The following is a 113,413-nucleotide window of genomic DNA, read 5'->3' as shown; positions in this document are numbered from 1 at the left end:
ATTGAGCGTGTCGAACGGATTTTGGAACACCATCTGGATCGATGACACCGTGTCGACGCTGCGCTTCTCGATCCCGGTCGACTGGATCTCCTTGTTGCCGAGCTTAACGCGGCCGGAGCTCGCCGTTTCGAGGCCGAGCAGCACCTTGGCCAGGGTCGATTTTCCGCAGCCGGATTCGCCGACGATAGCGACGGTCTCGGATTCGCGGGCCATGAACGAGATCGTCTCGTTGGCCTTGACGACGCGGCCCTCGCTCGAGCCGAACACTTCGCTGCCGCCGACCTTGTAATACTTCCTGAGGTCTTCGATCTGGAGCACCGGCGCACCGGGCACCACCCGCTCGTTGACCTTCTTGGCGCCGGGCGGCAGCGCCTCCCAGTCGATCTCGTTGAAGCGCACGCAGCGCGAGAAATGCCCGTCATGGCCTTCGACCGCGATCATCGGAATTTCGGCGGCGTTGCAGACGCCCTCGACGAAATGGTGGCAGCGCGGGCCGAAATTGCAGCCCTTCGGCCGCTCGTGCGGCAGCGGCAACTGCCCCGGGATCGAGATCAGCGGCCGCGAATTCTTGTCGGCGCCGGGCAGCGGGATCGAGCGGAACAGGCCTTGCGTGTAGGGATGGCGCATCCGGTCGAAGACGTCCTTGATCTTGCCGGTCTCCACCGCTTCGCCCGAATACATCACCGTAATGCGGTCGCAGGTCTCCAGGATCAGCCCGAGATTGTGCGACACGAAGATCATCGAGGTGCCGAACTTCTCGCCCAGCCCCTTGACCAGGTCGACGATGCCGGCTTCCACCGTCACGTCGAGCGCTGTCGTCGGCTCGTCGAGCAGGAGCAGCGCCGGCTTCGACAGCAGCGCCATGGCAATAACGATGCGCTGCTGCTGGCCGCCCGAAAGCTGGTGCGGATAGGAACGCATCATGCGTTCGGGATCCGGCAGCTTCACCGCGCGCACCATTTCCAAGGCGCGTTTATAAGCTTCGTCCTTCGACACCTTGTCGTGGATCAGTGGCACTTCCATCAGCTGCTGGCCGACCTTCATTGCCGGGTTCAGACTGGCCATCGGCTCCTGGTAGATCATCGCGATCTTGTTGCCGCGGATGGCGCGCAGTTCCTCGTCGGACAGTTCTCCCATGTCCTTGCCCTGGAACTTGATCTTTCCGCCGACGATCTTTCCGATGTTGGAGAGGTCGCGCATGATGCCGAGCGACACGGTCGACTTGCCGCAACCGGATTCGCCGACGATGCCCATTGCCTCGCCGGGCATGACGGTGCACGAAAAATCCATGACCGCCGGGATCTCGCCCTTACGGGTGAAGAAGGAGATCGACAGGTTCTCGATCTCGATGATCGGCTCATTGGTCGGCCCATTGGTCGGCTTGGCGGGATTTCGAACTGCCTCATTCATGGGTCGCTCCAATCCTTGTTCTTCAGGCACGTCGGGCCGAACCCGGCCTCGGTCTTCCCGCCGTCAATCTTTCCCGGCATCAATCTTTCCCGGCATCAATCTTTCATAGACTGTTCGCGCAGCGAATCCGCCAGGAGGTTGAGGCCGAGCACGAACGACATCAACGCGATCGTCGGCGGCAGCGCCGGGTGGATGAAGGAGCGCAGCAGCCGGCTTGCATCCTTGATCGCCGTGCCCCAGTCCGGGCTTTCCGGCGCCAGTCCCAGCCCGAAATAGCCGAGCGTGCCGAGCAGGATCGTAGTGTAGCCGATGCGCAGGCAGGCGTCGACGATCAGCGGCCCGCGCGCATTGGGCAATATCTCCCACAGCATGATGTACCAGGGCGATTCACCGCGCGTCTGCGCCGCCGCAACATAGTCACGCGTTTTGATGTCCATGACCAGGCCGCGCACGATGCGGAACACGCCCGGGCTGGAGGCGAACACCACCGCCACGAAGATGTTGAGCTGGTTGGGATCGATGTGGATGATCTTGAACGGATCGGCATCGAAGACAAGGCCGGCATAGATCCAGCCGCCAAGTACCAACGTCAGGCCAAGCAGGATATAGAGGCGGTCGGGACGGTTCTTGTAGCGCGTCCAGAACAGCACACTGAAGAAGATGATCGGAAACAGGAAGAACAGCCCTGCCATCGCGTAGGGGATCGGCGTGTCCATGATGCCCGGCGTCACCAGTAGGTAGAACAGCAAGATCACCGGGAAGGCCAGCACAAGGTTTGCGAGGAAGGACAGCACCGTATCGATCCTGCCGCCATAATAGCCGGCCGGCAGGCCGAGCGTAATACCGACCATCAGCGCAAAACCGGTCGCCGCCGGCGCGATGATCAGCACGATCTGGCTGCCATAGACCATGCGGGAGAACACGTCGCGGGCGAGCTTGTCGCCGCCGAAATAGTATATAAGTTTCGACGCCGGCTCGATCGCGCCCGGCAGCGCGTCCTTCATGATCGGCACCTGGGCAAGCGGATCGAAGGGCGAGATGGTCGACGCGAAGATCGCCGTAAACAGCCAGAACAGGCAGATGCCGACGCCGACAATGCCGACGCCGCTGTCGAAAAGCTGGCCGTAAAGGCCTAGTTTCTTCTTGTAGCCGAAGCTCGCTCCCATCACCAGGGCAAGAGCGATCCAGACCGGCCAGAAGCGGGCAAGCACGCCGAGTACGACGTTGAGGGCGCTGAGATATTCGACCTGCATCCGCCCGGTCTCCTATTGAACTCTGATGCGCGGATTGAGGAACGCGTAGCCGACATCGGAGATGAGCTGTGTGATCAGGACGATAAACACCGAGACCAATGAGCAGCCGAGCAGAAGATCGATGTCGTTGTTCCCGGCGGCCTCGACCAGCGTGTAGCCGAAACCCTGGTAGCGGAACATCACCTCGACGATAACGACACCGGTGAGCAGCCAGGGAAACTGCAGCATGATGACTGTGAACGGTGCGATCAGCGCGTTGCGCAGAGCGTGCTTTATCACCACGCTGCCGAACGAGAGGCCCTTCAGCCGAGCGGTTCGGATATATTGCTGTGTCATCACCTCCACCATCGAGGCGCGGGTCATGCGGGCGATGTAGCCGATGCCGTAGATCGCCAGCGTCATCACCGGCAAGGTGAAATTGTAGAAGGTGATGCCCTGGCTGGCCGAGGCCGCCGAACCGTTCAGCACGCCGAGCCAGGAGGCGAAGATCACGGTGAAGATGACGCCCGAAACGTATTCGGGCGTCGCCGTCGAGGCGATCGAAGCCACCGACAATGTACGGTCGGTGCGTGAGCCCTCGCGCATGCCGGCGAGAATGCCGATCAAAAGCGAGACCGGCACCATCACGGCCAGCACGCAGAGCATCAGGATGCCGGTGGCGCTGAGCGCCGGGAAGAGTTTCGAAGCGACCGTCGTCTTGAACTTCGTCGAGCAACCGAAATCGCCTTGCAGGATGCCGGAGAATGTCGGCACGACCGGATCGTTGCAGAAGGAGAAACGCTGTGCGGGCTTGCCGGTCGCCGGGTCGGTCACCGGCTGCTTTGGCATGATGCCCAGCCATTGGCCGTAGCGGACAAAGAAATTCTGCCGATAGCCATGGTTGACCAGCCAGGCCTCAAGCTGCTCGGCGGATGTGTGCATTTCGGTCTGGCTGATCGCCAGCTTCTTCAGATTGGGCCCGAGATTGACCAGGAAGAAGACGATCATCGTCAGGCACAGCATCGTCAATGCCATGGTGCCGAGACGCCTGATAACGAAAGAAAGCATGGCGGTCCCCTGCCGGTCGGGTTGGGGGTTGGAACCGGTTTGCAAGCCGCCCTGCCACCAGCGGCAGAACAAGCCTTCAGACCAGTCCCAGATGCAATACCCTTTTTATTGCAGACCCCGGCCGAAGAGTCCGCAACTTTTTGCTGCGCCGACTTCCGGTCCATGGATCATGCAAAGAGCGACGGAAAGGGGCGAGACGCCCCTTTCCGGATCGTCCGGTCAGGCCTGCTCGAGCCAGACCTTGCCATAGTCGCGCTCGAAGGTCGGGTGCATCTTGTAGTTCTGCACCGCCTTGACCGAATGGCTGTAGAGCTTGCGCCAATAAGGCTGGATGATAATGCCGGAATCCTGCAGGATCTGCTCGATATCCTTCATCATTTCCTTGCGCTTGGCGGCGTCGGCGACTGCGAGCGCAGCATTGAGCTTGGCATCCCACTCCGGATTCGACCAGGCCGTCTCGTTCCAGGCTTCACCTGTGCGATAGCCGATCGCCAGAACCTGGACGCCGAGCGGCCGCATGTTCCAGTTGGTCATCGACAGCGGATACTTCGTCCAGTCGTTCCAGAAGGTCGAACCCGGCAGCACCGTACGCTTCACCTTGATGCCGGCGTCGCGCATCTGCGCGGCGATCGCATCGCCTGTATTCTTGTGCCAGTCCTCGTCGACCGTGATCAGCTCGTGCTCGAAATCGGCCTGGCCGGCTTCCGCCATCAGCGCCTTCGCCTTGGCCGGGTCGCGAGCAATCTTCGGCAGTTCGTAGTATTCCGGATGGATCGGGGCGACATGGTGGTTTTCGGCAACCGTGCCGGCATTGCCGTAGCCGAGCTGGAGGACGACATTGTTGTCGACCGCGAGCTGCAGGGCGTTGCGAACCTTCTGGTCGCCGTAAGGCTTGTTGGTCACATTGGTGCGGCAGACGATCGTCGAGGCGGTGACGATCTCCGACTTCACCAGGTCCATGCCGTCGAGGATCGACACATAGTCGGCCGACGTCTCGAAGTTGGTGTGCACCTCGCCTGCTTCGAAGGCGCTGACCATGGCCGCCGGATCGGTGCCGTAGTCGATGAACTCGATGCCGTCGAGGAAGACGTCACCATCCCACCATTTGTTGTCTTCGCGGCGCTTGTAGACCACTTTCTGGCCGACATCGTAGGAGACCAGCTCGAACGGCCCAGTGCCGATCGGGCAGGACTTGAAGTCGCCGCCTTTTTCATCGAACGTCTTGTGGACGATGAGGCCGGGATAGTCGCACACGTTGGGAATGAGCGCGATATCCGGCTTGCTGAGCGTCAGCTTGATCGTGTGGTCGTCGACCTTGGTCACCGCGCTCTCATCCAGCTTGTCGTCCTTGACCAGCGAACCGAGGCGACCCGGCATGGAATTGCCTTCGGCCTTCTTGTCGGCCCAACGCTTGAGGTTGAAGATGACGTCGTCTGCGGTGAACGGATCGCCGTTGTTCCAGGTGACGCCTTTGCGCACATGCAGCGTGTATTCGGTAGCGTCGTCATTCACGTCCCAGCTCTCCAGCAGATAGGGGCGGAATGTGTATTCGGTGGTATATTTGACCAGCGGCTCGAGCGCCTGGCGCTCGGCATTGGCGATTTCCGACCAGTCGGACTTGCGCGGATCCTTCGGATCCTTGATCCATTGCGCGACCTTCAACACGCCGCCTTTCTTGCCCTGGACCTCTTCCGCCTTGGCCGGCGTCGGGTCTGCAAGGCCAAGCATGCCATAGGCCATCGCCGTCGAGGCGCCGAAGACGCTGGCGAGAGCCAGAAATTCGCGACGATCCATCTTGCCTGCCTTGGCGTCTTCGGCCATGGCCAGGATGTGATCGGGAACGCGGTCGCCGTTACTCTTGTAGATCGTCATGACTAACTCCCATTGTTGGCTTTCTGCCTTTTAACATTCCGCATCCGCGCCATGATGTCAAAGACGGCACGGATTGGGAACATGCCAAGGAATGTGCAACTTTGAAAGCAGGCCGGTTCGCGCGATAGCGACAGTCTTGGCGCAAATTTGCTACTGCGCCAGGGATTTCGTCCGAAATCTCCACGGGCAATTAAACCGGGACATTCGCTGCTGCGCCGCTCGTTCTTCGGGCAACCAGTTGTTCTGCGCGAGCGCCCGGTTTCAATATTCGCGTTCGTAGAAAACACCGCCTTTGGCTTCGCCGGCGTCGGTTGCCTCGCCACGCAGCTTGACGCCGCGCCCAACGTCGAGATCGACGGTTGCCTTGCCCGAGCCCGGCCTGTCGCCCTTCTGGATCGTCACGTAGGTGCGGTCGTTGAGATACTTGCCCGCCGAGACGGCGGTGCCGCCCTCTTCGTCGGTGATCACGTCGAGATCGTCGATGCCGATCGCGCTGCGCAGGTTCTGCAGCAGGGAGGTCGAGCCGCCGACGCCGGCCAGTTGTCCGGCAGCCTCGGCAAGCTGAGCGATCTGCAGCGGCGACAGGTTCGACATCGAACGGCCGAAGATCAGCTGCGCCAGCACCTCGTCCTCCGGGAGCGCCGGTACCGAGGAGAAGGTGAATTTCGGGTTGGTCGCCTCGCCCGACACCACGATGGTCACGGTGGCGCTGGTCGTCTTCGATTGCGCCGTGAGATTGAGGTAGGGCACCAGAGAGCCGGAAAAGCCGACCGTGCCTTCGGTGAAGGTCAGCCGCTTGGCAAGGATCGTCAGCCGCCCGCGCCGCAAGGTGAAGGTGCCGACCGCCTGGGGTGACGATGCCGGGCCGGTCAGCCGCAGCGACCCGCCGAATTCGGCGTCGACGCCCCTGCCCTGGATGAAGATCTGGCTCGGCGCATTGACCGTGACGTCGAGAATGAGGCCGCTGCCGCCGCCACCGCTGCTTGCAGCGGCCGGGCGCAACGCCTTGTCCTGCGCACGCACGGCGGCGGGCGCATTCTTGTGCTTGACGTTGAGCTCGGCCAGCGAGCCGGGCAGTTTTTCGGGTACGGTGATGACGGTCTTGGCCAGGTTGACGGTACCGGAAATCACCGGCGCGGAGGTGAGTGGTCCCTTGACGGTCAGGTCGCCGCCAAGATTGGCGGTGACCACCTTGCCGTCGGTATAGCGGCCGTCGACGAGCTTGATCGACAGATCGGCCGGAAAACCCTTAGCCGGATCGATGCCGACGGTGCCGCTGGCCGAAAGGCTGCCGCGCGTCGACAGCGTGCCGGTCAGTCGATTGATCCTTGCCACGCCGCCACCGACGGCGACATCGGCAGTGATGTCGTTGATCGCAAGCCCCGAACGCGCGTCGAGCAGGCGGGCGCCTGACGTGCGGACCGTGCCTGAGATCACCGGCGACGTTGCCGGGCCGCGTACCTGTATATCGACGTCGGCCGTGCCGCTCAAGGACAAGCCTTGCGCGGCGAGTGTCCTGGTGAGGAAGGCGAACGGCACCTTGCCGGAAAAGTTGAGATCAAGCGTGGGCGCGCCTGATGTCGTCATCGTGCCGCCGCCCTTGAGACCGAGGCCGGCGGCATCGCTCATGTTGGCGTCGAAGGTCAGTCTGTTGCCCGAATACGTACCTGAGGATGAAACGCCCATGGCGCCGAAGCCTGCACCGCGGGTCTGCGACGTCTGAACGCCTGCTGCATCGATCTTGAAGGCAACGGCCGGATTGGCCGGCGCACCCGTCACCTTCACCGTGCCCGAGATGGAACCGGCGGCATCGAGGCCCGGCGAAAAACTGTTGGCTATCGAGATCGGGACGCGGGCCAGCGTCGCGTTGAGGTCGAGCGCCTGCCCAGCTTTGCCCGTGACCGTCGCCGTGCCGCCGCCGAGGTTGAGCACCAGCCTGTCGAGGCTGGGCACTCCATTGGCGATGTTGATGGTCGAGGCCTGGGCGATAGCCGCCTTGATGCCGCGGATGGTCGCCTCGCCGGAGGCAAGTTCGACCGTCGTCGTGCCCTTGACCGCCTTGACCCGCCCACCGGCTTTCAGCGGAATATCCTTGACGGTGGCGCCACCGGAAAAACCGGTCCATTCGCCGTCGCGCTTCAGATCGACGTCGACGCCACGGATAACCGTGCCGCCGGAGGTCACGCTGTCGGCACGGATTTTTCCCGAGATCACTGGTGCCGCCAGATAGTTGGCGATCAGCGCATCGATGGTCACGGCCTTGGCCGAGACATCGCCGCGCGAGATCGAGCCCGTCATCGCCTTGACGGCGACCTGCGGCACGGCGCCCGACTTGGAGAAGGCGATCGTGCCGCGCACATCGCCATCGGCCTTTTCCAGTGCCAGGGCAGCAAGCGGACCGATATCGGGCAGGTCGAGTGCCACCGTGCCGACCGGGACGAAGGCATCGTCAAGCGCCAGGTCGCCGGAAATACGGTTCTTGCCCAGCGACAGCAAAAGCCCGTTGATGGCGCGTTTGCCGTCGGATGTCGCCAGCACGGCGCTGCCCTGCAGCGATTGCCCCGCGACGTTTCCGGTGAGTTGCACATTCGCAGCCGGGTTGGCGGCATCAGCCTTGCCTGTGGCAGTGAGCTTCAGGCCAGTGATCTCGCGCGCCACCACCGAAAGCCTGTCGCTGTTGACAGTCAGCGACAGATCCGGCGCGGTACTGGCGCCTTGCGCATTCAGCGCGAAAGAGATGGCGCCTTTGGCGTCCTTGGATACCAGCGAGACGTCGTCCAGCGCGCCTTTGACGTCGGCGCTGAGCTTGTTGTCGGCAAGGCTCGCCTGCCCGTCCGCGGTCAGCGCACCGGACGACAGCCTGACGGCGTTGGCGGTGACATTGCCGTTGGCGTCTCGCTTCAGCGCGGCACTGAGTTGTGTTCGCTCGGCGAGCACGCCACGTACCGCCGCCGGCATCGCCGCCGACGCGGCATCCGCCTTGAGATTTAGATCGATGGCGCCGTCGGCCAGCGAGACCCGCCCGTTGAAGCCGCTGTTCAACGCGTCGCTGGTCACGGTGCCGCTATCGATGATGACAGCGTCGGCGGCAAGGCTGCCGGCGAGTTTGGCAGTGACCTGGCCGGCGATCAGCGGTGCGACGGTCGGATTGTCGAGGCCGATTTTTTCGGCGGTCACGGTGCCGGCGATCGGCCCGGTCCGGGCTTTCACGTCGAAGCGATCGGAGTGCAGCGCCAGCGTGATGCCCTCGATCCTAGCTAGATTGGTGGCCGCCGATGGCAGCGTCGCGGAGATGTCGAGCTTCGGCTGCGTGCCCTGCCCGGCCGCCTTGAGCGATATCGCCTGCAGCTCGAGCTTGATCGGGCTTGCCTTGCTGCCAAGCGACAGCGGCAGGCTCGGACCGGTCGAGGCGAGGTCGAGCGAGAAATCGCTGGCGCCGTTCGGATTGATGGTGCCGGCTGCCTTGCCGGAGATTTTCTCGCCGGCAAGCGTCGCCTGCTCGATGGCCAGGCCGCTGACCGACGAGAAGCGGCCTGCCGCATCGAGATCGAGCGGCCCGAGCCCGGCCCGCCGGGTCTGGTTGGTTTCGGCGCCGCTGAGCCGTGCATTAAAACGGATGTCGGGGGCAGCCGACGATCCCGTGACCTGCGCGGTGCCGCTGAGCGCGCCCACGGCATCGAGACCCGGTGAGAAATCATTGGCAAGCGCTGCCGGCACCGCCGACAAGGTGGCAGCGAGATCGAGCGTCTGGCCAGCCGTACCCGACACGGCAACCGAACCGCCGCCGACACCGAGCGCCAGGTTCTCTATGCTCACGATGCCATTGGCGATTGTCAGCGCCGACGGCTGTGCGATCGCTGCCTTGATGCCGCGGATGATTGCCTCGCCCGAGGCAAGCTCGATGCTGGTGATGCCGTTCGCGATCCTGACCCGCCCGGCCGCGCTGGCCGGAATGCCGGCGACCGTGGCGGCGCCGCTAAAGCCGGTCCAGTCGCCGTCGCGCTTCAAGTCGACATCGATGCCGCTGATCACCGTGGTTCCCGAGGTGATCGTGTCGGCCTTGACCTTGCCGGCGATCGCCGGGGCTTTGAGATAATTGGCGACCAGCGCGTTGACGGCGATTGTCTTGGCCGCCAGTTCGCCGCGCGAAATCGCGGTGCTCGTCGCATCGATCGCGACCGTCGGTGCTCCATTGTCGTTGGCGAAGCGGATCGTGCCACGCACGTCGCCGGCTAGCATTTGGCCGGCAAGTCTGGCCAGCGGGGCAATATCGGCGGCATCGAGGGCCAACGTGCCGAGCGGCAGCAGGTTGTCGTCGAGCCCGAGGTCGCCGGAGACCTTGTTGTCGGCCAGCGAGACGGCAAGTCCATTGATGGAGCGCTTGCCGTCGGTTGTGACCAGCGATGCCTTGAGGTCGAGCGGCTGGTCGTCGACCGAGCCGGTCAGCGAGACATCGGCGGCGGGACTGGCGATATCGGCCTTGCCGCGCGCGCTCAGCTTGATCTGCTTTACCGCATGGCCGGACGCCGTCAGGCTGTCGCTGCTGGCCGAAACCGAGAAGTCCGGCGCGGTGCGCGCACCGCTTGCGGTCAGCGCGAAATCGACTGCGCCGCCGACCTTCGCGCCAACCAGCGGCGACAGCACCGACACGTCGCCGACCGTTCCTTTGATATCGGCTCGGATATCGGTGCCCTGCGCGCTGGCGGTGCCGCTGGCGTTGAGCGTGCCAGAGGTGAGCTGCAATGCATTGGCGGCAAACGCACCGTCCGGGTCGCGGGTCGCGGTCGCGGAAAACTGCACGCGCTGGCCGAGAACCGAGCTGATCTGCGGCGGCAGCGCCGTCGAAGCCGCGTCGGCATTCATCTTGAGCGTCATCGACAGATCGGCCAGCACCACGGTGGCCGTTACGGACGCATTGAGCGCGTCGCTGCGCAGCGTGCCTTGGTCGACGATAATCTGTTCCTTGCTGACGGAGCCGGCGAGACCGGCGCTGACCCTGCCCGTTATCAGCGGCGCCAACGTCGCAACGTCGGTGTTCAGGCCGGCCGCCGTCAGCTTGATGGTGACAGGTCCGCTACGGTTCTGGATGTCGAAACCATCGGAATGCACTTGCCCGATCAGGTCGTCCACCCGCGTGCCGCCCGCCACCACCGAGACCAGTGACGCGCCGATATCGACCGTCGGCGCCTTGCCATCGCCGAAAGCGCGGGCCGTGGCGTCCTTGATCGCCACGGTTATCGGCTGCGCCTCGCTGCCGAGACTAAGCACGATCGGCGGCCCCTTTGCGGCGAGCTTAACGGAAAGATCGCTGGCACTGTTCGGATCGACAGTGCCGGCGGCCGTCGCGTGCACGGCATCGCTGTCGATATTGGCGCGCTCCACGTCGACGCCGCCGGCCGCGGTCGCTGTGCCGGCGAGGTCGAAGCTGGTCTTGCCGGCAAACAGCGGCTTCAGATTTTCGGGCAGGAAGCGCTCGAATTCGCCGTCACCGTTGGCCTCGACATAATGACCCTTGTCCGTGAGTTGATGACGGCCGGTGAGTTGAGTGACGATCCGGCGATCGACGACAAAGGTCCCGATGCCATTCCAGTTGGCGAGTGGTCCGGTGCCGGAAACGACAATCTCGACTGGCGGCGCGCCCGGCAGCTTGAGCAGGTTGGCGATGATGCCGCCGGCCGGCTCGGATGCCCTCAAGTCGAGGTCGAGCTTGTTGTCGGCCGGCGCGAATTGGGCTTTGGCGTCGACCGTGCCTTGCTTGCCGTCATGGCGAACGATGTTGAGATTGGTCTCGATCGCCAACGGCGAGGCATCCGCCTTGAGCGCTCCCTTGGCTGCGAGCTCGGCAACACCGCTGCCGGCCAGAGCCTGCCCGAGTGCGATTTCGGGAAGGTCGAGCTGCTTGACGTCGATGGAAACCGGCAGCGTGGTCGCCCCGCTTTGGCGCGGCTGTGTATTGGCCACCGGCAGCCTTGCCAGCTCGATACGCTCGGCCCCAATGCGATCGGCGCTGAAGCTCTTCGACAGAAGTGCCAGCGGCGACCAATCGACGGCCACCTTGCGCGCCACCATCCAGGCGCCTTCGCGATCCTCCAGAACGACATGATCGACCCTCAGCGCGCCCGACCAGATACCGTCGATGCCGACGACAGTGACCTTGCGATCACCGGTCGAGGCCATGGTCGAGATGATGCCGGCAAGGTTTTCGCGGCCGCGCTCGGTTTTGGTCAGCACGACGAGCGCCCCCACCGCCGCTGCCACAACGATGAGCAGCGTGTAGAAAAGGATACGAAGGATGCGCCTGAATATTGCCATCAGAATGCCTGGCCGATGCCGGCATAAATGCCGAAATGAGGATCGTCGGGGCCGCGGTTGAGCGGCACTGCCGCGTCGATGCGCAGCGGCCCGAACGCCGTCAGATAGCGCAAGCCTACACCCGCGCCGACCTTCATGTCCGAAAAATCGGGGACCTGCCTGGTCGACACCGTGCCGGCATCGACGAACGGCACGACGCCGATCTTGTCGGTGACGGCGATGCGCATCTCGACCGAGGTCTCGAAGAAGGAAAGCCCGCCGATCGGCTCTCCGTTGCTGTCCTTCGGGCCGATGCCTTGATAGGCATAGCCGCGCACCGAACCGCCGCCGCCGGAGTAGAAGCGGCGGTCGGCCGGAACATCTTGAAGACTGGCGCCGATGATCGAGCCGATGGCGGCACGTTCGGCGAAAACGAATTTCGAGGCCGAATCGAGCGACTGGTAGGCCGACCCCTCGCCCTTCAGCTTGACGAAGGCAGCCCCGCTCAAAATGTCGTAGCTCGGCTCGGCATAGGCCAGCACCCTGAAGCCCCGGGTCGGATTGAGCTTGCTGTCGCGATTGTCGTAGACATATTGCAGTGGAATGCTGGCGATCAGATAGGTGTGCTTGCCGAAAGCGTCGTGGATCCTCGAATAATCAAGCGCGACTTGCGCGGAAACCGTCTGCTTCTTGTCCAGTTCGTAGGATAGGCCGGTACTGCCCTTGACCGAGAAATGGTCATAGGCGTCGGGGTGCTCCAGCACAGCATTGACGCTGGCAATGAATTTCGACGCCGGCCCGACCACGCCCGGCTTTTCGAACATGACGCCGGCATTGTAATTGAGCTGGGTCAAGTCGTTGCTGCCGATGCCGCTGATCTTGCCGTCGATGCGCAGCTTTTCGGCGCGGCCAAACAGATTGCGATGCCCCCAATAGCCTTCGAGGCCCAGCCCTTCGGTGTTTGAGAAGCTGCCGCCAATGCCGAAATAGCGCGGCTTGCGTTCGCTGACCTGGACACCGATCGGGACATTGCCCTCGGCGTCGAGGGCGTCGGCTTCCTTCACCGTCACGCTGTTGAAGACCTCGAGGCCGAGCAGCCGGTCGCGTGCATCGTCGATCTCATCGGGCGAATACTGGCGGCCACGCTTCAGACCGGTCATATATTCGGTGAAGTCGCGGTCGACCTTTTCGGTACCCTCGACAGTGGTGTCGCCATAGCCGGCGACCGGGCCGGCCGCGACGGTGAGCGTCACGTCGAGCGTCGAACCGGTGTGCTCGGCGACGATCTCGCGGCCCGTCACCTTGGCCAGCGGCCTGCCTTCTTGCTTGAGTGCCCGCACGATCGCCGCCTCGGCCTTGAGCACGGCGCCCGAACTGGCGTCACCGCCGGCGATCAGACCGAAATCGGCACTTGCCAGCCCCGCTGCATCGCCTTTCAGTCTGATGTTGCCAAGCGTGAATTTCGGCCCGGCCGCTATGCTTATCACCACCGGAATCGGCTGCGGGCCGGAAAACTCGGCATCGGGCGGCAGATCGTCGAGCGGCTTGCCCTGAATAGTGATGGTGACGACCCCCTCGTAGCGGGCGTCCGCGTAGAGCGCGGCGACAAGTTGCTCACGGTCGCTGCGCGCCTTGGCCAAAAGACCCAGCGAACCTGATACCGGGTGTTCCTCGTCGGCTTTCAGCGCCGAGGCGTTTTCGAGCTTCTCGGCGAGATCCTTGTCGGCGTCGGGCGTCTCGATCGTCACGGCATAACGCAGCGGGTCAACGATGTCGGCATCTTCGTCCTTCGACGATCCCCATAGCTTGATGCCGAAAATCTCGAAGGCTGCCGCATTTCCGGTCTCGACAATAAGTGCCGCCGAGCACAGCAAGGCGAAAAGCAGGGCGCGCGAAAGCGCGCGCCGTGGCGCGGTTCCTCCCGACATCTGCCTTTCATACGCCGGCATTACGCTCCTAGCCTAGCTCGCAAACCTAAAATTGGAATGAAGTTCTGAAGCACTCGTAAAGGGGCCACAATCCAATTGCTGAAATAGACAGGGCTTGGAACTCACACCTTCTGCGTCGCCGCAAGAAAGCGTGATCCCCTGTCCTATGGAGCTACTACCGGTCATCGGCCGGAAAGCAAACCGTTGGCAGGCGGATCCTGCCGCGTCCTGATGTTGACAAGCGCGACTGAAGCTTGAAGATTTCTGGACGTCAGCACTTGTCTGGAGGGGTTTATGGCAATGCGCGCGGCTCGTGGTCTATCGATTCTTTTCCTTCTCTTTCTTGCCTGGAGCGGTGTCGCGCAAGCGGCCGAAGCCCGGCGGGTGGTGACGTCGAACAATTCCGACTATTTTGGTTTCGATCTCAGATCCGACCAGAATGTCAGCCTCGACCAGTGCAAGACCACCTGCCTCGGTGACCCGGCCTGCCGCGCCTTCACCTACAACCTCAAGGCCAAATGGTGCTTCCTTAAATCCGATTACAATTCGTTGAAACCCTTCAGCGGCGCCGTCGCCGGCAAGGTCGTCAACATCGATGGCGATCCCGACATCGGCGCGCCACCCGAACTCGCCTTCTTCCCCAACTGGATGGCAGACCAGGCCCAGCAATACCGCAACAAGCTCACCGGCCCGACCTACACCAAGCCGACCGAGGGGCTGACGGCGCTGAGGGCCGCCGCCGAACAGTCGGCGCTGACGGGCGATCATCGCTCGGCGATGCACAAATACGAGGCGGCGGTTTCGGTGTTGCCTGATGATGGCCAGCTCTGGCTCGAGCTGGCGCGCGAAACGCTTGCCGTTCATCCGACTGCCAACAGTTCGGAGCCGTCGACGCTGCCGGCGAACGCCACTTCCGCCGCCTTCAATGCCTACAAATTGCTGCGCACCACCAGGACGCGCGCCGACGTGCTGGCGCTGCTCGGGGACGGCCTTGATCGCCGCGATCTCTACAGGCCGGCCCTGCAGGCCTACGAGGCGAGCCTCGCTCTCGTCAATTCGCCGGCAGTCAGGGCCGCCTACCAGGATCTCAAGGCCCGCAAGGGCTTCCGCGTCATAGATCATACCGTCGATGCCGACACCAGCGCGCCACGCATCTGCGCGCAGTTCTCCGAGGGGCTGGTCAAGACCGGCGTCGACTACTCGCAGTTTGTTACTGTCGACAACGCCGCTCCCAAGGCCGTCGAAGCCAAGGACAAGCAGATCTGCGTCGAAGGGCTCGAGCACGGCCAACATTATGACGTGACCTTCCGCGCCGGCCTGCCGGCCGCCATTGGCGAGGTCACCGCGGCACCGGTGGTGCTGTCGATCTACGTGCAGGACCGCGCGCCTTCGGCCCGCTTCACCGGCGAGAGTTTCGTGCTGCCCGCCGGCGCACGCCGCGGCATACCGGTCGTCACCGTCAACATGAATGCCGCCGAAATGAAGCTCTTCCGCATCGGCGACCGCTCGCTGGCCCAGCTTCTGTCGGGGTACCAGTTCCTGCGCCAGCTTGACGGCTACGACATTTCGAACATCTCCGAACAGATGGGCGAGCCGGTCTGGCAGGGCCAGCTCGACATCGCCAACGACCTCAACAAGGAAGTCACCACCTCCTTCCCAATCGATGAGGCGTTGCCGAAGCGCAAGCCCGGCGTCTATGTGCTGACCGCACAAGCCGTCGACGATCGCAGCGACGACTATGATTCGCACGCCACGCAATGGTTCGTCGTCTCCGATATCGGCCTGTCGACCTATACCGGACAGGATGGACTGAACGTCTTTGCGCGTTCGCTCGCAACCGCCAAGCCGATTGCCGGCGCCGAGCTGACGCTGCTGGCCAGGAACAATGAAATCCTCGGCACCGCGACCACCGACGCGGAAGGGCGGGCGGTGTTCAATCCCGGCCTGACGCGCGGCGACAGCGGCATGGCGCCGGCCGTGCTGATGGCCAAACAGGGCGACGACGATTTCGTCTTCCTCGATATGGGCCGCGCCGGCTTCGACCTGTCCGACCGTGGCGTCGCCGGACGGCCGGCACCTGGCGCGCTCGACGTCTATGCCTGGACCGAGCGCGGCATCTACCGCGCCGGCGAAGATGTCCATGTCGCGGCGCTTGCCCGCGATAGTGCCGCCAGGGCGGTCGAGAACCTGCCGCTGACCTTCGTCTTCTCGCGGCCCGACGGCGTCGAGGACCGCCGCATCGTCAGCGACGGCGCGTCGGCCGGCGGTTACGCGGTCGACCTGCCGCTGGAACCTAACGCCATGCGCGGCACCTGGACGGTGGCGATCCATACCGATCCCAAGCAGGCGGCGGTCGCCAGCCAGATGTTCCTGGTCGAGGACTTCGTACCGGACCGCATCGAGTTCGACCTGTCCTCCGACAAGCAGGAGATCGCCCAGGGCGAGACCGCCAACATTACCGTCGACGGCCGCTTTCTCTACGGCGCGCCGGCCGCGGGCCTCGCGCTCGAAGGCGAATTGACGCTGTCGACCGCCCGCGACTGGGACCGCTTCAAAGGCTATTCCTTCGGTCTCGCCGACGAACAGTCGGCTGAACCGACAGTGACGCCCTTCACCGGCCTGCCGGTGGTCGGCGAGGACGGCAAGGCGACCTTCCCGGTCTCCGTCGACCAATTGCCATCCACCACCAAGCTGGTCGATGCCAAGATCACGGTCAGGATGCGTGAAACCGGCGGCCGTGCCGTCGAGCGCTCGCTGAATATCGGCATCCGCCCGCAGGGCCACATGATCGGCATCCGCCCGGATTTCGACGGAGACGAGGTGCCGCAAGGCGGCACGGCCAAGTTCAGCCTGATCGCCGTCGACCCAGACGGCAAGCGTGAGGCGCTGAAGGGCGCACAGTGGTCGTTGGTCAAGGTCGAGCGCAGCTACCAGTGGTATCGCTCGAGCAACTCCTGGAACTATGAGCCGGTCACCTTCACCAAGGCGGTGGCCAACGGCCAGGTCGACCTGAGCGCCGATGGCGAGGCTACGGTGTCGCTGCCGGTCGACTGGGGCCGCTACCGGCTCGAGATCGAGACAGCGGATCCGGAAGGCCCGGCCACCAGCTATGAGTTCGACGCCGGCTGGTATGTCAGTTCCACCACCACCGAAACGCCCGACGGCCTCGAGATCGCCCTCGACAAGGATACCTATGCGGCGGGTGAAGTGGCCAAGCTCAAAGTGTCGCCGCACTTTGCCGGCGAGCTGCTCGTCACCATCGGCGCCGACAAGCTCCTGAAGACCGTCACCGCCAGCGTGCCGGCCGGCGGCAGCACTGTCGACATCCCGGTCGGCGACGACTGGGGTGCCGGCGCCTACGTCACGGCAACGCTATTCAGGCCGGGCGATGCGCAAGAGACACGCATGCCGGCGCGCGCCATCGGCGTCAAATGGCTGAAGCTCGATCCCGGCTCGCGGAAGCTTGCCGTCAGCTTGGCGACGCCGGACAAGACCATGCCGCGCCAGCAGCTGTCGATCCCGGTCGCCGTTGCCGGCGTACAGCCCGGCACCAACGCCTATGTCATGGTCGCGGCCGTCGACGTCGGCATCCTCAACCTGACCAACTACAAGGTGCCGGATCCGGAGAACTGGTTCTTCGGGCAGCGAATGCTCGGTCTCGAGGTTCGCGACATCTATGGCCGGCTGATCGACGGCTCGCTGGGCACAACCGGTAAGCTGCGCACCGGCGGCGACGGTGCCAACATGCAATCGCAAGGCAGTCCGCCGACCGAAAAGCTGGTCGCCTTCTTCTCCGGCCCGGTCCAGCTCGACGCCGACGGCAAGGCGCGGATCGACTTCGACATTCCGCAGTTCAACGGCACCGTGCGCGTCATGGCCGTCGCCTGGACCAAGGAAGCGGTCGGCCATGCCCAGTCCGACGTCATCGTGCGTGATCCGGTGGTAATCACCACCGGCCTGCCGCGCTTCCTGGCGCCCGGCGATTCCGCCGTCATGCGGCTCGACGTCGCCGACACCGACGGCCCCGCAGGCGACTACAAGCTGACCGTCAACACGACAGGCGACCTGTCAACCGGCAATGCCGCCTTGCCTGAAAAGCTGACGCTCGCCAAAGGCAAGCGGCAGACACTAACCGTGCCGTTGATTGCACAGACCGCAGGCAACGCCTCGATCACCATCAGGCTTGCGCATGCCGACGGCACCGCCGTCGAGCAGACGCTCTATGTGCCGGTGCGCCCGGCGCAACTGCCGGTGACCACCCGCATGGTCGTCGACCTCAAGGGCAATGGCGGCGCGCTGCGCGTCGACAAGGAACTGCTGGCGGCAAGCCTGCTCGATGGCGCTTCGGTCAGCGTCGGCGTTTCGCAGGCGGCTGCCTTCGACGTGCCGTCGCTGCTGATGACGCTCGACCGCTATCCCTATGGTTGCGCCGAACAGACCACCAGCCGCGCCCTGCCGCTTCTCTACGTCAACGACATGGCTTCCGGCATCGGCATGGCCAGCGACCCCGATCTGCATGGCCGCGTCCAGGACGCCATCTACAAGGTGCTGAGCTACCAGGCATCGGCCGGCAGCTTCGGCCTGTGGGGTCCGGGTTCCGGCGATCTGTGGCTCGACGCCTATGTCACCGATTTCCTGACCCGGGCGCGCGAGCAGAAGTACGACGTGCCGGCCTTGGCGATGAACCAGGCGCTGAGCAATCTGCAGAACGCGATCGGCTACGATCAGGACATCCAGGATCGTGGCAGCGAGATCGCCTACGCCCTCTATGTGCTTGCCCGCAACAAGAAGGCCTCGGTCGGCGATCTGCGTTATTATGCCGACACCCAGCTCGAGGCCTTTACCAGCCCGATGGCCGTCGCCCAGCTGGCGGCGTCTCTCGCGCTCTACGGTGACACGCAGCGCTCGGAGGCAACCTTCCAGGCCGCGCTGCAACTGGCCAAGTCGACACCCGAATATGACTATTACCGATCCGACTATGGCTCGCCGCTGCGTGACGGCGCGGCAATCCTGGCGCTTGCTGCGGAAAGCAAGCCGGTGCCGACCATCGTGCCGGCGCTGATCCAGTTGGTGACCAGGGAACGCGCCGAGGCCAGGTGGACCAGCACACAGGACGAGTCCTGGATGCTGCTGGCGGCCCGGGCGCTGAAGGCCGGCAATGATTCGATCGCGCTGACCGTCAACGGCGCACCGCATGCCGGCGGCTATTCGGACCAGATCGCCGGTGGCGACCTGGCCGACAGTCCGCTGACCATCGTTAATACCGGCAGAAATCCGCTGCAGGCGGTCGTCACCACTGTGGCCTCGCCGATCCAGCCTCTCCCGGCCGGCGGCAACGGCTTTACCATCAGCCGTACCTACTACAAGCTCGACGGCACAGAGGCCAACGTGACGGAGGTCAAACAGAACGAACGCTATGTCGTCGTGCTCAAGGTTTACGAGCAGAACACCTGGCCTTCGCGGCTGCTGATCACCGATCTGTTGCCGGCCGGCTTCGAGATCGACAATCCGGGCCTGGTCTCCAGCGCTCAGTTGACGAACTTCTCCTGGCTGGCGCAGACCGATGCCGCCCATCTCGAATTCCGCGACGACCGTTTCGTCGCGGCGTTCAATCCAAGCGACGGCGACGGCGACCGCAACATAACGCTCGCCTACGTCGTGCGCGCGGTGACGCCGGGCACCTATGCCCACCCGGCGGCAACGATCGAGGACATGTACCGGCCGCAATATTCGGCCCGCACCGCCACCGGCATGATGGAGGTCAAGGCGCCGTAAGGCAAAAAAGGCGGATAGGAATATGGCGATGGCGCTGCCTCTCATTGCCCTGCCGGGCATTTCTCCCCGTATAGAGACGGGGAGAAAGAGCCATGCGCCGAAGTTTTCGCCGAACTTTAACACCGCAGAAAAGGCGCCAAGGGTCGCGACAGCCTCCTTCTCCCCGTCACTAAACGGGGAGAAGGCGCCGGCAGGCGGATGAGGGGCAGCGCCATGCTCTCCAGAAAATTCCTGCGCCGAGCGGCCATCACGGGCATTTCCTTGGCCGCTCTCGCTGCAATCACCGCCGTCGCCCTCTGGCAGCTCGACCGCTCATTTCCGCCGCCGCTGCCGGCTGCTTTGACGGTCTCGACCGAGGTGCAGGACCGAGACGGCCAACTGCTGCGCGCCTTCGCCACGCCGGACGGCTACTGGCGTCTCGCTACCAGCCTGGACCAGGTCGACAAGCAGTTCGTCGACATGCTCGTCACCTATGAGGACAAGCGTTTCTGGGGTCACCAAGGCATCGACGTGCTGGCACTGGCGCGTGCCGCCGGCCAGGTCGCGACCAGCGGCCATATCGTCTCCGGCGGTTCGACGCTCTCGATGCAGCTCGCCCGCCTGATCGAACCACGCGACAGCCGCAGCCTCGGCTCGAAGATCAAGCAGATGCTGCGCGCCCTGCAAATCGAACGGCGGCTTTCCAAGCGCGAGATCCTCGAACGCTATCTGACCCTGGCGCCCTATGGCGGCAATCTCGAAGGTGTGCGCGCCGCTTCGCTCGCCTATTTCGGCAAGGAGCCGAAACGGCTGACGGTCTCGGAGGCCGCCCTGCTCGTCGCCTTGCCGCAATTGCCGGAAAAGCGACGCCCTGATCGCAATCTCGAGATTGCCCACGCTGCCCGCGACAGGGTGCTGACCCGCATGGTCTCGGCAGGCCTGCTCGGCGAACGTGAGGCCGCGCGTGCCGGGCTCGACGATGTGTCGGGGCTGCGGCGCACCTTGCCGGCGCTCGCTGCCCATGCGGCCTATGCAATGCTGCCCAAGGCCATCCTCGGCCAGAAGCTGCAACTGACGATCCGCAAGAGCGTCCAGGAAGGGCTGGAGCAGGTGGCGAAAGACGCAGCCGCCAGGCTCGGCCCTCGCCTCTCGGTGGCCATGGTGCTGGCCGATGCCCGCACCGGCGATATCCTTGGCGAGGTCGGCTCCGCCGATTTCTTCGATGCTACCCGTTCGGGCTGGATCGACATGACCAAAGTCGTCCGCTCGCCTGGCTCGACGCTGAAGCCGTTCATCTACGGCCTCGCCTTCGAACAAGGCCTGGTGGCGCAGGAGATGCTGATCGAGGACAGCCCAGCCGATTTCTCCGGCTACCGGCCGAAGAACTTCGACATGGGCTATCAGGGCGATGTCAGCATCAGGCAGGCGCTGCAATTGTCGCTCAACGTTCCGGCGATCCGCGTGCTCGACGCGGTCGGCCCGGCCCGGCTGATGGCGCGCTTTCGCCAGGCCGATGTGACCCCTGTACTGCCCGTCAACGAGGCGCCTGGCCTGGCAATCGGCCTCGGTGGCGTCGGGATGACACTGCGCGACCTGGTTCAGCTCTATGCCGGCCTTGCCAATGGCGGCAAGGCACACACGCTGCGTGACGGCACCGAGCCGGCGAATGCCGAACGCTCGACCACCACCATCCTCGACGGACAGGCGACCTGGCAGATCACCGACATCCTGTCAGGCGTCAAGCCGCCTCAGGGTGCCGCCCAACGCGGCATCGCTTACAAGACCGGCACCTCCTACGGCTATCGCGACGCCTGGTCGGTCGGCTTTGACGGCCGCTATGTGCTCGGCGTATGGGTCGGCCGCCCCGACGCCGGCGCGGTGCCCGGCCTGTCCGGCTACATCTCGGCGGCGCCCATCCTGTTCGAAGGCTTTGTCCGTTCCGGCCTGGCCGCCGTACCACTGCCAAGCCAGCCGTCCGGCGTCCGGCGTCCCAAACGCGAGGAGCTGCCGGTGACGCTGACGCGCTTCGGCGCCGGCACCGATGGGCTGGTGCAGGCGACGCCGACCGAACCTGCGCCAACCATCATCTTTCCGCCAGACGGCGCCCGCGTCGATCTCGGCACTTCCTCGGCCGATGCCTCGCCGCTGGTTCTCAAGCTGCAGGGCGGTCGCGCACCATTCCGCTGGCTGGCCAACGGCAAGCCGCTGGTCGGCATCGACCGGCGGCGCACCGCGACCTGGCAGCCGGACGGCGCCGGCTATTCGACCCTGACCGTGATCGACGCGGCGGGACGCGCGGCCAGCGTAAAGGTTTTTGTCGAGTGAAAATTTCCCTTGAATAGATTCCGGCAGGTGATTCAAGGGAGTGGGGTTTACGCCTTGCTTTCGGCCGCCGGTATTTCCTCGGCCTTTGCTGACACCCTCCCCGCCGGCTTTGTTCGGCTGGCCGACATCGATCCCAGTATCCGGCAGGATATCCGCTATGCCGGCCTCGAAAATTTCCTGCATCGCAAGGTAAGCGGCTACGATGCGCCGGTATGCGTCCTCACCAGGCAAGCGGCGCAAGCGCTTTCGGCAGTGCAGAAAGCGATTGCTGCCGAAGGGCTGACGCTGGTCGTGTTCGACTGCTACCGCCCTGCGCGGGCTGTCTCCGACATGAGTGAATGGACAAAAACGGGCGGGCCACCGGACCCGCAATGGTATCCAAAGGTCAAGCGCAAGGATCTCATCGCCAAGGGTTATATCGGCGAACTGTCCACCCATTCGCGCGGATCGACGGTCGATGTCGCGATCGCCCGGGTCAACCATAAAGAACAGGCCGGCCGCACGAGCGCTCCGAAACCGGCCTGCGGCGCGACCGATGCCGACACGCTCGATTTCGGCACCGGTTTCGACTGTTTCGATCCGGCGAGCGAAACGGCTCACCGAGCGATAGACGATGAAGCCGCGGCTAACCGCAAAAGACTTGTCGAGGCGATGCGCGCCGGCGGCTTCAAGAATTACCCACGCGAATGGTGGCACTTCACGCTGGAAAACGAGCCGTTTCCAAGAGAGCGCTTCAACTTTCCCGTTACCGGCGAATAAGCCGCCGAAACCTTGCTCGGACGAGACGCAGCCATTGCCGAAGAGCCGGCCGTCTCTAGTTAATCGCGTCGGGAGCGCGATCATGGTTCATGCGGGAAAATAGTTCCTCGCATCGCCGAAACCAGGCGAAAAATTGCTTCAATGAGCCAAAAAAGGCAACATTGATTGCATCTAAATTCTATCAATTCGGTAGATTTGGCGCGAGTTCAACGGAGGCGGAAATGACCAAACCTCATTTCAGGAAACTGCTCGGCGCACTGGTCGCCACATCCGTCCAGTTCGGCACGCTCGGTTTCGCGTTTGCCGACACCACCATTCTCAACGTGTCCTATGATCCGACGCGTGAGCTCTATAAGCAATTCGATGAGGCCTTCATTGCCCACTGGAAGGCAGAGACAGGCGAGACGGTCACCGTCCAGCAGTCACATGGCGGATCCGGCGCGCAGGCTCGCGCCGTGATCGACGGCCTCGACGCCGACGTGGTGACGCTGGCGCTCGAAGGCGATATCAACGCCATCGTTTCGAAAGCGAAGAAGATCAATCCAGACTGGCGGACGAAATTCGAAAACAATTCGGCGCCCTACACCTCGACCATCATCTTTCTCGTCCGCAAGGGAAACCCCAAGGGCATCCATGACTGGGGCGATCTGGTCAAGGACGACGTCCAAGTGATCACGCCGAATCCCAAGACCTCCGGTGGCGCGCGCTGGAACTACCTCGCCGCCTGGGCCTATGCCAGCTCCAAGGATGGCGGCGACGAGGCCAAGACCAAGGAATTCGTCGGCAATCTCTATGCGCATGTCCCGGTTCTCGACACCGGTGCGCGCGGCGCCACCGTGACCTTCGCGCAAAAAGGGCTGGGCGACGTGCTGCTCGCCTGGGAAAACGAGGCCTATCTGGCGCTCGATGAGTTCGGCGCCGACAATTTCGATATCGTCTACCCGCCGACCTCGATCCTGGCCGAGCCGCCGGTCGCCGTGGTCGACGCCAATGTCGACGCCAAAGGCACACGCAAAGTTGCCGAAGCCTATCTGAGCTATCTCTATTCCAAGGAAGGCCAGACGCTCATCGCCAAGAACCATTATCGCCCTTCGAAGCCCGACCTGGTGCCGGCGGAGGACTTGGCCAAGCTGCCTGAGATCAAGCTGATCACCATCGACGACCCGCTTTTTGGCGGCTGGAAGAAGGCACAGCCTTATCATTTCGGCGATGGTGGTATATTCGACCAGATCTACAAGCCGGCCCAGTAGCATTTAGATCAGGACGACATGACCACAGCACCCGCCAAGGCGGGGTGGCGATTCAGGCAGCCGAGCGTCATTCCGGGTTTCGGGTTGACGCTCGGCTTCTCGCTTGCCTACCTCACCCTCATCATCCTCATTCCCCTGTCCGGGCTGATCTGGCGCTCGGCGGCGCTCGGCTGGACCGACTTCTGGGCGATCGTCACCGACCGCCGCACCATCAACGCGCTTGAGATCAGCTTCGGCACCGCCTTCATTGCCGCCGCTGTCAACGTCGTCTTCGGCACGATCGTCGCGTGGGTACTGGTGCGCTACAGCTTTCCCGGCCGCCGCATCGTCGATGCCATGGTCGACCTGCCCTTCGCGCTGCCGACAGCGGTCGCCGGCATTGCGCTGACCACGCTCTACGCACCGAACGGCTGGATCGGAAGCCTTCTGACACCGCTCGGCATCAAGATCGCCTACACGCCGCTTGGCATCGTAATTGCGCTGATCTTCATCGGCCTGCCCTTTGTCGTACGAACCGTGCAGCCGATCATGGAGGAGATCGACAAGGAGGTAGAGGAAGTGGCCGCCACGCTCGGCGCCAATCGCTTCCAGATCATCAGCCGCGTTCTGCTTCCCGGACTGGCGCCGGCCATCGTCACCGGCTTCGCGCTGGCCTTCGCGCGCGGCGTCGGCGAGTACGGTTCCGTCATCTTCATCGCCGGCAATCTGCCCTATAAATCCGAAATCGCACCGCTTCTGATCGTCATCCGGCTGGAGGAATATAATTACGCGGCGGCGACCGCGATCGCGGCGATCATGCTGGCACTGTCCTTCGTCATGCTGCTGGTCATCAACCTGGTGCAGACCTGGAGCCGCAAGCGCTATGGCTGACCCGGAGATCAAATCCTACGCGCCGCACCATGAAAGCCAGTCGCCGGCGGTGACCGAAAGCCGCACGGCGAGAACCGTGCTGATGGCCGTAACGTTTGCGTTCCTTGCCATCTTCCTGCTCTTGCCGCTGATCATCGTCTTCAAGGAAGCTTTCGCCAAGGGCATCGAGGCCTACACACAGGCGCTAGGCGAACCGGATACGCGCTCGGCGATCCGCCTGACGCTTCTGGTCGCGGCGATCTCGGTGCCGCTCAACATCGTCTTCGGCATTTCCGCCGCCTGGGCCATCGCCAAGTTCGAATTCAAGGGCAAGGCGTTCCTGACCACGCTGATCGACCTGCCCTTTTCCGTCTCGCCGGTCATTTCGGGGCTTGTCTACGTGCTCTTGTTCGGCGCGCAAGGCCTGCTCGGCGCCTGGCTCAAGGCGCATGGCATCGTCATCCTGTTTGCGGTGCCGGGCATCGTGCTGGCCACGATCTTCGTCACCTTCCCCTTCGTCGCCCGCGAGTTGATCCCGCTGATGCAGGAGCAGGGCAATGGCGACGAGGAGGCGGCCCTGTCGCTCGGGGCCAATGGCTGGCAGGCGTTCTGGTACGTGACGTTGCCCAATGTCAAATGGGGATTGCTATACGGCGTGTTGCTGTGCAATGCCCGCGCCATGGGTGAGTTCGGCGCGGTCTCGGTCGTTTCGGGCCACATACGCGGATTGACCAACACCATGCCGCTGCATGTCGAAATCCTTTATAACGAGTACAATGCCGCCGCCGCCTTTGCCGTCGCTTCGCTGCTTGCCGGCCTGGCGCTCGTCACGCTGGTCTTGAAAACACTTCTCGAGATGCGCTACGGCGCCGAGATCGCCGCGACGCGCGGACACTGACAAAATGCATGTCGCCCAAAAGTGGGAACCGGTTTTGGGATAACGACATGCATCAACTACAAAAGGGATTTGCATGGAAGTTCGCGTTGCCAACGTGCGCAAGGAGTTTGAGCGGTTTCCGGCCCTCCGCGACGTTTCGCTCGACATCAAGTCGGGAGAACTGATCGCTCTGCTGGGACCGTCCGGTTCCGGCAAGACGACGCTGCTCAGGCTGATTGCCGGATTGGAGCGGCCGACCCGCGGAAAGATCTTCTTCGGCGAAGAGGATGCCTCGCAAAAGTCGATCCAGGAGCGCAATGTCGGCTTCGTCTTCCAGCACTACGCGCTGTTTCGCCATATGACGGTCGCCGACAATATCGGCTTCGGACTCAAGGTCCGGCACGGGCCGTCGCGCCCGTCGGCGAAGGAAATCCGCCGCCGCGCCTCGGAACTCCTCAACCTCGTTCAGCTCTCCGGTCTGGAAAAACGCTATCCGGCACAGCTTTCGGGCGGCCAGCGCCAGCGCGTGGCGCTGGCCCGCGCCATGGCGATCGAACCGGCCGTGCTTTTGCTCGACGAGCCGTTCGGCGCGCTCGATGCCCAGGTGCGCCGCGAACTGCGCCGCTGGCTGCGCGACATCCACGACGCCACCGGCCACACGACGGTCTTCGTCACCCATGACCAGGAAGAGGCGCTGGAGCTTGCCGACCGCGTCGTGGTGATGAGCCAGGGCCGCATCGAGCAGGTCGGCACCGCCGACGAGATCTACGACACGCCGAACTCGCCCTTCGTCTACGGCTTCATCGGCGAATCGAGCTCGATCCCGGTCAAGGTCGAGGACGGCCAGGTCTGGATCGCCGACCGGCCGATCGGGCTCTCCGCGCCGCATGCACCGCAAGGCGAAGCGACGCTGTTCTTCCGCCCGCACGATGTCGATCTGGTGGAAGAATGCAACGGATGCATCGCCGGCACGGTCGCCGCCAGCCGCCGCGTCGCCGGCACCCGAAGGGTAGAACTCGAAATCGGCGGCGAGCGCCAGCGGGTCGAGATCGAATTGCCCGTCGACCATCCGGCGGCGCAGAAAAGCCGGGTAGCTTTCAGGCCGCGGCGCTGGAAGCTTTTTCCGGCTGCTTGATCTTCTATCAGGCGCTACGCCAGCCAGTTCTCGACCTTCAGGCCTTTGATCCGGTTGAACGCCCCGGTATTGGCCGTCACCAGGGTAGTTCCCAGCGCACGGGCGTGAGCAGCAATAAAAAGGTCGTTTTGGCCGATGGTTTGGCCCCTGCCTGCCAGTTCTGCGCGAATCGCGCCGTACTCGGCATCCACGGGCACATCGAGCGGCAAGACGGGAATCTCAGCCAGTAATTCCTTGACCTTCTTGTGCAACTTGGCTGATCTTTTCTTGACGCAGCCATATCGCAGTTCCGACGCGACCACGATGCTGGTACACACGGCGGCGTCTCCCACGCGCAGGACAGAGCTTGCGGCTTTCCCGGCCGGATTTCGGATCATGTCGCTGACAATGTTCGTGTCCAGCATGAACCGCATCAAAAAAATTCCTCGGATTTGACAGGCATATCCTCGACATCGGGAAAGTCTTCCTCGGCACCGGGCGGTGGCTCTTTCGCCCATTGCGCGAGCAGTGCGGTGAGGCCAGGCTTGCGGACCGGCTCGATGATCAGGCGGTCGCCTTCACGGCTGATCAAGACCTTTTCGCCGGGAAGTTCGAACTCGACAGGAATGCGCACCGCCTGGCTGCGATTGTTACGAAACAGCTTCGCCTCTTTCGGCGGGGTTGTTGAATGGCTGTGTTGAGGCATGACGACAGCTCCTTGTATATACTATTTGTATATGCCAGACAGCGCGGCGATGCAATCGCATTGCACAGCGTTGGCCGGCCGGGTACCATCGTACACGCCGACGGCATCGGCACCGCTGCCAAGCTGTCCTGAGACTCTGCTTGAAAGAAAAAACTAGAAATCGCCCACAGCGGGACTACTTTTTCTCGCGATAACGTCGAGGGGCCGCTCTGCGTGCCTCGTCGCGCACGAGGCCTTGCCGCTATGGTCCGGCAATAAGCGTACCGCATTGGAGCCCAGTTTTCATGAAGCGATTTTTGCTTGGCGTCGCCACATTGGCCGGCCTGGTCCTCGCATCCTCCCAAGCCTGGTCGGCCGACAGATTGCTGAACGCCTCTTACGATGTCGGTCGCGAACTGTTTGCGCAGGTCAACAAGGCGTTCGTTGCCGGCCACCCCGGCGTCACCATCGATCAGTCGCATGCCGGAACCTCGGCGCAGGCGCGCGCCATCGCCGAAGGCCTCGGCGCCGACGTGGTCACGTTCAACCAGGTCATCGACATCGACTTTCTGGTCAAGAAGGGCCTCGTGTCCGCCGACTGGCAGAAGGACTTTCCCGACAACGCCTCGCCTTTCTATTCGCTGCCCTCCTTCCTGGTGCGCGCCGGCAATCCGAAGCACATCAAGGATTGGAACGATCTCGTCCGCGACGACGTCCAGGTGATCTTCCCCAATCCGAAAACCTCCGGCAATGCGCGCTACACCTATCTCGCGGCCACCGCCTACGCCAAGGAAGCCTTCAAGGGCGACGACGCCAAGGTGAAGGAGTTCATCACCAAGCTGTTCAACAATGTGCCGGTCTTCGACAGCGGCGGACGCGCCGCGACCACCACCTTCGTGCAGCGCGAAATCGGCGACGTGCTGATCACCTTCGAGTCGGAAACGCGCGGCGTCCGCAAGGAGTATGGCGAGGACAAGTTCGAGCAGGTGACGCCTTCGGTCAGCCTGTTGGCGGAATTTCCGGTGGCGATCGTCGACACGGTCGCCGACGAGCATGGCACGCGCGATCTTGCCAAGACTTATCTCGACTTCCTCTATACGCCGGAGGGCCAGGACATCGCCGCCCGCAACGGCCTGCGGGCCCGCGACGCGGCGGTCGCCGCCAAATACAAGGCTGAGTTTCCCGACGTCCGGCTGCTGACGGTGGAGGAGGTCTTCGGCGGCTGGGCCAAGGTCCAGGCCGAGCATTTTGCAGCGGGCGGCCTGCTCGACCAGACTTACGGCAGGCGCTGAGGTCGCCAACTCATTGAAAGCCGGCGCTTGCCGGCTTTTCCTTCATTTTGCCCGCCGAAATTGCAGCTTCCGCACGTTCCGGACCGCCCGCCCGCCAAAACGTTACGAAGAATCAACGCGTTTGCGCGCAATATGTCCTCGGGCGGCCTGTCTGCGCGAACGGCATCGCACGGCCAAACCGTCATTATTTGCACACAAACAGCCGCCAGATGCGGGTGGTTGGGGCTTTATGGGTTGGTTCGGGCATGCTTACCAAAAAAGGCAAATACGGCCTCAAGGCCCTCGTGCATCTGTCGGGCCTGCCGGTCGGCCAGCTCGCATTCGTCAATGACATCGCGGTCGCCAACAACATCCCGAAGAAATTCCTCGATGCCATCCTGGGCGAGTTGCGCAACGCCGGCTTCGTCCAGAGCCGCAAGGGCAAGGAAGGCGGCTACCGCCTCGCCCGGCCGGCTTCCGAGATCAAGATCGGCCATGTCGTGCGCGTCCTCGACGGGCCGCTGGCGCCGATCCCCTGCGCCAGCCGCACGCAATACCAGCGTTGCGAGGATTGCGACGAGGCGACCTGCCAGGTCCGGCACATGATGCTGGAGGTGCGTCAGGCGATCGCCGAGGTGCTCGACAACCGCAGCCTTGCCGCCATGCGCGACGCCGACAATGACGATTTCCCGGTCGAACTGACGTCGCAGATCTAGCGCGCGAGCAGGCTCAAGGCGGTCGCGACGGTGTCGGCGACCGGACGCTTGCCATCCAAGGTCATTGCCGCCTCGTCCGCCGCTGGCGGCTCGAGCGTGGCGAACTGGCTGTCGACCAGGCTTGCCGGCATGAAATGACCCTTGCGACTGCCTACGCGCTGTTTCGCCGTTGCCGGGACGATCTCAAGGTAAACGAAAACGATATCCGCGCAAAAGCCGCGCAGGCGATCACGATAACTGCGCTTCAGCGCCGAGCAGGCGGCGACCACACCTCGCCCGCTTGCGACCGACGCTGCCATACGCTGGCCGATCGCGTCGAGCCAGCCCTCGCGCAGCGCGTCGGTGAGCGGCTGCCCGCTCGCCATGCGCGCGACGTTTTCGGGCGGATGCAGCCTGTCGCCTTCGATAAAGAGCGCGCCCAATGCCGCTGCAAGCGCTTCGCCGACGACCGACTTGCCGCAGCCGGCAACGCCCATCACCACGATGGCGGGTGTCGTTCGAACAGTGCTCGCCGGCTTATATGCCACGTCTTTCCCGGTCATGCAGGTCAGCGGCTTGCCGGCGCGCGGCCATAGAGCAGCAGCATGGCGACGATGACGACGCCGTAGATGATCTGCCGTCCCGCCTCCGGCATCTGCATGACGGAAAGAATGGATTGCAAAAGCGTGATCAGGATCACGCCGGCGACGGTGCCGAGATAGGAACCGCGCCCACCGAGGATCGAGGTGCCGCCGAGCACCACCGCTGCTATCGACGGCAGAAGATAGGCGTCGCCCATCGACTGTGCCGCCTTGGAGGCATAGCCGGCCAAAAGCACGCCGCCGAAGGCGGAGAGCCCGCCCGAAACCGCAAAGGCGATCATCACCACGCGCCTTGTGTCGATGCCGGAAAGATAGGCGGCACGCTCGCGGTTGCCGATGCCGTAGACGGTGCGGCCGAAGCCGGTGCGGGTCAGCACGAACACCATTGCGGCGCCGATCAGTGCCCAGATGAGCACGGCGTTGGGCACGCCAGGAACGGCAAAGCCGGTCGCCAGATAGCGCATCGCACCGGTCGCCGAATCCTGCGGCGAGAAACCGCCCGTGTAGACCACCATCAGCCCCTGCGCGACGGCGTTGGTGGCAAGCGTGATGATCATCGAGGGAATGCGCAGATAGGCGACGCCGATGCCGTTGACGATGCCGATCAGCACACCGCAGAAGATGCCGAACGGAATGGCAAGCGCCACACCGACCGGCCCATAAGCGGCCGCGGCGCAGGCCATCATCGCGCCGGCCGCCACCGACCAGGGTACCGACAGGTCGATCTGGCCGAGCAGGATGACCAGCATCATGCCGGTGGCGATGACGCCGAGAAACGACGCCACCTTGAGCTGCTGCAAAAGGTATTCAGGCGACAGGAAGCTGCGCGAATAGAGGCTGCCGAGGAACAGCAGCAGCACGATACAGGCGAACGCCGTCAGCACCGCAGGGTCGGCGCGGCGGAGGATTTTCGGCATGCGGCCGGCGAGACCACTCACAGTCGTTTCGCTCACAGGAACCACTCCAGCCGGTTGCGGACGCGAAACAGGGCGAAGGCGCCGAGGCTGACCGCGATCAGCAGGATGACGCCCTGGAATAGAGGCTGCCAGAGCGGATCGAAATCGAAGACGAACAGCAGGTCGCCGATGGTGCGGAAGGCAAGAGCGCCGAAGATCGCGCCGATGGCGCTGCCCTTGCCGCCGAACAGCGACACGCCGCCAAGCACGACCGCGGCAATCGAAAACAGCGTATAGGCATTGCCGCTGGCATAGGCCGCATCGCCGGTATAGGTGAAGAACGTCAGGAACAGCCCGCCGATCGCGGCCAGCAGCCCGGCAAGCGTATAGGCGGCGAACTTTCCACGCCGGATCGGCACGCCGGACATGTAGGCCGCCATCTCCGAGGAGCCGGCCGCATAAGCGGCGCGGCCGAGCACCGACCGGCTGAACGGCACCCAGACAACGAGCACGACCGCCAGCAGCGTCACCAGGCTCGCCGGCACAATACCAAACAGGCGCCCGGTCAGCGCATCGGCGAGCCCTTCATTGACCGAGCCGCCCGGAAACGGCCGAAGCAGCAGGGCGATGCCGAAATAGACCGCACCGGTGGCAATGGTGGCGACGATCGGCTGCAGGCGTCCATAGATGACGATGGCGCCGTTGATTGCCCCGCACAGCAGCCCGGTGCCGAGCACGGCGATGACGCCGAAGGCGGTCTCGAGGCCGGTGCCGACGACCAGCCACGAGGCCAGGCAATTGGTCAGGGTGAAGATCATGCCGACGGAGAGGTCGATGCCGGCGGTGATCACCACCAGCGTCTGCGCCATCGCAACGAAGGCGAGCAGCACACCCTTGTTCGACGCCGTCTGCACGACATTGGCGGTGAAGCCCGCCGGATGGTTCGAGGTGTAAATGATGAACATGACAACGAAGATGCCGAACGCCAGCAGCGTTCCGCGCTGTTCGGCGAGCCAATAGCGCCAATCCTTCACGCGTCCGCTCCTTGCCTTGGCATCTCTTCGTGAATGTTGAGCGCGCTGGCAATCAGCGCCCTCTCGGTGATTTCGGCGCCGACCAGTTCGCGCTTGACCGCGCCGTCATAGAGCACCAGCACTCGGTCGCAGCAGCCGATCAGCTCGTCATAGTCGGTCGAATAGAACAGGATCGCCGCACCCTGGTCGGCAAGCTTGCGCATCAACTGGTACAGCTCCTGCTTGGTGCCGACATCGATGCCGCGCGTCGGGTCGTTGAGCAGGATGATGCGCGGCTGCCGCATCAGCCATTTGGCGATGACGACCTTCTGCTGGTTGCCGCCGGATAGCGCGCCGACCGGAATATCGAGGCCGGCCGTCTTGATCGCCAGGAGACCGACCATGTCGTCGATCAGCCGCTGCTCGGCGGCGCGGTCGATGATGCCGGCCCTGGACAGCCGGTCGAGGGCGGCGAAGGAGAGATTTTCGCGCACCGTCATCGGCAGCATCAACCCTTCCGTCTTGCGATCCTCCGGGATCAGCGCCATGCCGATCCGGTCGTCACGCGCCGCGGCCGGACTGGCGATCGCCACCGGCGTTCCGTCGATCAGGATCTGGCCCGACAGGCCACGCAGCACACCGAAGAAGGCGAGCAGCAATTCGCGCTGGCCCTGGCCGTCGAGGCCGCCGAGCCCGACCACCTCGCCCGCCCCGACCGATAGCGAGACATCGTGCAGCCGATCCGTCCAGGACAGGCTGCGCGCCTCTAGAACCGGCGTGGCTGCGGCAGCCGCCCGCGCGGGTTTGGGCGGAAAGATGTGGCTGTATTCGCGCCCGATCATCAGTTCGACGACCTCGTTGTCGCTCTTGGTGCCGGCCGCGTAGCTGGCGACATTGCGGCCATTGCGGAACACCGTGCACTGGTCGGCCAGCTCGGCGATCTCGTTCATGCGGTGCGAGATGTAGAGCAGCGCCAGCCCTTCCGAACGCAGCCGCTTCAACACGGCGAAAACCCTGGCGACGTCGGCCGCGGTCAGCGCCGAGGTCGCCTCGTCAAGGATCAGGATACGCGGCTTGCGCGCCAGTGCCTTGGCGATCTCGACCATCTGCCTTCTTGAAAGAGGAAGATCCTTGACCAGCGCCAGCGGATGGATATCGGAAGCGCCGGCGCGAGCGAGCGCTTCTTCGGCGATGCGGCGCTGCGCCTTGCGGTCGATCATGCCGAAACGCTTCGGCGGATCGGAAATGACGACGTTGTCGGCAACGCTGAGTTCGGGGACGAGCGACAGTTCCTGGAAGATGCAGACGATGCCGGCCTGGTTGGCAGCGGCCGGCGAAGCGAAGCTCACTTCGTTCCCGTCCAGCATCATGCGGCCCTCGTCGGGCGCGACGACACCCGCCATGACCTTGATCAGCGTCGATTTGCCGGCGCCGTTCTCGCCGAGGATGGCGTGGATGCTGCCTGGAGTGACCGACAGTTCGGCCTTCTCCAGCGCGCGCACGCCGCCATAGCGCTTGGATATGCCTTCCATGCGGAAGAGCGGAACCGCACCGTCCATCGGCCCTCCCCAGGCGCTTGGCAATCAGGATGTCGAGCGCCGACGCCGCGGGATCTCCCGGGGCGCCGGGCTGTCGGAGTTTACTGGTTTTCCTTGCTCTGGCCCATGATTTCCTGCGCCGTGAAATTGATGCCGCAGGTCGGGAAGGAATTGCCGACGAAGAAATTGTCGGATTGGTCGGGGAAGTAGTCCTGGCCTTCCTTGAAGTTCGGATCCTCGACGATCGCCAGCGGCAGCTTGATCGATTGCGGCACGACCTGCCCTTCAAGTGCTGCAATCGCCGTCTTGATGGCAACCGCCACCTGAGCCGGGCCGGTGCCGGCCGACGAGCATTTCAGGCCTTCTGCGGCGAACTTGGCGCAGAATTTGCGGAAGCCGTTCTCCGTCTCGCCGCCGAACGGCACGAACGGATGCTTGGCATCGATCATCGCCTGCACGATGCCGGTATCGCCACCCTGTCCGGTAATGCCGTCGAAGGGGCCGTTGGTGGCAATGGCATCGGCCGTAGCCTTTTGCGCAACGCCGTCATCCCACTTGCCGACGACCTCCGTGACATCCCATTTCTTGCCGGATGCGTCGAGAACCTCGTGGATGCCGTTATGGCGGTCGGTATCGACGGATGTGCCGGCTACGCCACGCACTTCCAGCACCTTGCCGCCGTTCGGCACGTGCTTGACCAGCCAGTTGCCCCACAATTCGCCAAGGCCCTTCTGGTCCACATTGACGTTGATGGCATCCTTGGTGTCGAGGATGTTGTCGAAAGCGACCAGCACCACGCCGGCTTCCTTGGCCCGCTTGATGACAGGGCCGAATGCGGTCGGGTTCTGGGCGTTGACGACGATCGCATCATAGCCGGAATCGATGAAATTATTGATTGCCGAAATCTGGGCCGGCACGTCTTCGCCGGTCGAGACCACCTTGAATTCCTTGAGCTTGGCCGCGACCTCCGGCTGCGCTGCATAGGCTTTTGCCGTCTGCACCATCTGGATGCGCCACGTGTTGGCGATATAGCCGTTGGCCAGAGCGATGCGGTACGGGCCGTCTTTCTTGGGGAACTTGAAGAACTGCGTATCGGCCGACCAGGGCGCGAAGCAGTCAGGCTCGGCCGATGGCCCCTTGACGATTTCAGGCTCGGCGATCGCCGACGAGCTCAGCATGACAAAAGCAGTGGCGGCAACGATACCGCCAACGAGTGACTTGATCATCGATATTCCTCCCATTTGCAGTTTTGTTTGTTCTTACGTCGATGAAATTGCGCTTTTCCGGTCCGGCACCTCCCGCCGTATCCGCTGTGCGTTCAGGTGGCCGAATGCCGACCCGATCCCCTCCTTTGTTGCCCGGCTAGTCCCGCAAAAACTATCATATTATACATAATAAACAAGCATGAGCTGTCGCTTATGTATAATAAACAGCCTCCCATCTTCTGAGCGATGTACCAAACGGCGATAACTGGTAGCGCTACCATGACGTAGTGTAAAGCGCCATTGCGTTGAAGCTCGGTTCAGCGCGCCGTGCTCTCACGTCGCTTGAGTTCGAAGCCGAGATCGACAACGCGCGACTCCGGCCTGTTGCCCTCGATCGCCGCAAGCGCCATGGCGACAGCCCGCCGGCCGATCTCGTAACGATAGGTCCGAACGCTGGTGACCGACGGAAACGCCACTTCCATCATGTCGAGATCGTTGAAGCCGACGATGCCGATCGTCTTCGGCACGGCGATCGAAGCGCGATGGCATTCGAACAGCACCCCGAGGGCTATGTCGTCATTGTTGCAGAACACGCCGTCGAGGCTCGGCACCTTGGCCAGCGCGTCGCGGAACAATTCGCGGCCGAGGGTGACGCTGGAGGGCACCGGCGTGGTGGTGGTAAGCCGCGCATCGAACAGGCCGGCCGCCTCCATCGCCGCGCGATAGCCGGCCAAGCGCCGCTGCGAACGCGGATCCATGCGCGCCCCGATGAAGCCGATCCGCCGATAGCCTGCCTCGATCAGATGTTCGGCTGCCGCCTTGCCGCCCTCGAAATGTGAGAAACCGACCATCATGTCTACCGGATCGGGCCCGGTCTCCATCACCTGCACCACCGGACAGCCTGCCGTTTCCAGCAGTTTTCGCGACGCCGGCGTCTGGTCGATGCCGGCCACGATCAGCGCCGCCGGGCGTTGCGGGCCAAACACCTGCAGCAGCCGCTCTTCCTCGAGGCCGGAATAGTGAGTGTTGCCAAGCTGGATCCGGAAAGGGCCGTCCGACAGGCTGTCGTAGATGCCGCGCACCACTTCGGCAAAGACGTTGTTGGTAAGCGACGGCACCAGAACGCCAAAGACCTCGGCGCGCGCCGAAGCCAGCGCCCGCGCATTCGGGTCGGGCACATAGCCGAGCTCATTCACGGCGGACTCGATCTGGCGGCGCAGATCTTCCGAGACACGCCCCGGCTCACGCAAGGCGCGCGATACGGTAATGGCGCCGACCCCGGCCTTGCGCGCGACGTCGGCGATGGTCGGGCGGCCGCCGCCGCGGCGCGAGCGCGGCTTGATCACCGCATTGGTCCCGAGGCCGGGCAACCGCCCAGATGCGACCGTGAGACGATGTTCAGCGTCTTTGCCACTGCTGCCTGCCAACCTGGCCCGTTGCCACACCTGTCTGGCGTCGCGCAGCCTTCGGCTATTGTCAAGCGACGGACGGAGAGGCTGTACCCGTACCGCTGTGCTTCAGGCCGTCACAGCAGCGCTGCGCCGGGCCTTCCACAGCAGCAGCGCCATGGCCAAAATGTTCAGCAGGTTCCAGGCAATGCCGTTGAGGAACGCGGCGGCATAGGAACCGGTCAAATCGTAGATCCAGCCCGACATCCAGCCGCCGATCGCCATGCCGAAAATGGTCGCCATCATGACGATGCCGACGCGCTGGCCAGCCTCTTTGGCTGGCATATATTCGCGCACGATGATCGCATAACAGGGCACGATGCCGCCCTGCGACAGGCCGAAGACCAGCGAGACGACATAGAGCGAGGCAAGCCCGTCGAACGGGATATAGAACAACAGCGACAGGCATTGCAGCACCGAGCCGATCAGCAGGGTTTTCACGCCACCGATGCGATCGGCAAGGAAGCCCGAGCCTAGCCGGCTGACGACGCCCGCCGCCAGCATGATCGACAGCATATCGGCGCCATGTGCCACGCCGTAGCCGAGGTCCATGCAATAGGCGACGATATGGACTTGCGGCATCGACATCGCCACGCAGCAGCCGAGCCCGGCGACGATGAGCAGTGCCTGCAAGGCCGCCGGCGACAGTGAGATCGGCTGCACCACGCGGCTCCCCGGCGATCCCGGAGCCGCCTGGGGCGGTGCGCCGCGCCGGAGCAGCAGGATCAGCGGCACCATGGTAACCAGGCAGACGGCGCCGATCGCGGCATAGGTGAAGCGCCAGCCTTGCGCCTGCATGACATAGGGCATCGCCGTCGGCCAGATCGCTCCGGCGAGATAGTTGCCGGACGCGGCAGCCGTCACCGCAACGCCGCGGCGCCGGTTGAACCAGTGCGAGATGTCGGCAATCAGCGGCCCGAAGATTGCCGACGAGCCGACGCCGATCAACAGACCCTGGACGAGGGTGAACTGCAGGATCGAACTGGTCAGCGACGCCAACAGGAAACCGGCGCCAAGTGTAATCGCGGCAATCAGCGCCGGCACCCAATACCCCATGCGGTCGATGGCGCGGCCGACCAGCACATTGCCGGCGGCAAAGCCTACCATCGTCGCCGTGTAGGGCATCGAGGCAGCGGCGCGATCGACGCCGAATTCTGCCTGCACGGCGGGCAGCACCACGACCACCGCCCACATGCCGACCCCGCCGATCGTTGCCAGCAGCATCGAGATGCCGAGACGTATCCAGGCATAGGCACTGTCGATGCCGGAACTTCCTGCCTGGCTTGAGACGATTGGGGTCAAGAGCGTTTCCTGTCCGCAGTTCTTTAATCGGCGGTTCAGACCACTATCGGCGCATTCGCGTCGCCGAGCAGCGCCACGATGGGCAAATCCGTGGCTCCAGGGATTTCGGGCCGAAGTGGAACAGCGGCCCACCATGGGGCGTTTTCCCGGCAACGACCTAGTTGAAGGAGTTTGCCATGACCGCGCAACGGAAATGGTCCGCCGACGTCACCGAGCATAGCGACGCGCTGGACCTCGAGGAACACATCTTCGAATCGCACGATCCAAGGAAGATCGCCGCCTCGCTGAAGCGGTCGGCCGAGCGCAGCGACCGACGCAAGGCAGGGCCGTTTCAATCGGCCATGTCGATGCTGAATTTCTACATCAACCGCGCCGGCAAGAACCTGCCGGCGGCGCAGAAGAAAGTGCTGGAGGACGCTAAAGATGAACTCCGCGTCCTTTTTGGCCGCTCAAAGGAGGACTAGTAGTGAAAATCTGACGCTTGGTATCCGTTGGGAATGGCGGGGAACCGACCCGAAGCGGAACTCGGCGCATCTACAGCGAACGAAGTCACACCGCAATAAAAGAGATCGCGCCTATTAATACAATTGCCGCTGCTGCAGCAAACCAATAAGACGAGCGTAGAATGCTGCGGTCGTTTTTATTTCCATGGCTTCTTACAATCATAACCAGTCCGACCGAGCAGAAGATAACTCCCACAAGGGCCGACAGAAAAAAGAGATACATACCGGTCTCCACTCCAAGGCGAGCACTTTAGCAAATGGTGGGCATCTGTCGATGGTTACCTTCGTGTGCGGCACGCAGCGCTCTGGGGCGTGGACTCATTACTGCGTAGCCAGAGGCGGATTGCGACGAGTTTGAGCGCGGTAAGATAGTTCTCAGCCAGCTTGTCGTAGCGGGTTGCGAAGCGGCGGAATTGCTTCGCTTTGTTGAAGAAGCGCTCAACTAAGTTGCGGGCCTTATACAGGAAGGGGCTGAAGCAGATCGGGCCCTTGCGGTTGGCCTTGGGCAGGATGTTGGCCCCCATGCCTTTTCGCTCGCTGACCGCATTACGCAAGGCGTTGGCATCATAGCCCTTGTCGGCGAGCAGCATGGCACCCTCCGGCAAATTCGTGATCAGGTCCGCTGCTGAGGCAATGTCACTCATCTGACCTGCCGTGTGCATCAGTTTGATCGGCATGCCTTTGGCGTCGACAAGAGCATGGATTTTGGCTGTCAGCCCGCCTCGGGAACGACTGAGACAATAATCTCGACCCCCTTTCGCGCCCTGCTGATGGACGCGAACAATAGAGGTGTCGATCATCTGCACCTTGCCGTCATGGGCTTTGGTGATTGCGTCCATGAGGCGGTCTCACACACCTGCTTTCCGCCATCGGACGAAGCGATTGTAACAGGTGGTCACTGTCGGCGCGGGCTGTCAATCACGGTGCGGATAGCGTCGGCGGAATGTATTCGCTGTCCGGCACGGGAAGATGCCCGTCCGTTTCGATAATTACAGCCCACATCTCGAAGTTGACAAGCGCTGTGCAATTCACATCTGCCTGCCGAAGGTATGGTGCGCCATAGCTGCATGAGGCTCCGGCTACCTTGGCGATAAAGCCGGGCTCGCTTCCGATTGCACCGAACGCTACACCGTCAACAGCAAGGATAGTCTTGTAATTTTGCCAAAGCCGGGCTGACGCCTCTTTTGTACGGAAAATTAACCAGTTCCTTCCGTCCGAAAAGCTGAAAGTGATCGTTCCATCGGAGAATTTGGTCCGCGTGACTTCACCGGTGCAGCTGGAGGTCAGCTTCTCGTTTCGGACGATAAGACGCTTGCACTCACCCTTGACCGTCCAAATCTCGGGCGGGCCATCTTTCGGTTTGACTGAGGCCCCGACTGCCCCTGTTGTAAGCGCCAATATTACTAAAACCCGGGCTGCCCCCTTGAACAAATCACACCTTTTTTGGCTGAGCTATGACGAGTTTTTTAGGCTATTCCTGTTAAAACCACTGCCTAGAACCCCTTAAATCTTGATTTGAAACGACGTAGATACGGGTTCGCAAGTAGGCCGCTTTCCACCCATCCCAGTCATTCCGCCTTTATGAGTTTACGGCCTAATCCACCGCCTATGTCGGCCTTCCACCCAGAGCGGCTGTTATCGTTACCATCAGACTTTCACCACCAGGATCGACCACCATCGACTGGTTCTGCCAAATTCGGCTGAACTGGACCTAGTGACGGGTCCTCCTTGCCGCCAGTCTGCAGGCTCGGCTTGTATTCCCAAGCCCGCAAAGGTCTGGCGCCATGACGGTCAAGATCGGCATCAATCCCATCACCTGGAGCAATGACGACGTTCCGGCGCTTGGCGGGAATACGCCCCTGGAGACCTGCCTGTCGGAAACGGCGCAGGCCGGCTACCGCGGCACCGAGCTCGGCGGCAAATTTCCGCGCCAGGCCGAAGTGCTTGGGCCGCTCCTGTGTTCCTATGGCCTGGAACTCGTCTCCGGCTGGTATGATGGCCGCATTCTCGACCGCACGGTCGACGAGGAATTCGCGGCGATCACTCCGCATCTGAAGCTGCTGCGCGATCTCGGCGCCAGGATCGTCGTCTATGCCGACACCTCGCGTGGTCGCCATGACGGTATTTTCGCACCGATCTCCGAGCGTCCGCGCCTCGCCGACAGCGACTGGCCGTCCTATGGCGAGAAACTTACCGCCCTCGCCGACCGCATGGCCGCATTCGGGGTCGGCATGGCCTTCCACCACCACATGGGCACCATTGTCGAGACGGACGATGAAGTCGACAGGCTGATGGCGGCGACGGGCCGATGCGTTGGCCTGTTGTTCGATACCGGCCACTGCCTGTTTTCGGGCGGCGACCCGCAATCGCTGCTGCGACGGCATCTCGACCGTATCGTGCATTTCCATTGCAAGGATGTTCGCAGGGCGGTGCTGGAACGGGCACGCCGCGAGGACATGAGCTTCATGGCGGCGGTAATGGACGGCATTTTTACCGTGCCCGGCGACGGCTCGGTCGATTTCCTGTCGTTGCTTAAACCCCTCGCCGCGCGCGGCTATGAAGGTTGGATCGTTGTCGAAGCCGAGCAGGATCCGGCCAAGGCGCATCCGCTGACCTATGCCAGCAAAGGCTATGTCTCGCTGCTCGCCACCGCCCGCGAAGCCGGCTTCGAAGTGGCGACGCGGCAGGCAGACTGACCGGACCGCATTGCGAGCCGGAGGAACATAATGGGCGCGCGCCTCGATGGGGTTAGCGACGCGAAAGCGCCCGGCGATCCGCGCCGTCTTGCTCCCTGTGCGGCGCGGATCGCAGAATCCCGGCTCTGGATTTCAAACCCCGACTTTCAAGCTTGAGGCCGGCCGGAGGCCGTGTCTTGATGCAACCGAGGAGGAGCGACATGGCTTTCGAAGCTGCGCTTGGCATGGAACGGCTTTGCACCATCCGGGAGATTGCCGAGAAGGCGGAACTTGGCGCCGCCACCGTGCATCGCGCGCTGAAGAACAGCCGCGAGGTCCACCCCGAAACCAGGCGACTGGTGCTTGATACCGTCTGTCGGCTCAACGAGGAAAAGATCGCCCGCGCTGCCCGGTTCGTCGGGGGATAGTGCCGTGGCCGACCACATGCGCCTTTCCCTCGACATCATGTCGGTCGACCGCGCTTCGGAAGAACCGATGCATCGTCAGATCTACGGCGCCCTGCGACGCTTCATCCTTGACGGCCAGATCCCACAGAACACGCTGCTGCCGTCGACGCGCTCGCTGGCCGAAGATCTGAAGGTCGGGCGCAACACGGTCATCGCCGCCTATGACCAGCTCCTTGCCGAAGGTTTTATCGAGGCGCGTGCCGGATCGGGCACCTGGGTGGCGCCGATCCAGCAGAACCGCCCGTTAGCATCCCTGCGCGCCGGACTGGCAGCGCCGCAAAAGCTGTCGCGGCGTGGCCAGACCATCGTCAACGGCCCGCAACCGCCGCGCAATGCCGGCGTCATCAATTTCCATCCCGGCGTGCCCGAAACGGCATCGTTTCCGTTCACCATCTGGTCAAGCCTTCTGGTGCGCAATGCACGCAGCCGCGACGAGAGCCTGCTTGGTTATCTCTCCTTTGCCGGCCACCCCGGCCTGCGTCAGGCCATTGCCTCGACCATCGGCCTGTCGCGCGGCATCAGCTGCACCGCCGACCAGGTGATCATCGTCACCGGTGCGCAAGCAGCGCTCGATCTCGTCTCGCGCGTGCTGATGGACGAAGGCGACCATGTCTGGATGGAGGAGCCCGGCTATCTCGGCGCCAAAAGCGCCTTTCTTGCCAGCGGCGCCAAATTAGCACCATTGAAGGTCGACCGGCGCGGCTGGCATCTTGCCGATCCGGAGCTGCCGCCGCCGCGGCTGATCTATGTGACGCCATCCTGCCAATGGCCGTTCGGCACCATCATGCGCATCGAGGAGCGCCTGCAACTGCTCGACATTGCCGAGCGCAACCGCGCCTGGATCGTCGAGGATGACTATGACGGCGAATACCGGTTCCGCGGCCGGCCGGTGCCGGCCCTGCGCGGGCTCGACCACGCCGACCGCGTCGTCTACATCGGCAGCTTCGGCAAGACGCTGATCCCGGCGCTGCGCATCGGCTATCTGATCGTGCCGCGCGAACTGTCGGTGCCGTTCGATCGGGCAGTGAGCATCACCGGCCAGTTCGCGCCGCTGATCCTGCAGGCAACGGTCAACGACTTCATCACGCAGGGCTATTTCGCCACACACCTCAAGCGCATGCGCCGGCTCTACGCGCGTCGGCAGGCGAACTTCGTCAAGCTGTGCCAGGAGCATCTGGCCGAATGGCTGACCGTGACGGAAAACGATTCCGGCATGCAGCTGCTGGCGAGCTTCGTCAGGCCCTACAAGGACAGTGACGTGGTTGCCGCCGCCCTCAAGGAGGGGCTCGACGTCCAGGGCATCTCCATCAACTACCACTCTACTGAACCCGAGCACGGCCTGCTGCTCGGCTATGCGGCGATGGACGAACGCCAGATCCTGCGCGCCGTGCTGGCGCTGCGCGCCGCGTTCCTAAGGTTGGACAGAAGCTAGAGCAAGCGCGTCATCTCGTTCACCGCGGTTGCAACAGTCGCCCGAGGCGATTAGAAATGCGGCATCGGTCCTGGTCCTTCGCCGCGTTCGCGCAAGGAGCCACTCGCAAGGCCGAAACTCCCCGAAAACCTGAAGCATGCCACCGCCGCTATGGCCCGGCGGCGCTTTCATCTGAACCATGAGGATTGCCATGAGAACCGCATCCTGTGCCTGCGGGCAACTGAGGATCTCCTGTAACGGAGAGCCGCAACTGGTTGCACAGTGCCACTGCCTCGACTGCCAGAAGCGAACCGGCAGCACGTACGGCGTCGCAGCCTTCTTTGCGCGCGACAAGGTAGAAGCCGAAGGCGACGCCAGCACCTACAGGCGATCGGCTCGGAGCGGCCATCACGTCACTTTCCATTTCTGCCCGGGCTGCGGCTCGAGCGTCTTCTGGGAGCCCGAGCGAAAGCCTGAATGGATCGCCGTCGCGGTCGGCTGCTTCGCCGATCCCGCCTTTCCGGCTCCGGCGCATGCTGGGTGGGAAGAACGGCGCCATCCCTGGGTTTCCGGTTAGCGACGCCAACCCGCCAGGGCAGCGCTTTATCCTACTGGTTGATCTCGGGTTCAACGAGCTTCGCCAGATTTCGCAGCGACTCCTGCCAGCCGAGATAGCAGGCCTCGACCGGGATGGCGTCTGGAATACCTGCCTGCGTGATATTCACTTCGGTGCCGACCGACACTTTCTTCAATGTCACGGTCACCTCGATCTCGCCGGCCAGGTTGGGGTCGTCGAACCGGTCGGTGTAACGCAGTTGCTCGTTGGGCACGAGCTCGACATATTCGCCGCCGAACGAATGGCTGTCGCCGGTGGTGAAGTTGCGGAAGGACATTTTGAACGTACCGCCGACTTTTGCCTCGAAGTGATGAACCGTGCAGGTGAAGCCGTTCGGCGGAAGCCATTTCGCAAGTGCATCCGCTTCGAGGAACGCGCGGTAGACTTTCTCCGGGCTTGTTGTCAGAACGCGGTGCAGCCGTACGGTGCCGGGCATATCGTTAATCCTCCGTGTTGGTGATCGATGCCCCCTAGGACGAGCGGAGCCCGGCCTATCCGACACGGGCCCGCGGATTTTTTGACAACCGGTTATGCCGGCCGGAATCCTCTCCCGGCCACCGGACAAAGAATTCGACCGCAGGGTAGCAAACCGCGCCGGATCTGGTCTAGTTCACACTGTCGAACTTCTGCAGATCAACCGGTGCCGCCTTGCGCAATTCGATATCATCGAGCGAAGCATTCTCCAGCGCCACCCGCGCCGCCGCGTCGATGTTGTGGATCATGTCCTGAATGTCGCTATCGCTGTGCGCTGGGTTCATGGCGACCATCACGGTGCGGTTGAGGATGTCGAGCGAGCGCTTGCCGAGGTCGTCGGAATAATCCAGCCGCAGGCCCTGGTTCTCGGGCAGTGCGTAAGGATTGAGCGCCGGATGATGCGCCCCTTCATGCATCAGCACCTGGTCCCACTGGGTGAAATTGTGACGGCCGGTCTTGCCGGCAACGACGCTCGGAATGGTCTTCGAAAAGGTCTGCGCCGCCTGCTCGCTCGGCAGCAGGTACATCACCTGTGCGGCGCAGTCGTCGTCCGCGCTGTTCATCGGCGACGGCGTCAGCCCAAGATTGCTAAGGTGGCGGGTACCGGCCAGCACCGTCTTCTTCTCGGCCCGCATCGCCTCGATGATGCCGTCCAGCCGGTCGAGCTGGACGTTGAGCATCGCCCCCATCAGTTCGGAAGCACGCGCGCCGATGCCGGCGAAGGGTTTGATGCTGTCGCTTCTGCCCTGCCAGTAGAAATGGCAAGGGTCGATGGCGCAGCGCGCCCGCTCAGCCACTTTCGGATCGCTGGTGGCGATACCGCCGCCCTCGCCCGAGGTCATGTTCTTGAAGTAGTTGAAGGAATAGGCGCCGGCATGGCCGATCGAGCCGAGCCTGCGGCCCTCATAGCCACCGCCGATGCCTTGGCAGACATCCTCCAGCACCAGCAGACCGCGCTTGGCAGCAATGTCCATGATCGCATTCATGTTGCAGGCCGCGCCCCACATATGCACCGGGATGACCGCCCTGGTGCGCGGCCCGATGGCGTCCCGCAAGGCGATGGGATCGATGGTCAGGCTCTCGTCGATGTCGACGATGACGGGAATGGCCCCGACCGAAAGCACCGCGGTCGCGGTCGCCATATAGGTGTGCGCAGGCACCAGCACTTCGTCCCCCGGGCCGATTCCGAGGCCGATCAGGCCGGCGGCGAGCCCATAGGTGCCGCTGGCGGCCAGCGCGAAATGCTCGACGCCAAGATGCTGCGCATAGCGGGCCTCGAAGCGGTCGCATTCGCTGTCCTTGCCGTAACGAAACAGCGCGCCCGAGCGGATCACCCTGGCAATGGCTTCGATTTCCTCTTCGCCGGCGGTGTACATGACAGGCCTCCAAGTCACTTGGTAATGTGGGTCGCTTGATGGTGTGGACAGCTGTAGGCTTGTCGGCACAGTTTGAAAGAACCACTCCGCCGCTATTCGACCAAGCCATCTGCGCCCGGACGACGGTTCCTATGAGTGGTTTTGAACCCTGATTGGGGAAATCGGCAGCTAAGTGTCGCAGCCGGCAGGCAAATCGTATCCATCCGAATTCGCCAAAGTGGCCCTGTCGGAAAGCCGGGTTTCGGCGTTCCATTCCGGCCATTTGGGCAAACGGTTGGTTCCATGAAATACGGGACACACTTTGGAAGACCCCCGAAACCGGTATGCCGGCGGGAAGGCGGCCATTCGTGAACGCCGCCGGCTCCAGCAAACGGATCGTGCTCCACGAGGACGATGTCGGCATGTGCCACGGCGCCAACAGCGCCTTTCTCGAATTGAGCGGGCTGGGTGTCTGCAGTTCCGGCGCGGTGATGGTGCCGTGCCCCTGGTTCCTCGAAATGGCCGAAGGCGCCGCCGCCAACCCCTGCCTTGACCTTGGCGTCCACCTGACGCTGAACAGCGAGAAGCAGCATTACAAATGGCGGCCCTTGACCGCGCCGTCGCGAGCGGCCGGCCTGACCGACGAGTTCGGCTTCTTCTGGCCCGATGTGGCGACCACGCGCCGCAAGGCGGTGCCGCAGGCGGTCGAGGCCGAGCTTCGCGCCCAGATCGACACCGCCTATCGCGCCGGCATCGACGTTACCCATCTCGACGCGCATATGGGCGCGGCATTGTCGCCGGAATTTTGCGACATCTACATCAAGCTCGGGCTGGAATATCAACTGCCCGTGCTGCTGACCAAGACGCTGTCCGCCTATTCCCCCAACGACAATCTGGTCGGCGTTACCGAGGAGGCGTTCCAGCGCGGCGTGGCGCTGGCCCGCGCTGGCGGCTTTGCCATTTTCGACGCCGCGATCCAGACGACCTGGGGCCGGCCGCGTTCCAGGCCGATCGAGCCCGCTTACAAAGCGCTCATCGAGGGTGTGCGCGAGGGCCTGACCTTCTTTTGCCTGCATTGCAACGCGCCCGGTGAACTCGAGCTGATCGAGCCGCGCTCAGCCTATATCCGCACCGAAGAGTACGAGCTGTTCCGCGGCCAGGGCTTTCGCGACTGGCTCGCCGCACAGCCGATCGACATCATCGGCATGAAGGCCCTGCGCGAGGAGCTTCGCGCCACGCTCTCGGCCGGCCGATCATCGACAACGGCCCGCGGCAGCAACGCGGGCGAACAGCGATTGGCGTCGGCAAAGGCCCGCAAAGCGGCCACCCGATCCGCGACGTGAGCCGATCGTCGCGGCCGGAAACGGCGCCAGAGGGATTGGAACTGCAACGACAAATGGGAGAACAAGATGAAAACTCTTCTGAAAGCGGCATTGGGCGCCTTCCTCTCGGCGGGCCTGATGACTGGCATTGCGTATGCCGCGGGCCTCAAGGATCCGAAGGACGTCCGCATCACCTTCGTGGTGCACGGGTCGGCGTCCGATCCCTATTGGTCGGTGGTCAAGCGCGGCGTCGATGACGCGGCCGCCCTCACCGGCGCCAAGGTCGAATATTACGCGCCGCAGGTCTTCGACGTGGTCGAGCAGGCCCGGCTTCTCGACGCCGCCATTGCCACCAAGCCGGACGGCATCGCCGTCTCCATCGCCGACGCCAATGCACTCGGCAAATCGGTCAAATCCGGGCTTGCCGCCAATATTCCCATGGTGGTTCTGGATTCCGGCGAAAAGGAAGGCGCCGAGCTCGGCACGACGCTCTATGTCGGCACCGTTTCCGAATATGATTCCGGCAAGAAGGCCGGCGAGCGGCTGGCCAAGGAAGGCACCCTGAAGGTCCTTTGCATCAATCACGAGGTCGGCAATGTCAGCCTCGACCAGCGCTGCCAGGGCCTCAATGACGGGCTGAAGCCATCCGGCGGCGGCACCGAGGTCCTGGCCGTAGCGCCCGATCCCGCGGACATCCAGCGCCGCACGGAAGCCTATCTGTCGGCACATCCCGACACGCAGGCCGTCTTCGCGCTTGGCGCCACTGCCGCCAACCCGCTGATCCCGATGTTCCGCGACAAGGAACTGTTCGGCAAGCTCAAGCTCTATACCTTCGACATCAGCCCGGAGGTTCTCGACTCTGTCGTCGCCGGCGAAATGGGCTTCGGCATGGACGCCCAGCAATATCTGATGGGCTATCTGCCGGTGATCTATCTGGTCGAGCAGGCGACGCACGGCTTCTGGCCGCAGAACAACGCCTATACCGGACCGCTGTTCATCGACTCGCCGGAAAAAGCCAAGGCGATCCTGGCGCTCGCCAAAGAGGGCATCCGCTAAAGCATGTCGCGCAAAAGTGTGCAGCGGTTTTGCGGTAACGACATGCATCAAAATTTAGGCCAGCGCTCCGGCGGAACGGGAGAATGCGCCAAGCGCTCTCCCGTTCCTTCGAAGATTGCGATTTGAGCGATTGGAGAGCCTAATGGCGGTCGTGGAAGACAAGGCGATATCTCCGGGTGAACTGAAGGCGACCGACCGCTTCGGCATGACGTCGAAGCGGGCCGCCGGCGCCGACGAACGGTTGGCCAGCACCGGCAAGCTGACCCAGTGGCTGCGCCGGCCGGAAGCCGGTGCCGCCGGTGGGCTGCTTGCGACGATCATCATCTTTGCGCTGCTGCCGGGCGCGGCGAACCTCTATTCGCTGCAGGGGTCAATGACCTTCCTGACGCTGTCGGCGGAGCTCGGCATCGTCGCCACCGCGGCAGCACTCCTCATCATCGCCGGCGAGTTCGATCTTTCGGTCGGCTCCATGGTCGGCTTCGCCGGTGTCGTCATCGGGCTGACGGTGAAGTACTGGGGACTGCCGCTATGGGGCGGCATCGCCTGCGCCCTCGCCGTCGCCATCCTCACCGGCTATCTCAATGGCCTGATCGTGGTGAAGACGCGCCTGCCCTCCTTCATCGTCACGCTCGCCACGCTCTATATCCTGCGCGGACTGTCGATCGGCATCACCCGCGCCGTCACCGGCCGCACCCAGATCCCCTACATACTCGAGGGCGCACCGGATCCGGCGACGGCCGGCATTTTCAACGGCCATCTGCTCACCGGCCTGTTCCACTGGATGGGCGCGCAAGGCTGGATCGCCACCCGCAGCGACGGCATCCCGTTCGTCGCCGGCATTCCGATGTCGATCGTCTGGTGGCTCGGCCTGACGGCGCTGGCCGGCTACGTGCTGACCCAGACGAAATACGGCAACTGGATCTTCGCCACCGGTGGCGACCTGATCGCAGCCCGCAACGTTGGCGTGCCGGTCGATCGCGTCAAGATCAGCCTGTTCATCTACACCGCCTGCGCGGCGACGCTGCTTGCCACCATCCAGGTGATGGAGGCGGGCTCCGCCGACACCACGCGCGGCCTGCTCAAGGAATTCGAGGCGATCATCGCCGCCGTCATCGGCGGCGTGCTGCTCACCGGCGGCTACGGCACCGTCTATGGCGTGCTGTTCGGCGCGCTGATCTTCGGGCTGGTGCAGATGGGCATCTTCTACACCGGCATCGACACTGACTGGTTCAAGGTCTTCCTCGGCATCGTCATCCTGATGGCTGTGCTGGTCAACAACTACATCAGGCTGAAGGCGCTCGGCCGCGGAGGTGGCAAATGACCGAGCCGGCCCAAATGACCGCGCCAGCAATGGAACTGCGCGGCGTCAGCGTCAATTTCGGTTCGGTGCGCGCCCTCCAGGACATCGACATCAAGGTCTATCCGGGCGAGGTCCACTGCCTGCTTGGCGATAACGGCGCCGGCAAGTCGACGCTGATCAAGGTTCTGTCCGGCGTCTACCGGCCGACCAAGGGCGAAATCCTGGTCGACGGCAAGCCGGTCACTTTCCGCAGCCCGCGCGACGCGCAGGAACTCGGCGTGGCAACGGTGTTCCAGGACCTCGGCATGATCTCGCTGATGTCGATCACCCGTAACTTCTTCCTCGGCCGCGAGCCGACCAAAAGCAGCCTGCCCTTCTCGCGCATCGACAAGGAGCGCGCCAACACCATCGCCAGGCAGGCGATGGCCGATATCGGCATCGACGTGCGCGATCCGACGCAAGCCGTCGGCACGCTGTCGGGCGGCGAGCGCCAGTCGGTGGCGATCGCGCGCGCCGTGCATTTTGGCGCGCGCGTGCTGATCCTCGACGAGCCGACCTCCGCACTCGGCGTCCACCAGGCGGCGATGGTGCTGAAATTCATCATCGAAGCGCGCATGCGGGGCCTGGCCGTCATTTTCATCAGCCACAACATCCACCATGCCTATCCGGTCGGCGACACCTTCACCCTGCTCAACCGCGGCCGCAATCGCGGTACCTACGCCAAGTCGGAGATCTCGCGCGACGAGGTCATCTCGATCATGTCGGGCGGCGAGGATCTGAAAGCGGTCGAGGCGGAGATTGCCGGCCTGCTCGCCCAGATCGGCAACCGGCCGCCTGCGGCGCCTTGAGCTGACATCAGGACATTGCGGGGAATGATCCAATGAGCAGGTTACGCGTCGGGGTCGTCGGCGCCGGCATGGTCTCGCAGGTCGAGCATATTCCCAATCTGCTGCGCCTCAGCGAATTGTTCGAGCTGGTCGGGGTCGCCGATCCCTCCAGGATTTCGCGGCAGTTCGTCACCGACACCCATGGCATTGCCAATTTCGAAACGATCGACCAGCTCTTCGACCAACGCCTCGACGCGGTGGTGATCGGCTCGCCGGACCCGCTACATCACGAACAGGTGCTGGCGGCGCTGGCGGTTGGCCTGCATGTCTTTTGCGAAAAGCCGCTTTGCTATTCGCTGGCGGAAATCGCCGAGATCATCGCCGCGCGCGACGCCGCCAGGAAAATCGTTCAGGTCGGCTATATGAAGCGCTTCGATCCGAGCTACCGGCTGGCGCTCGCTTCGCTGCCTGGAACATCAAACACGCTGCGCGCGGTCTCGGTGGAAGTGAACGATCCCGACGCCTGGCCGTTCATCACCCACCAGCCCTACAGGCGCGGCACCGATATCCCCAACGACCTGATCGCCGCTGTCGCCGCCAAGCAGAAGCGCCAGGTCGAATACGCCATCGATGTCCCCGTGACCAAGCTCGCTTTCCGTGGATTTATCGGCGCTTACAGCTCGGCCTTGATTCACGACGTCAACGCCGTCCACGGCCTGCTCGACGCGCTCGGCGTGCCGGACGGCGAGGTCGTCGGAGCGCAGATCTTTGCCAATGGCGACGGCGGCCAGGGCGCCGTCAAGTTGCTGGACGGGCAGGCGCTGTGGACCATGACCCATCTCACCGTGCCCAAGCTTGCCGACTACAAGGAGCGGATCACGCTGTTCTTCGACGATGCCAGCCTCGAGCTCGAATTCCCCTCGCCCTGGCTCAACCATCATCCGACCCGGCTGACGGTGACGACCTCGGACGGTCACATACTGTCGAAGCGTGATTTGCGCGCCGGCTACGCAGAAGCCTTCGTCGAGGAGATGCGTGGCTTCTGGGCGGCCATCGTCAATGGCGACCCCGTCGTCAACCCGCCCGAACACGCCGCCCGCGACCAGGAGCTGCTCCTCGGCCTGACGTGGCAGCATCTGGCGACCGAACCCTTCGACTGAGCGCTCAATCTGTAGCTGAACGGCCGCTACCTGGACTTGATGACGCTGTCGGTATTGGCCAGCAGCTTGCGCACCGCATTGCGCGCCGCGTCCGGCCGCTGCAGGCGGATGCTCTTCTCGATCGCCTCATGCAGCCTCTGCGCATGCTGCAAATCGTCGAGTTCCCGCGTGGTATAAGCAAATAGATGATCGAATGCCGATTCGATCAGCACGCCGAGCGGCACCAGCAGATCGTTGCCCGAGGCCCGCAGGATGGCGAGGTGGAACCGCGTGTCGGCGCGCGTTCGCTCCTGCAGATTGGTCGCCTCGCCCATCTCGCGGCAGGCCTGGCTGATCTCGGCCATCTGCTCGTCGGTGCGCCGCATCGCGGCAAAGGCGCTGGCCTCCGGCTCGATGATGTGGCGGAATTCCTGCACGGTCCTGAGGAACACCTCGCGATCCGGCGAGGTCGCGTACCAGGCCAGCACGTCGCGATCGAGCAAGTTCCAGCGCTCCTTCGGCTCGACCCAGCTGCCGATCTTCGGGCGCGAGGCAAGCAGGCTCTTGGCCATCAGCATTTTTATGGCTTCGCGCACCGCCGAGCGGCTGACGTCGAAGGTCTCGGACCATTTGGCCTCGTTGGGCAGGATGGTTCCCGGCGGATAGTCGCCGCGCACGATCCTCAGCCCGATCTCGTTGGCGAGCGACGCGTGAACGCTCGACCCCGGCATGCGCGCCGCATCGGCCCGGCGAATACCGCTCGTGCGTTCGGCGAACGCCTCGGCCGCTGTCTTTCCCTTGTTCGGCTTCGCGTCCTGCATAGCTCCACAAAGTCCGGATTTGGAGGCGTGTCAAGGAGATGAAATCGACGGCAATATCTCAGTTTGGTTTTCCGCCTCAGTCCCCTCCCCGACACCGCGCTTTGCCGAGCGCTCACGCCGGAGCGGCACAAACGGCTTCTCTTGGTTCCGATTGAATTCCTCGATCAGGAAATCAAGGAAGGCGCGGATTTTCGGGGCAAGATGCTGCCGTGCCGGATAGACCGCGTAGAGCGTGGTTTCGACCTTTTCCCAGTCATCCAGAGCCGATTGCAGCCGGCCTGCTTTCAGGTCGCTCTCGACATAGGGATAGGGGATCAGGCTGACGCCGAAGCCGGCGCGCAGCGCATCGCGCACGGCAAGGCTTGACGAGACCGTATATCGTCCGTCGATGGCGACCCGCTCGGCGCGGCCGTCCTTGCGGAATTCCCATATGTCCGCATGCCCCGAGAGGCTGAACCGGATGCAATTGGCCGCCTTCAAATCGGCAGGCGTCTTGGGCCGGCCATGCTCCTCGAAATAGGACGGAGCCGCGCAAAGCACGTGCGGCATGACCGCAAGCTTTCTCGCGACCAGGCTGGAATCCTCGAGATTATCGCTGCCGCGAATGGCCAGGTCAAATCCCTCCCGCACGATATCGACGCGCCTGTCGTCAAGATGCAGATCGAGTTTCAAATCGGGATAGCGCGATAGAAACGCGGGGATGGCAGCCGAAAGCCGCGTCAATGTGACAGTCATCGGCGCGCTGACCCGCAACGTGCCGCTCGGCGCCGTCTTGACCGGGCCGAGGACCTGGTCGGCCCTGGCCAGCGCATCGAGCCCCTGCGTGACATGCTCCAGATAGATTCTGCCTTCTTCGGTCAGGGCCATGCGCCGCGTTGTCCGGTTGATAAGCCGCACCCCCAGATGCGCCTCCAATTCGGCGATGTTCTTGCTGACCGCAGGAGGAGAGAGACCGAGCCGCCGTCCGGCTTCGGCAAAGCTGTTCAGTTCCGCCACATGGCGGAAAACCTGCAACGCCGTCAGGCGATCCATCTCATCATTCTCTTCTAGTAAACAATGTCTTTCAATTATCGCGTATTATCGCTCGTTGGTAAATTCTCTATCTGCTATCCGAACGGCTTGCTCAATTCGGAACGACATGATGACCAACCCCACAATCTCCCTGATCGAGCGGCGCATGTCGGCCAATCGGTTCGATGCCTCGCACGCATTGACGGATGCCGAGGTCGAGGAACTGGCACGCCTCGCAACGCGCGCGCCAAGCGCCTACAACCTTCAGAATTGGCGGTTCATCGCCGTGCGGACGCCGGAAGCAAAGGCGCGGTTGCGCAGCGTGGCCCATGGCCAGGCCAAGGTGCAGGAAGCAGCGGTCACCTTCATCGTCTGCGGCGTACTGCCCGACCACGCTGCCCTCAATGCCAGGCTGCGTCCTTTCGTCGAAGCCGGCTTCATGCCGGCGGATATGGCTTCGGGCTGGCGGGAGGGCGCCCGCGCCCAATATGCCGATCCTCTAGCGGCCCGCGACGAGGCGGTGCGCTCGGCAACGCTCGGCGCTGCAACGCTGATTTTCGCGGCCGAAGCGCTGGGGCTCGTCTCCGGTCCGATGGCCGGCTTCGATGCCGAAGGCGTGGCGCGCGAGTTTGGCCTTGGGCGCAATGAAGTGCCGGTGATGCTCATCGCAGTCGGCCGCGCCGCGCCCGGAAACTGGCCGCAAAAGCCGCGTCGCCCCCTTGCCGAAGTACTGGAAATCTTATGAAAACGCACCGTTCCGATCTGTTGCTTACAGCCATTGCACCCGCAATATGGGGCAGCACCTACATCGTCACCACGCAGTTCCTGCCGAACTTTTCGCCGATGACGGTTGCAATGCTGCGAGCCTTGCCCGCCGGATTGCTGCTGCTCGCGATCGTTCGGCAACTGCCGACGGGCATCTGGTGGCTACGCAGTTTCCTGCTCGGAGCCCTCAACATCTCGATCTTCCTGAGCCTGTTGTTTGTCGCCGCCTACCGGCTTCCGGGCGGGGTCGCCGCGACGGTGCTGTCGGTCCAGCCGTTAATTGTGATTTTCCTTGCCGCTGCCATGCTTGGCAGCCCTGTCCGGCCGTTGGCGATCGTCGCCGCCCTTGTCGGGATCGCAGGTGTCGCGTTGCTGGTGCTGACCCCGAACGCGACGCTCGATGCGGCCGGCGTTGCCGCCGGCGTCGCCGGGGCGGCCTCCATGGCCTTCGGAAGCGTATTGTCGCGTAAGTGGCAACCGCCAGTATCGCTGCTTACCTTCACGGCATGGCAGCTGACCGCCGGCGGTCTGCTTCTCGTTCCAGTGGCTCTGCTTTTCGAATCGTCCATCCCGCTCCCGACCGGCGCCAACCTGCTTGGACTGGCGTGGCTCGGGCTGATCGGTGCGGCGCTGACCTATGTCCTCTGGTTCCGGGGCATTGCGCGACTAGAATCCGCAGTGGTGTCATCGCTGCTTTTCCTCAGCCCGGTGACCGCCGTGCTGCTTGGATGGGTATTCCTGGATCAGACGCTGACCTTGCCTCAAATCGCCGGCGTCGTTTTCGTCATCGGCAGCATCTGGCTGGCTCAACGGCCCAATCGGAACGAGGCTTGAGCCTGAGCGGGAAGTTGGTCAGTTTGAAATTTGGCCGCCGGCTTGGTCGATGACGGAAATGAGCTGTTTCGCGAGCATTGCGCGAACCATATTCTCCATCTCACTGATGTCCTCTTCACCATTGCTAGCAGCCTCATCGGCCATTTCGAGAGCCTCAATGTAATGGCTATTATCGGTCTCGATTTGTTGAGGGATTGTTGGGGACCCCGGCAACACGTAACCCAATTTAGTGCTCAACAATAAGTAGGATAATGCTCGAGAGGTGCGGCCATTTCCGTCAGCAAACGGGTGAATCCAATTCAGCCGCCACATGGCATACGCTGATAGATAAAACGCAGTTCGCTCGTGCCAATTGTCGTTTATGTAATCACAAAATTCGGTTAGGTGCGTTGTCACCAAATGAGGCGGCGGCGGCGAGTGCTTACTCTTGTGGATGCCGGCGGGGTTTTTGCGTATTTCCCCGGGCTCGGCTTCTATTCCCTGAACAGCCTCTCGCTGCAGGTCCAAAATTAAAGGAACCCGAAGGGCGAACGGCCGATCGGGTTCCAAATAGTAACGAATGACATCTAGCGTTAGGTCGTACTGGCGAAATCCATTTTCAATCTCAAGCCGTGTGTTGTGATCGACCGCCACGCTTTACTCTCTACCGGCCGTGGACAGCTTCTCTCGGCACACGATGTGAGATTTCTTCCACCAGTTCACGCGTCACATTGCTATTTTCGATCTTCGTGTTTCCGTACACGAAGCTGTTGCGCTGTTCGTTGCGCTGCTCGTCGTTCATGTGAACGCCCTTTGCTAGCTCAACGAGTCTAGAAAGGTTGTGGTCGCCCATTCGTGCCTCCTGCTGATTTGTCACTAGAACATAGTGCGTACGCAAGAGGTTGCCAATGCGCTAATCGCCACCGGTACGCTTTGTATGGCCCGCGCTTTCCCGCCTTCGGTGCCATCGCTGGTCGGGGCGCGTGAAACTGAGGCACTACCGCCTAGGCCGCCACCTTGTGTCGGCGGATTGTTCGGCACTATGGTCAAGCGGCGGAGGATCTGCCGATGCCACAACGGCCCTATGATGAGCGTCTGCTCCGTCAGGCGTTCGAAGTCGCGCGCCGAGCCCGCGATGCTGGCGAACATCCCTTTGGTTCGCTCCTCGCCGATAAGGACGGCAATGTGTTGCGCGAGCAGCCCAACGGTTACAAAGCCGGCGGGGGCGACCGCACCGCTCACGCCGAAAGGCTGCTGGCCTCGTGGGCGGCGATGAATGTCAGTCTCGAAAAGCTGGCTTCCTGCACCCTCTACACCTCGGCCGAACCTTGCGCGATGTGCTCTGGGACAATCTATTGGGCGGGCATCGGACGGGTCGTCTTTGGGCAGAGCGAACATGACCTCAAGCGGGTAACGGGTGCACATGTCGAGAATCCCACGCTCGACCTGCCCTGCAGGATCGTCTTCGAAGCCGGGCAGCGTCCGACTGAAGTCGTCGGCCCGCTGCTTGCCGATGAAGCGGCGCAACTCCAGGCCGATTTCTGGAAAGACAAGTAGCTCGATTGCCCGCGCGCGGCAAACGCGTGAGCCTAGCCTCATGACGAAAAAATCGGGGCTGGCCCAGTGGCGGCTCCGCGTCAGATCCGCCCGTCAGCCCGTCTTGACGTATTTCCGCCAGCTGTGCTCAGGCCGGAAGCCGAGCATGTCGCGCGCCTTGCGGTTGGAGAGCAGCGTCTCGTATTCGCCGAGATCGCCCTTGACGGGCACGTCGGGATAAAACCGCTTCAAAAGTTCGGCCGTCGGCAGGTCGGACGAGGTGTCGTCATTGGCGGCGTTGAACACCTGATAGCCGAGCCCGTCCTTCTCGATGGCGCGCAGCGTGATCTGGCCGAGGTCGCGCGCGTCGATATAGCTCCAGGCGATGCGCTTGCGGAAACCCGGATCGGCGAACCATTTCGGAAATAGCGAATATTCATGCGGCTCGATGACGTTGCCGATGCGCAGGGCGTAGATGTCGCTGCCATCGCGTTGTGCAAACGCCCGCGCGGTCTTCTCGTTGACGACCTTGGACAGCGCATAGCTGTCCATCGGATCGACGTCGTACTCCTCGTCGAGCGGGAAATACGTCGGATCGCGCGGTTCGTTGGCGAAGACCAGGCCGTAGGTGGTTTCGCTGGAGGCGATCACCACCTTGCGGATGCCGAGCTTCACCGCGGCCTCGATGACGTTGTAGGTGCCGAGCGCGTTGATGCGGAACACCTCGTTGTCGGGCGTGATCATGATGCGCGGGATCGCCGCGAAATGCACCACGGCATCGACCGGCTGCGTGCGCAGCGACGGGTCGAATTCATGCAGGCCCATATAGCTCGACAGCGCGTTGAACACCTGCCCGCTGTCGGTGATGTCGGTGATCAGCGTGCGCACCTTGGGATTGTCGAGCGGCTTGGTGTCGATGTTGAGTACCTGGCAGCCCTGCTCGACGAGATACCGCACGACGTGGCGCCCGGCTTTGCCGCTGCCGCCGGTGAACATAATCCGCTTCGTCATTTTGCTCTCCCTGGAATTCATGTGTATTGTCAGACAATATCGAACTCTGCAATCGCCTGCCATGGCATGCGGCAAAAACCCGCTTCAACAATTCGCCGGCAAGCTGCAGCGCCGTCATCCATCATTGCAAGATAGGACGAAACGACATGAACACGACCGCCGCGAGCGAAAAGATTGGCTTCATCGGGCTTGGCCTGATGGGGCACGGGATCGCGAAGAACATCGTCGACAAGGGCTATCCGCTGACGTTTCTCGGCCGCAAGAACCGCGCGCCGGCGCAAGACCTGCTCGGCCGCGGCGCCAGGGAAGCGGCGACCTCGCGCGACGTCGCGGCGGCCTCCGACATCGTCTTCATCTGCGTCACCGGCTCGCGCGAGGTCGAAGCCATCATCCGCGGCCCAGGCGGCCTCAAGGAAGGCCTGAAGCAGGGATCGGTTGTCGTCGACTGCTCGACCTCTGATCCCGTTTCGACGGTGGCGCTGGCCGCCGAACTCAAGGGGCTAGGCGTCGATTATGTCGATGCCCCGCTCAGCCGCACGCCGAAGGAAGCCTGGGAAGGCACGCTCGACGCCATGGTCGGCGCGCCCGACGCGGTCTTTGCCCGGCTGAAGCCGGTGCTCGAAACCTGGGCCGGGCGCATCGTCCATATCGGCGACACCGGCGACGGCCACCGCATGAAGCTGCTCAACAACTTCATTTCGCTCGGCTACGCCGCGATCTATTCCGAAGCGCTGGCGCTGGCGCAGAAGGTCGGCATCTCGCCGCCGCGCTTCGACAGCGTCATCCGCAACGGCCGCATGGATTGCGGTTTCTACCAGACCTTCATGCGCTGGACGCTGGAAGGCGACCGCGACGCCCACAAATTCACCATCGCCAACGCCTTCAAGGATCTCACCTATCTCGAGTCGATGGCGGGTGCTGCCGGCATCGCCAACCCGCTCGGCAACGCCACCAAGAACGCCTTCGCCGGCGCCTTCGCGGCCGGCCCCGCCGACCAGTACGTGCCGATGCTGGCCACGCATATCGGCAAGGTCAACGGCGTCGACCTGATGCCGACCAGGGACGGCAAGAAGCAGACGATCTGAGAACGTTGAGATTAACGCCTGGGAGTGTCGCACAACTGTAGACGTTCGCTGCCGACCAGCTACAGCCGCCAATCTCCAACGCTGGCGATTAGCCACATGACACCACACCTTCGTCATCCCAGGGCGGAGCAGCAGCGAAGCGACGTCGCGCAGACCCTGGGATCCATGCCGTGAGATCAGCCGAAGAATGCAGCGCGGCTCAGAACGGCGCTTGTATCCGCCATTGCGCTCGTTGCCCTTCCACCATGACCGCGAGCCAGAAGCTGCTGAAGCGCTGGCTCCGCCAATGGAAGACCGAATTGATCGAGACGACCAGTCGCAGAGTGCTTCGAGCTTTTTCGCAGGACGGGGGTGGCAGCGTTTGGTTCTGGTCCGCTGGAGCACTGCCGCAAGGTAACGGGTCTGCGCCGCGTCGCTTCGCTCCTTGCTCCGCCCAGGGATGACGAAGGGAGGGGATGACGAAGGGAGGGTTTCGGCTAATCTCCTAAATTTGCGATTTGCGACTGACGGGAACGATCGACCTTCGTTGCTGGTTGACCCGACTTACACGCAGTTGGCCGAGAAACGATCGAATCAGCGCCGAAACCGGCCGATAACGTCGTCGGTATTGGCGAGAAGTCTGTGCACCAAAGCACGCGCACTTCCGATCGGAAGAAGCCAAAAACAAAAAACCCGCCTCGGTGGGCGGGTCGTCGGCGCCAATTCGCACCATACCCAAATTAGTAGCATAGCTGCCGGCACAAATCAAGAACAAAGTACATTGCGACGATAAAAACCGAATTCCTGTCCCACCCGAGTTCGCCAGCCCTGTGCAACCATCACCGCCGCGACCGGCCGATAACGTCGTCGGTGTTGGCGAGAAGTCTGTGCACCGCGGCACGGGCTGCAGCCGGCCGCTGCAGGCGGATGTTCTTCTCGATTGCCTCGTGCAGCCTCTGCGCATGCTGCTGGTCGCTGGTTTCGCGCGTGACGAAAACAAACAGGTGATCGAGCGCCGATTCGATCAGCACGCCGAGCGGCACCAGCAGATCGTTGCCCGAGGCCCGCAGGATGGCGAGGTGGAACCGCGTGTCGGCGCGCGTTCGCTCCTGCAGATTGGTCGCCTCGCCCATCTCGCGGCAGGCCTGGCTGATCTCGGCCATCTGCTCGTCGGTGCGCCGCATCGCGGCAAAGGCGCTGGCCTCCGGCTCGATGATGTGGCGGAATTCCTGCACGGTCCTGAGGAACACCTCACGATCCGGCGAGGTCGCGTACCAGGCTAGCACATCGCGATCGAGCAGGTTCCAGCGCTCCTTCGGCTCGACCCAGCTGCCGATCTTCGGGCGCGAGGCAAGCAGGCTCTTGGCCATTAGCATTTTTATGGCTTCGCGCACCGCCGAGCGGCTGACGTCGAAGGTCTCGGACCATTTGGCTTCGTTGGGCAGGATGGTTCCCGGCGGATAGTCGCCGCGCACGATCCTCAGCCCGATCTCGTTGGCCAGCGACGCATGCACGCTCGAGCCGGGAAAGTGTGCGGCGTCGGCGCGCCGAACGCCGGCCGGCCGCTCAGCCTCTGCCTTCTTGGCGGGTCGCTTTTTTGATGTCGCGTCCGGCATTCGTATTCCCCGGCAGCTGCTTGTCGAAAGCCTGAATTCAGGGCACGACAAGGCAGCGGCCTACGCTCCAAAGCAGCGTCGCCTCGTGCGTTTGTATGGACGATGCGTAACGGGGCGCCCGTCGGGCGCCCCGTAATTGCCGACCTACTTCTGGATGCAGGTGTCGACAGTATCCTTGGTGCATTCGTCGAGGCCGGTGAACACCGGATCGGCCACCGGCTTGCCTTCGATCAGGTCGATCATCACCGAAGGCGCCTTGTAGCCCATCTCGAACGGCCGCTGGCCAACCAGTGCGGTCACCAGCCCGTCACGAGCAATCGCCACCTCGTCGCCGATCGTGTCGGCGGCGCCGATGACGAAGGCGTTGCTGGCGATCTTGTCGGCCATCGGCTTGAACAGGTCGCGATAGGGCTGCGGAGCGCCGAACAGCGGCCAGCCGCCCATGATACCGAAGGCGTCGAGATCGGGATTGGCGGCGAGGATGTCGGTCATCGCCTGCACGCCCTTAGCGCCGTCGTCATTGGTGAACACCGGGCAGCCGGCAACTTCGGTCCAGCCGCCTTCGCCCGCCAGCGCCGCGAGGCCGTCCTTGCCTGAAAGCGCGTCACGCATGCCCTGCGCGCGGCGCAGGATGTTGTCGGCCGCCGGATTGCCTTCGATGGTGCAGATCTTGCCGCCATTCGGCTTGGCCTTCTTGATGTATTCGCCGATCTTGTGACCCATCAGGTAGTTGTCGGTGCCGAGATAGGTCTTGCGCAGCGCCGCGTCTTCCTTGCTGAGGTCGGCGTCGACGGTCATGATCGGGATCGACGGATTGGCGCTTTTGATCGTCTGCGCGATCAATGGCGCGTTCGACGGCGAAATCGCCATCGCCACCGTGTCGGGCTTGCTCAGCATGTCCTGGACGATCTGGGCTTCACCGGCCTCATCCGAGGTCGACGCCGGTCCGGTGTAGAAGCACTCATATTCCGAGCTGGCGTTTTCCTTGTTCCATTTCTCGCAGCCCTGATGGATGGCCTCGAAGAATGGATTGTCGAGACCCTTCACGACGATGACGAGCTGTTTCTTGGCCATGGCCGGCCCGGCACCCAACGCCATGACGGCGGCGGCAGCGAGCAATAGTGATTTCCTCATGTCAGTCCTCCCTTTTGAAACAAACGGACACCGCGTGCCCGCCACACACAGATCGACCTGGAGCAAGATGACAGAGGACGTCGCACTCGTGTCGCCAAGCCAGGTCGATAAGCATTTTCATATTCAGTCTCAGACAGGCATCGACAGATATCGCCGGTTGCCAAATCCCTGACCGACAAACCCTCACCGATTTCCTTCCGGCAACCCGGTGGCTCGGCGCAAGCTCCTCCGACACTTAGCTAATATCGCCTTGTCACCGACGTCAATGCTATTTGTCCTACAAAACTGATTTTTCGAAAGAAGCCGTGGTTGACGCCAAGAAGGCTTATGCGTAAATGGGCGAAATCGCTGCTTCCGGGAGGAACTGGGAAGAGCGAAAGGCCGCGGCAGAACCGCAGGCCCCAAAGCACGGGGAGGCAAGAAGGCTGGTGGCGGTTCTCGAACTCACCAACATTTCGAAGCATTTTGGCGCCATCCAGGCGGTCAACGACGTTTCGTTGTCGATCGAAGCGGGACAGGTTGTCGGCCTGATGGGCGACAACGGCGCCGGCAAGTCGACGCTGGTCAAGATGATCGCCGGCAATTTCCCGCCGAGCCATGGCACGATGCAGATGGACGGCAAGGAGCTGATCCTCCACAAGCCGGTCGAGGCGCGCCAGCACGGCATCGAAATCGTCCATCAGGACCTGGCGCTGTGCAACAATCTGACGGCCGCCGCCAACGTCTATCTCGGCCGCGAATTGCGCCGCGGCCTCGGGCCGCTTCGCATCCTCGACTATGCCGCGATGTACAAGCGTGCCGGCCAGATCTTTGCCGAGCTGAAATCCGAAACGCGCCCGCGCGACCTGGTCAAACAAATGTCGGGCGGCCAGCGGCAAGCGGTGGCCATCGCCCGCACCATGCTTTCGCAGGCCAAGATCGTGCTGATGGACGAGCCGACGGCGGCGATCTCGGTGCGCCAGGTCGCCGAGGTGTTGAACCTGATCCGCCATTTGCGCGACCAGGGCATCGCCGTCGTGCTGATCAGCCACCGCATGCCCGACGTCTTTGACGTTGCCGACCGCGTTATCGTCATGCGGCGCGGCCGCAAGGTCGCCGACAAGACGATCGCATCCAGTTCGCCGGAAGAAGTCACCGGACTCATCACCGGCGCCATCGAACAGGTATGATTGACGCCTCAACCATGAGTAAAAAAGGTCGATAATGGCTGTCACCCTTGATCAGACGATCGCGCACAAGCAGCACACCTTGCTGAGCAAGGTGTTTGCCAGCCAGACCTTCTGGGTGGTGATCGCGGTCATCCTCGCCTGCCTGTTCCTGTCGGTGGCAACGGATTCCTTCGCCACGACCAAGAACCTCTACAACATCACCCGCAACGTCACCTTCGTCGCCATCGTGGCGCTCGGCATGACGTTCGTCATCATCACGGGCGGTATCGACCTGTCGGTCGGCTCCGTGCTTTGCCTTTGCTCGATGGTGCTGGCCGTGACCATGCATGCCGGCTACGGCATCGAGATCGGCATTGGCGCCGCGATCGCGACAGCGCTGATCATCGGCGCCTTCAACGGGATTCTGATCGCCTATCTCGGCTTTCCGCCCTTCGTGGTGACGCTCGGCATGCTGTCGATTGCGCGCAGCCTTGCCATGGTCGCCTCCAACAACACCGTCGTCTTCCAGTTCGGGCCGGACCACGACAAGCTGCTGGCGCTGGGCGGCGGCGCATGGGTGTTCGGCATCGCCAATCCGGTGCTCTACATGATCGTGCTGGCGTTGATCACCGGCTTTGTGCTGCGCTGGACGAAATTCGGCCGGCACATCTTCGCCATCGGCGGCAACGAGCATGCGGCGACGCTGACCGGCGTTCCGGTGCGCCAGATCAAGGTCGTCGTCTACATGATCTCGGCACTGGCGGCTGGCCTTGCCGGCATCATCCAGACCGGCTGGCTGGGCGCGGTCACCACCAATCTCGGCAACGGCATGGAGCTTCAGGTGATCGCCGCCACCGTCATCGGCGGCGCCAACCTGGCCGGCGGCATGGGCACCGCTTTCGGCGCGGTCGTCGGCGCGGCGCTGATCGAGGTCATCCGCAACAGCCTCGGCCTGCTCGGCATCAATGCCTTCTGGCAAGGCGTGTTCATCGGCGGCGCCATCCTGCTCGCCGTGCTGTTCGACCGCATCCGCAATTTCAGGCGCAACGACTGACGTTCAAGCCCCAACGTCCCCTTCTCCCCTTGTGGGAGAAGGTGTCGCCGAAGGCGACGGATGAGGGGTGCGCCAGCTTGGCATCGCCTCATTTCTTCCAACACCCCTCAACCGTCTCGGCGCTTACGCGCCGATCCACCTTCTCCCGCAGGGGGAGAAGGGGACGCGCTCCTATCGCCGAGTCTGAAAATCCGCCGGTGCGGCGCATGGCCGGCGCCCGGGCGTGCACATGCGTCTTGACGCAAGCCCAAACTGAGCCGCACAATCGCCCGCAGCAGGCGAAGGGAGGCCAGTCGCCTGCGGGAGGATGCACCCATGACGGAAGCGATCAGGCTCTACTGGGGCCGGTTCGGACATGTTTCTGTCCTGAACGTCGCCAGCGACTTCGTCACCCATGCCCATGTCGAGGCGCATATCATCATCTGGCTGGAAGGCACCGCCGGCGAGATGACCATCGGCCGCGAGACGGTGCGGCTTGGACCGGGCACCGCCGCCGGCATCAATTCCTTCCAGCCGCACAGCCACGCTCTGTCCCGCGACGGCACGCCCGGCCTGTTCCTCGCCTTTTACATCGATCCGGACTGGGCACGGAAACGCCGCGAGCTGCCTTCCGCCGCGCCGCTGTTCTCCGCCCCGGCAATCACGCTCGAGCCTTGGCTGCACAAGGCAGCGGCTAACCTCCTCGACCATCTCAGCGACAATGAGAGCATCGACGACATCGCCAGTTACGAGATCGAGCGCTTCATCGACAGCGTGCTCGATGCCGCCGACGCGTCCGCACCGCAGACCGTGCGTGCCCGCGTCAACACCATGCAGGACTTCCGCGTCCGCAAGGCGATCCAGCTGATGAAAGCCAATGTCTGCGAGCGCATCTGCTTCGACGACGTGGCGCGCAGCGTCGGCCTGTCGCGGCCGCATTTCTTCGCGCTGTTCAAGGAACAGACCAATCTGACGCCCAACGTCTATTGGAATACGCTGCGCATGGAGGAAGCGGTGCGGCAATTGCAATGGTCGCAGGAGCCGCTGATCTCGGTCGCCTGCAATCTCGGCTTCACTACCCAGGGCAATTTCTCGCGCTTCTTCCGCGACCATGTCGGCGTCCCGCCGACGCTTTACCGCGAGGCGGCACGGGCGATCAGCTGAGCGCCCGTTTTTCAGACTATTTGATAGGCGTTCAAGACGCATTGATAAGCGCCGCCAAGTCCGCCGCCCTACCCTCCCAGGCAGCTGATTTGCGAGGGAACGATCAAATGGCGAAAGTCACTATCTCCAGCGTCATCGACGCGCCGGTCGAAAAGGTCTGGGCGCGCATACGCGACTTCAACGGCCTGCCGACCTGGCACCCGCGCATGGTCGAAAGTCATATCGAGGACGGCAAGGATGCCGGCACGATCGGCTGCATACGCAATTTCCAGCTCGCCAGCGGCGCCCGCCTACGCGAAAAGCTGCTCGATTTCTCCGACGAGAATTTCCTCGTCAGCTACTCCATCCTGGAGACGCCGCAGCCGCTCACCAACCACAAGGCGACGCTGCAGTTGCGCCGGGTGACCGACGGCGACCGCACCTACGCCGAATGGACCGCCAGCTTCGACGCGCCCCCGGAGGAAGCCGACAAGCTGGCCGAAGGCATGGGCGCAAACGTCTTCCAGGGCGGCTTCAACGCTCTGAAGGCCCATTTTGCCGGCCAAGGTTGAACTGGACTGTGCTGACAAACAGGAGCGTTCCATGACGCTTGCACTGCAGACTTTCCCGACGGTGAAGGACGCCGGCGCGGCGCTGAAAGCCGCCGGCGCCCGCTATCTCGGCGGCGGCACGCTGGTCGTTCGCGCCGCCAATGAAGGCGATGTGTCGATCTCCGGTTTCGTCAGGTCGACCGAGCCGGCGCTGTCGGCCGTCGCCGTTTCCGATAACGAGGTCCGCATTGGCGCTTCGGTGACCATGGCGGCGATCGCCCGCCATCCGGATCTCGCCCCCCTGGCCCACGCCGCGCGCGGTGTCGGCGGACCGGCGATCCGCAACATGGCGACGGTCGGCGGCAATCTCTTCGCGCCGACACCTTACGGTGATTTCACCGTTGCGCTGCTGGCTCTGGACGCAACCGTCAGCACCGGTGACTCCGAGCTGCCGATTGAGACATTCCTGGCAAAGCGCGCGAGCAATGACGCCATCGTCACGGCGGTCGGCGTCACGCTTCCGAAGGAAGGCGGCTTTCGCTTCCTGAAAGTGTCGCGGGTCAAGCCAAAGGGCGTCTCGGTGCTGAGCATCGCAACCGTGCTGGAACAGGCGCCGGACGGAACCGTGTCGTCAGCGCGGATCGCGTTCGGCTGCATGGCCGACCGGCCGATCCGTGCCAGGGCGGCGGAGAAAGCCTTGATTGGCCGCAAACTCACCGCAGACGGCATTGCACCGGCACTGGCTGTTGCCCGCGACGGCACTTCGCCCCCAACCGATCCAATCGCCAGTGCCTGGTATCGCAACGAAGTCCTGCCGGTCCATCTCGCCCGGCTGCTGCTCGCCTGAAAGCCCATGGCGCGCATGTCCGTCTGGCTGCGGCGCAAGGAGTAAAAAGATGGCAAAGGTCCCGGTTCAGTTCACGCTCAATGGTGCGGAGAAAGCCGAGTTCATCGACAGCGGCACGACGCTGCTTCGTGCGCTGCGCGATAAGATCGGCGACACCTCGCCGAAGGGCGGCTGCCATCAGGGCACCTGCGGTGCGTGCTCGGTCATCATCGATGGCGAACTCAGGCTCTCCTGCCTGACGCTGGCAGAGGCCTGCAATGGTGCGACTATCACCACAACATCAGGGCTTTCGAAAGGCGGCGTGCTGCATCCGCTGCAACGCGCTTTCCTCGACGCTTTCGCCACCCAATGCGGTTTCTGCACACCGGGCATGATCATGGCCGCCAAGGTGCTGCTCGATCACACGCCGAACCCCAGCCGCGAGGACGTGGTCGAGGCGCTGTCGGGCAATATCTGCCGCTGTACCGGCTACGAGCCGATCATCCAGGCGGTGCTGACCGCCGCGCGGTCCAATTCGCAGAACGCGGCTTGAGGGGAGTTAAGACAATGGAACTCCGCAAGAGCTATTTCGCCGACCAGCGCAAGGACGATCTGCACGAGATCGGCCAGCCGCGGCCGCGTTCGGATTTACCCGGCCATGTCACCGGCAAGACCACCTATTTCGCCGACCGCAATTTTCCCGGCATGCTGCATTTGAAGATGGTGCGCAGCCCGCACCACCACGCCCGCATCCGCAGCATCGACATATCCGAAGCGGAAAAGCACCCAGGCGTCGTCAATGTGCTGACCGCCAAGGATGTGCCCCACAATGTCTACACCATCCTGATCCTGATCCAGATCGGGCCGGAGGACGAAACGGTGCTGGCCGACGGCAAGGTGCGCTGGAAGGGCGAGGCGGTGGTGGCGGTGCTGGCCGAGACCGAGCGTGCCGCCCAGGAAGCCGTCGCCAAGGTCAAGGTCGATTACGAGGTGCTGCCGGCCGTCTTCGACATGGACGAAGCGTTGAAGCCCGGCGCGCCGATCGTCAACGAATATCACGGCCGCAATTATTACCTCTACGACAGCGGCGAATGCCGCAAGGTGCGCTTCGGCGATGTCGAGGCAGGCTTTGCCGGAGCCGACCACGTGCTCGAACAGACCTACCGGTCTTCACCGATCGAGCATGCGCCGACCGAGACGACAGGCTGCATCGTCGCACCCGAGGGTAACGACCGCTTCACCTGCTACACCAACACGCAGGCGATGTTCTTCACCCTCGACAACGCCTCGATCATCCTGCAGATGCCCGGCAACAAGCTGCATTTCGTCGGCGGCACCGTCGGCGGCGGCTTTGGGGGCAAGGTCGACGTCATCGTCGAGCCGATCGCCATCCTCGGCGCCAAAATAACAGGACGACCGGTCTGTTTTATCTACAGCCGCGAGGAAGAGATGCAGATTTCCTCGCCGCGCGCCGCCGAGAAGGTCGTCATCAAGGACGGCGTCATGAACGACGGCCGCATCGTCGCGCGCAAAGTCACCGGCTACACCGATGCCGGCGCCTATTCGCGCCATTCGCCCTACGGCGCGCAGAAGGGCGCAGGCCACTATCCCGGCCCGTATACGATCCCGAACGTCTGGATCGACACTTATTGCGTCTACACCAACCGCACCCCGTCCTCGGCGATGCGCGGTTTCGGCGTCACCATCGGCGATTTTGCGCTGGAGGTGCAGATGGACAAGCTCGCACGGCTGATCGGCATGGACCCGCTCGAATTCCGCTTCATCAACGCCTACCGCGACGGCGACATGAAGGCGCATCGCCAGCCGACCGAGGGAGCGGCGCTGATCGAATGCATGCAGGAAGCCTCACGCGCCGCCAACTGGCCGGTGGCGGAGAAGTTCATGGCGATGTCGTCTTACGCGAAGGGAGCTTGAGATGGCGATCAGGCGCGGACGCGGCGTTGCCGCGATCAACTATCCGACCGGCATGAATCTCGGCGGCGACCCGACCCAGGCGCTGGTGCATTCGACGCCGACCGGCAATTTCATGGTGACGCTGTCGAGTGTCGATCTTGGCCAGGGCATGAAGCAGATCATGGCGCAGATCTGCGCTGAGACGATCGGCGTGCCGACCGACCGTGTCGTCGTAGACACCGCCGACACCGACACCGGTCCGCACTGCATGGGCACCTTCGCCTCGCGTGGCACGCACCGCGCCGGCAACGCCGTCATCCAGGCGGCCAGGGAAGCCCGCCAGGTGATGTTGGAAGTAGCGGCCGAGGAGCTGGAGGTGAATGCGTCGGACCTCGAGACCGATGGCCAGGGCAACATCCTGGTCAAGGGCGCGCCACAAAAATCGATCTCGATCTTCGATGTCGCGCTGTCGGCGCATTTCAAGCGCGGCCGCTCGATTTCCGGCCGCGGCATGTTTTTGATCCCCCGCTCCTATCCCGAAAAGGAAACCGGCGCGATGAAGCCGTCGACCTGCTACGCCCACGCCTGCACGGTTGCCGAGGTCGAGGTCGATGACGAGACCGGCGAAGTCACCGTGCTGACGGTGAAGAACGTCTTTGAGATCGGCCGCGCGCTGAACCCGAAAATGGTCGAGCAGCAGCTCGTCGGCGGTTCGTGGATGGGCATCAGCCATGCTCTCTACGAAACGACCGAGCCCTATTATCCCAACCGCGACCATGGCGGCACCGATTTCAACCAGTATCTGATGCCGGGTCCTGGCGATCTCGCGCAAACCGAGATCATCGTGCTGGAGAGGCCCTCGGCCGACGGGCCGTACGGCGCCAAGGGGCCGGGCGAAATGTGCGCCAACCCCCAAATCCCGGCGGTGGCCAACGCCGTCTTCGACGCCGTCGGTGTGCGCATCGACACGCTGCCGATCACGCCGGAGCGCATCCTGCGGGCGCTGAAGGCGCAAGCATCGAACTGAGTGCTGGAAATGCCCAAGAGAAGCGCCCGGACTTCAAGCGCAGAGACAGTCGCGACCTCGCCGGAGGCGGTGGCGTCCCGCCTCGCCGCCTCGCGCTATCTCGCCGATGAAAGCCTGGCCACCGCCATCTTCCTGGCGATCAGGCTGGGCAAGCCGCTGCTGCTCGAAGGCGCGCCCGGCGTCGGCAAGACGGAGGCGGCCAAAGCGATTGCCGAGGTGCTCGGGCGCGACTTGGTGCGGCTGCAATGCTACGAGGGTATCGATGCAGCACATGCGCTCTACGAATGGAATTACCAGCGCCAGCTGCTCGCCATCCGCCATGCCGGCGAGCACGAGGTCGACATCTACGACGACCGTTTCCTGATCGCGCGGCCGCTGCTGCAGGTGCTGAAGGCGCCGGAAAAGCGCGTGCTGCTGGTCGACGAAATCGACCGTTCCGACCATGAATTCGAAGCGCTGCTGCTGGAGTTCCTGTCCGATTTCCAGATCAGCATTCCCGAGCGGGGCACCATTCGCACGACGGCGCAGCCGATCGTCATCCTGACCTCGAACCGCACCCGTGAACTGGCCGAGGCGCTGCGGCGGCGCTGCGTCTATCACTGGATCACCTATCCCGACGCCATTCGCGAGGCCGAGATCATCGTGCTGCGCGCCGGCGACGTCGCCGAGGCCACGGCGCGCGCCGTGGCTTCCGCCGTGCGCGACATCCGCGCGCGTCCGCTGGCGAAGCCGCCAGGCATCGCCGAGGCGGTCGAATGGGCCAGTGCCGCCACCATCCTCGAAAAGGGCGGCAGCCCCTGGCCGGAAGCCTTCCGCCGCGCCATCGGCGTGCTGATCAAGGATGAGGAGGACCTTTCCTGCATCGCGCCCGAGCTCGGCAAGATTGTCGAGGAGGCGCTGGCGTGAGCGCGGCGGGCCTGCCTCAAGGGGCAGCACCCTTCCTCGGCTTCGGCCGGCTGCTGCGCCGCTACGGCTTCCCGGTGGCGCCCGAGCAGGTCTCCGGTTTCATGCAGGCGGTTACGCTGCTCGGCCCACGCTCGATGGCCGACATCCGCGAAGCGGCCCTCGCCACGCTGGCGCCGCCGCCCGACCGCCGCGACGAATTCGAGGCGCATTTCCGGAGCCATTTCTACGGGGATGCCGCGGCGCTGGTCGAAGGCGACGCCGACGAGGAAGCCCGCATCAAGGACGACGGCAAAACCAGCAAACAAGAAATCGAAGTGGTCCGCCAGGAGGAAGGCGGCGAACTGTCTTCGGCCAGCGAACAGTTGAGCGTCCGCGAGTTCCAGCGCGATCGCGACGGGCTTGCCGCCTTCCGCCGCAAGCTCGCCACCGCTTTGCCCGCCCGCCGGTCCTTCCGCACCGTGCGCACGCATGCGCGCGGCAAGCTCGACCTGCGCCGCTCGCTGCGCGAAATCGTCAGTGCCGACGGCGATATCCCCTCGCCGCTGCTGCGCCGGCGGCAGACAGTGCCGCGCAAGCTTCTCATCCTGATCGACGTGTCGGGCTCGATGAAGCACTACACATCGGACTATCTCAAGCTGGCACACGCGGCGGTGCAAGGCGCCGACCGGGCGGAGGTCTTCACTTTCGGCACACGGCTGACCCGCATCACCTCGGCGCTGCGTATTCGCGACCGCGACCAGGCGCTGGCCCGCGCCGCTGCCCAGGTCGACGACTGGGACGGCGGCACCCGCATGGGTCCAACGCTGCTAGCCTTCCTCTCGGTGCCGCGCTTCTCCGCCTTTGCACGCGGAGCGGCAATCGTCATCCTGTCGGATGCGCTCGAGCGCGGCGATCATGCCGAGCTGGAAATGGCGATGCGCCGGCTGCTTGCCCGAGCCTTCCGACTCTCCCTGGCGACGCCGTTGGCCGGCGATCCGCGTTTCCAGCCGGCAACGGCAGCACTTCGCGCCATCCTGCCGATGCTCGACGACCTGGTCGACGGCTCGTCCATCGCGGGCCTCACCGATTTCATCCTGTCGCTCGCCCGCCCCGCCCCCGTGGCCGCGGCAATCTGGAAGAGGGTTTCGTGATGCAGAAGGCGATTGACGCGCATTTCCACATCTGGCGCCAAAAGGACCAGCCGTGGCTGGTCGGGCCGATGGTGCCGCGCATCTTTGGCCCCTACGAGCCGATCCGCCGCGACTATCCGATCGAGGAATTCCTTGCCGACCAGCAAGGCTCGGGCGTCGAGAAGGCGGTCTATGTCCAGACCAACTGGGCCAAGGAGGATTTCGAGAACGAGGTCGCCTTCCTGCAGAAGACCGCGGAAGAAACCGGCTGGCCGCACGCCATTGTCGGCTATGCCGACATGACCGTGAACGACGTGCGTTCCCAGATCGACCGGCTGATCAAATACCCTCTGCTGCGCGGCGTGCGCATGCAGCTGCACTGGCACGAAACGCCGGCCTTCCGCTTCGCCGCCTCGGTCGATCAGGTCATCGACCCGAAGGTGCGGGCCAATGTCGCGCGCCTCAAGGATTACGGCCTGTCCTTCGACCTGCAGCTTTTCCCCGCCCAGATGAAGGATGGGCTGACGCTCGTCGGCGAGAACCCCGAGACCAATTTCATTCTCACCCACGCCGGCATGCTGACCGGCATGGAGCCCGAAACCACCGAGGCCTGGAAGGCAGGGCTGCGCAAGCTGTCAGCGGCGCCCAACCTCTATGCAAAGCTGTCCGGCCTCGGCACATTCGTCCACCGTAACGATCCGGCGCTCATCGGCTATATCGTCGACAATGCCATCGACATCCTCGGCAGCGACCATCTGATGTTCGGCTCGAACTTCCCGATTGAGAAACTGTGGACCAGCCACGCCGAGCTGATCAGGGCGCACCGGCAGGCCGTGGCAAAACACGGCGCGACCGCCGAGGCGGATGTCTTTTGGAACACGGCGGAGAAGATATATCGGCCGGTGTAGCACCGCCCTTTCCTTCTCCCCTTGTTGTGGGAGAAGGTGGCCGAGCGAAGCTCGGTCGGATGAGGGGTGCTGGAAGGATCGCTACCTCGAAGACGTAAGCACTTTAAATTCCTCGATATTTGCGCGTCACATTTCTCCAACACCCTCATCCGTCTCGGCGCTACGCGCCGATCCACCTTCTCCCCAAGGAGAGAAGGAAAAGCTCCCCGCCTCCGCCGACACAGGTCGGACAACTGCGGCCGATTTCAGCTCCGCAAAACATGGCCCGAGACCTCGGCGCCGGCAACGTTCGGCAACGCCAGAAAGCGGCACGAGGCTGCGAGCCCGATTGCGCCGATCGCCAGGAAGGCAAGTCGGAAGTCGACGAGATCGAGCGCCGCAGCGCCCCTGGCGATCTGCGACAGGTTGAGCAGTGCCGCGGCGACCGCTACGCCGAACAGCATCGCCACCTGTTGCAGCATGCTGGATAACGTCGCCGCCGAGCTGCGCTGCAGTGGGGCCACATCGGCGAAGGCCAGTGTGTTGAGCGCGGTGAACTGCATCGAACGCGACAGTCCGGCGATCAGCATCAGCACCACCACCAACGCTTGCGGCGTCTGCGGCGAAAGCGCCGCGCAGGCCATGATCGACAAGGAGGCGATCACCCCGTTGACGATCAGCACCGAACGGAAGCCGAAGCGCCTCAGCGTCGGCGACGTCACCGCCTTCATGCCGAGATTGCCGAAGAAATAGGCCAGGATCATCATGCCCGCATCGACCGGGCTCAGTCCGAAGCCGACCTGGAACAAAAGCGGCAGCAGGAACGGCGTGGCGTTGATGGCGATCCGGAAAATCGTGCCGGCCGACAGCGTCGAGATGGCGAAGGTCTGCACCTTGAAAGCTGTGAGATCGAGCAGCGGATGGTTGGCGCGTCGCAGATGCCGCACCGCCAGCCAGCCGACCAAAATGCCCGTGCCGAGCAGTGCCACGGTCGGCAACACACCCTTTTGCGGATGCGCGATGCGCTCGAGGCCATAGAGCATCGAGGCGAGCCCGACGGAGGTTAGCAGGAAGCCCGGCCAATCGAGCGGCTTAGCTCCGGCTTCGCGGTCGCCGGGAATGAAGCGGGCGATCAGCGCCAAACCGGCAACCCCAAGCGGGATGTTGATGAAGAAATTCCAGTGCCAGGAGAGATAAGTGGTGATGAAGCCGCCAAGCACCGGCCCGACCACCGGCGCAAACAGCGCCGGCCAGGTGATCAGCGCCGTGGCGTTGAGAAGCTCGGATTTCGGTGCATTGCGCAGCACCAGGATGCGGCCGACCGGCGTCATCAGCGCGCTGGCCAGGCCCTGCACCGCGCGGGCGGCAACGAACTCGGCCAGGTTCTGTGAGATGCCGCAAACGAGCGAGGCCAATGTAAACAGCGCGATCGCCGCGAGGAAGATGTTGCGCGCGCCAAAACGGTCGGCGAGCCAGCCGGACAGCGGCACGAACACCGCCATGGTCAGCATATAGACGGTGATGCCGATGCTCATCGCCACCGCGGGCACGCCGAAGGATTCTCCCATCTGCGGCAGCGAGGTCGAGATGATGGTCGAATCCAGAAGCTGCATGAAAAAGGCGACGGCGACGATCAGTGCCACCCGCCGAGCTTGCCGCGCCGCCGGCGCGGTTTCGGGCAAGGCTTTGTTTTCGGGAATGGCGGTCATACACAGACTGTCCGAAGGGGAATTTTCACCCGCTCCATCAGCAACCGCGCAATTGTCCGGCAAACCGATGACGCACCGGTTTCAACAGCATCTGGCCGGTGCCGTCCAGACCTGGTCCAACAAACTTTCGTGTGGCATCGCAGCCGGCCATGCGATGACCTGGCCCTGGCGCCGAACCGGCTTTTTACGATCCGCGATGACGCTTTGTGCCTGCTGGGGTGTCTTTATGCGGCTTCGATCTTCTCCAGGAACAGGCTGAGCTGGTCCGGGTCCATGTGCACGACGTGTCTGTCTTCGGGATACGCCAGGCTGTTCACATCGGCGACATATTCGGAGAAGGCAGCGATGCGTTCGGCCTGCAGGCGATCGTATTCGGCGGCGAAATTGCGATAGACCTTGGAATGGCGCGGCATGTGGCCACGGTTCTGGCCGAGGATGTCGTCGGCGAACAGGTATTGCGCATCGCAGCCGGTGCCCGCCCCCATCGACAACATGATCAGCGACGTCCGCTCCGAAATCGCCTTGGCCACCTCGACCGGCACCACCTCGATCTCGGCGCCGATCGCGCCGGCGGCCTCCAGTTGCTTCACCGCCTCGAACACCTGCATGGCGGTATCGGCGGTCTTGCCGACGGCCTTGAAGCCGCCGGTCCAGGTGGCGCGTGACGGGATGAGACCGACATGGCCGATTACCGGAATGGCATCGTCGGCCATCCGCTTGATGGTGGCGTAGCCGGCGCTGCAATAGACCGCATCGGCGCTGGCCTTGTAGAGCCGGAACGCCCAGCGGACGAAATCATCTGCGGTGCCGATCTCGAAGAAATTCTCGCCCGGCATGGTGAACAGGCTGGGTGCCGCATCGCGGTATTGCGGATTGAGCACCAGCTCCGGCGGCACCGAGACGATATCGACGCCGGCGCGTTCGGCGGCCTCGGCCTCGTCCATCGTCAGCACGCGCAGCATCGTCAGCTGCCGCTTGCCCTTCAGGGCACGCAGGTCTGCAACGGTCGGTCTTTTCCGGCTCATGGATTTTGGTCCCTTTGCTACGTGACAGAAGGCCGGTCAGGCGATCTGGATCATCACCTTGCCAGCTTCCACCTTGACGGGATAGGTCTGCAGATTGACACAGACGGGAGCCCCTTTGGCCTGGCCGGTTTTGTAATTGAAGCGGCCATTGTGCTTTGGGCATTCGATGATGTCGTCCATGACAAGCCCGTCGGCCAGATGCGCCTTCTCATGCGTACAAAACCCATCGGTGGCGAAGAATTCATCGTCCGGCGAACGGTAGATAGCGAAGGTGCGGCCGCCATGATCGAAGCGGATGACGTCTTCCTCGTCGACATCGTCCACGGCGCACGCTTCGACCCAATCGGCCATCTCTGCTTCTCCCGAAATTTCTGCGTTGCGCTGCTGCGGTGCCTATTCAGCCGCCGCCGACATGTTCACTTCGTGGAACTCGCCACGATAGGGCCTAGCCGTTGGCGGCAGTTCGCGCTTGAGGAAATAATCCTCGTATTTGAGCTGCCTGAGCAGGACCGGCCAGACCTCGCGATAGGCATGCCATATCGACGGGTTCGGCTCCGGCAGATCGTGCTTGATCAGTTCGTGCAGCCTGGGCAGCGCGTGGTAAGGCACCATCGGAAACATGTGATGCTCGACGTGGTAGTTCATGTTCCAGTAGATGAACCGGCTGATCGGGTTCATGTATACGGTCCTGGTGTTGAGCCGGTGATCGACGACGTTGTCGGCCAGACCGATGTGCTGCAGCAGGCCGGTCATCACCATGTGCCAGGTGCCGTAGAGGCGCGGCACGCCGATGAGCACCACCGGTATCCACGACCGCATGAAAACGGCGAGCGCGATCGTGGCGACGTAGATGGCAATATGCCAGCGCGCCGCGATGACGGCCTTGTGCTGTTCCATCTCGGGAACGTAGCTTTTCTCGTCGGGCGTCAGCTTGCCGAACGCCTGGCGTACCAGCGCCGGAAGCGAATAGCGAAAATCGAGAATGCCGGTGAAAGCCAGCGCCGCACGCAAAAGGTCCGGCGGGCGCATCACGGCGATCTCAGCGTCGCGCCCGACGATGATGGTGTCGGTGTGGTGGCGGGCATGGCTCCAGCGCCAGGTCACCGGGTTGCGCATCAGCATGAAGCTGGCGATCTGGTAGACGACATCGTTCATCCAGCGCGTGCGGAAGGCAGTGCCATGGCCGCATTCGTGCCAGCGCGAGTCGCTGGACGAGCCGTAGAGCACGCCGTAGACGAAGAAGAACGGCACGCACCACCAGGTACCCCAGAAATAGATGGCGCCGGCGGCCGAGCCGAGGATGGCGACGATCCAGATGATCGTGTCGCGGATCGCCGGGCCGTCCGAGCGCTGCATCAACTCCTTGATCGCCTTGCGGGGAACATCCGTGTGGTACCACTCCGCCGAGGCCAGTCCCGTCTCGATCGCCCTGCGCGTGCTTTCGCCGACCAGGCTGTAATCGCGCTTTACCGTGCCAGCCATTGTGACCTCCAATTCCCGATCGGCCGCGAGCCCTCCCCGCTCCGGCCGGAGCCAGCCTCCCAACTGGTGTCTCGTATCCTATTCGCCATTATCACGACCTGCCTCCAAGAACAGGAAAACGGCCCGACGGCTGCGGATAATCCTGCTGCGGCTGTCTGGCAATCGCCGCGATCCGGCTTTCGGCGGCGGCGATCTCGCCGGCGCCGTCGAGAACCCGGAACACCGCATCGTAGGTGCGGCTCTCGCCGTGCTCCAGCCAGATCATCTCGCCGCGTTCGCGCGCCGCCAGATTCCCAAGCACATGATGCGTCGACGGCTCGATGCCAAGCGCGTACTGTCCGGCCTGGAAGTTCTGCCATTGATAGGCGCAGGGCAACTGGTCCTTGCGCGTGACCACCTCGAAACCGAGGCCGAGCCTGTCGTTGACCACCGCCACCGGGACTTGGCCGGTGCTGTCGGCGCCGAGTTCGTGCTGCCAGACCTGTTCCTTGAATCCCGGTTGCGGCGCCGGCACCGTGCGGTAGCCGACCTTCTGCGCTTCATAGCGCTCGCCGGCATGGCCTGCCCAGACGACGTCGCGGATCGGCGCCAGGTAGCGCGATCCCTCGTCGAGCACCGGATGACTGACATTGACGTGATAGAAATACATATGAGGCGTCCGGTTGAAGCCGTGATTGACGACACGGTCCGAAAGCCGGATCTCGTTGCCGCCGACATCGGCCTCGATGCGCCGCAGCAGGTGCAGATCCTCGCCGAATACAGTCGATTGCTGGACGATGCCTTCGGCCCACAACACGCAGTGGTCGCCGTCCCAGGTCTCGCCGTAGCCGGTCAGCCGCGCCGGGATGGTGCTGACGCGGCCATGCAGCGAGTGGCGCACCGTCTTCTTGGGCGGATAGTTGTAGGTGTCGGCCGGTACCTCGTTCATGAACAATATATGGTCGAGGCCGCAGGTCAGCAGAAGGCCGGAAAACGACCGCCCCCAGGCCAGGCCCTCCTCGCCTTCGTATTCGTGCAGGCCGGGATGGCGAAAGCCGCTCGGCGAATGCCAGCCGATCGCCTGGCCCCTGAAGTCGCAATCGGCGACATCGAGCGCCCGGTCGACCAGTGCGGTGAAGCGCAGGCCGGAGCCGGTGCGGAATTCGAGCATGCGGATGCCGCGCTCCACCCCGTCGCCAAGCGTCATCAGCCGCACGCCGGCGAATTGCGACAGCATGCCCGAGCGTTCCGAGACCTGCCGGCGCGACAGCGTCTTGCCGTAAAGCTCTACCATGTGACGGCCAGTTCCTTCACTTTGCTCCCGTCCTTCACTTCGCTCTCGTCTCCTTGAGGAGGGCCGACATGTCGGCGCCGGTGATGATGCTTTCCACGGTCAGCAGGTCGGTGTCTGCGACTGTCTGCTCGGCGACGATCTCGCCACGGCGCATGACGATGATGCGGTCAGCGACCTGGAAGACGTGATGGATGTTGTGGGTGATCAAAAGCACCGAGTGACCGGCATCGCGCACCTCCTTGACGAAGCGCAGTACGCCGTGTGTTTCCTCGACGCCGAGATTGTTGGTCGGCTCGTCGAGGATGATGACCTTGGCGGCGAACTGCATGGCGCGCGAGATGGCGATCGACTGACGCTCGCCGCCCGACAGCGTTGAGACCAGCGCATCGGCGTCGAGTTTCTTCGAGATGCCGACGCGCTTCAAAAGTGCCGAGGCGGCATCGCGCAATTGAGCGAGATCGAGCGGCGCGAACACGCCAAGCCATTTGAGATTGACCGGCTCGCGGCCGAGGAAAAGATTGCGCGCGATGCTGAGATCGGGAGCCAGCGAGGTGTCCTGGTGGATGGTCTCGATGCCGAGATCCATCGCGTCGCGCGTCGAGCGGATGGAGACCTTCTGGCCGCGCACATAGATGTCGCCGCGATCGACGGGAAAGACCCCGGAGATCGCCTTGATTAATGTCGATTTGCCGGCGCCGTTGTCGCCGAGCAAGGCCACCACTTCGCCCTCGTTGAGCGTGAAGGAGGCGCTCTTCAGGGCGCGGACGCTGCCGAAGGATTTTTGCAGGTTCTGCAGCCGAAGCACTTCCATGATCAGCTCCTGGCGGCGTTCTTCTGCAGCAAAGCGTGCAGGATGAGCATGGCAAGGATGATGACGCCGACGAAGATGTTGTAGGCGAGCCCTGGCACGCCGATCAGCACGATGCCGTTGCGGATGCTGCGCAGCATCAGCGCGCCAACGATGGTGCCGAAAATGGTGCCGCGCCCACCGGTCAGCGCCGTGCCGCCGACGACCACCATGGCGATCACCTCCAGCTCATAGCCGGTGCCGGCCACCGGCGATGCCGCCGAGATGCGGAAGGCGCTGATCATGCCGGCGAGACCGGCCAGCACCGAGGTCAGGATGAACAGCCAGATCTTGACCGCATCGGCCGGCACACCACGCGCCACGGCAGCGTTACGGTTCGAGCCGATAGCGCTGATCCAGTTGCCGAGCTTGGCGTAGCGCAGCACATAGACCGCCAGCAGCGACAGGCCGATGAACCACCACAGCGAGGTATAGAAACGGAACGTTCCGATACTAAAGCTGCCGGCCAGCAGCGTCACGAAGAAGCCTGGCTGGTCCCAGGACTTCAGCGGAAAGCCCTGGGTGATGTAGAGGGCCGCGCCTCGCACCACCAGCAGCATCGACAGCGTCACCAGGAAGGACGAAATGCCGATCTTGGTGACGATCAGTCCGTTGATCGCACCGATCGCTATGCAGAGCACCAGTCCGGCCAGCAGCGCCACGCCGATATCGACCCCGCCGTTCTGCACCAGCAGCATGACCACGACCGGCGCCAGCCCGAATACGGCACCGACCGAAAGGTCGAACTCGCCGGCTGTCAAAAGCAGCGTCATGCCGAGCGCGATGATGCCGAGCTCGGGCAGGAACGCCATCATGTTGGAGATGTTGAGCGGCGACAGGAAATTGGCGTCGGCGATCGCGAACACCGCCAGCAGGACAATCAGGATGACGAGCGAAGAGAACTGCGGCGAGCGCATCAGGCTCGACCTGCGTCTGGCACGCGGCATTTCCTCTTCTGCAGCAATTGTCATGACAGCTCGAACCATACGCTAAGTGACGCCCGCCGCCTGCGCGGCGAGCGTCAGTTCCAATCACTTGTTGTAGAGTTTCAGGATCGGTTCGACGCTCGAGGCGTCGTAGAGGCTGAAGGTGTGGATGTCGTAGCCGATCGGTTCGCCAGCGGCGGCCAGCCCGAGCAGCGCCACCGGCATGAAGCCTTGCGCCGAGGGAAACTGCCAGGCAGCCGCGTTGATGAACCCAGACTTGACTGACTCGGCCGTTTCCTTCGAATTTCCCCAGCCGACGACCGGGATCTTGCCGGCCGGCACGCCGGCGCCGTCGAACACCCGCTTGACGCTGGCCGCAACGGAATCGCCGAGCGCGATGATTGCCGGCGGGTTGTTGGCGACCATGTAGTCGGTCATCTTGGCGATGATGCCGGCCGGATCGGTGCCGCAATCGACCACGTCATATTTGATGCCGAGCGGATCGAAGACGCTGGCAATGCCTTCGGTCTCGAGCTGCTGGTAGCTGGCGCCCGGCACTTCGACCGGCAGGAACACCTTGTCGCCTTGCTTCACCATCTTGTGGTCCACCAGATACTTCGCCCAGATGACACCGGCTTCCTTAAGATCGGCGCCGACGTAGGCTTGCCGGCCGGTCGCCGGATCGTCGGTGTTGAAGAACACGATCGGGATACCGGCAGCCTTCGCCGCCTTGACCTCCTCGGTCCACAGGCCGGGCTGCGCCGAGGTGGTGGCGATGCCGTCCGGCTTGGCGGCCAGCGCCGAGTTGAAGGCTTCCTTCTGCGCCGCCATGTCGCCCCCGCTGAACGAGATCTTGCAGGTCACCTTGAGCTGGTCGCACGCCTTGGTGGCACCGGCATTCCAGTCGATCCAGAAGGCGTCCGACGGGCCGCCATGCGACAACAGGTAGAACGTCTTCTGGGCATCCTGCGCCACCGCCGAGCCCATGGTCACGCCGGCGAGCACGATCGCCGCAGCCGCGATTTTCAACGCGAGTTTCAACATTTCTCTTCCTCCCTTGTTTCGTAGCCGAACCGCGCCGTCACAGTCCGTTGGCGCGGAATTTCCCGTCGAGGAATTTCTTGGCGCGCGGCACGTCGTCTTCCGAAAGATGCTCGATTATGACCGGAATGTTCGGATGCTTTTCGGCCAGCCGCTTGAGATAGAGGTCGTAATTCAGCGAACCGAGGCCAGGCGCCGGCAGCTCGATCTCGCCGACGCCGCGGAAAGTGTGGCTCTCCAGCGCGTCCTCGTCGCCGATGTCGGCGTGCTTCTCCGACTTGTCGCCGCCAGAACGCTTGACGTCCTTGGCGTGGGCGATTTTGATCTTGTCGGTCAGCGTGTCGAACACCTGGTTCAGGATCTGGTCCATCCTGTCGATATTGTGCGTTTCGAAATAGTTGGTCGGGTCCATCAACAGGCCGAGGCCTGGGTGGTCGACCTGCGCGAACATCCTCACCGTCTCCTCGACCGAACCGACGACATTGTTGACATAGGTTTCGAGCAGGAACACCGCGCCGTGGTCGTAGGCGGTCTGGGCAAGGTCGGCGATGATCTTGCGACATTCTTCAAAACCTTCCTCGGTCTTGTTCTTCGGGTGATGCACCCAGTCGGACTCGGTGTTGTAGGTACCGGTTTCCGAGATCACGTAAGGGGTGCCGAAATGGCGTGCGTTACGGATGATCTCCTTCAGATAGCCGACGCGCCGCTCGCGCTCGCCCAGGTCCGGATGGATGATGTTGGTGTAACCCGATACGCAGCAGATCGGCAGATTGTGGTCGCGAAACGTATCGCGGACGGTCTTGGCCTTGTCCCTGGTGATCTGTCCGGCCGACAGGTCGATGTCCCTAAAATGCAGGTCGAGCTGCACGGTGTTGAAATCGAGCGCACGGATCTTCTGCGCGGTTTCCTTGAGGCCATACGGAAAATAACCCGTGAAAATACCTGCCTGCATCATGGTGTGAAGTCCTCCCTGTAAGTGATTCAGTCAGTTGATATTTCGGAAAGTTTGACCGTCCGGCCCTTGTCGATGGAGCGGTAGCCGGCTTCGACCAGCGCCATGGTCTTGACGTTGTCGGCGACGGACAGCGCCGGCGGCTCGCCAGTCTTGACCGCGTGCTGGAGCTGCTCCATGACGCCGATAAAAGCATGCGGGAACCACTTCGTGCCCCAGCTGGGTGTCACCCATTCACCACCGGTGGTCTCGGTCGAGGCATAGGTCAGCGTCGAGGCAGCGCCAGTCGGCCAGCCGATGGTGCCCTTGGCGACGCCCTTGGTGCCGTCGACCCGCCAGTTGATGTGCTGGTCGTCCTTGTAGCCCTCCTGGCGCGGCCCGGACCAGACATCCTCCAGCGATACGGCAAGCACACCGGACGGGAACTTGATCGTCGATACTGTGATGCCGTCCGAATGGTCGAAGCGGGTGCGCGGGTCCTTGCGCGTCAGGGTGGTGATCTCTAGGGGATCGCCGAACAGGAAGCGTAGTACGTCGAGATGGTGAACGCTCATATTGGCGAGCGTCAATCGGTCATAGTCCTCGAGGAAGCTCTGCCAGTGCGGGATCGCATGCATGTCGATTTGGGCAAAGACGATGTCGCCGAGCGCGCCGCTGTCGATGACCTGCTTCAAGACGCGCATCGACTGGTCGTAGCGCATGTTCTGGTTGACCGAGAGGATCTTGCCTGCCTTGGCCGCCTCGTCGCGAAGTTTAACGGCCTCTTCAAGGGACAGCGCCAATGGCTTCTGCGCCAGGATCGCCTTGATATGTGACTGCTTCAGCGCATGGCGGATCAGCGCCGGCTGCTGGTCGGGCGGAAAGGCAAGATCGATGATCTCGACGTTCTTGTCCTCGATGAGCTGTTCCGGCGTGTCGTGGACGGTCGGGATATCCCAGCGTTTGGCGACCTTCTCGGCGCTGGCCTTGGTCCGCGAGGCAATCGCCACCACTGGGAAACCGGCTTCCTTGTAAGCGGCAAGGTGGCATTCGGCCATGATCATGCCGGCGCCCACGCAGCCGATCCTGTATTCCTTCGCGCGGACCTTCACGTCCGGCTCGAAACCTTTGCTCACCATGTGTTCCTCCCGAAGCTCGTTTCTTGCGGCCGCCGTCATCGTGCCAGCGCTCCCCCGCCTTGGCCGAAATAATGCACTCTGGCCGGCTCGCAGGATATCGCCACCATCGCGTCCGGTCTGATGTCCGGCTGGCCGCGCAACAGCGCCCGCAGACGCGCCTGCCCGGCGGCGAGCGTCACTACGGTGTAGCCGCCGAGCGGCTCGACCTCGAACACTCGCGCCGGGCGGCCCGCGCCCCCCTCCGACCAGGCCTTGACCTTGATGTCTTCCGGCCTGAGTCCGATTTCGACGGCATCGGCCGGCGCCGCCTTGTCCGCGATGCGGATCGTGCCTTCGGCCGCCTCCACGCCTTCAGCGCCGTGCACCGACTTCAGTATGTTCATCATCGGCGAGCCAAGCAGCCGCGCCACATAGGTGCTGGCCGGCCGGTCATAGATCTCGGCCGGCGCGCCGATCTGCCTGATCTTGCCGTTGTCCAGAATGGCCATTCGGTCGGCGACTGACATCGCCTCTTCCTGGTCGTGCGTGACATAGATCAGCGTCTTGCCGAGCTCGCGCTGGATGCGCTTCAGCTCGACGCGCGTCTCCTCGCGCAGCCGGGCGTCGAGCGCCGAGATTGGATCATCCATCAGATAGGCGGCGGGATCCCGTACCAGCGCGCGGGCAATCGCCACGCGCTGCCGCTCACCGCCGGAAAGCTGTGCTGGCGGCTTGTGCAGGATAGGGCCGATATGCAGCTTGGCCGCGACGTCGGCGACGCGCTTTTCGATCTCGGCTTCGGCGACCCGGCGTTCGACCAGCGGAAAGCGGATGTTGTCGCGCGCGCTCATATGGGGAAACAGCGCCAGGTTCTGGAAGACCATCGCGACGTTGCGTTCGGCCGGCGACAGGGCGTTGACCGGCTTTCCGTCGATCAGGATCTCGCCGGCGTCCGGTGTCTCGAGCCCAAGCACCAGGCGCAGCACCGTCGACTTGCCCGATAGAGGCGGGCCGAAGAAGCAGAAGAACTCATTGTCGTTGACAGTGAACGAGGCGTCATCGACGGCGAGCGTGTTGCCGTAGCGTTTGGTCACATTGCGGAAGACGATATCGGCCATGGTCTCAGCCCGCTCTCAAGGCAAGGCCGGTGGCGGCGTCGAAGACGCGGACCGCCTCCCCCGCAGGTGCGACGACGGCTGTCTGCCCGATCGCCAGCCCGACATCATTGTCGAACACCGCCTTAACCGCGGTTTCCCCGTCGCCAAGGTGGATGATGGTGCGCGCGCCGATCCGCTCGACGAAACTCACCGGCATCGACAGGCCAGGGCCGTGTTCAGCCAGCTTCACCTGCTCCGGTCGAAAGCCATAAAACACCTCGCCGCGCATCCGGCGTGCGGCATCGGCGATCTCGACCGGCAGCGGCGGCGTCGCCCCGAGCGGGCCGAGATCGACGACCAAGCCACCGTCGCTTTCCGCCAGCCAGCCCTTGAGCAGGTTCATGCCCGGCGCGCCGATGAAGCGGGCGACGAAGACATTGGCCGGATCGTTGTAGACCTCGAGCGGCGTGCCGACCTGCTGCAGCACGCCATGGTCCATCACCGCGATGCGGTCGGCCATGGTCATCGCTTCGAGCTGGTCGTGGGTGACGTAGACCATGGTCTGCCGGAACTGCCGCTGCAGCTGCTTCAATTCGGTCCGCATCACCGCCCGGAAGGCCGCGTCGACATTGGAAAGCGGCTCGTCGAGCAGGAAGATCGCCGGCTCCATGATCGCCGAACGGCCGATCGCGACCCGTTGCAATATGTTGACCGAAAGCCGGTCGGCCTTGCGGTCGAGCAGCGGCGTGAGCTGCAGCATCTCGGCAATGGCGCCAACGCGGCGGTCGACATCGGCCTTGGGTGCGCCGCGCATTTTCGGCCCGTAGGCGAGGTTCTGCCGCACGCTCATATGAGTGAAAATCGCGTAGTTCTGGAAGACGAAGCCGACGCCGCGCCGTCCCATAGGCACGCCGGCCATGTCGCGCTCGCCGAACAGGATCTTGCCGCTGGTCGGCTCTTCCATGCCGGCGATCATGTTCATCGTCGTCGATTTGCCGCAGCCGGACGGCCCGAGCAGCGCTATGAACTCGCCGTCGGCGATGGCCAGATCCATCGTCTTCAGCGCGGTGAAGTCGCCAAATTTCTTGACCAGGTTTTGCAGATGGATCGTGCTCATGCCGTCACCTGGCGTACCCGGGCCATGCGTTTCATGGCAAACACCGCGGCGATGGACAGCACGATCAATATGGCCAGCGCGATTGCCGCCACATAGCCCCAGATCAGGTCCTGGGTGGTGAGCTTGTAGATGTAGACGGAGATGGTTTCGGTAGCGACGCCGGGACCGCCGCCGGTCATGATGTAGAGCGTGTCGAAGATCTTGAAGTTCTCGATCACCCTGATCGCCAGCGCGATGATGATGATTGTCTTCATCTTCGGCAGCACGATGGTGACGAATCGCTGCCAGGGGTTGGCGCCGAGCAGCGTCGCCGCCTTGATCTGGTCCTCAGGCACGCCGACCAGGCCGGCAAGCAGGATCAGGAACATCAGCGGCGTCCACTGCCAGATGTCGGCGACCATGACGGCGATGAGTGCCAGCGTCGGGTCCGACAGCCAGGCGATGGTGACGGGAAAGCCTGAGATCCCCGACAGGATGTCGTTGACCGGGCCGCCTGATTGAAACAGCATGAAGAACATGTAGCCGGCCACCGCCGGCACCACCATCATCGGCATCAAGAGGATCGAGTAGAAGATCCGTTTGCCCGGAAACTCGTCGGCAAACAGCGTCGCGAGCGCCAGCCCGAGCAGGAACTCCGTCGGCACGCAGACGATCATGACGATGGCTGTGCGCTTCAGCGCGCTCCAGAAGCGTGCGTCGACCGCAAGGTCGGTGTAGTTGGCGAAATTGTTCCACATCGACCAGGCATTCCACCAGCCGGTGCCCGACAGCGGCGACCAGTCGGTGAGGCTGATATAGAGCTGCATCAGGAGCGGGAAGACAGCGATAAACAGCACCAGGATCTGCGCCGGCAGGGTCAGCCGGAAGCCGAGCCGTGCGCCCTCGTCCGGCAACACCGACGCCGCTTTGGAGCCTTGCATGTCGCCCTCCGAAATCGTCGCTGCCACCGCGCTCATTGCTTGAGCGCCCCGAAGGTCAGCCCGCGCACCAGATGGCGCTGGATGGCGATGCCCATGATCACCGGCGGCACCGCGGCAATCAGGCCGAGAGCAGCCTTGGCGCCGTAGAGCTGTCCGGTCATCGAGGAGGACAGCGAGGCCATGTAGACAGGGACTGTCACCCATTCCCGCGTCGTCAGAAGCAGCGCAATCAGATAGTCCGACCAGTTGAGGATGAAGACGAACAGCGCCGCACTTGCCAGCGGCGCGCGCATCATCGGCAGCGTGATGCGGGTGATGACGCGCCACCGCGAACAGCCTTCGACAAGTGCCGCCTCCTCGATCTCGCGCGGCATGTCGTCGAAGAAGGTCTTCATCAGCCAGAAGGCGAAAGGCAGCGTGACGATGCCATAGATCAGCGACAGCCCCCACCAGCTGTCGGTGAAGTTGAGGAAAGCCCACATAATCATCACCGGGGTCATGACCGCCATCGGCGGAAACAGGCGAAGCTGGATCAGCGCCAGCGGCAGGTTCTGGCCCGAGCCGAAGCGCGACAGCCCGTAGGCCGCCGCGGTGCCCGCCGACATGGCGATTGCCGTGCCGAACGTGGCCGACAGCAGCGACGACAGGATCGGCTTCAAAGCTGTGCGGTCGAGCGCGACGATCAGATTGTTGGTCGATTCCCCGAAGACGAAGCGGAAATTGCTGAGTGTCGGGTTCTTCGGCCACCAGGTCAGGTCAGCGCCGGTCGCCGACCATTCGGCGATCGGCTTGAACGCCATCGACACCATCCACAGGATCGGCACCAGCGTCACCGCCATCGCCGCAAGGATCGCGGCATAGCGGAATATCTCGAAAGGAACTGAACGCTTCATCTTGCGGCTTTGCTGGGTCCTTCGTTGGCGAGGGGAAGAGCGGCCGCTCCTCCCCTCCTTGGTAAGATCCTGCGAGGATCAGGCGATCGGATCGAGGACGGTCGGCCAGGCCTCCTTGTTGGTCTTGATGGCTTCGAGAAGCTTCTCCTCGCCGGTCCGGCGGGCAATCTTCTTCCACTCGGCCTCGGTGTCGGCCATCGCCTGCTCGGCTGTCTTGGCCTTGGTCAACGCGGCGACGAGATTCTCGTCCAGCGCGTTGTGGAAGGCGGTGGCGCCGGGATAGTTGATGGTGGGCACGGTGCGGGCGACCGTCTCGCGCACCACGTCCATGTGGTAGGCGTGATAGGTCTGGCGAACCAGCGGATCGGAGAAATCCGACAGCCGGAACGGATCGAAATAGCCGCCCGGATTGGCGGTCATCCAGGCGTAGATGCGGCTTGAACCCAGCCACTGCAGGAACAGGTAGCAGGCTTCCGGGTTCTTGGCTTGCGAGGAAACCGACGCCGACAGGTTAAGCCACAGCACCGAACGGCTGACCAGTTTTCCGTCGATCTCGCGGCCGGGCGGCAGCATGGAGCCGATCTTTCCAGTGACAGCTGAATCCTTGTTGCCGGCATTGTCGAGGAATTTCGGCAGGTTGGAGAAGGCACAGGTCATGGCCGCACCGCCCTTGGCGAAATTGCCGTACTGCTCCGGCCAACCCCAGGAGATCGCATCCGGTGAATGATGCGAGAGCGACGCAATGTACTCGCTGGTCGCTGCGATACCTTGCTCCGAATTGATCAGCGGCTTGCCGGCATCGTCGAACAAGAACTGATTGGGCGAAGCCATTGAGACATAACGCTGATACCAGTTGGTATAGCCCCAGCCCTGGTTGCGCAGATCGGTCGAGCCGAACAGGCCCTTGTCCGGGCGCTGGAAGAAGGCTGCGATCTCGTCATGCTGCTTCCACGTCTTCGGCGCCGCCAGTTCATACCCGTATTTGTCGGAGAAGGCCTTCTTCTCGGCTGCGTCGCCGAACAGATCGGTGCGGTAGACCCAGGTCTGGAAATCGCCATCCAGCGACACGCCGTAGGTCGAGCCGCGATACTGGTTGAGCAGCGACACGCCCTTGGCGCCGTTGACGTAGCCACGCTCGGGATCGTCCCATTCCGGCTTATATTGTGCAACGAAGTCGTCGAGCTTGAGGATGCCGCCGGTTTCGGCGAGGTCGCCAAGACGGTTCCATTCGACCGCGTAGATGTCGTAGGCTCCACCCTTGGTGGAGATGTCCTGCATCGTCTTGGTGAATTCCTGGCCGTTGGGCACACCGACGATCTCGAGCGGAATACCGGTTTCCTTCTCCCATAGATCCTTGATCGACGGCGCGCCCGCCGGAAACGGCTGCGTCAGCTGGCCAATCGAACCGTCGGACAGGCCGAGCACGATCTTCGTCGGCGCCTTGCCGGCGCCCTTCATCGCCTTGGCTGCCTCGATGGCGCGGCCCTCGGGTGTGTCGGCGCCATACTGATAGCGCTCCGAGCCGTCGAAGCCGGTCGGGCCACCGATCATGCCGGGCGCCAGGGCATCGGCCGCATAGGCACGGCTTGGGCGAATGAATTTCGGCGCGATACCTGCGGCGGCAACAAGCACTGCCGCCTTTCCACCGGACGCCAGCAAACGGCGCCGCGACACGCGGATCAAATTCGACATTGGAAATCCTCCCTCAGGGCCTTGTTCCTCCACGGCCCTTATGATGGATATTGACGGCATTGCACCAAGGCTGTCAACATCATAAATAGTCAAGACACATCATAATATCTCAAGGGAGGGGAAAATGGCGTTTATCAAGGCTCTCGCACCGAAGCCGGTGCTTGAATTTGAGGGAACCAGGCCTGCCCACCTCGCCGCTTTGGTCCGCTTCGGAATTTGGTCTAGCGCAGCGACTTGCGGATCGGCCAAGGCCGGTTACATCATTTCCCATCAGAATCGGGAGCGGCGATGAGGCCGCTCTCCGACATCGGATCTATGGAAATGCGTAATCTCGATGCATTTTTGGCACATTTGGAATGAGGTGATCGACAGTGCGGTCCACCCTGACAGACATAGCCCGGGAAGCCGGCGTTTCCGCCGCCACGGTCGACCGTGTGCTCAACAACCGCGCCGGGGTCAGGGCGCGCACTCGCGAGGTCGTGCTCGAAACGGCACAGCGGCTTGGCTATATCGCTGAAAATTCAAACAATCCGAGCTCGCTCAACGCGCTGCGCGGTGAGGTCATACGGCTCGATTTCGCCCTGCCCGCCGGCACCAATTCCTTCATCAAGATGCTGCACCGCCAGATCGAGGCGCAGGCGCAGTCGCGGCCTGACCTCGACGTCCGCGTCGCCACTATCGAAGGCTTCAATCCGGATCGGCTCGCCCGTCTGCTGCAGGAACTGCACGGGCAGACGCAAGGCGTTGGTGTGATCGCGCTCGACCATCCGACGGTGCGCGAGGCGATCCGCTCGCTTTCGGCCAGCGGCGTCAAGGTGGTCACCCTCGCTTCCGACATCCTGCATGTGCCGAGGGTTGCCTATATCGGCATCGACAACCGCGCCGCCGGCCGGCTCGCCGGCTACCTGCTCAACCGCTTCATGGGCGCAGGGCGTCCGGGCAAGGTCGCGCTGTTCGCCGGTTCGCTCTCCTACCGCGGCCACGAAGAGCGCGAGATGGGCTTCCGCCACATACTGACGGAAGAATCGCCCAATCTGCAGATCGTCGAGATGCGCGAAATGCTCGACGATCGGGAAAAAGCCTACTCTGAGGCCTCCGCCCTGCTGGACCGGCACCCGGACCTAGCCGCCATCTACAATGTCGGCGCTGGCAACACCGGCATCGCCCGCGCGCTGAAGGAACGCGGGCGCGCGCTGTCGACGGTCTTTCTCGGCCATGAGGTGACGGAAGGCACCAAGGAGCTTCTGCTCGACGGCACGCTCGACGCGGTCATCGACCAGAACCCGCGCGTCGAGGCCCGCGAGGCGCTCAACACCTTGACCCACGCGGTCAAGGGCTTGCCCTACGAACTGCACCAGCCGAGGCTGCAAGTGATCTTCAGGGAAAGCATCCCGGAGATCTGAACCCAGGTGAATGGCCGGGGTTTCGTGAATCGTGCCGGCGCGCTTATCGACGCCAAGGTCGTCAGCGTCGTCTATTCTGGCCAGCCGCTGAACAACAGGATGTTGGAAGACCAGCTCACCGTTGGCGCGCAATATCTCAGCGTTGGCAAGATCACGCGCACCAACCGCAGCAAACCGGACGAACCGGCGCTCGTCGATGACGGCTTCGATCTGGTCAACGTCTTTGCCACTGGCGCACCAACGGCCACGCCAAACTCGATTTCAGCGTCGACCTGGCGGCGGGGCGCGGCAGGACTGATGGCCGGCTAGACTAGAGCTTGCTCACCATCGCTTGCGCATCTTCGCCCAGATCGATAGCGATCCGGTCGCCGGAGGCAATGCCTGATATGTCGCAGACGACCAGCGGCATGCTGATTTCGTAGAGGAATTCGGCAACGATGGCGCCGACGGCAAGGATCGGGTCCGGCCGCTCCAGGATAATACCGGCCGGCGCCGTTCCTCTGAGGATCGCTTCGGCCAGAACCGAAGACGAGGACGACGACCCCCGCCCGCTCGGCATCACCAGGATCCTGCCGGCGATATTGCCGCCCAGGTCCGGATGCGAATGGTCGATGATGTCGCCCGTTTCGACGTCGATCCCGCCCCAGAAGCTGAGCGCCTGCGAAAGCACCAGCGCCGGGCCTTGTGCGGAGCCGGCAAGGTGGAATGTACCGGTTCTGGCCGGCGCCTTCATGGCGCGCCTCGCACGACGCGGCCGGCCGCGGCCGAGCGGACGCAGTCTTCCATGTCGCCGAAGGCCACCGAGACACCGATGTTGCCAGGTGCGTAATGCGCCCATTTGCCCGAATTGGTCATCACCACGCCGTCGAGACGCTCGAGGATCGACGTGACATAGGTGCAGGTGTCGGTGACCGGGACAAGGCCGAAGGCTTCCATGCCGGCCAGTGCGCCTTCGTCCTGCAGTCGTGTCAGCGTGGCACGCCCTGTGTTGACATAGATCGGGACGCCCCTGCCCGGCGCAACTTCGCGCAGCAGCGGCAACAGGCGCATCCACTCTTCATGGGAGAAATGCGGCGTGCCTAACGACACGGCTGCAAGCTGCACGCCGTCGGGGACGCTCGACAGCCTGGCCAGCGCATGGCGGATATCAGCGCGAGAGATCCGGATTTTTTCCTCCGGCGCCAGGCCGTGCAACGCCTCATCCAGCGTCGTCGCCTCCGGCGTAATGCCGACCGCATGAAACAGCGCCACAGCGCCCGTCGTTGCCGCCGCCGCCCCCAGCGCCTTCAGTTGGTCCTCGTCGCGCGGCTGCGGCAGGCCTGATATGACAGGAATGCGGTCGCCGCTCTTTTGCCCGACAAGTAGTCCGACACCCACGAACAGGGCGTCGCTGGGCTCGAGGCCGCCAGTCAGCTCGAACAGGATCTGGCCTCGTCGATTTTCACTCAGATGCAGCCCCCAGGCCGGCGCGCGTCCGGTCATTGCGCAGCATAAATCGATGAAATCGCCATAGCGGTTGGTTCGCGCCCCGATCACCGAATTGGCAAAGACGATGGCGTTGGACTCACCCCAGGCTATCTGCTCGCCGAACCTTGGCCGGAACCGAGTCTGATAGGGTGCGCAGGTGAAGGTCGCCTGGCAGCCGAGGTCCAGATGCGCCATCATCAGGCGTCGCGCCGGCGCTTCTGGCGACATCGGCATCTTCACCAATCCGGGATGGATGAGGTCGAACGAACCGACATTCAGCGTCGTCGGCACCCGAACGCGGCCGCCGCCCTCGATCAGCCTTTCGACGAAATCGAGGCTGGCCTGGCCGTGATAGAGGCAGCCGTCGATATGGGCACCGGCAACATCCAACAACTTGCGCGCGCCGACCGCCTTCGCGAAGGCGACCAGGATCTTCATGGCGGCAGCCGCTGCCGAGCCTTGCTCGCCATGCAGCATCGACTGGTCGCCGGCCGTCAATTCCAGCGTCATCGGCAAATTCCCGAGCCCGCACTATGCCGATCAAGCACTCCCTGATTGCGGAGCGTCTGGCAAGACAGAGCTTCGGATCTCTTCTATTTCGCGGCGATCAGCAGACCAGACGTTCACAGATCATCGCAAAGCGAGAGAGACGCGAAGCACGGTCGGAGAGCGGGCGATCCGCGCGGAAACGGCGCTATTCCTTCTGGGACGGTCCGTCGGCCGTGCTGCGGTCACCATCTGCAGAATGCGGCAGGATGCCGAAATCGCGCGACTTGGTCCCATGCGCCGCCGTCAGGAAACCATCGGCTGTGAGACCTCGCCTCAAAAGCTCACGTACCGCGGCCGACCGGCTCGGCATGTGCTTTTCGAAGCGCCAGTTCTCCAACGCCGCCAGTTCATCGACAGTCAGCATGATCTGCAATCGTTCCGGGCGTTCCAGTTCGGACATCTCGGCCTCCAGTCATACCAGCCTAAACGCAGATGAGTTAGTATGTCCCTGATTTTGTGTAGAATTAGGTACGTGAGCAGAGTACGTCAAGACCTTCAGATGTGTGACTCATGCAGAAGTCCGATGAAGCGGATCAAGCATCAAATGGACAATCAACAAAATACGCTAACTATTTGACACGAAGCGATTTTTCAAGGGTCTTCGCTTGCCAATCACGAGCCCTGGGCGCATGGTAGAACACGAGGGACAAACCGCTCCTGAAAGGAAGGTTTTCCATGCGCTACGGATTTTCGGTTCGCCTGCACGAAGACGTCGGTTCCCGAGTTCGAGCTACATTGCGGTCCGGGATTGCCATCAATCTGACTGCTGTCGCCGAAGCCGTGCGACTGCAAAACCTCGCCGAGAATATTGCGCGCGAAGACATCGAATGGCTCGTCATGCAGGCAGCCCAGCTCCAAGGCGCAGCTATCGAGTTCGACGGCTTCGCGGAAGCCGATCTGGCGGAGTTTGCGTGCACTCAGCTGATGCAAAGCAGCCCCGCATTGGGCTGGGACGCCCTGGAAGGCGGGGTGGCCGTTTCGCCGGATCTTGGCCGTCAAACACATTGAAGCGCGTGCTCTTGTGAGCCCAGCCATGCTGCCGCCACGTGCTCGGCAAAAAAGCCCGCCGCAATGGCGGGCTTTGGACCGCTGGAGGTCTGGTGGACGAAGGCCTCTCGGCCCGGTCCGACATTTCATTCCGATGTATTCGCCTTAGCGGCGCGCGATAAGCAGGCACAATTGGCGCAGATCGCTATCGTAAGTGCCTTCGCTACTCAGCACGTCGACGCAGCGCTTCTTCATCCTGACCAACTTGTCGCTCGACATGTCGGCGACGACCTGGGGTAAGCTGGGATTGCTGGGATTGGACGGGCTGCCCGGGTTGGACGGATTGCTCGGATGGTACCACCGATCCCGACACCGGCGCCGGCATTGATGCCGCTGCCGACCCTGACCCCCGCGCCAGCCCCAACGCCGCTGCCGATACCTACCCCCGCGCCGGCGGCAATGCCGCTCGAACCGCCAACCGTTGCGCCGGCACCAGCGTTGATGCCGCTTCTGCCCCCAACCGACGCGCCGACGCCTGCGGCGATGTCCCTGGAACCGCCAACCGTAGCACCGGCACCGGTGTTAATGCCGCTGCCGCCCACCAAGGCACCGAAGCCTGCCTTGATGCCGCCGCTGCCGCCAACCGTTGCGCCGGCACCGGCGTTGATGCCGCCGCGACCGCCAACCGTCGCGCCGAGGCCGGCATTAATGCCGCCGTTGCCGCCGATGGATGTTCCAACACCAACGGCAATTCCGTTCGCGGCATTCACGGGCATCGAGAGCATGAAAAGCGCTACGCTGCCTGCCACTGCACCGGTGATTGTTTTGATGTTGATGGTCATAACATTCTTCCTGCTGTAGTTTCGCTGAGCAACCCGCGAACTCGCCGGTTGCATTACGCCCTAAGTGCAAGGAAGAAGATCGGTTTCTTTGCCGATCAACTTGCTGGTCCCATGGTGTATTTTCAAAGAACAGCCGCGTGAAATTTGTATTGAAATTTTCCGAAAGTTTGAAGCGATGCGAGAGTCAGCTGGTGGGCGCCGCAACAGACGAACGTCGCAACGGGTCGGCGGCCGAAAAGGCGAATTCCTAATCTGCAAACCACAACATCAAACCGACCCCTCGGCAATGGAACAATGGGCCGAGAAGATCCGCGCTGCGCGGGTTTGCTTCACCGTGCTGCGTCATTTTTGACCGGTCTGGACTGTCTCTGCTGCCGACCGCGGACGAAAGTACAGAGCGCCGAACCGCGAGATCCAGCGTTGGAATCAAATCCGCGCGAGTTCACGCTTTGCGTGGTCGCGCCTTGGGTTTGGTTCCGTCCTTGGCGGCCGGCGCCGGCTTAGGCTGACGTGCTTTCGACTTCGGCCGGCTGGCGGTCTCTTTCGTGGCGATTTCTGCGTCGATTTCGGCGGTAGCCTGATCCCAATGCTGCTGATGCGCCCCGTCGGGCCTGCCTGCCTGTTCCCAGATCGCGTGTGCACGCTGGCGAATCCGTTCCTGTCTGTCCCTCACCGTTGCCTCCGTCGGTTTATGCGTAAGCAACTTTGTTCTAGCTGAAATTTCGACCGGCGTCTTGAGCCCCCAGGCAACACCGTCATTGAACCTCTCTGTCACACAGGACGGCGACGCCGAGGAGCGCCGCCTTCTTGATGATCAGCCCTTCAAGGTCGGCGTCCGAGCGCTCGGTTCCGGTGCGTTCGCGCAACAGTGCAATCGCCGCCTTCATCGACAGCAGCCCATCGCCTCGTTCAGCAAGCAGTTTGTCGACGGCGGCGGCCACGTTAGCCCGCTCGACATGCGGCAGCATGGGAATGGCTCCTTTCCTTGTTTCGCGACGACAGCGGCTCCATCCCGATCGCTCGGGATGGAGCTCTTATTCGATAATTTAGACCGTGACCTTTCCAAATCCGGTTCGCGGTTTGGGAGCGCCGATCACTCGATGACGTGCACGATCTTGCGGGTGCCTGGGTCGACGAGCACGGTGCGATTGCCGACGACGACGTATCTGTACTTCACGTCGGGAACATCGATCGGTTGCAGCTCGACCGTATCTGGCACCGTGGAACCGATATTGAGCTCCACGCCCAGAAGATTGATCGACGCCAACGGGTGCTTATGGACGTATTCGCGGATGACCGTCTGCTGTTCGGGCGTGACAATCACCTGGTCCGCGGTGGCCACGCCGACGCCGGCGAGCAACACCAATCCCGCCGCAGCAGGAACAAGGTGGATTTTCATCGTCTACTCCTGTTGTTACGGGCCTCGCCCTTAAAGTTGCGACGCGGCATTCCGGTCAAAGCGGCGAACCCTCTAGGCAAACGCCCACGCCACCTTGTTGTTCCGTAAGTGGCGGCTAATCGAATGGTGGTGAAGTGCCCGCGCGGTGCGGCGAATGAACTGCGAATGAGCTACGGTGGCCCGCGTCGCAGGACGCGGGCCGATCGGTTTCCCGATCAGCAGCGACACCGGAGGGGGTGATATCGGCTGCGTCTGAAACAACGTTTAGGACAAGCTAATGTTCCTGAGCGAGGGCAACAAACCTGCCGGTACAGCGCGGCGTTACCGCCATGGGCAAGCCCCTGTGGCAGCAAATGAAGCGGCTACTGCTTGGGCGGCTGTGGCGGCACCTCGCCGGGCTTGAGCACCGGGGTCTTGCCCTCATTCGGCGGTGGCGTCGCCATGCCCTGATCGCCCGTTGGCGGCGGCTTCAGGACCCCACCGCATGGCTCGAGCGTGTCGGACAAATTGCTGCCGGCCGGCTTCTGCTGCTGGTTCTTCTGATCCTGCGGCTCGACCTTGCAGCGGTTGGATTGCGCCTGTTCGCCCGGCTGCGCGGCCGCCGGCGCCGCCAGCACCATCGCACCTAGCATATACGGCAAGAAAATGAGCGGTCTCATGTCGAGCTCCTTTCGCGCCAGTATCTTCTGAATGTGAAGGCGGGCAGGCGCGATTGGTTCCGTCGTGCGGCAATGCGCCCGGACCGCAGCGGCCCGGAACCGGCTGCCAGACTTATGAGTTCAACCACTGAGCCAGTTCAGGGCCGCCGACATTATGGAGAATCAGCGATGGAACCGCGCAGGAAAGAACGAACCGACGACGAGACCGAGAGCCCGACCATCCAGCAGCAGGACTGGGATGCCATCCGGAGCGGGAGAATCCTCCCTGACGGCGTGCCGCAAAACGGCGACATCCGTTACGACGTCGAGAAAGACGGCGAACTGCCGGAGGAGGACGACGACAACGCCTACCAGGACAGCGACGAGGCCTTGCCGGACGATACGGAGGAACGCGTTATTTCACGCGATCTCGCACGCGAAGGTGGTCCTTTCGAGAAGGAATGAGCCGCCGCCTGCTTTCAATTCGGGAGGTCGAAGACCGGCTCCTGGCAGCGATAGACCAGACATTGACCGTCACGCGTCTTGATATAAGCGGCGCGCGGCACTTGCGGCCAGTCGCATTCATTGCCGAATTGGCGGACGTAACGGTCGTAGGTGTTCTGGCCGGTGGTCAGCACCACCGAGCGATGCCTCTGGATCAGAAGCTGCGTCTGTTCGCATGTCATCGCGCGGCTGTCCGGCCGGGCGTCGGCCGTCGCGGCAAACAGAAGCGCCCCGGCTGTAAGGACTGCCGCTTGTGTCAGGACTCTGCCAAGCATGACACCATCTCCCGTGAAGCCTAACGCGCATCTTGGTTTCGCAAGCGCCGGATCGAGCCGCCCTCGCAAAGAAAAGATCGTACAGATTGCCAGGAAAAATGCAAAAGCCCGCCGCACCTTTCGGCGCGGCGGGCTTCAACTGACGTCACTCTTAGTCAGGCTTGGGCGGCTTACTCCTCCTTCACCGGCCCGAACCGGCGCACGATCATTTCGAAGACGATATCCGAGATCCACATCGCCGATACGCCAATCAGAAAGGCCGCGGCCAGCGTCGTGGTGTCGTCGTCGGGAGAAGGAATGGGCAGGCCGGCGGCGCGGAAATAATGCACGACCGGCAGCGTCAGATAGGCCGCCGCCAGCGCGCCGCAGATCGGCGAGGCCACCATTTCGCGGACCTTGTAGCGGTGACGTGACAAGGCCCGCAAAATGCCGCCGGACAGGCCGGCGACCAATACCGGCGCCTTGATGCCCAGAACGTCGAGCAGCTCATGCATCATGGCGTCCACCCGCACCATCTGGCGCCCTGCCCGTTGAAGGCGTTCATCTCGTCGAGCTCGGGCCGGGTCATGGCGGCGACGACCGGGGCGGATGGCCGGCGTGGCTGACTTTGGTCGCACCAGACTTGCCGCGGATTGCCGGCCGGCGCGGTTGTCGTGCAGCCGGCCAGCACCAGGCAGAAGATCAGCGCCTTGCCCATTTCTCAGCCTCCGCTCTTGCTGCCGCATCGGTCATGCCGGCGGCCTTCCGCCATTCGGCGGAAGCCTCGCGGTTCATTTCGAGGCGGTCCCCGGCGGCCGCGATTTTTGCCTCGGCCTGTTTGACCGCCTCCTTCTTCGCCCGGTTGATGCCGCCTGCAATGTAAAGGCCGATGCCGCCGGCCACAGCAGCGAATACCGTCATGACGACCTTGTTGCCGATGATGGCGCTGAGAATGGCGAGGAGCGCGGTCATCACAAATCCTCGGCGCGGCGGCGGCGCAGGAACTCGGTCAAGACGCCGTTGATCACAAGAAACCAGGGGAACCATTCCCCTGGGATGACCGGCGAAAGAACCTGAGGGTCGACATAGGTGACGATGCTCGCGATGATGCCGATAGCCGCCTGAAGCCGCGCCCAGAATATTGTTTCGCTGTCGCGGAAGAAGCTCTTGATCCGGGTCCACATGTCATTTCCTTCCGAATAGTTTGAGGATTGCTGATAATTTGAGGATGGTGGCGATCAGCGCTGCCCAGAAGCCGGGCTTGGCGGCAGGCACAGGAGGCCCAGGAGGCGCGTGCGTGGCGGCCGCTTGTGGAACGGGAATTGGGCTCGCTGGCTCTGGCGGAGCTGCAGGGACGACCGCCGACGACACCGGGCCGGCAGACAGCCAAGGCGTGTCCTTGATGCGCGACCATTTGCGATAAGCCTCGGCAAGCCTGGTATCGTAGGCGTTCTTGCGATAGCCGGCGCCGTTGTAGCCCTTGGCGAAGCCCGCCCAGTCATGATTGCGCAGATTGTCGTCGAGCTTGTTCGTCTTGATGAAGTTGATCGCGGCCTCAAGCTGGGCTTCCTCGTCGGCCATCATGGCTTCCACCATGGCCTGCACTGTCGCAAACCCGGCGGCGGCGTGGTTTTCGCCGAGAACCTGGCCAAGACCCCATGACGCGGATTTGAGCGCCGCGGTTTCGTCGATCGCACAAGCTGCCTTGAGCCGTGGGTAGCCACCCCTGGGATAGGGCTTCTCGCCCCACTTCGGATAGGCGAGGCCAGCGGCTACCGCTCTTGCCCGCTTGGCACCCGACAGGTTGCGATAGAAGACGTGCGGCTCGAACAGGATGACCGGCCGGCCAAAGGCGTCGAAGCCGTGCCCGCTCGTTTCAACATCGAGGAACGCGTGCATCTCGTCCTCGCCCACGCCGATCCGGGCGCCGAGTTTCGGCAAGTCTATATCATCGAGGCGCCTGGCGGCGCCCTTGAACAAAAGGTCCATAGGTTTCCTTTCCGCCCTCGCGGGCAGGGTTTTGAGGTTAAACAGCACGTGCGTGGCGGCAGAGCAGAATTGGGCGGCAGCGCGCGCCGATGTGGCAAGCAGGTTGATGTTTTCGACCCGCCATGTGAAATGGCCGCGGGATGGTGCACATGTCTGATGATGAACAAACCGCTGCGGCACGCTGGACGGTGAAGTCCGAACTCCGCGCCGTCGGTCGCGACAAGCCGCTGCTGCTGGTGCTGGCGGCGATCCTCTGCCTCTATTGTGCGTTTATCGCCGGACCGATCGTCTATGCGGTGCTGGCCATCAACGGCATTGCGGATTTCTTCAAATGAAGCCAGTTCCGGCGATCTCGCTCCGGCCCGGTTCCTGCGTCCACCGCCCGAAATTGCTCGACCTGGATGAAATTGCTTAGCCGGGATGAAACTGTTCCCGTCTATCGTTCGTACCTGTAGCGGGTACGGGAGGACACGTGACGATAAGAATCAGGCTTCCAGGCGGGACCTTGAAGATCAAGAAAAGGGACGAGCTGCGGCGGCGCGAGCAGAAGCGCGAGGTGCCGGTTTGGCAGGTCGGCAATTATTTCGTGATCTGGTGGCCGAGCGGCATGTCCGATCGCCCATCGTCACCCAACAAGTCCTCGCCCAGGAAATAGCCCGGGCACCCGACGATCCTGACCCGGCACTGATGCCTCGGTGCCGGATCAGGAACCGCCGTGCGCGCCAAACTTCCGAGACCGCTCGACAAATCCCAGAAAAAGTCAGCGGACAGGCGTTGACTCTTCCGCCACGGAAGGTTTTGATGCTGCATTGCACAATCAGGCGGGGGCCGATGGCAGTACGTATCAGAATGCCAGGCGGCACGCTGAAGGTGAAAGTGTACCGCGAATTGCGCGATCGCGAGCGCACCCGCCGCATACCTGTCGTCAAAATCGGCCGGGTTTATTTCACCTGGTGGTCGAACCGACAGCGACTCATTGACGACCAGTCGCCACGGTGAACGTCCCAATTCTTCCGACCTGGCATGCGCCTGGGAGCCCGCTCAGCCTCCGCAGGCGAGCTCGCAAAATAAGTTGATGAGGCTGCTGTTGACTCTTCCGTAAGGGAAGGTCTCTATTTACCGCATTGCACGAAAATTGCTGCGTTGCACAACGGGAGTTGGACCGATGGCAGTGCGTATCAGGTTGCCGGGCGGCACTCTGAAGCTGAAGACCTATCGTGAGTTGCGAGCCCGCGAACGCGACCGCCGCGTGCCTGTGATGAAGATGGGTTCGCTTTATTTTATCTGGTGGTCGAAAAGCCTGGACCCTCACCAGAAGCCGCAGGACAGCAGACGGTAGCGGCTCCGCCGGCGACGGGTCCGCGTCACCGATAACCCCGACAATTCCGAAATACAACTCCAGCTGTAGGAATTTTTGGTCGGCCGGGTGTGCCATTGTTGGTGCGCACAGCATCCCGAGCGGCCCTCGCAGAGCAATTCTTCCGACGTCTTTTCGGCGATTTTCAAACGGCGTCCAGACTGGCGGGCGCGGGTGTTTGCAAGCTTGCAAACCGCCGCCGCTTGTCGCAAATAATTGGCCGCGGGCGGGCGATCAGGAGTCATTCATTGATGAATGTCCAATCGCGCATGCATGCTTTCCTTCGCTCAAGTCCGCTCCGATATTATTTTCACCTCGCAAAGGCTCGCCTTGCCGGGTCTCCGCAATCAGATGAAAGTGTGATCCTGTCGCAGATTGTTGGCCAAAGCCCGAAAACGTTCTTGGAATTTGGCTTCCATCCGACGGAATACAACTGCATTGGGCTTAGTGAATTCAGGGGTCTGCTCGTCGACGGCGACGCAACGACCGTGCGGTTAGCGCGCTCGCTGCTTCCAAAGCGGATTGAAGTGCGCCAGAGCTTCATTGATCTCAACAACATCGAAAGTCTCGCCACGCATTTTCCGCAACTTGGAGTCCTTTCCGTCGATGTCGATGGAAACGACTACTGGTTTCTGCAAGCCTTGCTGCCAGTGCGGCCGGCCGTCATTGTGGCGGAGTACAACGCCAGTTTTGGTCTCAATCCTATCACAGTGCCGTATGATCACGCTTTCGATCGCACCGCCAAGCACGACAGTGGCTGGTATCACGGTGCATCGATCACCGCCCTGGCCAATCTCTGCAAGAAGTACGGCTACAAGCTCGTTGCCGTCTCGTCCGCCGGGGGGAACGCGTTCTTCTTACCTAACGGTTCGGACATGCCGGGATTGGAGCCGGCTCAGTCCTATCGAGAGAGCACCCTGCGCAACCGCTGGTCTGGAACTACCGCTAAGGATCAATGGGAGCGTATCAAGCATATGCCTTTTGTCGAAGCGACCTGAAACGGAGACGAGAAATGTATGCTGGATAACCGCATCGACATGTAGCCATATACGATGGCACGACGCTCATTGATGAGCGGCAGCCAAAGGCATCACTTCACTAGGTCTTCTGGCCGCACCAACGAATCGGCCGGGACGTCGTGTCGAACAATCGATCCGGCCGAGATAATCGCCCGATCGCCGATGGTGACACCCTTCATGACCATGGCGCTATTGCCGATCCAGACGTCATCTCCAATAGTGATCGGCGCCGAACGAATGCCCGGGTCGACATGCGGATGGCCCTCACGAAAGATGGCTTGCATCTGAGCAAAACGCTTCTGCGGGTCCATCGGATGCGAATTGGTGTCGTGGATCGCCACGCCCCATGAGACGTGCACTCGTTTGCCGATCTTGATCCCCACCGGGTCCGACGACCAAATCGTCGAGCCTGGACCAAGATAAAACCAGTCATCGATTTTGATCCGACCCTCGTGGGCAAACACCTGCAAATGCCCATCCAAATGGCTGTCCGCGCCGATCGAGACGCGAGACCGGTCGCCGCGGATATTGAAAATTTCCGCCCCGGCGCCAAACTTCGTGCGCGGCCCGATGACGGCATTTTCCCTAGCGGCGCCAGTGGCGATCCATGACCAAAAGCGGCGGCGAAGAGCTAGAACGGTGGAGAAGACGCGCATTCGCGAACATCTGCCACACAGGATCACTCCAGTCTAGGCTCCGAAGAAGCCCCGGCGCGAGAGACGACGAAGTTCCTCTGCATCGAAAGTTCCGTGCCGCAGGCTGCCGGTAGCAGTCGGATGAAGCTCATCGCTCATGTAAAGCAACGAGGTCAGGTAGCCGATGCCGCTCTCGCCTCCTACGTCAATTAACGGTATTGACAGCATATCGGCTACCTCCCGCTCCGCCTTCATGAACTGGACCAGCGTGTTGCCTTGACCGTTTATTCTTCCTATCCGGTGCGTCGCGTGTCCAGGGCCGCCGCTGTAGGTACCAATCATGACGATCTTGGCATTCGGCGCACGCGCTCGGATGGCGGCGCAGGCCGCCCACAGCGAACCATAGTGAGTGGCGTAAGTCGTGTCGCCGAGAGCGCCCAGGGGCGTCTCCTGCGCGCCAAAGGCGTTCGGGCCCGGCTCCAAGATTACCAACTCCGCGTCGACCGGAATGTTGGCGATCGCATTGGACATTCCGTAGCTCGGATAGGCGGTGGTGCTCAGCCCCAAGGCCGAGCCACTGACCGCTAGATTGGTAGGGACCATACCGGTCAGACCGGCGAGGACGGGAACGTAGTAGGCTCCGGCCGAAATGCTAGAGCCGATCAGGGTCAATTTTTTGCCAACCAGGGCGGCAGAGCCGTCGTCATATGGGTCGCCGCCGATGTTGGCCGGATCCGACAATAGGCCAAGATACAGAGCGCCATTGGCGACTGCCGTCACGCCGGCGCTTTTGGTCCAGGCCGAGTTGGAGAGGTTTTCCGAAGACGAGAAGACATTCGGCCCACCATTAATGCTTAGAGCCGACCTTTGGACATAGAATCCAGACACACCATCGCCGACATACGGGTGACCGCCAGCAGACGGGAAAATACGCTGTTGCCAGTTCGTCGCGGCCGTGGCTGTTGCCGTCTTCGTAACCGTGCATTCGTACCAGCCGTTGCCAAGAGCGACGATGCTCGCGCCTGTGCCGGTCGCGGTCCCGGTATCGAGATTGAAGGTGCAGTCGAAGATGACGGCGTTGTTGGAGTAGAGATTGAGACGATTGCGTTCGGCCTTTTTGGCGGTGACTTTCCAGACGATATTGTCGCCATTGACCACGGACCTGCCCTGATAAACGGAAGGATTGCCAGAGCCGACCATTTCGACAAGCTTCGATGCCGTCATTCGGCCTCTGACGGTCACGTCGAGGCCATCGACAAGCGGAGGCAGGGAGATCAGCACCGGTTCATAAGGGCTGACCGTGGTGGTAACCGTCACGTTCTGCTTCGTGAAGGCTGCGTTGGCGGGGTCGCTGCTCGGGAACAGGTTAGCCGGCAGGCCCTGCTTGCGGAGCACGACACTGCGAATGTACATACCGCTGGTTCCATCGCCGGTGAACGGAAAAACGCCAGCAGCCGACATACGTGCCTGCACATTGTTCGTAATATTTGCCGCAACCAGGACGACAGCCTTGCACTCGTACCAGCCGGAGCCAATATCTGTGATGGCAGCGCTGACGAGGTTCGCGCCTGAACTGCTTGAGACGATACCCTCCTCAAGATTGAAGTTGGCTGTATAGGCCGCACCAGCCCCCGCGTGGATAAGCTGCAGAATGCTTCGCTCTCCAGCTTTGGCAATGGCAATGTGCTCGATCGTGTCGCCCGACACAAAAGAGTAGGATCGATATACAGATGGGCTGACTGATCCGGCCGCCTCTGTTAGCCTGGCGGTCGGAACGCTAAGGCCTTCGATCATTGCTAGGCTATCGACGCTCGAAAGGAGAGCAGCCGTTGCCGCCCGGACACCCGTATCAGCCGCTACCGGTCCGGCCCCGACATTGAACAACCCCAAAGAACCAGTCGAAACTTCGGTCCAGAAATACTCGCCGACATCGACATTCCTGCCCAGCACCGCCGCAGCGGCGGCGCCGGCGAGCCCTGCCGACGCCGCAAAGCTGAACGTCGGCGCCACTGTGTAGGAGCCCGGCGCCGTGATCAGTATCTGCGTCAGCGCCCCGCCTGCCACCACGAAGCGGCCGGCAGCGCCCGAACCGGTGCCGCCGGTAAACGCTAGGTCGAACATGCCGTTGGCGCCGCCCGAGCCTGGCGTGATCGCACCGTTGCCGGCGACGCCGAAGCCGATTGCCGCGGCAGTCGTCGGGAAAATACCCTTGCCGTAGAGTGAAGCGTCGCGTGCGGCCTGAGCGCTGATGACGGCCGCCGCGGCCGCGACGGCATCGGAATTGGTCGCAGCCCGGTCGGCAGTGGTTTGGCCGGCATTCGCGGCGGAAGCGGCGGCGCTGGCGGATGCCTGGCCGGCGCTGGCTTCGGCAGCATCCTTCAGCGCCTGGGTTTCATCGCGCAACGCTTCGACCTCATCGACCATCTCCGCGATGTCGGGCGGAACGGATGCGGCGATGGTGATGGCATCGGCGCCGACGGCCGGTTCGTCGGCCGTGAACTCGAACACGCGGTCCGCATTGACCGATCCGATCTGGGTGTGGACCGTCGTGCCCTTCTGCAGGGTGCGCGTAGTGCGGGCATCGGCGGCGCGGAACCATTCGCCTGCGCTCGCCGTGTAGATGCCGTTCTGCGTCGGGTCGGCCTGGTCCTTGACCAGCACGCGGTCTCCGACCTCGGCCGGCACGCCGTCGATCGCCTGCAGGCCATGCAGGAGGATGTCGGCCGTGGTCGCGAGGCGCACGGGTTCGCGTTCGCCGGTCAGGAGACGAACGGCGGCAGTTGCAGGTCGGGACATGAGGGCTTTGCTCCATAAAAAAAGCCCCGCATAAGCGAGGCTGGAAGGGGTTCAGTGCTGTCGGTGGGAAACTTAAGCTACGCGGCCGGACACCGCGCTATCCGGCGCAGCCGGCGATTTTCCGGACAGAGAGCGGCAACGGGCTACAGCAATCCGCCAATCAGCCTTCTTGTGCCGCCCATGGCCGCCAGTCCGCAGGCCATGCCGGCGCAGTCGGCGACCCAGTCGAGGATATCCATATCGCGCGCGATCAGTTGGGCGCCCTGAAGAAGCTCGATCGCCGCGCCGGTTATGGCGAGGAGCAGGACCAGTCTCGTCTTGTGTTCCGGCCAGCCGAGGCTTCCAAGCGCCGCCAGCACCGCGAATGCTGCGGCGTGGTTGAGCTTGTCGTGGTGGAAGGTGAAGCCCAGGTCCAACTCCTGCAGGAAGCGCACCGGCGAAAGCGCGAGCAGGAGAACGCCGGTCAAGGTGAGCAGAAAAACGATCCTTGCCATGGTCGAAAAAGAGTCAGTGCGCAACAGGTCAATCCTTCGTCTGAAATGGGAGGCGATCCAGAAGGCACCACCGACTGGGATCGCTCTGCGGTTATCAGGCCATAAGCCAGCATCGTGACCACAATCAGACCGCTGGCTAGTTGCGGCACGCTCTACCCGGACCGTCCGGCCACAAAACGGATAGCGCATCACAGACCGCGGGGGTCGCACCCCTTCGGACCAGAGGCAAATACCGCTTCTAGCCATGCTTCGAACGGGAGTCCCGAGTGGCGGCTCAGCGGAAAACCCCTGTTTTAGAGAAGGTCTCGGATATTGACAGGTGTTCCCGGTGGCAGGTCTTTCACCTTCGCAATAAGTTGGCCCATTATGTGCCAATAAACTTCCAGGTCCGACAGCTCCTGGTTTTTGATTTCGTCCTTGCCGTTGAGAAACAGCGGTATCTTATAGCCGATGCATTGGTTGTAAGCCGGCTCGGCGCCACCAGCCTCGCCCCAATCAGCGTAAAGATTGGCGGCCAACGCCGCGTCTTCATCCTCTATGGCATCGACCTCGTGGAAGGTGCGGATGTTGGCCGGCACTTGGAGCGCCTCTCCCGTGCCGGGCTCGAACATCACGACACCAGGTTCCCCTTGTTCCAGCCTTTGGCTGTCGACTGCAAGCGCCGTCCCCAGCCAATCATAACCAAAGCAGGTGATCCGGCCGGTGAATTCCGGAAAACCCAGGCAGACACGTGCGTTCCAACGTGCCACGTCCTGCGCCCGGATTATCCTGTACAAACCGTGCTTGAACGAAGCACCGCCGAAGCTGGTCAGCAACTCGGCTAACCCAGGCACTTTCGTATCCAGGGAGAAATTGCCGGTGTCCGCGGGCACCCTGCTATCCACCGGGAAGTTTTGGCGAAATGTCTCGAACATTGCGATCTCCAATTAATCAGCCGATCAATCTGACGGCACCAGCCTACTCTTGCCGAACGTGGAACGGTTTGATCGTAGCGGAAGGGAGACCTCGTTCATCAAACACATCGAAGACTCGCTCCGATAAGACGAGGTTAAAATTCTTGGCGATGCCGAAGTCATCGTGACCCGCTTTCCCGCTCACCTTCAGCCACACGAAAGATGGAAGCTCTACCTCGGGCTGCTGTTCGCGGAAATCTTCGGACGTTATGACTTCAACAGGGGCGAATGCCGCTCCGGTGAAGCCGATTTTTGATAATGCGTGCGCGGCCTCTTCCGTCACGAGAAAACATGGAAAGCTTGTTATAAGAACATCACCGATCCATCCCTCCATCTGGTACACAAGCTTGCTCACGATAGGAGGGTGGACACTGGTATCCATGATAGTGCCGTCACCCAATCCACCGGCCACATCGGGCAGAATGTCATAGTATCTCATCAGTCACCTATTGGTGGATCGAACAAATGTCCATACTTCTTGTCGATTTCAGTAACATAGTCAAGGACCTTCTGGCGGGTAGCGTGAGGGTTGTTCTTGTAGAAATATTCCCACTCGTTCCGAATTACCTTCTGGTGCAAATTTATGTCGAACTCTTTCCGGATTCCGCGAAGATTCTCGATTGAATGCAGCTCTTGCTCTGTAAAAAGCCCGGGATACCTTTTAAAAACTCCCTGCTCGACGCCATGATGCACTATGTAGTCGCTTTTGTTGAGACTAGGATTCGCGTCGAAAAAGGTTTTTCGATAGTCCTTGAATGGAGACCACCCAACCTTCGCCTCGGCATGTTTAACTTTGGACGTATCCCTAGCAAGCATCGCACCTAGTAACGCGGTATCAAAGGCACTATCGGACATTTCACCGGCTCGCGTCTTCCGGCGTGGGCTTGGTGGCGAGACCGAGCGCGCAAGCGCTTGCTGATGTCTAAGGGTTTCGGCATCTACACCATGAACAAGCGCCTCGCCGCCTTCGGCTAGGCCAGTTGGCAGCCTCGAAAATATTGGGAGTTTCTCTACCCATGGCTTGGCAATCTTCGCGGCAGCGCGTTCCAGGGCCACCGCCGCCAACCTATTGCCAGGAATTGCGCCCGCGGCATTGAGCAGTATTTCGTCGTAGTTGCCCTCCAGCGCTGCATTTCCAGCCTTCTCCAGTGCAAATGACGTCCCCAACGGCGTGAAGTCGGCCACCGAGATGCTGTCTTCGCCAAGCCCATCGGAGCCCACGAGTTTTTGCGCGAGAAGACGCCCTAGGCTCCCCCGCTCACTGTCGCCGGCTATCAATTTCCCGAGCCACTCTTGATTCGTCGGGAGGTAGTTGGTGAGTTCCGCGTTTGCTCCCGATCGTCCTGGCTCGACAGTGTTGGCCAAATCGAGCAGCATCATCGGGTCGACTACAGCTGCCCGGAACGACCTGTCCGCGATGCTGTTGTCCGTTTGGGATACGCTGGTCTGAAGCAGGTGGTTCAGCACTGCTTCGCGCGCGACTTGATTCGGTAGTGCGGCGAACACATTGCGCAGCTCTGCGGTCTGGTCTTGCGGCTGGGCCTTGAGTCTGCCGACAATGTCCTCAGCAACGGAATTGGGTAGCGGCTGGGCGGTCTCAAAACCCAACTGTTGCTGGGCGGCGATGGAGCCAATGATCGCCGCCCGATAGTCTCCCGGCTTCGACAGGTTGCTCCAGGCCGCATCAAGGTTCGCGAATGCCTCCCGGACATAGCCGCCCGGATCGGCCTGCCTGGCCTTGAACGTCAGGTCCGCGGCGGTGGCGATAGCGTCATGGCGCGCTTTGTCCACTTCCGGCGTTGAACTATCTGCGGTGGGGTCGGCGTCCTTGACCATGGCCCGCACGGCGTTATTCGACAGGTCGCGCATGCCGTGGAATTGACGATTAACCTCAACGGTCCTGTTGAACGCCTCGAAGCGCCTGGCGCCTTCGGTAGCGCCATACAGAGCGACGAACTGTTCCGGCGTTGGGATCGGGCCGGAATAGGTTCCATTGTCCCTGATGTCGGCCGGCGCATTCTGCTCGGCCAGCATAATGTTTGTGCGTTTTTCGACTTGCCGCATCGCGTCGGCGGCTCGGGCCTGCTGGACCAACCCTGGCCGCTCTTCGGGGGCAATGTCGCCCCCAAAAGCCTGCGCCAACGTTTGGTCCGGCGTAAGCTTGCCTACGCGGTCACGGAGCGAAGCCGGTGCGGCAGTTCCATCCGGCGGAGGCCCACTCACAGCCTCGACGGTATCGTCCTTGGTCCTGCCGTCAGTCGCTCCCGACCCCCCACCTAGCATCTCCGCGGCGCGCTTCGGGTCCTGGGCGATCATCGCCTGGGCAAGCGCCTTGGCCGTGTTGCCGCGCCAAGCGGCCTCGGCGGCTTGCCGGGCCGCCGGGTTGCCCATCTTGCCGATCAGCTCGAGTCCGCTCTGCCTGATCGCCTCGAACGTGCCGCTGTCGTTCGGGTCGCCCTGCGCGATGGCGCTCGTGTAGCCGTCCTCGACCTTGCTCCACTCGGCCTGCTCGTAGTTCTGGCGCCGCGCGTGCTGCTGCGCGGCCATGCGCGCCGAGCCGGCGAGCCGCAACGCCTGCTTTTGCGCCAGGAAATTGGCGCGTTCGCCCTCCGGCACTTTCGCCGCGGTGTCGTCGAAGATCTGGTCGAACAGGCCGGGCTTGACGACGCCGTCGCTGCGCGGGTCGAGCTGGCCATACATGAAGTCGTGCAGGCCGCCGCCGTCGGCCGGCGCGGTCTGCACCGCCACGGCCTCGGCGTGCGCTATGCGTGCGTTCAGCTCGCGGCCGATAATGTCGGCGTCGAACGCATCCTGCTGCTGCTTCTGCTGCCGGAAGCGTTCGGCAATCGCCGACAACTCGTCGCCAAAGCCTTGCATGGCGGCGCCCACCGGCGAGCCGTTGGGATAGGAGGCCACAGTGCCGGTGTCGAGGCGGCGCTGGGCAAGCTGGAGCGGGATGGTGGCCATCAGTAGAGGCCTCCACCCGGCGCTGGCGGGAAGGCGCTTCTGCCGAACGTCACCGTCTTGGCCGGGTCGTAGAGGCCGGAGATGCCCGACACGAGGCTGCCGCCGGCCTTGAAGATCGAGGCGCCCACCGCCTGCCTGCCGGAAAAGCGCGCGATCGCCGCTTGCGTGGCGAGACCGTTCTGGCGCAGCTGCGAGCCGTACTGGATCGCCTTGAGGTCGAGCTGGCCCTGCCTGGCATTGGCCGTCAGCACCTCGGTCGGGGAACCAGAAATGGCGACGCCCGAAGTGCCGGCCTGGGCACGCGCCTGAGCCTGGAGGAGATCCTGCTTGTGGCGCTCCTGGCCCTGCTCGAAGGCCGAGCTTTGGGCGTCGGCCCGCGCCTGCTGTTCATAGGCCTTGGCCTGGTACTCGGCCATTTGCTTCGACTGCTGGCCTTCTGCCAGCGCGCCGCCGACGGAAAGCGCCGTGCCGATAAGAGCTAGTGTGCACATGGTCAGCCTCGTTCGCCGGCGGGAATGAATTTGCTTTTGATGCCGTCGACCGGCGCGCCGATCGCAGGGCGCCGGTCGAGCACGCCGCCCGGGCTGAGGAAGGACAAAAGCAGCCGGTCGGCCTGGATTGCCGGGCGGCTGAGACGCGTGGGTGCTGTGGCCCGCGGGTCGGCCATGGCGGTGCGCCGGATGGTGGTCAGGTTGACCTTCAGGCCGACGGCGCCGTTGGCATCGAAATGGCCGTTGGCGGCGATGATGGCGCGGCTCAAGGCATCGGCCGCGAACAGCTCCTGGCGCAGTTGCTCGATCAGTTCGTGAACGCTCTTCCAGCGCTCACCGAGGGAGGCCGCCTTTGTTCGGATCTCGGCGCCAAGCGCTTCAATATCGACGCGGGCTTCGCTTCGGGCGACGGCGATACGGCGCTTGTCCGCCGCCTCGATGGTCCTCTCGACGAGCGCAATTGCATCGTTGCAGTCGTCTAATGCGGCACGCGCCGCCGCCAGGTCGCCCTCGCCGAAAATCGCGCGATCCTCGGCCTGTTGCAGCTCCTGCTTGCGGGCGATCGCATTGTTAAGGTCGGTGTCGAGCAAGGCGCGGATGGCAGCGAAATCGGCAGCCGTCCGCGCCTTGCCGAGTTGCTCGGCATGGGGGATTTGAGTCACGGTAGGTTCCTTGGTTGGGGAAGCGATGGAGGACAGAGAGGTGATCTCCCCCCTCGAGGGGGAGATGGCCGGTAGGCCAGAGGGGGTCGTCTCGCGTGGAGCGCCGATAGGAGGCCGCGTCAGGACGAACCGCCCCCCTCGGTCGCCCTCGGCGACATCTCCCCTTCGAGAGGAGAGATCAGCAGTTCCTAAGGCTCGGCGTCGAACACCGGCGTCATCGCCCTGATCGTGCAGGGCGTCGGGCTGGTATGGCGAATGCGCACCCGCCCCTGCCCTTCCCAGCTATCGTCGATCGGCACCTCGACATTGCCGGTGAACAATTTCGCCATGCCGTCGGGTGCATTCACGGACGGGATGCGAACCTGCTCCCAGCGGCCGCGGATGAACGACTGGACCTGAAGCCCGGTTGTGTCGGTTTCCAGCAGCGAAAGAATGAGCTTGGCCACCTTCTTGCGCCGGCCGACGATCGATCCGTCGCGGCCGCCGACGTCGAGCTCCAGCGTGTTGGCTTCGGACTGGTAGCCGAGCCCGACCTGCCATTTGGCTGCCGTAGCCCCGCCGGGCAGCGAAACCGCGCCAGCCGCCACCGCAAGGCCCTTGTAGACCTTGCCATCGGCCAGGACGTCGACTGTTTCGCCGTTGAGATGACCAAGCCCTGAGACCGTGCCGACAGCGACGCCGTCATAGGTCAGGCCGCAGTCGACTTCGAATGCATCCCCGATCACGCCATACTCAAACGGCGCGGTCTTTATTTCGATATAGCGCCTGGTCACGCCGCCGATCGTGCGCTTGACGATCAGCCAGAGATCGTCGTTGCCGTCCTGGCCGGGCGTCACCACGGCGCTTTCGACAACAGCCCAGTTCGATCCAGCGAAGCTTCCGGCGATCTGGTGGATATGCATGCCGCGAACGTCTTGCGACGGCTGGTGCGTGTAGCCGCCGAGCTCGCCATCCCCGAGCGGAAACCACAGCAGCGGGTCGGGGTCGGTCTGGAAGGCGAGTTCGACGACGCCTTTCTTCGGAATGTGCTCCGATATCTGACCGACATCGTCGGAAGTGAAGCGGCCGGTGGCGTTTTGCGTCAGCTCGGCGATCGATTTGCGGGAGCGGGTCACATAGAGGAACGACTGCCCGGCATCGACGGGACGCAGCGGGGCACAACCGAAAGTCCGGGACCGGCGGTTCTTGAACGAGGACGGCGTCAGCGCCTCGTCGATGCCCGAGCCCGACAGGGCCCTCACCCCGACAAGCGTTCCGATGATCAGCGCACCGTCCGATTCCGCCACCCACGTAATGTCATTGGCCTGACCGCCACCTGCCTGCACGAATTCCAGCGCGTCGGTGTCTTTCTCACCGGTGGCGAAGTTGTCGAAATCGCCGGTTTGCGAGGCATAGACCGAGAATTTGCGGCTGAACGCCAGACGCTCCTCGTAAAGCGAACCGCTCTGGACATACTTGCCGGGCACGAACGTGCCGAAACGCCAGCGGATGATCGGGCTGAGATCGGGCAGAGCATGCCCGTACAACTGGACCGTGACCACCGTGGCGCTGGTCCGGGCAACGATCTTGACCCAGCGCCAGAAGCCATCCGCGCCAAGCAGACGAATGGCGCGGCCGACATCGCTGGTCTGGAAGCCGATGCCGTCGTTGATGCCGACGATCGAGGATGCCGAAAGATCGAACGGCGTTTGCGACGGCGCGTATTCGTGCAGGGCCAGTTCGGCGATAGCGGTTCCATCGCTGCCGCCACCTGAAAACAGTAGCTGATAATATTCATAGGCAACCGTATTGCTGAAGCCGTCAAAGAAGCGGGTTTCCGACTTGGACCAGCCGGTCTCTCCGTCCCGGCTGTCGAGCGTCGTCCAGTCGGTGCCGTTGTGCGAGGCCTGGAACTGCCACTGGGTTGGCGATGCCGTGTCTGAGTGATCATTCGTCGCTGTAATCCAGTAGGCGTCGACGGTCTTGGACCCGCCGCCGCCGAACTGGTAACGCAGATACCCACTGGGAAAGCCCGCTATGTTCTCCCCCTTCTGCTTGTCGCCATCGAACACCTGCCACACGTCGGATGAGCCGTTGCTGTTGCTGACCGTGCCGCTTGGCAGCGTATTCGAGGCCATGACCGGCATGGCGTTGCCGGTTGCGGCCGGTGTCAACGTCGTGGCGGTGGTGTTGATCTTGTCGTATGGGCCGTCGAGAAAGACGAAATCGGCGAGCGTCCAAGTCGTGTGCGCGGTGCGCGTCAGCACTTTGACCGGATGATCCTTGTGGGTGATCCACATCTGGTCTGCCGACTGGACGAATTGCAGGTCGAACAGATCGGCCTCGAGATAAGGCGAAACGACTTCGACCGTGCCGACACGCGCGCCATAGGCATAGACGCGGATGTAGAGATCGCCGAATTCGAGCGCATAGGCCTGGTCGGCCGAGAAGATGAACGGGATCAGCCGTGTCGCCTTTGACGGAGCCTTCACCTCAGCGCAAAAATACGTGCCGCCGCGCTTCCTGATGCCGCCATGCGGCAGCGTGACGAAGTTGGTGCATTTCGACAGCGCCGCCCGGTAAAGCTCGAGCGAGGCGCGAGCATGCAAGCGGGGAGAAATCTCGCCGCGGATGAAAGCGTCCTGGACCGGATAGAGCGTGGTCATCGGCCGACGAACCTGTTGTCGCCGCGCTGGAGAGCCCAGGAGGTTCTGGATAATCTGCCGCCGCGCTGGATAGCATTGGCCGAGTAGGCGGCATCCAGCGCCTTGTCATAGGCGCTGCGGGCGACGTCGATCATGCCGGCCTTGTGGGTCAAGGGATGCGCGATCTTGGCGGCGAGCGCCGCCACCATCACTTCGCTGAACAGCGCGTCCCAGTCGTTGGGGTCGGTCAGGTTGGCGACATAGCGGATGATGCGCGGGCCGGCCTGATCGGAATAGATCAGCCCAGCCTCCTGCCGCCATGAGAGCGGAACGCCGTCCGGCTCGCCATTCCCCGTCAGCGGCAAGGGCCGCAGGCAATCGGCGGGAAGCTCATAGGCAAAGTTCAGCGTGCCAGCACCGCTGCCGGTGTCGAAGCCGGCGACCGAGGTTGCCAGGATGGCGAAGACAAAGGCATGTTTGGTCAATTCGGCCTCGCGGGTCAGGTCGAAATGCAGATTGAGCAGGCGCGCCGCCTTGGCGTCCTGGTCGAGGCTGTCGATCGGTGCCTCGTCGAGCACGGCGAGCGCCATGTTGGCGATGTCGAGCGGGGTGATGGCCATAGCTCAGGCCTCCGGCTGTGTGGTTGGTCGGGGAAAACGGGGCATGGTGCCTCCACGGCAAAAAGCCGCTTCGAGGCGGCTGGGGATTTCTTGTGATTTTGGCTTGGGCAGATGTTGCACGTCTCGTGCATGAGGCCGTCACGCCACCAACCGCCCGTCAGGAAATGGCGTGGCAGACGCTTCGTCAGCCGTCTTTTTCCCATTCGAGCAAGAAAGACGGCAATGCTTGGGCTATTGCAGTTTCACGACACCGCCGCGCAACGCGGCGATGTCTTGCCTTGATTGTGTCAGCCGACGCGTGCGCTGGTCGCGATCCACTGCCCTGTTTCGGCTGACTTGACAAAGGCGCCTGATTTCACCCTTCCGGCACCTCCTGCCATAGCCAAGCCCTTGTCCAGGGCATCCTGAAGACTCGGCGTGTAGTAGGCGGTGTTTTGCAGACCGCTGAAGAAGTTTATGCGATGAACTTCCCCCTTCTTGCTCATGACAATCCCCGCTTTTCGGAGCACTTCCTGAACTGTTTTGTACTTCATGTTCATAGTTACCTCCCTTGCCGAGACAGTCAGCATCGCCCTTTCTTGTAACTGTTTGGTGCCGTCGATTGGCCAAAGGGCAACATGAATGTTGTAGCGAACCCCAAAATTCACATCACTCTGACGCAGCGCAGCGGGTGAACTTGGGATTCGCCACCGTGGCCGACCTGGCGTCCCGAAGGGGCGAGACGTCGGACGCCCGCCCCTTCGCCGATCAGGACTCGGTCGTCTTCAGCGCGATGAACGTCATGTGCTTGACGCTCGAGGCCGTGCGGTCCCAGTTTGCCGCCAGTGCCAACTCGACATCGGTGGCGAATTCGCCGGCCGAGGACGCGTCGAGAAAGCGGGTGCCCGGCACATGCGGCACGAAATGCCGGCGGCCGACCATTTCAGTGACGCCGCCGCCATGGCCCTGCCGCGGCTTGCGGTCGAACTCGAGCGGCCCGCCTTCGGTGTTTACCGGCAGCTCGTTCCACAGAATCGCCTTGTCCTTGAACATGAACGCGGTGTAGACGCCGCCGGCAACCGGAATGTCGTCATCGACGACGGCCCTCAGCCCCATGTAATAGGGGATCAGCGGCCCGCCCTGCTCGGACGACGGCACATAGTCGATGAGGTCGGCGAGTTTCAGTGCCTTCATCTGTTTCGAATGCATCCAGATCGTCTTGAACTTGTCGGCGCGGTCGCCCATCAGGTAGGCGGCCTCGATGATGTCGGTGTCGACGATGGAGGCGCCGGTGACGCGCACCAGGTCGCCACCGTCATTGGCGATGTTGTCGGCCAGCACGCCTTTCAGGATGCCGAGCAGCGTCAGCTTGTTGGCGCGCTGCCAGTAGTCGGTCTGGCGACGCACGATAAGCTTCTGCGGATCGTCGCCGGCAAGGATCGAGGTCAGGTCCGGGATGCCCCAGGCCTGCGCACGCACATTGCGGGCCGCGACTTCGCGGCGCGCGCCGATCTTCTTCATTTCGATCGAGTCGGCCGGGTCGTCGTTGACCGGCTCGGAGGGATCGTTGCCGAGGTCCTTCCAGCCGGGCATGTCGACGGAGCGCCCGCCGAGGCTGAGCTTCGAGGCGATCGACGGGTCGGAAAACAGGATCCCGGCCTGGTAAATCTCCAGCGACTGGACGTGCTCCTCGAACGAGTATTGCGCGTAGACGGACGGAACGATCGCGTCCGCGATACGGGTGTAGGCGTCTGCCATTTTTGTCTTCCTTCAGGTTTGGGTTAAAGAGGATTGTTGGGCATCCACAGGTCGGGGTTTTCGCCGGCCTCGCGTGCCAGCCGCCGGGCGCGGGCGGGATCGCTTTTGACC

Annotated in this window: 112 protein-coding genes and 1 pseudogene (2 of these 113 only partly in view); 44 read left to right on the top strand and 69 right to left on the bottom strand. The window is 62.9% G+C overall.

Features of this window, described 5'->3' with window-relative positions; translation table 11 throughout:
- The 6 genes from NKH83_RS21760 to NKH83_RS21735 form a co-directional block, all read right to left on the bottom strand.
- Positions 1 to 1,410, bottom strand: partial view of a dipeptide ABC transporter ATP-binding protein gene (locus tag NKH83_RS21760; RefSeq protein WP_352807341.1) — the 5' portion only. 1,014 nt of this gene lie to the left of the window's left edge; only the first 1,410 of its 2,424 coding nucleotides appear in the window; it begins with the start codon at positions 1,408 to 1,410; the stop codon falls past the left edge of the window.
- A gap of 95 nt (positions 1,411 to 1,505) precedes the next feature.
- Positions 1,506 to 2,663, bottom strand: coding sequence for an ABC transporter permease (locus NKH83_RS21755; RefSeq protein WP_352475425.1), 1,158 nt, complete (start codon positions 2,661 to 2,663; stop codon positions 1,506 to 1,508).
- 12 nt (positions 2,664 to 2,675) lie between these two features.
- The gene (locus NKH83_RS21750) at positions 2,676 to 3,710 is read right to left on the bottom strand and encodes an ABC transporter permease (RefSeq protein WP_352475426.1); all 1,035 of its coding nucleotides are present in this window, start codon (positions 3,708 to 3,710) and stop codon (positions 2,676 to 2,678) included.
- Between the two features lie 219 nt (positions 3,711 to 3,929).
- Positions 3,930 to 5,582, bottom strand: coding sequence for an ABC transporter substrate-binding protein (locus NKH83_RS21745; protein ID WP_352475427.1), 1,653 nt, complete (start codon positions 5,580 to 5,582; stop codon positions 3,930 to 3,932).
- 261 nt (positions 5,583 to 5,843) lie between these two features.
- Positions 5,844 to 11,894, bottom strand: a complete 6,051-nt coding sequence (locus tag NKH83_RS21740; protein ID WP_352807337.1) for a translocation/assembly module TamB domain-containing protein — start codon at positions 11,892 to 11,894, stop codon at positions 5,844 to 5,846.
- Positions 11,894 to 13,822 carry an autotransporter assembly complex protein TamA gene (locus NKH83_RS21735; RefSeq protein WP_352475429.1) on the bottom strand — a complete coding sequence of 643 codons (1,929 nt, stop codon included), beginning with the start codon at positions 13,820 to 13,822 and terminating at the stop codon, positions 11,894 to 11,896. The genes NKH83_RS21740 and NKH83_RS21735 overlap by 1 nt, the downstream gene beginning before the upstream one ends.
- A 273-nt stretch (positions 13,823 to 14,095) precedes the next feature.
- On the opposite strand from NKH83_RS21735, the gene NKH83_RS21730 reads away from it, so the two are divergent.
- The 7 genes from NKH83_RS21730 (at position 14,096) to NKH83_RS21700 (ending at position 26,750) form a co-directional block, all read left to right on the top strand.
- Positions 14,096 to 19,576, top strand: coding sequence for an alpha-2-macroglobulin family protein (locus tag NKH83_RS21730; RefSeq protein WP_352807335.1), 5,481 nt, complete (start codon positions 14,096 to 14,098; stop codon positions 19,574 to 19,576).
- Between the two features lie 213 nt (positions 19,577 to 19,789).
- On the top strand, positions 19,790 to 21,880 hold the full coding sequence (gene pbpC / locus NKH83_RS21725; RefSeq protein WP_352807332.1) for a penicillin-binding protein 1C: 2,091 nt from the start codon (positions 19,790 to 19,792) through the stop codon (positions 21,878 to 21,880).
- A gap of 54 nt (positions 21,881 to 21,934) precedes the next feature.
- Positions 21,935 to 22,639: a M15 family metallopeptidase gene (locus NKH83_RS21720; RefSeq protein ID WP_352807329.1), complete on the top strand. Its 705-nt coding sequence runs from the start codon at positions 21,935 to 21,937 to the stop codon at positions 22,637 to 22,639.
- A gap of 221 nt (positions 22,640 to 22,860) precedes the next feature.
- Complete coding sequence (locus tag NKH83_RS21715) at positions 22,861 to 23,889, top strand: sulfate ABC transporter substrate-binding protein (RefSeq protein WP_352505538.1); 1,029 nt, start codon at positions 22,861 to 22,863, stop codon at positions 23,887 to 23,889.
- Positions 23,890 to 23,907: 18 nt separating this feature from the next.
- The gene (gene cysT, locus NKH83_RS21710; protein ID WP_352644821.1) at positions 23,908 to 24,759 is read left to right on the top strand and encodes a sulfate ABC transporter permease subunit CysT; all 852 of its coding nucleotides are present in this window, start codon (positions 23,908 to 23,910) and stop codon (positions 24,757 to 24,759) included.
- Entirely contained in the window at positions 24,752 to 25,636 is an 885-nt protein-coding gene (gene cysW, locus NKH83_RS21705; protein ID WP_254819066.1) for a sulfate ABC transporter permease subunit CysW, read from the top strand. Before cysT ends, cysW begins: the two co-directional genes overlap by 8 nt.
- A 73-nt stretch (positions 25,637 to 25,709) precedes the next feature.
- Positions 25,710 to 26,750: a sulfate/molybdate ABC transporter ATP-binding protein gene (locus NKH83_RS21700; RefSeq protein ID WP_254819067.1), complete on the top strand. Its 1,041-nt coding sequence runs from the start codon at positions 25,710 to 25,712 to the stop codon at positions 26,748 to 26,750.
- 14 nt (positions 26,751 to 26,764) lie between these two features.
- Here NKH83_RS21700 and NKH83_RS21695 read toward each other — a convergent pair whose 3' ends face one another.
- Positions 26,765 to 27,166 (bottom strand): type II toxin-antitoxin system VapC family toxin, encoded by a 402-nt coding sequence (locus NKH83_RS21695; protein WP_352807324.1) that lies wholly within the window; start codon positions 27,164 to 27,166, stop codon positions 26,765 to 26,767.
- Positions 27,163 to 27,435 (bottom strand): antitoxin, encoded by a 273-nt coding sequence (locus NKH83_RS21690; RefSeq protein ID WP_352807321.1) that lies wholly within the window; start codon positions 27,433 to 27,435, stop codon positions 27,163 to 27,165. The genes NKH83_RS21695 and NKH83_RS21690 overlap by 4 nt, the downstream gene beginning before the upstream one ends.
- A 284-nt stretch (positions 27,436 to 27,719) precedes the next feature.
- On the opposite strand from NKH83_RS21690, the gene NKH83_RS21685 reads away from it, so the two are divergent.
- Positions 27,720 to 28,706: a sulfate ABC transporter substrate-binding protein gene (locus NKH83_RS21685; protein WP_352807318.1), complete on the top strand. Its 987-nt coding sequence runs from the start codon at positions 27,720 to 27,722 to the stop codon at positions 28,704 to 28,706.
- Between the two features lie 245 nt (positions 28,707 to 28,951).
- Positions 28,952 to 29,401: an RrF2 family transcriptional regulator gene (locus NKH83_RS21680; protein WP_006202816.1), complete on the top strand. Its 450-nt coding sequence runs from the start codon at positions 28,952 to 28,954 to the stop codon at positions 29,399 to 29,401.
- Here the strand turns inward: NKH83_RS21680 and NKH83_RS21675 are convergent.
- From NKH83_RS21675 to NKH83_RS21645, 7 genes are all read right to left on the bottom strand, one after another.
- Positions 29,398 to 29,877: a gluconokinase gene (locus tag NKH83_RS21675; protein ID WP_352807315.1), complete on the bottom strand. Its 480-nt coding sequence runs from the start codon at positions 29,875 to 29,877 to the stop codon at positions 29,398 to 29,400. The two genes, NKH83_RS21680 and NKH83_RS21675, sit on opposite strands and share 4 nt — an antisense overlap.
- Positions 29,878 to 29,948: 71 nt before the next feature.
- On the bottom strand, positions 29,949 to 30,935 hold the full coding sequence (locus NKH83_RS21670) for an ABC transporter permease (protein ID WP_352807312.1): 987 nt from the start codon (positions 30,933 to 30,935) through the stop codon (positions 29,949 to 29,951).
- On the bottom strand, positions 30,932 to 31,912 hold the full coding sequence (locus tag NKH83_RS21665) for an ABC transporter permease (RefSeq protein ID WP_352475436.1): 981 nt from the start codon (positions 31,910 to 31,912) through the stop codon (positions 30,932 to 30,934). Before NKH83_RS21665 ends, NKH83_RS21670 begins: the two co-directional genes overlap by 4 nt.
- Positions 31,909 to 33,450, bottom strand: a complete 1,542-nt coding sequence (locus tag NKH83_RS21660) for a sugar ABC transporter ATP-binding protein (protein WP_352799425.1) — start codon at positions 33,448 to 33,450, stop codon at positions 31,909 to 31,911. The genes NKH83_RS21665 and NKH83_RS21660 overlap by 4 nt, the downstream gene beginning before the upstream one ends.
- Positions 33,451 to 33,530: 80 nt before the next feature.
- Positions 33,531 to 34,655, bottom strand: coding sequence for a sugar ABC transporter substrate-binding protein (locus NKH83_RS21655; RefSeq protein ID WP_352807309.1), 1,125 nt, complete (start codon positions 34,653 to 34,655; stop codon positions 33,531 to 33,533).
- 296 nt (positions 34,656 to 34,951) lie between these two features.
- The gene (gene gntR / locus NKH83_RS21650) at positions 34,952 to 35,980 is read right to left on the bottom strand and encodes an HTH-type transcriptional regulator GntR (protein WP_254819076.1); all 1,029 of its coding nucleotides are present in this window, start codon (positions 35,978 to 35,980) and stop codon (positions 34,952 to 34,954) included.
- 171 nt (positions 35,981 to 36,151) lie between these two features.
- Positions 36,152 to 37,384 (bottom strand): MFS transporter, encoded by a 1,233-nt coding sequence (locus tag NKH83_RS21645; RefSeq protein WP_352807304.1) that lies wholly within the window; start codon positions 37,382 to 37,384, stop codon positions 36,152 to 36,154.
- Positions 37,385 to 37,560: 176 nt separating this feature from the next.
- Between NKH83_RS21645 and NKH83_RS21640 the strand changes: the two genes are divergently transcribed.
- Positions 37,561 to 37,848: a DUF3175 domain-containing protein gene (locus NKH83_RS21640; RefSeq protein ID WP_352475440.1), complete on the top strand. Its 288-nt coding sequence runs from the start codon at positions 37,561 to 37,563 to the stop codon at positions 37,846 to 37,848.
- A gap of 85 nt (positions 37,849 to 37,933) precedes the next feature.
- On the opposite strand, the gene NKH83_RS21635 is transcribed toward NKH83_RS21640, so the two are convergent.
- The 3 genes and pseudogenes from NKH83_RS21635 to NKH83_RS21625 form a co-directional block, all read right to left on the bottom strand.
- On the bottom strand, positions 37,934 to 38,110 hold the full coding sequence (locus NKH83_RS21635; RefSeq protein WP_352475441.1) for a hypothetical protein: 177 nt from the start codon (positions 38,108 to 38,110) through the stop codon (positions 37,934 to 37,936).
- A gap of 55 nt (positions 38,111 to 38,165) precedes the next feature.
- A pseudogene (locus NKH83_RS21630) lies at positions 38,166 to 38,783 on the bottom strand (IS5 family transposase); the annotation flags it as partial.
- Positions 38,784 to 38,805: 22 nt separating this feature from the next.
- A complete protein-coding gene (locus tag NKH83_RS21625; RefSeq protein ID WP_352807299.1) occupies positions 38,806 to 39,285 on the bottom strand; it encodes a hypothetical protein in 480 nt (159 codons plus the stop codon).
- A 386-nt stretch (positions 39,286 to 39,671) separates the two neighbouring features.
- Between NKH83_RS21625 and iolE the strand changes: the two genes are divergently transcribed.
- The 4 genes from iolE (at position 39,672) to NKH83_RS21605 (ending at position 43,017) form a co-directional block, all read left to right on the top strand.
- Positions 39,672 to 40,583 carry a myo-inosose-2 dehydratase gene (gene iolE / locus NKH83_RS21620; protein WP_352475443.1) on the top strand — a complete coding sequence of 304 codons (912 nt, stop codon included), beginning with the start codon at positions 39,672 to 39,674 and terminating at the stop codon, positions 40,581 to 40,583.
- A 200-nt stretch (positions 40,584 to 40,783) separates the two neighbouring features.
- Positions 40,784 to 40,990 carry a LacI family DNA-binding transcriptional regulator gene (locus tag NKH83_RS21615; protein ID WP_023721239.1) on the top strand — a complete coding sequence of 69 codons (207 nt, stop codon included), beginning with the start codon at positions 40,784 to 40,786 and terminating at the stop codon, positions 40,988 to 40,990.
- A gap of 4 nt (positions 40,991 to 40,994) precedes the next feature.
- Complete coding sequence (mocR, locus tag NKH83_RS21610) at positions 40,995 to 42,461, top strand: rhizopine catabolism transcriptional regulator MocR (RefSeq protein WP_352475444.1); 1,467 nt, start codon at positions 40,995 to 40,997, stop codon at positions 42,459 to 42,461.
- 190 nt (positions 42,462 to 42,651) lie between these two features.
- Entirely contained in the window at positions 42,652 to 43,017 is a 366-nt protein-coding gene (locus NKH83_RS21605; protein ID WP_352475445.1) for a GFA family protein, read from the top strand.
- A gap of 31 nt (positions 43,018 to 43,048) precedes the next feature.
- On the opposite strand, the gene NKH83_RS21600 is transcribed toward NKH83_RS21605, so the two are convergent.
- Positions 43,049 to 43,492, bottom strand: coding sequence for an SRPBCC family protein (locus NKH83_RS21600; RefSeq protein WP_023675820.1), 444 nt, complete (start codon positions 43,490 to 43,492; stop codon positions 43,049 to 43,051).
- Positions 43,493 to 43,661: 169 nt separating this feature from the next.
- A complete protein-coding gene (locus NKH83_RS21595; RefSeq protein WP_352475446.1) occupies positions 43,662 to 44,906 on the bottom strand; it encodes a DegT/DnrJ/EryC1/StrS family aminotransferase in 1,245 nt (414 codons plus the stop codon).
- A gap of 347 nt (positions 44,907 to 45,253) precedes the next feature.
- Between NKH83_RS21595 and NKH83_RS21590 the strand changes: the two genes are divergently transcribed.
- From NKH83_RS21590 to NKH83_RS21570, 5 genes are all read left to right on the top strand, one after another.
- Positions 45,254 to 46,228 carry a polysaccharide deacetylase family protein gene (locus tag NKH83_RS21590; protein ID WP_352475447.1) on the top strand — a complete coding sequence of 325 codons (975 nt, stop codon included), beginning with the start codon at positions 45,254 to 45,256 and terminating at the stop codon, positions 46,226 to 46,228.
- 66 nt (positions 46,229 to 46,294) lie between these two features.
- The gene (locus NKH83_RS21585) at positions 46,295 to 47,263 is read left to right on the top strand and encodes a rhizopine catabolism ABC transporter substrate-binding protein (RefSeq protein WP_352475448.1); all 969 of its coding nucleotides are present in this window, start codon (positions 46,295 to 46,297) and stop codon (positions 47,261 to 47,263) included.
- Between the two features lie 205 nt (positions 47,264 to 47,468).
- A complete protein-coding gene (locus tag NKH83_RS21580; protein ID WP_352475726.1) occupies positions 47,469 to 48,584 on the top strand; it encodes an ABC transporter permease in 1,116 nt (371 codons plus the stop codon).
- Positions 48,585 to 48,598: 14 nt separating this feature from the next.
- On the top strand, positions 48,599 to 49,411 hold the full coding sequence (locus NKH83_RS21575) for an ATP-binding cassette domain-containing protein (RefSeq protein ID WP_254819104.1): 813 nt from the start codon (positions 48,599 to 48,601) through the stop codon (positions 49,409 to 49,411).
- A gap of 32 nt (positions 49,412 to 49,443) precedes the next feature.
- Positions 49,444 to 50,550, top strand: a complete 1,107-nt coding sequence (locus NKH83_RS21570; protein WP_352807292.1) for a Gfo/Idh/MocA family oxidoreductase — start codon at positions 49,444 to 49,446, stop codon at positions 50,548 to 50,550.
- Positions 50,551 to 50,576: 26 nt separating this feature from the next.
- Here the strand turns inward: NKH83_RS21570 and NKH83_RS21565 are convergent, their stop codons facing one another.
- Positions 50,577 to 51,350 (bottom strand): FadR/GntR family transcriptional regulator, encoded by a 774-nt coding sequence (locus tag NKH83_RS21565; protein WP_352475451.1) that lies wholly within the window; start codon positions 51,348 to 51,350, stop codon positions 50,577 to 50,579.
- Between the two features lie 30 nt (positions 51,351 to 51,380).
- Positions 51,381 to 52,382 carry a LysR family transcriptional regulator gene (locus NKH83_RS21560; RefSeq protein ID WP_352475452.1) on the bottom strand — a complete coding sequence of 334 codons (1,002 nt, stop codon included), beginning with the start codon at positions 52,380 to 52,382 and terminating at the stop codon, positions 51,381 to 51,383.
- A 109-nt stretch (positions 52,383 to 52,491) separates the two neighbouring features.
- Between NKH83_RS21560 and NKH83_RS21555 the strand changes: the two genes are divergently transcribed.
- On the top strand, positions 52,492 to 53,106 hold the full coding sequence (locus tag NKH83_RS21555; RefSeq protein ID WP_352475453.1) for a nitroreductase family protein: 615 nt from the start codon (positions 52,492 to 52,494) through the stop codon (positions 53,104 to 53,106).
- Positions 53,103 to 53,960 carry an EamA family transporter gene (locus tag NKH83_RS21550; protein ID WP_352475454.1) on the top strand — a complete coding sequence of 286 codons (858 nt, stop codon included), beginning with the start codon at positions 53,103 to 53,105 and terminating at the stop codon, positions 53,958 to 53,960. Before NKH83_RS21555 ends, NKH83_RS21550 begins: the two co-directional genes overlap by 4 nt.
- Before the next feature lie 18 nt (positions 53,961 to 53,978).
- On the opposite strand, the gene NKH83_RS21545 is transcribed toward NKH83_RS21550, so the two are convergent.
- The gene (locus NKH83_RS21545) at positions 53,979 to 54,593 is read right to left on the bottom strand and encodes a Fic family protein (RefSeq protein ID WP_352807287.1); all 615 of its coding nucleotides are present in this window, start codon (positions 54,591 to 54,593) and stop codon (positions 53,979 to 53,981) included.
- A gap of 10 nt (positions 54,594 to 54,603) precedes the next feature.
- Entirely contained in the window at positions 54,604 to 54,792 is a 189-nt protein-coding gene (locus NKH83_RS21540) for a hypothetical protein (RefSeq protein WP_352475456.1), read from the bottom strand.
- Between the two features lie 215 nt (positions 54,793 to 55,007).
- Between NKH83_RS21540 and NKH83_RS21535 the strand changes: the two genes are divergently transcribed.
- Positions 55,008 to 55,496 (top strand): nucleoside deaminase, encoded by a 489-nt coding sequence (locus tag NKH83_RS21535; protein WP_254819093.1) that lies wholly within the window; start codon positions 55,008 to 55,010, stop codon positions 55,494 to 55,496.
- Positions 55,497 to 55,589: 93 nt separating this feature from the next.
- Here the strand turns inward: NKH83_RS21535 and NKH83_RS21530 are convergent, their stop codons facing one another.
- Positions 55,590 to 56,486, bottom strand: a complete 897-nt coding sequence (locus NKH83_RS21530) for an NAD-dependent epimerase/dehydratase family protein (protein WP_352475457.1) — start codon at positions 56,484 to 56,486, stop codon at positions 55,590 to 55,592.
- A 146-nt stretch (positions 56,487 to 56,632) separates the two neighbouring features.
- Between NKH83_RS21530 and NKH83_RS21525 the strand changes: the two genes are divergently transcribed.
- Complete coding sequence (locus NKH83_RS21525) at positions 56,633 to 57,571, top strand: NAD(P)-dependent oxidoreductase (RefSeq protein ID WP_352475458.1); 939 nt, start codon at positions 56,633 to 56,635, stop codon at positions 57,569 to 57,571.
- A gap of 818 nt (positions 57,572 to 58,389) precedes the next feature.
- Here the strand turns inward: NKH83_RS21525 and NKH83_RS21520 are convergent.
- Both NKH83_RS21520 and NKH83_RS21515 read right to left on the bottom strand, forming a co-directional pair.
- A complete protein-coding gene (locus NKH83_RS21520) occupies positions 58,390 to 59,166 on the bottom strand; it encodes a FadR/GntR family transcriptional regulator (RefSeq protein ID WP_254820534.1) in 777 nt (258 codons plus the stop codon).
- A 144-nt stretch (positions 59,167 to 59,310) separates the two neighbouring features.
- Positions 59,311 to 60,300 (bottom strand): sugar-binding protein, encoded by a 990-nt coding sequence (locus NKH83_RS21515; RefSeq protein WP_254820533.1) that lies wholly within the window; start codon positions 60,298 to 60,300, stop codon positions 59,311 to 59,313.
- A 428-nt stretch (positions 60,301 to 60,728) separates the two neighbouring features.
- Here NKH83_RS21515 and NKH83_RS21510 point away from each other — a divergent pair, with 428 nt between their 5' ends.
- The 11 genes from NKH83_RS21510 to NKH83_RS21460 all read left to right on the top strand — a co-directional run bounded on the left by NKH83_RS21510 (position 60,729) and on the right by NKH83_RS21460 (position 70,865).
- A complete protein-coding gene (locus NKH83_RS21510; protein ID WP_023675804.1) occupies positions 60,729 to 61,469 on the top strand; it encodes an ATP-binding cassette domain-containing protein in 741 nt (246 codons plus the stop codon).
- Between the two features lie 34 nt (positions 61,470 to 61,503).
- Positions 61,504 to 62,502, top strand: coding sequence for an ABC transporter permease (locus NKH83_RS21505; protein ID WP_352475459.1), 999 nt, complete (start codon positions 61,504 to 61,506; stop codon positions 62,500 to 62,502).
- A 315-nt stretch (positions 62,503 to 62,817) separates the two neighbouring features.
- Positions 62,818 to 63,645: an AraC family transcriptional regulator gene (locus NKH83_RS21500; protein ID WP_352475460.1), complete on the top strand. Its 828-nt coding sequence runs from the start codon at positions 62,818 to 62,820 to the stop codon at positions 63,643 to 63,645.
- A 107-nt stretch (positions 63,646 to 63,752) separates the two neighbouring features.
- Positions 63,753 to 64,196, top strand: coding sequence for an SRPBCC family protein (locus NKH83_RS21495; RefSeq protein ID WP_352475461.1), 444 nt, complete (start codon positions 63,753 to 63,755; stop codon positions 64,194 to 64,196).
- Between the two features lie 31 nt (positions 64,197 to 64,227).
- Positions 64,228 to 65,022 carry an FAD binding domain-containing protein gene (locus NKH83_RS21490; RefSeq protein WP_352475462.1) on the top strand — a complete coding sequence of 265 codons (795 nt, stop codon included), beginning with the start codon at positions 64,228 to 64,230 and terminating at the stop codon, positions 65,020 to 65,022.
- A gap of 49 nt (positions 65,023 to 65,071) precedes the next feature.
- Positions 65,072 to 65,554, top strand: coding sequence for a (2Fe-2S)-binding protein (locus tag NKH83_RS21485; protein WP_352475463.1), 483 nt, complete (start codon positions 65,072 to 65,074; stop codon positions 65,552 to 65,554).
- Between the two features lie 14 nt (positions 65,555 to 65,568).
- On the top strand, positions 65,569 to 66,936 hold the full coding sequence (locus tag NKH83_RS21480; RefSeq protein WP_352475464.1) for a xanthine dehydrogenase family protein molybdopterin-binding subunit: 1,368 nt from the start codon (positions 65,569 to 65,571) through the stop codon (positions 66,934 to 66,936).
- Between the two features lies 1 nt (position 66,937).
- Positions 66,938 to 67,942 (top strand): xanthine dehydrogenase family protein molybdopterin-binding subunit, encoded by a 1,005-nt coding sequence (locus NKH83_RS21475; protein WP_254820526.1) that lies wholly within the window; start codon positions 66,938 to 66,940, stop codon positions 67,940 to 67,942.
- Positions 67,943 to 67,951: 9 nt separating this feature from the next.
- On the top strand, positions 67,952 to 68,848 hold the full coding sequence (locus NKH83_RS21470) for an AAA family ATPase (protein WP_352475465.1): 897 nt from the start codon (positions 67,952 to 67,954) through the stop codon (positions 68,846 to 68,848).
- A complete protein-coding gene (locus NKH83_RS21465) occupies positions 68,845 to 69,978 on the top strand; it encodes a vWA domain-containing protein (RefSeq protein ID WP_352475466.1) in 1,134 nt (377 codons plus the stop codon). The genes NKH83_RS21470 and NKH83_RS21465 overlap by 4 nt, the downstream gene beginning before the upstream one ends.
- Positions 69,978 to 70,865 (top strand): amidohydrolase family protein, encoded by an 888-nt coding sequence (locus NKH83_RS21460; protein ID WP_352475467.1) that lies wholly within the window; start codon positions 69,978 to 69,980, stop codon positions 70,863 to 70,865. The genes NKH83_RS21465 and NKH83_RS21460 overlap by 1 nt, the downstream gene beginning before the upstream one ends.
- A 245-nt stretch (positions 70,866 to 71,110) precedes the next feature.
- On the opposite strand, the gene NKH83_RS21455 is transcribed toward NKH83_RS21460, so the two are convergent.
- The 15 genes from NKH83_RS21455 to NKH83_RS21385 form a co-directional block, all read right to left on the bottom strand.
- Complete coding sequence (locus NKH83_RS21455; RefSeq protein ID WP_352807274.1) at positions 71,111 to 72,553, bottom strand: DHA2 family efflux MFS transporter permease subunit; 1,443 nt, start codon at positions 72,551 to 72,553, stop codon at positions 71,111 to 71,113.
- A 224-nt stretch (positions 72,554 to 72,777) separates the two neighbouring features.
- On the bottom strand, positions 72,778 to 73,578 hold the full coding sequence (locus tag NKH83_RS21450) for a 3-methyl-2-oxobutanoate hydroxymethyltransferase (protein WP_352644886.1): 801 nt from the start codon (positions 73,576 to 73,578) through the stop codon (positions 72,778 to 72,780).
- 36 nt (positions 73,579 to 73,614) lie between these two features.
- On the bottom strand, positions 73,615 to 73,929 hold the full coding sequence (locus tag NKH83_RS21445) for a MocE family 2Fe-2S type ferredoxin (RefSeq protein ID WP_287249971.1): 315 nt from the start codon (positions 73,927 to 73,929) through the stop codon (positions 73,615 to 73,617).
- A gap of 42 nt (positions 73,930 to 73,971) precedes the next feature.
- Entirely contained in the window at positions 73,972 to 75,060 is a 1,089-nt protein-coding gene (locus NKH83_RS21440) for a fatty acid desaturase family protein (protein WP_352799397.1), read from the bottom strand.
- Positions 75,061 to 75,151: 91 nt separating this feature from the next.
- Positions 75,152 to 76,333, bottom strand: coding sequence for an aldose 1-epimerase family protein (locus tag NKH83_RS21435; RefSeq protein WP_352807269.1), 1,182 nt, complete (start codon positions 76,331 to 76,333; stop codon positions 75,152 to 75,154).
- A gap of 34 nt (positions 76,334 to 76,367) precedes the next feature.
- Complete coding sequence (locus NKH83_RS21430; protein ID WP_254820537.1) at positions 76,368 to 77,150, bottom strand: ATP-binding cassette domain-containing protein; 783 nt, start codon at positions 77,148 to 77,150, stop codon at positions 76,368 to 76,370.
- Complete coding sequence (locus tag NKH83_RS21425) at positions 77,147 to 78,151, bottom strand: ABC transporter permease (protein WP_352705182.1); 1,005 nt, start codon at positions 78,149 to 78,151, stop codon at positions 77,147 to 77,149. Before NKH83_RS21425 ends, NKH83_RS21430 begins: the two co-directional genes overlap by 4 nt.
- A 60-nt stretch (positions 78,152 to 78,211) precedes the next feature.
- Positions 78,212 to 79,150, bottom strand: a complete 939-nt coding sequence (locus tag NKH83_RS21420) for a sugar ABC transporter substrate-binding protein (protein ID WP_352705184.1) — start codon at positions 79,148 to 79,150, stop codon at positions 78,212 to 78,214.
- A gap of 37 nt (positions 79,151 to 79,187) precedes the next feature.
- Complete coding sequence (locus tag NKH83_RS21415; RefSeq protein WP_352705186.1) at positions 79,188 to 80,102, bottom strand: sugar phosphate isomerase/epimerase family protein; 915 nt, start codon at positions 80,100 to 80,102, stop codon at positions 79,188 to 79,190.
- 26 nt (positions 80,103 to 80,128) lie between these two features.
- A complete protein-coding gene (locus NKH83_RS21410) occupies positions 80,129 to 81,217 on the bottom strand; it encodes a Gfo/Idh/MocA family protein (RefSeq protein WP_352807265.1) in 1,089 nt (362 codons plus the stop codon).
- Positions 81,218 to 81,252: 35 nt separating this feature from the next.
- Complete coding sequence (locus tag NKH83_RS21405; RefSeq protein WP_352807262.1) at positions 81,253 to 82,314, bottom strand: ABC transporter ATP-binding protein; 1,062 nt, start codon at positions 82,312 to 82,314, stop codon at positions 81,253 to 81,255.
- A gap of 4 nt (positions 82,315 to 82,318) precedes the next feature.
- A complete protein-coding gene (locus tag NKH83_RS21400) occupies positions 82,319 to 83,410 on the bottom strand; it encodes an ABC transporter ATP-binding protein (RefSeq protein WP_352807260.1) in 1,092 nt (363 codons plus the stop codon).
- On the bottom strand, positions 83,407 to 84,366 hold the full coding sequence (locus NKH83_RS21395) for a carbohydrate ABC transporter permease (protein ID WP_352807258.1): 960 nt from the start codon (positions 84,364 to 84,366) through the stop codon (positions 83,407 to 83,409). Before NKH83_RS21395 ends, NKH83_RS21400 begins: the two co-directional genes overlap by 4 nt.
- Positions 84,363 to 85,223 carry a carbohydrate ABC transporter permease gene (locus NKH83_RS21390; RefSeq protein WP_352807255.1) on the bottom strand — a complete coding sequence of 287 codons (861 nt, stop codon included), beginning with the start codon at positions 85,221 to 85,223 and terminating at the stop codon, positions 84,363 to 84,365. The genes NKH83_RS21395 and NKH83_RS21390 overlap by 4 nt, the downstream gene beginning before the upstream one ends.
- 78 nt (positions 85,224 to 85,301) lie before the next feature.
- Positions 85,302 to 86,915 (bottom strand): extracellular solute-binding protein, encoded by a 1,614-nt coding sequence (locus NKH83_RS21385; protein WP_352475477.1) that lies wholly within the window; start codon positions 86,913 to 86,915, stop codon positions 85,302 to 85,304.
- 371 nt (positions 86,916 to 87,286) lie between these two features.
- Here NKH83_RS21385 and NKH83_RS21380 point away from each other — a divergent pair, with 371 nt between their 5' ends.
- Positions 87,287 to 88,318, top strand: a complete 1,032-nt coding sequence (locus NKH83_RS21380; RefSeq protein ID WP_352475478.1) for a LacI family DNA-binding transcriptional regulator — start codon at positions 87,287 to 87,289, stop codon at positions 88,316 to 88,318.
- Positions 88,319 to 88,342: 24 nt separating this feature from the next.
- On the top strand, positions 88,343 to 88,627 hold the full coding sequence (locus NKH83_RS21375; protein ID WP_352475479.1) for a hypothetical protein: 285 nt from the start codon (positions 88,343 to 88,345) through the stop codon (positions 88,625 to 88,627).
- Position 88,628: 1 nt separating this feature from the next.
- Here the strand turns inward: NKH83_RS21375 and NKH83_RS21370 are convergent, their stop codons facing one another.
- The 3 genes from NKH83_RS21370 to NKH83_RS21360 all read right to left on the bottom strand — a co-directional run bounded on the left by NKH83_RS21370 (position 88,629) and on the right by NKH83_RS21360 (position 90,734).
- Positions 88,629 to 89,051, bottom strand: coding sequence for an aconitase X swivel domain-containing protein (locus NKH83_RS21370; protein WP_352475480.1), 423 nt, complete (start codon positions 89,049 to 89,051; stop codon positions 88,629 to 88,631).
- Positions 89,048 to 90,295 (bottom strand): aconitase X, encoded by a 1,248-nt coding sequence (locus NKH83_RS21365; protein WP_352475481.1) that lies wholly within the window; start codon positions 90,293 to 90,295, stop codon positions 89,048 to 89,050. The genes NKH83_RS21370 and NKH83_RS21365 overlap by 4 nt, the downstream gene beginning before the upstream one ends.
- Positions 90,296 to 90,479: 184 nt before the next feature.
- On the bottom strand, positions 90,480 to 90,734 hold the full coding sequence (locus NKH83_RS21360; RefSeq protein WP_254820505.1) for a hypothetical protein: 255 nt from the start codon (positions 90,732 to 90,734) through the stop codon (positions 90,480 to 90,482).
- Positions 90,735 to 91,009: 275 nt separating this feature from the next.
- Between NKH83_RS21360 and NKH83_RS21355 the strand changes: the two genes are divergently transcribed.
- A complete protein-coding gene (locus NKH83_RS21355) occupies positions 91,010 to 91,342 on the top strand; it encodes a hypothetical protein (protein WP_352475482.1) in 333 nt (110 codons plus the stop codon).
- A gap of 230 nt (positions 91,343 to 91,572) precedes the next feature.
- Here the strand turns inward: NKH83_RS21355 and NKH83_RS21350 are convergent, their stop codons facing one another.
- Positions 91,573 to 92,163, bottom strand: coding sequence for a hypothetical protein (locus NKH83_RS21350; protein ID WP_352807249.1), 591 nt, complete (start codon positions 92,161 to 92,163; stop codon positions 91,573 to 91,575).
- Between the two features lie 88 nt (positions 92,164 to 92,251).
- Here NKH83_RS21350 and NKH83_RS21345 point away from each other — a divergent pair, with 88 nt between their 5' ends.
- Positions 92,252 to 92,515 (top strand): hypothetical protein, encoded by a 264-nt coding sequence (locus tag NKH83_RS21345; RefSeq protein WP_352475484.1) that lies wholly within the window; start codon positions 92,252 to 92,254, stop codon positions 92,513 to 92,515.
- Positions 92,516 to 92,605: 90 nt separating this feature from the next.
- Here NKH83_RS21345 and NKH83_RS21340 read toward each other — a convergent pair whose 3' ends face one another.
- The 4 genes from NKH83_RS21340 to NKH83_RS21325 form a co-directional block, all read right to left on the bottom strand.
- Complete coding sequence (locus NKH83_RS21340; protein ID WP_352475485.1) at positions 92,606 to 92,836, bottom strand: DUF2934 domain-containing protein; 231 nt, start codon at positions 92,834 to 92,836, stop codon at positions 92,606 to 92,608.
- Positions 92,837 to 92,918: 82 nt separating this feature from the next.
- Positions 92,919 to 93,131: a hypothetical protein gene (locus NKH83_RS21335; protein WP_254820502.1), complete on the bottom strand. Its 213-nt coding sequence runs from the start codon at positions 93,129 to 93,131 to the stop codon at positions 92,919 to 92,921.
- 125 nt (positions 93,132 to 93,256) lie between these two features.
- Positions 93,257 to 93,562, bottom strand: coding sequence for a DUF1236 domain-containing protein (locus NKH83_RS21330; RefSeq protein ID WP_352475486.1), 306 nt, complete (start codon positions 93,560 to 93,562; stop codon positions 93,257 to 93,259).
- Between the two features lie 362 nt (positions 93,563 to 93,924).
- Complete coding sequence (locus NKH83_RS21325; RefSeq protein WP_352475487.1) at positions 93,925 to 94,221, bottom strand: hypothetical protein; 297 nt, start codon at positions 94,219 to 94,221, stop codon at positions 93,925 to 93,927.
- A gap of 168 nt (positions 94,222 to 94,389) precedes the next feature.
- On the opposite strand from NKH83_RS21325, the gene NKH83_RS21320 reads away from it, so the two are divergent.
- On the top strand, positions 94,390 to 94,665 hold the full coding sequence (locus NKH83_RS21320) for a hypothetical protein (RefSeq protein ID WP_352475488.1): 276 nt from the start codon (positions 94,390 to 94,392) through the stop codon (positions 94,663 to 94,665).
- A gap of 14 nt (positions 94,666 to 94,679) precedes the next feature.
- On the opposite strand, the gene NKH83_RS21315 is transcribed toward NKH83_RS21320, so the two are convergent.
- The 6 genes from NKH83_RS21315 to NKH83_RS21290 all read right to left on the bottom strand — a co-directional run bounded on the left by NKH83_RS21315 (position 94,680) and on the right by NKH83_RS21290 (position 96,947).
- Entirely contained in the window at positions 94,680 to 94,979 is a 300-nt protein-coding gene (locus NKH83_RS21315; RefSeq protein ID WP_352475489.1) for a hypothetical protein, read from the bottom strand.
- Between the two features lie 170 nt (positions 94,980 to 95,149).
- On the bottom strand, positions 95,150 to 95,473 hold the full coding sequence (locus NKH83_RS21310; RefSeq protein ID WP_023675762.1) for a hypothetical protein: 324 nt from the start codon (positions 95,471 to 95,473) through the stop codon (positions 95,150 to 95,152).
- On the bottom strand, positions 95,473 to 95,676 hold the full coding sequence (locus NKH83_RS21305) for a hypothetical protein (protein ID WP_352475490.1): 204 nt from the start codon (positions 95,674 to 95,676) through the stop codon (positions 95,473 to 95,475). Before NKH83_RS21305 ends, NKH83_RS21310 begins: the two co-directional genes overlap by 1 nt.
- A complete protein-coding gene (locus NKH83_RS21300) occupies positions 95,661 to 95,930 on the bottom strand; it encodes a hypothetical protein (protein ID WP_352475491.1) in 270 nt (89 codons plus the stop codon). The genes NKH83_RS21305 and NKH83_RS21300 overlap by 16 nt, the downstream gene beginning before the upstream one ends.
- Positions 95,930 to 96,142, bottom strand: a complete 213-nt coding sequence (locus NKH83_RS21295; protein WP_352475492.1) for a hypothetical protein — start codon at positions 96,140 to 96,142, stop codon at positions 95,930 to 95,932. Before NKH83_RS21295 ends, NKH83_RS21300 begins: the two co-directional genes overlap by 1 nt.
- A 1-nt stretch (position 96,143) precedes the next feature.
- Positions 96,144 to 96,947, bottom strand: coding sequence for an N-acetylmuramidase family protein (locus NKH83_RS21290; protein WP_352475493.1), 804 nt, complete (start codon positions 96,945 to 96,947; stop codon positions 96,144 to 96,146).
- Positions 96,948 to 97,096: 149 nt separating this feature from the next.
- On the opposite strand from NKH83_RS21290, the gene NKH83_RS21285 reads away from it, so the two are divergent.
- The 5 genes from NKH83_RS21285 (at position 97,097) to NKH83_RS21265 (ending at position 99,302) form a co-directional block, all read left to right on the top strand.
- Positions 97,097 to 97,282 (top strand): hypothetical protein, encoded by a 186-nt coding sequence (locus tag NKH83_RS21285; protein WP_254820493.1) that lies wholly within the window; start codon positions 97,097 to 97,099, stop codon positions 97,280 to 97,282.
- A 170-nt stretch (positions 97,283 to 97,452) separates the two neighbouring features.
- Entirely contained in the window at positions 97,453 to 97,602 is a 150-nt protein-coding gene (locus NKH83_RS21280) for a hypothetical protein (RefSeq protein ID WP_023721750.1), read from the top strand.
- Between the two features lie 176 nt (positions 97,603 to 97,778).
- Positions 97,779 to 97,946: a hypothetical protein gene (locus NKH83_RS21275; RefSeq protein WP_352475494.1), complete on the top strand. Its 168-nt coding sequence runs from the start codon at positions 97,779 to 97,781 to the stop codon at positions 97,944 to 97,946.
- A 166-nt stretch (positions 97,947 to 98,112) separates the two neighbouring features.
- Entirely contained in the window at positions 98,113 to 98,286 is a 174-nt protein-coding gene (locus NKH83_RS21270) for a hypothetical protein (protein WP_352475495.1), read from the top strand.
- A gap of 269 nt (positions 98,287 to 98,555) precedes the next feature.
- On the top strand, positions 98,556 to 99,302 hold the full coding sequence (locus NKH83_RS21265; RefSeq protein WP_352475728.1) for a hypothetical protein: 747 nt from the start codon (positions 98,556 to 98,558) through the stop codon (positions 99,300 to 99,302).
- A 92-nt stretch (positions 99,303 to 99,394) separates the two neighbouring features.
- Here the strand turns inward: NKH83_RS21265 and NKH83_RS21260 are convergent, their stop codons facing one another.
- From NKH83_RS21260 to NKH83_RS21200, 13 genes are all read right to left on the bottom strand, one after another.
- Complete coding sequence (locus tag NKH83_RS21260; RefSeq protein WP_352644928.1) at positions 99,395 to 99,979, bottom strand: acyltransferase; 585 nt, start codon at positions 99,977 to 99,979, stop codon at positions 99,395 to 99,397.
- A gap of 33 nt (positions 99,980 to 100,012) precedes the next feature.
- Complete coding sequence (locus tag NKH83_RS21255) at positions 100,013 to 102,754, bottom strand: SGNH/GDSL hydrolase family protein (RefSeq protein WP_352807235.1); 2,742 nt, start codon at positions 102,752 to 102,754, stop codon at positions 100,013 to 100,015.
- A 143-nt stretch (positions 102,755 to 102,897) separates the two neighbouring features.
- On the bottom strand, positions 102,898 to 103,272 hold the full coding sequence (locus tag NKH83_RS21250) for a hypothetical protein (protein WP_352807232.1): 375 nt from the start codon (positions 103,270 to 103,272) through the stop codon (positions 102,898 to 102,900).
- 269 nt (positions 103,273 to 103,541) lie between these two features.
- Positions 103,542 to 104,162, bottom strand: a complete 621-nt coding sequence (locus NKH83_RS21245) for a DUF1851 domain-containing protein (protein ID WP_352807229.1) — start codon at positions 104,160 to 104,162, stop codon at positions 103,542 to 103,544.
- A 43-nt stretch (positions 104,163 to 104,205) separates the two neighbouring features.
- Entirely contained in the window at positions 104,206 to 104,640 is a 435-nt protein-coding gene (locus tag NKH83_RS21240) for a hypothetical protein (protein WP_352807227.1), read from the bottom strand.
- Positions 104,640 to 107,168 carry a hypothetical protein gene (locus NKH83_RS21235; RefSeq protein ID WP_352807225.1) on the bottom strand — a complete coding sequence of 843 codons (2,529 nt, stop codon included), beginning with the start codon at positions 107,166 to 107,168 and terminating at the stop codon, positions 104,640 to 104,642. The genes NKH83_RS21240 and NKH83_RS21235 overlap by 1 nt, the downstream gene beginning before the upstream one ends.
- Complete coding sequence (locus NKH83_RS21230) at positions 107,168 to 107,659, bottom strand: hypothetical protein (RefSeq protein WP_352807223.1); 492 nt, start codon at positions 107,657 to 107,659, stop codon at positions 107,168 to 107,170. Before NKH83_RS21230 ends, NKH83_RS21235 begins: the two co-directional genes overlap by 1 nt.
- A gap of 2 nt (positions 107,660 to 107,661) precedes the next feature.
- A complete protein-coding gene (locus tag NKH83_RS21225; RefSeq protein ID WP_352807220.1) occupies positions 107,662 to 108,321 on the bottom strand; it encodes a hypothetical protein in 660 nt (219 codons plus the stop codon).
- Between the two features lie 188 nt (positions 108,322 to 108,509).
- A complete protein-coding gene (locus NKH83_RS21220) occupies positions 108,510 to 110,966 on the bottom strand; it encodes a phage tail protein (RefSeq protein WP_352807218.1) in 2,457 nt (818 codons plus the stop codon).
- A complete protein-coding gene (locus tag NKH83_RS21215; protein ID WP_352807217.1) occupies positions 110,963 to 111,565 on the bottom strand; it encodes a phage connector family protein in 603 nt (200 codons plus the stop codon). The genes NKH83_RS21220 and NKH83_RS21215 overlap by 4 nt, the downstream gene beginning before the upstream one ends.
- Positions 111,566 to 111,852: 287 nt before the next feature.
- The gene (locus NKH83_RS21210; RefSeq protein ID WP_352807214.1) at positions 111,853 to 112,104 is read right to left on the bottom strand and encodes a hypothetical protein; all 252 of its coding nucleotides are present in this window, start codon (positions 112,102 to 112,104) and stop codon (positions 111,853 to 111,855) included.
- Positions 112,105 to 112,312: 208 nt separating this feature from the next.
- Positions 112,313 to 113,302, bottom strand: a complete 990-nt coding sequence (locus tag NKH83_RS21205; RefSeq protein ID WP_352644941.1) for a Coat protein — start codon at positions 113,300 to 113,302, stop codon at positions 112,313 to 112,315.
- A gap of 23 nt (positions 113,303 to 113,325) precedes the next feature.
- Positions 113,326 to 113,413 carry the end of a hypothetical protein gene (locus tag NKH83_RS21200; protein WP_352807210.1) on the bottom strand. The gene runs 821 nt beyond the window's last position, so 88 of the gene's 909 nt are visible here — the last part of the coding sequence; its start codon lies beyond the right edge, outside the window — the gene reads right to left on this strand; its stop codon occupies positions 113,326 to 113,328.

Source organism: Mesorhizobium sp. M0909, assembly GCF_040319515.1.
Classification (GTDB): Bacteria; Pseudomonadota; Alphaproteobacteria; order Rhizobiales; family Rhizobiaceae; genus Mesorhizobium.
This window is presented reverse-complemented; position numbering and strand designations above follow the sequence as displayed.

Bases quoted from the DNA above. Each gene is read 5' to 3' on its own strand.
- NKH83_RS21755 (WP_352475425.1), bottom strand. From the start codon at position 2,663: ATGCAGGTCGAATATCTCAGCGCCCTCAACGTCGTACTCGGCGTGCTT.
- NKH83_RS21750 (WP_352475426.1), bottom strand. From the start codon at position 3,710: ATGCTTTCTTTCGTTATCAGGCGTCTCGGCACCATGGCATTGACGATG.
- NKH83_RS21745 (WP_352475427.1), bottom strand. From the start codon at position 5,582: ATGACGATCTACAAGAGTAACGGCGACCGCGTTCCCGATCACATCCTG.
- NKH83_RS21740 (WP_352807337.1), bottom strand. From the start codon at position 11,894: ATGGCAATATTCAGGCGCATCCTTCGTATCCTTTTCTACACGCTGCTC.
- NKH83_RS21735 (WP_352475429.1), bottom strand. From the start codon at position 13,822: ATGCCGGCGTATGAAAGGCAGATGTCGGGAGGAACCGCGCCACGGCGC.
- NKH83_RS21730 (WP_352807335.1), top strand. From the start codon at position 14,096: ATGGCAATGCGCGCGGCTCGTGGTCTATCGATTCTTTTCCTTCTCTTT.
- pbpC (WP_352807332.1), top strand. From the start codon at position 19,790: ATGCTCTCCAGAAAATTCCTGCGCCGAGCGGCCATCACGGGCATTTCC.
- NKH83_RS21715 (WP_352505538.1), top strand. From the start codon at position 22,861: ATGACCAAACCTCATTTCAGGAAACTGCTCGGCGCACTGGTCGCCACA.
- cysT (WP_352644821.1), top strand. From the start codon at position 23,908: ATGACCACAGCACCCGCCAAGGCGGGGTGGCGATTCAGGCAGCCGAGC.
- cysW (WP_254819066.1), top strand. From the start codon at position 24,752: ATGGCTGACCCGGAGATCAAATCCTACGCGCCGCACCATGAAAGCCAG.
- NKH83_RS21700 (WP_254819067.1), top strand. From the start codon at position 25,710: ATGGAAGTTCGCGTTGCCAACGTGCGCAAGGAGTTTGAGCGGTTTCCG.
- NKH83_RS21690 (WP_352807321.1), bottom strand. From the start codon at position 27,435: ATGCCTCAACACAGCCATTCAACAACCCCGCCGAAAGAGGCGAAGCTG.
- NKH83_RS21685 (WP_352807318.1), top strand. From the start codon at position 27,720: ATGAAGCGATTTTTGCTTGGCGTCGCCACATTGGCCGGCCTGGTCCTC.
- NKH83_RS21680 (WP_006202816.1), top strand. From the start codon at position 28,952: ATGCTTACCAAAAAAGGCAAATACGGCCTCAAGGCCCTCGTGCATCTG.
- NKH83_RS21675 (WP_352807315.1), bottom strand. From the start codon at position 29,877: ATGGGCGTTGCCGGCTGCGGCAAGTCGGTCGTCGGCGAAGCGCTTGCA.
- NKH83_RS21660 (WP_352799425.1), bottom strand. From the start codon at position 33,450: ATGGACGGTGCGGTTCCGCTCTTCCGCATGGAAGGCATATCCAAGCGC.
- NKH83_RS21655 (WP_352807309.1), bottom strand. From the start codon at position 34,655: ATGATCAAGTCACTCGTTGGCGGTATCGTTGCCGCCACTGCTTTTGTC.
- NKH83_RS21640 (WP_352475440.1), top strand. From the start codon at position 37,561: ATGACCGCGCAACGGAAATGGTCCGCCGACGTCACCGAGCATAGCGAC.
- NKH83_RS21635 (WP_352475441.1), bottom strand. From the start codon at position 38,110: ATGTATCTCTTTTTTCTGTCGGCCCTTGTGGGAGTTATCTTCTGCTCG.
- iolE (WP_352475443.1), top strand. From the start codon at position 39,672: ATGACGGTCAAGATCGGCATCAATCCCATCACCTGGAGCAATGACGAC.
- NKH83_RS21615 (WP_023721239.1), top strand. From the start codon at position 40,784: ATGGCTTTCGAAGCTGCGCTTGGCATGGAACGGCTTTGCACCATCCGG.
- NKH83_RS21605 (WP_352475445.1), top strand. From the start codon at position 42,652: ATGAGAACCGCATCCTGTGCCTGCGGGCAACTGAGGATCTCCTGTAAC.
- NKH83_RS21600 (WP_023675820.1), bottom strand. From the start codon at position 43,492: ATGCCCGGCACCGTACGGCTGCACCGCGTTCTGACAACAAGCCCGGAG.
- NKH83_RS21595 (WP_352475446.1), bottom strand. From the start codon at position 44,906: ATGTACACCGCCGGCGAAGAGGAAATCGAAGCCATTGCCAGGGTGATC.
- NKH83_RS21585 (WP_352475448.1), top strand. From the start codon at position 46,295: ATGAAAACTCTTCTGAAAGCGGCATTGGGCGCCTTCCTCTCGGCGGGC.
- NKH83_RS21580 (WP_352475726.1), top strand. From the start codon at position 47,469: ATGACGTCGAAGCGGGCCGCCGGCGCCGACGAACGGTTGGCCAGCACC.
- NKH83_RS21575 (WP_254819104.1), top strand. From the start codon at position 48,599: ATGACCGCGCCAGCAATGGAACTGCGCGGCGTCAGCGTCAATTTCGGT.
- NKH83_RS21570 (WP_352807292.1), top strand. From the start codon at position 49,444: ATGAGCAGGTTACGCGTCGGGGTCGTCGGCGCCGGCATGGTCTCGCAG.
- NKH83_RS21565 (WP_352475451.1), bottom strand. From the start codon at position 51,350: ATGCAGGACGCGAAGCCGAACAAGGGAAAGACAGCGGCCGAGGCGTTC.
- NKH83_RS21560 (WP_352475452.1), bottom strand. From the start codon at position 52,382: ATGGATCGCCTGACGGCGTTGCAGGTTTTCCGCCATGTGGCGGAACTG.
- NKH83_RS21555 (WP_352475453.1), top strand. From the start codon at position 52,492: ATGACCAACCCCACAATCTCCCTGATCGAGCGGCGCATGTCGGCCAAT.
- NKH83_RS21550 (WP_352475454.1), top strand. From the start codon at position 53,103: ATGAAAACGCACCGTTCCGATCTGTTGCTTACAGCCATTGCACCCGCA.
- NKH83_RS21540 (WP_352475456.1), bottom strand. From the start codon at position 54,792: ATGGGCGACCACAACCTTTCTAGACTCGTTGAGCTAGCAAAGGGCGTT.
- NKH83_RS21535 (WP_254819093.1), top strand. From the start codon at position 55,008: ATGCCACAACGGCCCTATGATGAGCGTCTGCTCCGTCAGGCGTTCGAA.
- NKH83_RS21530 (WP_352475457.1), bottom strand. From the start codon at position 56,486: ATGACGAAGCGGATTATGTTCACCGGCGGCAGCGGCAAAGCCGGGCGC.
- NKH83_RS21525 (WP_352475458.1), top strand. From the start codon at position 56,633: ATGAACACGACCGCCGCGAGCGAAAAGATTGGCTTCATCGGGCTTGGC.
- NKH83_RS21520 (WP_254820534.1), bottom strand. From the start codon at position 59,166: ATGCCGGACGCGACATCAAAAAAGCGACCCGCCAAGAAGGCAGAGGCT.
- NKH83_RS21515 (WP_254820533.1), bottom strand. From the start codon at position 60,300: ATGAGGAAATCACTATTGCTCGCTGCCGCCGCCGTCATGGCGTTGGGT.
- NKH83_RS21505 (WP_352475459.1), top strand. From the start codon at position 61,504: ATGGCTGTCACCCTTGATCAGACGATCGCGCACAAGCAGCACACCTTG.
- NKH83_RS21500 (WP_352475460.1), top strand. From the start codon at position 62,818: ATGACGGAAGCGATCAGGCTCTACTGGGGCCGGTTCGGACATGTTTCT.
- NKH83_RS21495 (WP_352475461.1), top strand. From the start codon at position 63,753: ATGGCGAAAGTCACTATCTCCAGCGTCATCGACGCGCCGGTCGAAAAG.
- NKH83_RS21490 (WP_352475462.1), top strand. From the start codon at position 64,228: ATGACGCTTGCACTGCAGACTTTCCCGACGGTGAAGGACGCCGGCGCG.
- NKH83_RS21485 (WP_352475463.1), top strand. From the start codon at position 65,072: ATGGCAAAGGTCCCGGTTCAGTTCACGCTCAATGGTGCGGAGAAAGCC.
- NKH83_RS21480 (WP_352475464.1), top strand. From the start codon at position 65,569: ATGGAACTCCGCAAGAGCTATTTCGCCGACCAGCGCAAGGACGATCTG.
- NKH83_RS21475 (WP_254820526.1), top strand. From the start codon at position 66,938: ATGGCGATCAGGCGCGGACGCGGCGTTGCCGCGATCAACTATCCGACC.
- NKH83_RS21470 (WP_352475465.1), top strand. From the start codon at position 67,952: ATGCCCAAGAGAAGCGCCCGGACTTCAAGCGCAGAGACAGTCGCGACC.
- NKH83_RS21460 (WP_352475467.1), top strand. From the start codon at position 69,978: ATGCAGAAGGCGATTGACGCGCATTTCCACATCTGGCGCCAAAAGGAC.
- NKH83_RS21455 (WP_352807274.1), bottom strand. From the start codon at position 72,553: ATGACCGCCATTCCCGAAAACAAAGCCTTGCCCGAAACCGCGCCGGCG.
- NKH83_RS21450 (WP_352644886.1), bottom strand. From the start codon at position 73,578: ATGAGCCGGAAAAGACCGACCGTTGCAGACCTGCGTGCCCTGAAGGGC.
- NKH83_RS21445 (WP_287249971.1), bottom strand. From the start codon at position 73,929: ATGGCCGATTGGGTCGAAGCGTGCGCCGTGGACGATGTCGACGAGGAA.
- NKH83_RS21440 (WP_352799397.1), bottom strand. From the start codon at position 75,060: ATGGCTGGCACGGTAAAGCGCGATTACAGCCTGGTCGGCGAAAGCACG.
- NKH83_RS21435 (WP_352807269.1), bottom strand. From the start codon at position 76,333: ATGGTAGAGCTTTACGGCAAGACGCTGTCGCGCCGGCAGGTCTCGGAA.
- NKH83_RS21425 (WP_352705182.1), bottom strand. From the start codon at position 78,151: ATGACAATTGCTGCAGAAGAGGAAATGCCGCGTGCCAGACGCAGGTCG.
- NKH83_RS21420 (WP_352705184.1), bottom strand. From the start codon at position 79,150: ATGTTGAAACTCGCGTTGAAAATCGCGGCTGCGGCGATCGTGCTCGCC.
- NKH83_RS21415 (WP_352705186.1), bottom strand. From the start codon at position 80,102: ATGATGCAGGCAGGTATTTTCACGGGTTATTTTCCGTATGGCCTCAAG.
- NKH83_RS21410 (WP_352807265.1), bottom strand. From the start codon at position 81,217: ATGGTGAGCAAAGGTTTCGAGCCGGACGTGAAGGTCCGCGCGAAGGAA.
- NKH83_RS21405 (WP_352807262.1), bottom strand. From the start codon at position 82,314: ATGGCCGATATCGTCTTCCGCAATGTGACCAAACGCTACGGCAACACG.
- NKH83_RS21400 (WP_352807260.1), bottom strand. From the start codon at position 83,410: ATGAGCACGATCCATCTGCAAAACCTGGTCAAGAAATTTGGCGACTTC.
- NKH83_RS21395 (WP_352807258.1), bottom strand. From the start codon at position 84,366: ATGAGCGCGGTGGCAGCGACGATTTCGGAGGGCGACATGCAAGGCTCC.
- NKH83_RS21390 (WP_352807255.1), bottom strand. From the start codon at position 85,223: ATGAAGCGTTCAGTTCCTTTCGAGATATTCCGCTATGCCGCGATCCTT.
- NKH83_RS21385 (WP_352475477.1), bottom strand. From the start codon at position 86,915: ATGTCGAATTTGATCCGCGTGTCGCGGCGCCGTTTGCTGGCGTCCGGT.
- NKH83_RS21370 (WP_352475480.1), bottom strand. From the start codon at position 89,051: ATGAAGGCGCCGGCCAGAACCGGTACATTCCACCTTGCCGGCTCCGCA.
- NKH83_RS21365 (WP_352475481.1), bottom strand. From the start codon at position 90,295: ATGACGCTGGAATTGACGGCCGGCGACCAGTCGATGCTGCATGGCGAG.
- NKH83_RS21360 (WP_254820505.1), bottom strand. From the start codon at position 90,734: ATGTCCGAACTGGAACGCCCGGAACGATTGCAGATCATGCTGACTGTC.
- NKH83_RS21355 (WP_352475482.1), top strand. From the start codon at position 91,010: ATGCGCTACGGATTTTCGGTTCGCCTGCACGAAGACGTCGGTTCCCGA.
- NKH83_RS21350 (WP_352807249.1), bottom strand. From the start codon at position 92,163: ATGACCATCAACATCAAAACAATCACCGGTGCAGTGGCAGGCAGCGTA.
- NKH83_RS21335 (WP_254820502.1), bottom strand. From the start codon at position 93,131: ATGCTGCCGCATGTCGAGCGGGCTAACGTGGCCGCCGCCGTCGACAAA.
- NKH83_RS21330 (WP_352475486.1), bottom strand. From the start codon at position 93,562: ATGAAAATCCACCTTGTTCCTGCTGCGGCGGGATTGGTGTTGCTCGCC.
- NKH83_RS21325 (WP_352475487.1), bottom strand. From the start codon at position 94,221: ATGAGACCGCTCATTTTCTTGCCGTATATGCTAGGTGCGATGGTGCTG.
- NKH83_RS21320 (WP_352475488.1), top strand. From the start codon at position 94,390: ATGGAACCGCGCAGGAAAGAACGAACCGACGACGAGACCGAGAGCCCG.
- NKH83_RS21315 (WP_352475489.1), bottom strand. From the start codon at position 94,979: ATGCTTGGCAGAGTCCTGACACAAGCGGCAGTCCTTACAGCCGGGGCG.
- NKH83_RS21310 (WP_023675762.1), bottom strand. From the start codon at position 95,473: ATGCATGAGCTGCTCGACGTTCTGGGCATCAAGGCGCCGGTATTGGTC.
- NKH83_RS21305 (WP_352475490.1), bottom strand. From the start codon at position 95,676: ATGGGCAAGGCGCTGATCTTCTGCCTGGTGCTGGCCGGCTGCACGACA.
- NKH83_RS21300 (WP_352475491.1), bottom strand. From the start codon at position 95,930: ATGACCGCGCTCCTCGCCATTCTCAGCGCCATCATCGGCAACAAGGTC.
- NKH83_RS21295 (WP_352475492.1), bottom strand. From the start codon at position 96,142: ATGTGGACCCGGATCAAGAGCTTCTTCCGCGACAGCGAAACAATATTC.
- NKH83_RS21290 (WP_352475493.1), bottom strand. From the start codon at position 96,947: ATGGACCTTTTGTTCAAGGGCGCCGCCAGGCGCCTCGATGATATAGAC.
- NKH83_RS21285 (WP_254820493.1), top strand. From the start codon at position 97,097: ATGTCTGATGATGAACAAACCGCTGCGGCACGCTGGACGGTGAAGTCC.
- NKH83_RS21275 (WP_352475494.1), top strand. From the start codon at position 97,779: ATGGCAGTACGTATCAGAATGCCAGGCGGCACGCTGAAGGTGAAAGTG.
- NKH83_RS21270 (WP_352475495.1), top strand. From the start codon at position 98,113: ATGGCAGTGCGTATCAGGTTGCCGGGCGGCACTCTGAAGCTGAAGACC.
- NKH83_RS21265 (WP_352475728.1), top strand. From the start codon at position 98,556: ATGAATGTCCAATCGCGCATGCATGCTTTCCTTCGCTCAAGTCCGCTC.
- NKH83_RS21260 (WP_352644928.1), bottom strand. From the start codon at position 99,979: ATGCGCGTCTTCTCCACCGTTCTAGCTCTTCGCCGCCGCTTTTGGTCA.
- NKH83_RS21255 (WP_352807235.1), bottom strand. From the start codon at position 102,754: ATGTCCCGACCTGCAACTGCCGCCGTTCGTCTCCTGACCGGCGAACGC.
- NKH83_RS21245 (WP_352807229.1), bottom strand. From the start codon at position 104,162: ATGTTCGAGACATTTCGCCAAAACTTCCCGGTGGATAGCAGGGTGCCC.
- NKH83_RS21240 (WP_352807227.1), bottom strand. From the start codon at position 104,640: ATGAGATACTATGACATTCTGCCCGATGTGGCCGGTGGATTGGGTGAC.
- NKH83_RS21235 (WP_352807225.1), bottom strand. From the start codon at position 107,168: ATGGCCACCATCCCGCTCCAGCTTGCCCAGCGCCGCCTCGACACCGGC.
- NKH83_RS21230 (WP_352807223.1), bottom strand. From the start codon at position 107,659: ATGTGCACACTAGCTCTTATCGGCACGGCGCTTTCCGTCGGCGGCGCG.
- NKH83_RS21220 (WP_352807218.1), bottom strand. From the start codon at position 110,966: ATGACCACGCTCTATCCGGTCCAGGACGCTTTCATCCGCGGCGAGATT.
- NKH83_RS21215 (WP_352807217.1), bottom strand. From the start codon at position 111,565: ATGGCCATCACCCCGCTCGACATCGCCAACATGGCGCTCGCCGTGCTC.
- NKH83_RS21210 (WP_352807214.1), bottom strand. From the start codon at position 112,104: ATGAACATGAAGTACAAAACAGTTCAGGAAGTGCTCCGAAAAGCGGGG.
- NKH83_RS21205 (WP_352644941.1), bottom strand. From the start codon at position 113,302: ATGGCAGACGCCTACACCCGTATCGCGGACGCGATCGTTCCGTCCGTC.